General features: G+C 67.7%; 100 protein-coding genes and 2 tRNA genes (1 of these 102 running past the window's edge). 52 read left to right on the top strand and 50 right to left on the bottom strand.

Going from position 1 to position 110,890, the window contains the following annotated elements; translation table 11 throughout:
* Positions 1 to 62: 62 nt before the first annotated feature.
* Both htpG and I6H87_RS12590 read right to left on the bottom strand, forming a co-directional pair.
* Positions 63 to 1,964, bottom strand: coding sequence for a molecular chaperone HtpG (gene htpG / locus I6H87_RS12595; protein ID WP_010813553.1), 1,902 nt, complete (start codon positions 1,962 to 1,964; stop codon positions 63 to 65).
* Positions 1,965 to 2,087: 123 nt separating this feature from the next.
* Positions 2,088 to 3,638 carry an aminotransferase-like domain-containing protein gene (locus I6H87_RS12590; protein ID WP_010813554.1) on the bottom strand — a complete coding sequence of 517 codons (1,551 nt, stop codon included), beginning with the start codon at positions 3,636 to 3,638 and terminating at the stop codon, positions 2,088 to 2,090.
* A gap of 84 nt (positions 3,639 to 3,722) precedes the next feature.
* Here I6H87_RS12590 and I6H87_RS12585 point away from each other — a divergent pair, with 84 nt between their 5' ends.
* The 8 genes from I6H87_RS12585 to I6H87_RS12550 are packed head-to-tail and all read left to right on the top strand — an operon-like array spanning position 3,723 to position 9,546.
* Positions 3,723 to 4,400 carry a VOC family protein gene (locus tag I6H87_RS12585; RefSeq protein WP_011615758.1) on the top strand — a complete coding sequence of 226 codons (678 nt, stop codon included), beginning with the start codon at positions 3,723 to 3,725 and terminating at the stop codon, positions 4,398 to 4,400.
* A gap of 34 nt (positions 4,401 to 4,434) precedes the next feature.
* Positions 4,435 to 5,148: an alanyl-tRNA editing protein gene (locus I6H87_RS12580; RefSeq protein ID WP_010813556.1), complete on the top strand. Its 714-nt coding sequence runs from the start codon at positions 4,435 to 4,437 to the stop codon at positions 5,146 to 5,148.
* Positions 5,148 to 5,786 carry a LysE family translocator gene (locus tag I6H87_RS12575; RefSeq protein WP_011615759.1) on the top strand — a complete coding sequence of 213 codons (639 nt, stop codon included), beginning with the start codon at positions 5,148 to 5,150 and terminating at the stop codon, positions 5,784 to 5,786. Before I6H87_RS12580 ends, I6H87_RS12575 begins: the two co-directional genes overlap by 1 nt.
* Positions 5,787 to 5,832: 46 nt before the next feature.
* Complete coding sequence (locus I6H87_RS12570; protein WP_011615760.1) at positions 5,833 to 6,816, top strand: DMT family transporter; 984 nt, start codon at positions 5,833 to 5,835, stop codon at positions 6,814 to 6,816.
* Positions 6,817 to 6,827: 11 nt separating this feature from the next.
* Entirely contained in the window at positions 6,828 to 7,289 is a 462-nt protein-coding gene (locus tag I6H87_RS12565; RefSeq protein WP_010813559.1) for a RidA family protein, read from the top strand.
* A gap of 7 nt (positions 7,290 to 7,296) precedes the next feature.
* Entirely contained in the window at positions 7,297 to 7,626 is a 330-nt protein-coding gene (locus I6H87_RS12560) for a DHCW motif cupin fold protein (RefSeq protein ID WP_010813560.1), read from the top strand.
* A 53-nt stretch (positions 7,627 to 7,679) separates the two neighbouring features.
* Positions 7,680 to 8,870, top strand: a complete 1,191-nt coding sequence (locus tag I6H87_RS12555; protein WP_011615761.1) for an aminotransferase-like domain-containing protein — start codon at positions 7,680 to 7,682, stop codon at positions 8,868 to 8,870.
* Between the two features lie 31 nt (positions 8,871 to 8,901).
* A complete protein-coding gene (locus tag I6H87_RS12550; protein WP_010813562.1) occupies positions 8,902 to 9,546 on the top strand; it encodes a glutathione S-transferase family protein in 645 nt (214 codons plus the stop codon).
* A gap of 34 nt (positions 9,547 to 9,580) precedes the next feature.
* Here the strand turns inward: I6H87_RS12550 and I6H87_RS12545 are convergent, their stop codons facing one another.
* Entirely contained in the window at positions 9,581 to 10,234 is a 654-nt protein-coding gene (locus tag I6H87_RS12545) for a LysE family translocator (protein ID WP_011615762.1), read from the bottom strand.
* A 414-nt stretch (positions 10,235 to 10,648) separates the two neighbouring features.
* On the opposite strand from I6H87_RS12545, the gene I6H87_RS12540 reads away from it, so the two are divergent.
* Positions 10,649 to 12,331: an L-lactate permease gene (locus I6H87_RS12540; RefSeq protein WP_011615763.1), complete on the top strand. Its 1,683-nt coding sequence runs from the start codon at positions 10,649 to 10,651 to the stop codon at positions 12,329 to 12,331.
* Positions 12,332 to 12,492: 161 nt separating this feature from the next.
* Positions 12,493 to 14,322, top strand: a complete 1,830-nt coding sequence (locus I6H87_RS12535) for an ABC transporter ATP-binding protein (RefSeq protein ID WP_010813565.1) — start codon at positions 12,493 to 12,495, stop codon at positions 14,320 to 14,322.
* Positions 14,323 to 14,396: 74 nt separating this feature from the next.
* On the opposite strand, the gene parC is transcribed toward I6H87_RS12535, so the two are convergent.
* From parC to I6H87_RS12520, 3 genes are all read right to left on the bottom strand, one after another.
* Positions 14,397 to 16,739: a DNA topoisomerase IV subunit A gene (gene parC, locus I6H87_RS12530; protein WP_010813566.1), complete on the bottom strand. Its 2,343-nt coding sequence runs from the start codon at positions 16,737 to 16,739 to the stop codon at positions 14,397 to 14,399.
* 72 nt (positions 16,740 to 16,811) lie between these two features.
* Entirely contained in the window at positions 16,812 to 17,609 is a 798-nt protein-coding gene (locus I6H87_RS12525; RefSeq protein WP_010813567.1) for a lytic transglycosylase domain-containing protein, read from the bottom strand.
* Between the two features lie 107 nt (positions 17,610 to 17,716).
* Entirely contained in the window at positions 17,717 to 19,708 is a 1,992-nt protein-coding gene (locus tag I6H87_RS12520; protein WP_010813568.1) for a DNA topoisomerase IV subunit B, read from the bottom strand.
* A gap of 346 nt (positions 19,709 to 20,054) precedes the next feature.
* On the opposite strand from I6H87_RS12520, the gene I6H87_RS12515 reads away from it, so the two are divergent.
* Positions 20,055 to 21,266, top strand: a complete 1,212-nt coding sequence (locus I6H87_RS12515) for an MFS transporter (RefSeq protein WP_037023614.1) — start codon at positions 20,055 to 20,057, stop codon at positions 21,264 to 21,266.
* Entirely contained in the window at positions 21,263 to 21,406 is a 144-nt protein-coding gene (locus I6H87_RS12510) for a hypothetical protein (RefSeq protein ID WP_155737093.1), read from the top strand. Before I6H87_RS12515 ends, I6H87_RS12510 begins: the two co-directional genes overlap by 4 nt.
* Positions 21,407 to 21,425: 19 nt before the next feature.
* On the opposite strand, the gene I6H87_RS12505 is transcribed toward I6H87_RS12510, so the two are convergent.
* Positions 21,426 to 23,357 carry an ATP-binding cassette domain-containing protein gene (locus I6H87_RS12505; RefSeq protein ID WP_011615765.1) on the bottom strand — a complete coding sequence of 644 codons (1,932 nt, stop codon included), beginning with the start codon at positions 23,355 to 23,357 and terminating at the stop codon, positions 21,426 to 21,428.
* 334 nt (positions 23,358 to 23,691) lie between these two features.
* Here I6H87_RS12505 and I6H87_RS12500 point away from each other — a divergent pair, with 334 nt between their 5' ends.
* Positions 23,692 to 24,870, top strand: coding sequence for a benzoate/H(+) symporter BenE family transporter (locus I6H87_RS12500; RefSeq protein ID WP_041687464.1), 1,179 nt, complete (start codon positions 23,692 to 23,694; stop codon positions 24,868 to 24,870).
* A 9-nt stretch (positions 24,871 to 24,879) separates the two neighbouring features.
* Here I6H87_RS12500 and I6H87_RS12495 read toward each other — a convergent pair whose 3' ends face one another.
* Positions 24,880 to 25,389: a hypothetical protein gene (locus tag I6H87_RS12495; RefSeq protein WP_011615767.1), complete on the bottom strand. Its 510-nt coding sequence runs from the start codon at positions 25,387 to 25,389 to the stop codon at positions 24,880 to 24,882.
* A 260-nt stretch (positions 25,390 to 25,649) separates the two neighbouring features.
* Between I6H87_RS12495 and I6H87_RS12490 the strand changes: the two genes are divergently transcribed.
* The 3 genes from I6H87_RS12490 (at position 25,650) to I6H87_RS12480 (ending at position 26,738) form a co-directional block, all read left to right on the top strand.
* The gene (locus I6H87_RS12490) at positions 25,650 to 25,982 is read left to right on the top strand and encodes a DMT family transporter (protein ID WP_010813574.1); all 333 of its coding nucleotides are present in this window, start codon (positions 25,650 to 25,652) and stop codon (positions 25,980 to 25,982) included.
* 76 nt (positions 25,983 to 26,058) lie between these two features.
* A complete protein-coding gene (locus tag I6H87_RS12485; protein WP_041687468.1) occupies positions 26,059 to 26,361 on the top strand; it encodes a type II toxin-antitoxin system HigB family toxin in 303 nt (100 codons plus the stop codon).
* 5 nt (positions 26,362 to 26,366) lie between these two features.
* The gene (locus I6H87_RS12480) at positions 26,367 to 26,738 is read left to right on the top strand and encodes a helix-turn-helix domain-containing protein (RefSeq protein ID WP_011615769.1); all 372 of its coding nucleotides are present in this window, start codon (positions 26,367 to 26,369) and stop codon (positions 26,736 to 26,738) included.
* Positions 26,739 to 26,765: 27 nt separating this feature from the next.
* Here I6H87_RS12480 and I6H87_RS12475 read toward each other — a convergent pair whose 3' ends face one another.
* The 4 genes from I6H87_RS12475 to I6H87_RS12460 all read right to left on the bottom strand — a co-directional run bounded on the left by I6H87_RS12475 (position 26,766) and on the right by I6H87_RS12460 (position 28,295).
* Entirely contained in the window at positions 26,766 to 27,002 is a 237-nt protein-coding gene (locus I6H87_RS12475) for a hypothetical protein (protein WP_010813577.1), read from the bottom strand.
* A gap of 31 nt (positions 27,003 to 27,033) precedes the next feature.
* Positions 27,034 to 27,243: a hypothetical protein gene (locus I6H87_RS12470; protein ID WP_010813578.1), complete on the bottom strand. Its 210-nt coding sequence runs from the start codon at positions 27,241 to 27,243 to the stop codon at positions 27,034 to 27,036.
* Between the two features lie 164 nt (positions 27,244 to 27,407).
* A tRNA-Arg gene (locus I6H87_RS12465) sits at positions 27,408 to 27,482 on the bottom strand.
* A 327-nt stretch (positions 27,483 to 27,809) separates the two neighbouring features.
* On the bottom strand, positions 27,810 to 28,295 hold the full coding sequence (locus tag I6H87_RS12460) for a lecithin retinol acyltransferase family protein (protein ID WP_011615771.1): 486 nt from the start codon (positions 28,293 to 28,295) through the stop codon (positions 27,810 to 27,812).
* A gap of 464 nt (positions 28,296 to 28,759) precedes the next feature.
* Here I6H87_RS12460 and I6H87_RS12455 point away from each other — a divergent pair, with 464 nt between their 5' ends.
* Entirely contained in the window at positions 28,760 to 29,053 is a 294-nt protein-coding gene (locus I6H87_RS12455; RefSeq protein ID WP_011615772.1) for a hypothetical protein, read from the top strand.
* Positions 29,054 to 29,127: 74 nt separating this feature from the next.
* A complete protein-coding gene (locus I6H87_RS12450; RefSeq protein WP_011615773.1) occupies positions 29,128 to 29,904 on the top strand; it encodes a PP2C family protein-serine/threonine phosphatase in 777 nt (258 codons plus the stop codon).
* Between the two features lie 28 nt (positions 29,905 to 29,932).
* Here the strand turns inward: I6H87_RS12450 and I6H87_RS12445 are convergent, their stop codons facing one another.
* From I6H87_RS12445 to I6H87_RS12400, 10 genes are all read right to left on the bottom strand, one after another.
* A complete protein-coding gene (locus tag I6H87_RS12445; protein ID WP_011615774.1) occupies positions 29,933 to 31,249 on the bottom strand; it encodes a sigma-54 interaction domain-containing protein in 1,317 nt (438 codons plus the stop codon).
* Entirely contained in the window at positions 31,246 to 34,356 is a 3,111-nt protein-coding gene (locus I6H87_RS12440; RefSeq protein WP_011615775.1) for a peptidase domain-containing ABC transporter, read from the bottom strand. Before I6H87_RS12440 ends, I6H87_RS12445 begins: the two co-directional genes overlap by 4 nt.
* Entirely contained in the window at positions 34,337 to 35,089 is a 753-nt protein-coding gene (locus I6H87_RS12435; RefSeq protein ID WP_011615776.1) for a peptidylprolyl isomerase, read from the bottom strand. Before I6H87_RS12435 ends, I6H87_RS12440 begins: the two co-directional genes overlap by 20 nt.
* Before the next feature lie 77 nt (positions 35,090 to 35,166).
* Positions 35,167 to 36,549: a beta-barrel domain-containing protein gene (locus tag I6H87_RS12430; protein WP_011615777.1), complete on the bottom strand. Its 1,383-nt coding sequence runs from the start codon at positions 36,547 to 36,549 to the stop codon at positions 35,167 to 35,169.
* Positions 36,546 to 39,155: an FHA domain-containing protein gene (locus I6H87_RS12425; protein WP_011615778.1), complete on the bottom strand. Its 2,610-nt coding sequence runs from the start codon at positions 39,153 to 39,155 to the stop codon at positions 36,546 to 36,548. Before I6H87_RS12425 ends, I6H87_RS12430 begins: the two co-directional genes overlap by 4 nt.
* Before the next feature lie 226 nt (positions 39,156 to 39,381).
* Positions 39,382 to 40,845: an efflux transporter outer membrane subunit gene (locus tag I6H87_RS12420; protein WP_011615779.1), complete on the bottom strand. Its 1,464-nt coding sequence runs from the start codon at positions 40,843 to 40,845 to the stop codon at positions 39,382 to 39,384.
* 184 nt (positions 40,846 to 41,029) lie between these two features.
* A complete protein-coding gene (locus tag I6H87_RS12415) occupies positions 41,030 to 41,299 on the bottom strand; it encodes a hypothetical protein (RefSeq protein WP_011615780.1) in 270 nt (89 codons plus the stop codon).
* A 47-nt stretch (positions 41,300 to 41,346) separates the two neighbouring features.
* Positions 41,347 to 41,616, bottom strand: coding sequence for a hypothetical protein (locus tag I6H87_RS12410; RefSeq protein WP_011615781.1), 270 nt, complete (start codon positions 41,614 to 41,616; stop codon positions 41,347 to 41,349).
* 318 nt (positions 41,617 to 41,934) lie between these two features.
* On the bottom strand, positions 41,935 to 42,363 hold the full coding sequence (locus I6H87_RS12405; protein ID WP_011615782.1) for a DUF4399 domain-containing protein: 429 nt from the start codon (positions 42,361 to 42,363) through the stop codon (positions 41,935 to 41,937).
* Positions 42,364 to 42,422: 59 nt separating this feature from the next.
* A complete protein-coding gene (locus tag I6H87_RS12400; RefSeq protein ID WP_011615783.1) occupies positions 42,423 to 42,848 on the bottom strand; it encodes a DUF4399 domain-containing protein in 426 nt (141 codons plus the stop codon).
* 294 nt (positions 42,849 to 43,142) lie between these two features.
* Between I6H87_RS12400 and I6H87_RS12395 the strand changes: the two genes are divergently transcribed.
* Positions 43,143 to 44,360 (top strand): formylglycine-generating enzyme family protein, encoded by a 1,218-nt coding sequence (locus I6H87_RS12395; protein ID WP_136227786.1) that lies wholly within the window; start codon positions 43,143 to 43,145, stop codon positions 44,358 to 44,360.
* A 45-nt stretch (positions 44,361 to 44,405) separates the two neighbouring features.
* On the opposite strand, the gene I6H87_RS12390 is transcribed toward I6H87_RS12395, so the two are convergent.
* Entirely contained in the window at positions 44,406 to 46,457 is a 2,052-nt protein-coding gene (locus I6H87_RS12390; RefSeq protein ID WP_011615785.1) for a serine/threonine protein kinase, read from the bottom strand.
* 408 nt (positions 46,458 to 46,865) lie between these two features.
* On the opposite strand from I6H87_RS12390, the gene I6H87_RS12385 reads away from it, so the two are divergent.
* The 5 genes from I6H87_RS12385 (at position 46,866) to I6H87_RS12365 (ending at position 50,898) form a co-directional block, all read left to right on the top strand.
* The gene (locus I6H87_RS12385; RefSeq protein ID WP_011615786.1) at positions 46,866 to 47,135 is read left to right on the top strand and encodes a hypothetical protein; all 270 of its coding nucleotides are present in this window, start codon (positions 46,866 to 46,868) and stop codon (positions 47,133 to 47,135) included.
* A 54-nt stretch (positions 47,136 to 47,189) separates the two neighbouring features.
* Positions 47,190 to 47,459 (top strand): hypothetical protein, encoded by a 270-nt coding sequence (locus tag I6H87_RS12380; RefSeq protein ID WP_011615787.1) that lies wholly within the window; start codon positions 47,190 to 47,192, stop codon positions 47,457 to 47,459.
* Between the two features lie 82 nt (positions 47,460 to 47,541).
* Positions 47,542 to 47,814, top strand: a complete 273-nt coding sequence (locus tag I6H87_RS12375; RefSeq protein ID WP_011615788.1) for a hypothetical protein — start codon at positions 47,542 to 47,544, stop codon at positions 47,812 to 47,814.
* A gap of 104 nt (positions 47,815 to 47,918) precedes the next feature.
* Positions 47,919 to 48,161, top strand: a complete 243-nt coding sequence (locus I6H87_RS12370; RefSeq protein ID WP_011615789.1) for a hypothetical protein — start codon at positions 47,919 to 47,921, stop codon at positions 48,159 to 48,161.
* An 820-nt stretch (positions 48,162 to 48,981) separates the two neighbouring features.
* Positions 48,982 to 50,898 (top strand): DEAD/DEAH box helicase, encoded by a 1,917-nt coding sequence (locus I6H87_RS12365; protein WP_010813605.1) that lies wholly within the window; start codon positions 48,982 to 48,984, stop codon positions 50,896 to 50,898.
* An 81-nt stretch (positions 50,899 to 50,979) separates the two neighbouring features.
* Here I6H87_RS12365 and I6H87_RS12360 read toward each other — a convergent pair whose 3' ends face one another.
* Both I6H87_RS12360 and egtD read right to left on the bottom strand, forming a co-directional pair.
* Complete coding sequence (locus I6H87_RS12360; RefSeq protein WP_010813606.1) at positions 50,980 to 52,236, bottom strand: SUMF1/EgtB/PvdO family nonheme iron enzyme; 1,257 nt, start codon at positions 52,234 to 52,236, stop codon at positions 50,980 to 50,982.
* Positions 52,237 to 52,380: 144 nt separating this feature from the next.
* A complete protein-coding gene (gene egtD, locus I6H87_RS12355) occupies positions 52,381 to 53,478 on the bottom strand; it encodes an L-histidine N(alpha)-methyltransferase (protein WP_010813607.1) in 1,098 nt (365 codons plus the stop codon).
* Positions 53,479 to 53,999: 521 nt separating this feature from the next.
* Here egtD and I6H87_RS12350 point away from each other — a divergent pair.
* The 3 genes from I6H87_RS12350 (at position 54,000) to I6H87_RS12340 (ending at position 56,136) form a co-directional block, all read left to right on the top strand.
* Positions 54,000 to 54,701 carry a TerC family protein gene (locus I6H87_RS12350; RefSeq protein WP_010813608.1) on the top strand — a complete coding sequence of 234 codons (702 nt, stop codon included), beginning with the start codon at positions 54,000 to 54,002 and terminating at the stop codon, positions 54,699 to 54,701.
* A 143-nt stretch (positions 54,702 to 54,844) separates the two neighbouring features.
* Positions 54,845 to 55,639: a thymidylate synthase gene (locus I6H87_RS12345; protein WP_010813609.1), complete on the top strand. Its 795-nt coding sequence runs from the start codon at positions 54,845 to 54,847 to the stop codon at positions 55,637 to 55,639.
* Positions 55,636 to 56,136, top strand: a complete 501-nt coding sequence (locus I6H87_RS12340; RefSeq protein ID WP_010813610.1) for a dihydrofolate reductase — start codon at positions 55,636 to 55,638, stop codon at positions 56,134 to 56,136. Before I6H87_RS12345 ends, I6H87_RS12340 begins: the two co-directional genes overlap by 4 nt.
* 65 nt (positions 56,137 to 56,201) lie before the next feature.
* Here the strand turns inward: I6H87_RS12340 and pmbA are convergent, their stop codons facing one another.
* Positions 56,202 to 57,569: a metalloprotease PmbA gene (pmbA, locus tag I6H87_RS12335; protein ID WP_010813611.1), complete on the bottom strand. Its 1,368-nt coding sequence runs from the start codon at positions 57,567 to 57,569 to the stop codon at positions 56,202 to 56,204.
* A 49-nt stretch (positions 57,570 to 57,618) separates the two neighbouring features.
* Here pmbA and yjgA point away from each other — a divergent pair, with 49 nt between their 5' ends.
* Entirely contained in the window at positions 57,619 to 58,239 is a 621-nt protein-coding gene (yjgA, locus tag I6H87_RS12330; RefSeq protein ID WP_010813612.1) for a ribosome biogenesis factor YjgA, read from the top strand.
* Positions 58,236 to 58,874 carry a molybdopterin adenylyltransferase gene (gene mog, locus I6H87_RS12325; RefSeq protein WP_010813613.1) on the top strand — a complete coding sequence of 213 codons (639 nt, stop codon included), beginning with the start codon at positions 58,236 to 58,238 and terminating at the stop codon, positions 58,872 to 58,874. The genes yjgA and mog overlap by 4 nt, the downstream gene beginning before the upstream one ends.
* Positions 58,875 to 58,922: 48 nt before the next feature.
* On the opposite strand, the gene I6H87_RS12320 is transcribed toward mog, so the two are convergent.
* Together I6H87_RS12320 and orn are read right to left on the bottom strand one after the other, a co-directional pair.
* Positions 58,923 to 59,804: an AEC family transporter gene (locus tag I6H87_RS12320; protein WP_010813614.1), complete on the bottom strand. Its 882-nt coding sequence runs from the start codon at positions 59,802 to 59,804 to the stop codon at positions 58,923 to 58,925.
* A 95-nt stretch (positions 59,805 to 59,899) separates the two neighbouring features.
* Complete coding sequence (gene orn / locus I6H87_RS12315; RefSeq protein ID WP_010813615.1) at positions 59,900 to 60,526, bottom strand: oligoribonuclease; 627 nt, start codon at positions 60,524 to 60,526, stop codon at positions 59,900 to 59,902.
* Positions 60,527 to 60,753: 227 nt separating this feature from the next.
* Here orn and I6H87_RS12310 point away from each other — a divergent pair, with 227 nt between their 5' ends.
* The 3 genes from I6H87_RS12310 to I6H87_RS12300 are packed head-to-tail and all read left to right on the top strand — an operon-like array spanning position 60,754 to position 63,308.
* Positions 60,754 to 62,001, top strand: a complete 1,248-nt coding sequence (locus I6H87_RS12310; RefSeq protein ID WP_010813616.1) for a M48 family metallopeptidase — start codon at positions 60,754 to 60,756, stop codon at positions 61,999 to 62,001.
* The gene (rsgA, locus tag I6H87_RS12305; protein ID WP_010813617.1) at positions 61,998 to 62,969 is read left to right on the top strand and encodes a ribosome small subunit-dependent GTPase A; all 972 of its coding nucleotides are present in this window, start codon (positions 61,998 to 62,000) and stop codon (positions 62,967 to 62,969) included. The genes I6H87_RS12310 and rsgA overlap by 4 nt, the downstream gene beginning before the upstream one ends.
* A 33-nt stretch (positions 62,970 to 63,002) precedes the next feature.
* Positions 63,003 to 63,308: a putative signal transducing protein gene (locus I6H87_RS12300; protein ID WP_010813618.1), complete on the top strand. Its 306-nt coding sequence runs from the start codon at positions 63,003 to 63,005 to the stop codon at positions 63,306 to 63,308.
* A 25-nt stretch (positions 63,309 to 63,333) separates the two neighbouring features.
* On the opposite strand, the gene I6H87_RS12295 is transcribed toward I6H87_RS12300, so the two are convergent.
* Both I6H87_RS12295 and I6H87_RS12290 read right to left on the bottom strand, forming a co-directional pair.
* Complete coding sequence (locus I6H87_RS12295; RefSeq protein ID WP_010813619.1) at positions 63,334 to 64,329, bottom strand: CobD/CbiB family protein; 996 nt, start codon at positions 64,327 to 64,329, stop codon at positions 63,334 to 63,336.
* Between the two features lie 178 nt (positions 64,330 to 64,507).
* Positions 64,508 to 65,206: a pirin family protein gene (locus I6H87_RS12290; protein WP_011615792.1), complete on the bottom strand. Its 699-nt coding sequence runs from the start codon at positions 65,204 to 65,206 to the stop codon at positions 64,508 to 64,510.
* Positions 65,207 to 65,358: 152 nt separating this feature from the next.
* On the opposite strand from I6H87_RS12290, the gene I6H87_RS12285 reads away from it, so the two are divergent.
* Positions 65,359 to 66,279, top strand: coding sequence for a LysR family transcriptional regulator (locus I6H87_RS12285; protein WP_010813621.1), 921 nt, complete (start codon positions 65,359 to 65,361; stop codon positions 66,277 to 66,279).
* Between the two features lie 11 nt (positions 66,280 to 66,290).
* Positions 66,291 to 67,223, top strand: a complete 933-nt coding sequence (gene gluQRS, locus I6H87_RS12280; RefSeq protein WP_010813622.1) for a tRNA glutamyl-Q(34) synthetase GluQRS — start codon at positions 66,291 to 66,293, stop codon at positions 67,221 to 67,223.
* A 62-nt stretch (positions 67,224 to 67,285) separates the two neighbouring features.
* On the opposite strand, the gene I6H87_RS12275 is transcribed toward gluQRS, so the two are convergent.
* The gene (locus tag I6H87_RS12275; protein ID WP_174549475.1) at positions 67,286 to 68,788 is read right to left on the bottom strand and encodes a DEAD/DEAH box helicase; all 1,503 of its coding nucleotides are present in this window, start codon (positions 68,786 to 68,788) and stop codon (positions 67,286 to 67,288) included.
* Between the two features lie 318 nt (positions 68,789 to 69,106).
* Here I6H87_RS12275 and I6H87_RS12270 point away from each other — a divergent pair, with 318 nt between their 5' ends.
* Entirely contained in the window at positions 69,107 to 69,253 is a 147-nt protein-coding gene (locus tag I6H87_RS12270) for a hypothetical protein (protein WP_010813624.1), read from the top strand.
* Positions 69,254 to 69,405: 152 nt separating this feature from the next.
* Here I6H87_RS12270 and I6H87_RS12265 read toward each other — a convergent pair whose 3' ends face one another.
* A complete protein-coding gene (locus I6H87_RS12265; protein ID WP_010813625.1) occupies positions 69,406 to 71,034 on the bottom strand; it encodes an acyl CoA:acetate/3-ketoacid CoA transferase in 1,629 nt (542 codons plus the stop codon).
* Between the two features lie 180 nt (positions 71,035 to 71,214).
* On the opposite strand from I6H87_RS12265, the gene I6H87_RS12260 reads away from it, so the two are divergent.
* Positions 71,215 to 71,994, top strand: a complete 780-nt coding sequence (locus I6H87_RS12260; RefSeq protein WP_011615795.1) for an IclR family transcriptional regulator domain-containing protein — start codon at positions 71,215 to 71,217, stop codon at positions 71,992 to 71,994.
* 528 nt (positions 71,995 to 72,522) lie between these two features.
* Here I6H87_RS12260 and I6H87_RS12255 read toward each other — a convergent pair.
* Both I6H87_RS12255 and I6H87_RS12250 read right to left on the bottom strand, forming a co-directional pair.
* Positions 72,523 to 72,876, bottom strand: coding sequence for a DUF1428 domain-containing protein (locus tag I6H87_RS12255; RefSeq protein ID WP_010813628.1), 354 nt, complete (start codon positions 72,874 to 72,876; stop codon positions 72,523 to 72,525).
* A gap of 78 nt (positions 72,877 to 72,954) precedes the next feature.
* Positions 72,955 to 73,872, bottom strand: a complete 918-nt coding sequence (locus I6H87_RS12250; RefSeq protein WP_011615796.1) for a LysR family transcriptional regulator — start codon at positions 73,870 to 73,872, stop codon at positions 72,955 to 72,957.
* A 179-nt stretch (positions 73,873 to 74,051) separates the two neighbouring features.
* Here I6H87_RS12250 and I6H87_RS12245 point away from each other — a divergent pair, with 179 nt between their 5' ends.
* From I6H87_RS12245 to I6H87_RS12230, 4 genes are all read left to right on the top strand, one after another.
* Positions 74,052 to 74,195 carry a hypothetical protein gene (locus tag I6H87_RS12245; RefSeq protein ID WP_155737088.1) on the top strand — a complete coding sequence of 48 codons (144 nt, stop codon included), beginning with the start codon at positions 74,052 to 74,054 and terminating at the stop codon, positions 74,193 to 74,195.
* Entirely contained in the window at positions 74,164 to 74,673 is a 510-nt protein-coding gene (locus I6H87_RS12240; RefSeq protein WP_011615797.1) for a nucleoside deaminase, read from the top strand. Before I6H87_RS12245 ends, I6H87_RS12240 begins: the two co-directional genes overlap by 32 nt.
* 139 nt (positions 74,674 to 74,812) lie before the next feature.
* The gene (locus tag I6H87_RS12235; RefSeq protein WP_041687472.1) at positions 74,813 to 75,004 is read left to right on the top strand and encodes a hypothetical protein; all 192 of its coding nucleotides are present in this window, start codon (positions 74,813 to 74,815) and stop codon (positions 75,002 to 75,004) included.
* A gap of 32 nt (positions 75,005 to 75,036) precedes the next feature.
* The gene (locus tag I6H87_RS12230; RefSeq protein ID WP_011615799.1) at positions 75,037 to 77,283 is read left to right on the top strand and encodes a phosphocholine-specific phospholipase C; all 2,247 of its coding nucleotides are present in this window, start codon (positions 75,037 to 75,039) and stop codon (positions 77,281 to 77,283) included.
* A gap of 59 nt (positions 77,284 to 77,342) precedes the next feature.
* On the opposite strand, the gene I6H87_RS12225 is transcribed toward I6H87_RS12230, so the two are convergent.
* Together I6H87_RS12225 and rpoD are read right to left on the bottom strand one after the other, a co-directional pair.
* Positions 77,343 to 77,421 (bottom strand) — tRNA-Ile (locus tag I6H87_RS12225).
* 10 nt (positions 77,422 to 77,431) lie between these two features.
* Entirely contained in the window at positions 77,432 to 79,708 is a 2,277-nt protein-coding gene (rpoD, locus tag I6H87_RS12220) for an RNA polymerase sigma factor RpoD (RefSeq protein ID WP_037023603.1), read from the bottom strand.
* Here rpoD and I6H87_RS34300 point away from each other — a divergent pair.
* Positions 79,698 to 80,093: a hypothetical protein gene (locus I6H87_RS34300; RefSeq protein WP_231881360.1), complete on the top strand. Its 396-nt coding sequence runs from the start codon at positions 79,698 to 79,700 to the stop codon at positions 80,091 to 80,093. The two genes, rpoD and I6H87_RS34300, sit on opposite strands and share 11 nt — an antisense overlap.
* Before the next feature lie 95 nt (positions 80,094 to 80,188).
* On the opposite strand, the gene dnaG is transcribed toward I6H87_RS34300, so the two are convergent.
* The 4 genes from dnaG to I6H87_RS12200 form a co-directional block, all read right to left on the bottom strand.
* A complete protein-coding gene (dnaG, locus tag I6H87_RS12215) occupies positions 80,189 to 82,000 on the bottom strand; it encodes a DNA primase (protein WP_011615801.1) in 1,812 nt (603 codons plus the stop codon).
* 201 nt (positions 82,001 to 82,201) lie between these two features.
* A complete protein-coding gene (locus I6H87_RS12210) occupies positions 82,202 to 82,651 on the bottom strand; it encodes a GatB/YqeY domain-containing protein (RefSeq protein ID WP_010813636.1) in 450 nt (149 codons plus the stop codon).
* A gap of 128 nt (positions 82,652 to 82,779) precedes the next feature.
* Positions 82,780 to 82,992: a 30S ribosomal protein S21 gene (rpsU, locus tag I6H87_RS12205; RefSeq protein WP_010813637.1), complete on the bottom strand. Its 213-nt coding sequence runs from the start codon at positions 82,990 to 82,992 to the stop codon at positions 82,780 to 82,782.
* A 136-nt stretch (positions 82,993 to 83,128) separates the two neighbouring features.
* Positions 83,129 to 84,394 carry a BaiN/RdsA family NAD(P)/FAD-dependent oxidoreductase gene (locus I6H87_RS12200; protein WP_011615802.1) on the bottom strand — a complete coding sequence of 422 codons (1,266 nt, stop codon included), beginning with the start codon at positions 84,392 to 84,394 and terminating at the stop codon, positions 83,129 to 83,131.
* A 157-nt stretch (positions 84,395 to 84,551) separates the two neighbouring features.
* On the opposite strand from I6H87_RS12200, the gene tsaD reads away from it, so the two are divergent.
* Entirely contained in the window at positions 84,552 to 85,586 is a 1,035-nt protein-coding gene (gene tsaD / locus I6H87_RS12195; RefSeq protein ID WP_010813639.1) for a tRNA (adenosine(37)-N6)-threonylcarbamoyltransferase complex transferase subunit TsaD, read from the top strand.
* Between the two features lie 59 nt (positions 85,587 to 85,645).
* On the opposite strand, the gene folE2 is transcribed toward tsaD, so the two are convergent.
* From folE2 to I6H87_RS12175, 4 genes are all read right to left on the bottom strand, one after another.
* A complete protein-coding gene (gene folE2, locus I6H87_RS12190; RefSeq protein ID WP_010813640.1) occupies positions 85,646 to 86,449 on the bottom strand; it encodes a GTP cyclohydrolase FolE2 in 804 nt (267 codons plus the stop codon).
* Between the two features lie 217 nt (positions 86,450 to 86,666).
* Complete coding sequence (dxs, locus tag I6H87_RS12185) at positions 86,667 to 88,583, bottom strand: 1-deoxy-D-xylulose-5-phosphate synthase (RefSeq protein ID WP_010813641.1); 1,917 nt, start codon at positions 88,581 to 88,583, stop codon at positions 86,667 to 86,669.
* A gap of 25 nt (positions 88,584 to 88,608) precedes the next feature.
* On the bottom strand, positions 88,609 to 89,493 hold the full coding sequence (locus tag I6H87_RS12180) for a polyprenyl synthetase family protein (protein WP_010813642.1): 885 nt from the start codon (positions 89,491 to 89,493) through the stop codon (positions 88,609 to 88,611).
* Entirely contained in the window at positions 89,490 to 89,798 is a 309-nt protein-coding gene (locus tag I6H87_RS12175) for an exodeoxyribonuclease VII small subunit (RefSeq protein WP_010813643.1), read from the bottom strand. Before I6H87_RS12175 ends, I6H87_RS12180 begins: the two co-directional genes overlap by 4 nt.
* A 380-nt stretch (positions 89,799 to 90,178) precedes the next feature.
* Here I6H87_RS12175 and I6H87_RS12170 point away from each other — a divergent pair, with 380 nt between their 5' ends.
* The 3 genes from I6H87_RS12170 to I6H87_RS12160 all read left to right on the top strand — a co-directional run bounded on the left by I6H87_RS12170 (position 90,179) and on the right by I6H87_RS12160 (position 93,325).
* The gene (locus tag I6H87_RS12170; protein ID WP_035815796.1) at positions 90,179 to 91,282 is read left to right on the top strand and encodes an aromatic ring-hydroxylating oxygenase subunit alpha; all 1,104 of its coding nucleotides are present in this window, start codon (positions 90,179 to 90,181) and stop codon (positions 91,280 to 91,282) included.
* 212 nt (positions 91,283 to 91,494) lie between these two features.
* Positions 91,495 to 92,418, top strand: a complete 924-nt coding sequence (locus I6H87_RS12165) for a DMT family transporter (protein WP_010813645.1) — start codon at positions 91,495 to 91,497, stop codon at positions 92,416 to 92,418.
* A 49-nt stretch (positions 92,419 to 92,467) separates the two neighbouring features.
* Positions 92,468 to 93,325 carry a sulfurtransferase gene (locus tag I6H87_RS12160; protein ID WP_010813646.1) on the top strand — a complete coding sequence of 286 codons (858 nt, stop codon included), beginning with the start codon at positions 92,468 to 92,470 and terminating at the stop codon, positions 93,323 to 93,325.
* Between the two features lie 2 nt (positions 93,326 to 93,327).
* Here I6H87_RS12160 and I6H87_RS12155 read toward each other — a convergent pair whose 3' ends face one another.
* From I6H87_RS12155 to polA, 4 genes are all read right to left on the bottom strand, one after another.
* Positions 93,328 to 94,218, bottom strand: coding sequence for a ZIP family metal transporter (locus I6H87_RS12155; protein WP_011615804.1), 891 nt, complete (start codon positions 94,216 to 94,218; stop codon positions 93,328 to 93,330).
* Positions 94,219 to 94,339: 121 nt separating this feature from the next.
* Complete coding sequence (locus tag I6H87_RS12150; protein WP_011615805.1) at positions 94,340 to 95,218, bottom strand: dienelactone hydrolase family protein; 879 nt, start codon at positions 95,216 to 95,218, stop codon at positions 94,340 to 94,342.
* 158 nt (positions 95,219 to 95,376) lie between these two features.
* Positions 95,377 to 96,702, bottom strand: a complete 1,326-nt coding sequence (locus I6H87_RS12145; RefSeq protein WP_011615806.1) for an NAD(P)/FAD-dependent oxidoreductase — start codon at positions 96,700 to 96,702, stop codon at positions 95,377 to 95,379.
* A 157-nt stretch (positions 96,703 to 96,859) separates the two neighbouring features.
* Positions 96,860 to 99,676, bottom strand: coding sequence for a DNA polymerase I (gene polA, locus I6H87_RS12140; protein WP_011615807.1), 2,817 nt, complete (start codon positions 99,674 to 99,676; stop codon positions 96,860 to 96,862).
* Positions 99,677 to 99,680: 4 nt separating this feature from the next.
* Between polA and I6H87_RS12135 the strand changes: the two genes are divergently transcribed.
* From I6H87_RS12135 to I6H87_RS12120, 4 genes are all read left to right on the top strand, one after another.
* Positions 99,681 to 100,628, top strand: coding sequence for an LOG family protein (locus I6H87_RS12135; RefSeq protein WP_011615808.1), 948 nt, complete (start codon positions 99,681 to 99,683; stop codon positions 100,626 to 100,628).
* A 220-nt stretch (positions 100,629 to 100,848) separates the two neighbouring features.
* Positions 100,849 to 101,283, top strand: coding sequence for a membrane protein (locus I6H87_RS12130; protein ID WP_010813652.1), 435 nt, complete (start codon positions 100,849 to 100,851; stop codon positions 101,281 to 101,283).
* Between the two features lie 131 nt (positions 101,284 to 101,414).
* Positions 101,415 to 102,410, top strand: coding sequence for a homoserine kinase (locus tag I6H87_RS12125; protein WP_010813653.1), 996 nt, complete (start codon positions 101,415 to 101,417; stop codon positions 102,408 to 102,410).
* 5 nt (positions 102,411 to 102,415) lie between these two features.
* Complete coding sequence (locus tag I6H87_RS12120) at positions 102,416 to 103,222, top strand: BPSS1780 family membrane protein (RefSeq protein ID WP_010813654.1); 807 nt, start codon at positions 102,416 to 102,418, stop codon at positions 103,220 to 103,222.
* Between the two features lie 74 nt (positions 103,223 to 103,296).
* Here the strand turns inward: I6H87_RS12120 and I6H87_RS12115 are convergent, their stop codons facing one another.
* Positions 103,297 to 104,055, bottom strand: a complete 759-nt coding sequence (locus I6H87_RS12115) for an IclR family transcriptional regulator (RefSeq protein WP_010813655.1) — start codon at positions 104,053 to 104,055, stop codon at positions 103,297 to 103,299.
* A gap of 207 nt (positions 104,056 to 104,262) precedes the next feature.
* Here I6H87_RS12115 and sauS point away from each other — a divergent pair, with 207 nt between their 5' ends.
* From sauS to I6H87_RS12100, 3 genes are all read left to right on the top strand, one after another.
* On the top strand, positions 104,263 to 105,744 hold the full coding sequence (gene sauS, locus I6H87_RS12110; RefSeq protein WP_011615809.1) for an acylating sulfoacetaldehyde dehydrogenase: 1,482 nt from the start codon (positions 104,263 to 104,265) through the stop codon (positions 105,742 to 105,744).
* Positions 105,741 to 107,270, top strand: a complete 1,530-nt coding sequence (locus I6H87_RS12105; protein ID WP_011615810.1) for an acyl--CoA ligase — start codon at positions 105,741 to 105,743, stop codon at positions 107,268 to 107,270. The genes sauS and I6H87_RS12105 overlap by 4 nt, the downstream gene beginning before the upstream one ends.
* A 212-nt stretch (positions 107,271 to 107,482) precedes the next feature.
* Positions 107,483 to 108,775: an MFS transporter gene (locus I6H87_RS12100; RefSeq protein ID WP_011615811.1), complete on the top strand. Its 1,293-nt coding sequence runs from the start codon at positions 107,483 to 107,485 to the stop codon at positions 108,773 to 108,775.
* 43 nt (positions 108,776 to 108,818) lie between these two features.
* Here I6H87_RS12100 and I6H87_RS12095 read toward each other — a convergent pair whose 3' ends face one another.
* Positions 108,819 to 110,890, bottom strand: partial view of a UvrD-helicase domain-containing protein gene (locus tag I6H87_RS12095; protein WP_011615812.1) — the 3' portion only. The gene runs 277 nt beyond the window's last position; the window shows 2,072 of its 2,349 coding nt (coding positions 278-2,349); the start codon falls outside the window, past its right edge; it ends in the stop codon at positions 108,819 to 108,821.

Below are 110,890 nucleotides of genomic sequence, written 5' to 3'. Positions count from 1 at the left end.
TCCGCTACAACACATTGAGATGGGAATCCCCCGCCGCCTGCGCGGCGGGGGCAGCCGGGGCGTCAGGCCAGCAGCTTGTTGACACGCTGCACATACGCAGCCGGATCGTCCAGCATGCCGCCTTCGGCCAGCAGCGCCTGGTCGAACAGCACCTGCACGCGGTCGCTGAAGGCATCGCCCTCGGGGAGATCGCGCAGTTTCTGCACCAGCGCGTGTTCCGGGTTCAGTTCCAGGATCGGCTGGGCGTCCGGCGCCTTCTGGCCGGCCTGCTTGAGCAGGCGCTGCAGATAGCCGCTCATGTCGCCTTCGTCAGAGACCAGGCACGAGGCCGACGCGGTCAGGCGCAGCGTCACGCGCACGTCCTTGGCCTTGCCGTCGAGCACGGTCTTGGCGCGATCGACCACGTCCTTCCAGTCGGCCTCGGCCTTTTCCTGCTCGGCCTTCTCGGCTTCGTCGGCGAGCTTGCCCAGGTCCAGGTCGCCGCGCGCGACCGACACCAGTTCCTTGCCGTCGAACTCGCGCAGGAATGAAAGCATCCATTCATCGACGCGGTCGGTCAGCAGCAGCACTTCGATGCCCTTCTTGCGGAACACTTCCAGGTGCGGGCTGTTCTTCGCGGCGGACCAGGTATCGGCGGTGACGTAGTAGATCTTGTCCTGGCCTTCCTTCATGCGGCCGACGTAGGCGGCCAGCGCCACGTTCTGCTCGGCGGTGTCGTTGTGGGTGGAGGCAAAGCGCAGCAGCTTCGCCACGCGCTCCAGATTGGCCTGGTCTTCACCGATGCCTTCCTTGAGCGCCTGGCCGAACTGCTGCCAGAAGGTGGTGTACTTGGCGCGCTCGGCTTCTTCTTCACTGTCGGCCAGCGTTTCCAGCATCGACAGCACGCGCTTGGTGCAGCCCTCGCGGATGGCCTTGACGTCGCGGCTTTCCTGCAGCAGTTCGCGCGATACGTTCAGCGGCAGGTCGGCGGAATCGACCACGCCCTTGACCCAGCGCAGGTAGCCCGGCAGCAGCTGGTCGGCATCGTCCATGATGAAGACGCGCTTGACGTACAGCTTCAGGCCGGCCTTGTGGTTGCGGTCCCACAGGTCGAACGGGGCGCGCGCCGGGATATACAGCAGCTGGGTGTATTCGCTGCGGCCTTCCACGCGGTTGTGGGTCCAGGCCAGCGGCGCCTCGTTGTCGTGCGCGATGTGCTGGTAGAAGGCGGTGTACTGCTCGTCGGTGATGTCGGACTTGGCGCGGGTCCACAGCGCGCTGGCCTGGTTCACGCTTTCCCACTCGGCGGTGCGCTGGTAGGTGCTGGATTCAGCGTCCCACACCTCCTTGGGCATGCGGATCGGCAGCGAGATATGGTCCGAGTACTTCTGGATGATGCCCTTCAGGCGCCAGGCCGAGAGGAAGTCGTCCTCGCCCTCGCGCAGGTGCAGCGTGATGGTGGTGCCGCGCTCGTTGCGGGCGATGGCATCGATGGTGAACTCGCCGTCGCCGGTGCTTTCCCAGCGCACCGCGTCTTCGGCGCCCAGGCCGGCGCGGCGCGTTTCCACCGTGACCTTGTCGGCGACGATAAAGGCCGAGTAGAAGCCCACCCCGAACTGGCCGATCAGCGCGGCGTCCTTCTGCTGGTCGCCGGAAAGCTGCTGGAAGAATTCCTTGGTGCCCGAGCGGGCGATGGTGCCGAGGTTGTGGATCGCCTCGTCGCGGCTCATGCCGATGCCGTTGTCGGTGATCGTCAGCGTGCGCGCCTTGGCGTCGGCCTCGATGCGGATCGCCAGGTCGGCGTCGTTCTCCAGCAGGGACGGGTTCGCGATCGCCTCGAAGCGCAGCTTGTCGGTGGCGTCCGAAGCATTCGAGACCAGCTCGCGCAGGAAGATTTCCTTGTTGCTGTACAGCGAGTGGATCATCAGGTGCAGCAGTTGCTTCACTTCCGCCTGGAAGCTCATCGTCTCGTGCGGTGCGGTCATGGTTCTCCTCTTGGAAACAGGCGAATCTGGAAAGTCGGTGTGGCCACGGTCCTGTGGCCGGTGCCGCCAGACATAGGGCCGCCCGGGCCATTTTTCAAGGCCCGGGTGCTGCCGGGATGTGACTTACAGGCGTTCTAGCTGGCGCGCCAGGAAGGCCAGCATTTCCGGGTGGCCGCTGCTGGCAACGTTGAAGCGCATCCAGCCCGACGGCATCTGCGACGGCGAGAACAGGCTGCCCGGGGCGAACAGGTAGCCCTCTTCATGCCCCGCGGTGGCGATCGCGTTGGTGTCGCGGCCGGTATCGGCCCACAGGTACATGCCGGCGTGCTGGCCGGGAAAGAGCCGCAGGCCCAGGCGCTCCAGCTCGCGCCGGGTCTCGTCGCGGGCGCGGTCCAGCCGGGTGCGCACGCGCTCCACATGTTTGCGGTAGTGGCCCTCGGTCAGCACCTTGTACAGCACGCGTTCGTTGATCTCCGGCGTGGCCAGCCCCGCCAGCAGCTTGCTGTCGGTCAGCGCCGACGCCGTCTCCGGGTGCGCGGCGATAAAGCCCACGCGCAGGTTGGCCGCCAGCGTCTTGGAAAAGCTGCCCAGGTAGATCACCCGGCGCAGCTGGTCCAGGCTGGCCAGCCGGGTGGCGGCGTGGCCGGGCGGGCACAGGTCGCAGTAGATATCGTCCTCGACGATCAGGAAGTCGTACTGCTCGGCCAGGCGCAGCAGCTGGAAGGCCTTGGCCGCCGACAGCGAGGTGCCGGTGGGGTTGTGCAGCACCGAGTTGATCACGAACAGCTTGGGCCGCCGCGCCTGCACGATGCGCTCCAGCGCCTCCAGGTCCGGCCCTTCGGCGGTGTACGGCACCCCGATCACCTGGGCGCCCTGCGCGGCAAAGCGGCCGAACATCACGAACCAGGCCGGGTCGCCCACCAGCACCGTGTCGCCGGGCTGCAGGTAGAGCCGCGCGATCAGGTCCAGGGCCTGGGTGATGCCCGAGGTCAGCACGATCTGCTCGGCGCTGGCACCGATCTCCAGTTCTTCCAGCCGGGTGCGCAACTGCTGGCGCAGCGGCAGGAAGCCCTGCGGCGTGCCGCTGGCCAGAAAATGGTTGCCGGGCTGGCGGCCCAGCCCGCGCAGCGCGCTGGCGATCAGTTCGCCGTCGAGCCAGTCATTGGGCAGGAAGCCCAGTCCGGGCGCCTTGTGCGCCTCGGCGGTATGGAACATGCTGCGCAGCAGCCAGGTCACGTCGATATTACGCGCCACCGCCACGGCGCCGGACACCGGCGCCGCGGGCGCGGCCGGGGCACGCTCGCGCACGTAGAAGCCGGAGCCGCGGCGCGATTCCAGGTAGCCCAGCGCCACCAGCCGCTCATAGGCCTCGACCACGGTAAAGCGCGAGATGCCCTTCTCCTGGGCCAGCTGCCGGATCGACGGCATGCGCATGCCGGAGCGGAACACGCGCTCGTCGATGCGCATGCGGGCCCATTCGGTCAGTTGCTCGACCAGCGTCATCTGCGCCGAGGGGATCGGATCCGGGAAGCGCTCGGTGGGCGGCACCACCAGCCGCAGCGCGCGGCCGGAGGTATGCCCCGATGTGCTGTGGGCGTCGCCTCCGCTATCCTTCTGACGGGTGACGGTGGCGGTCTCGCCGCCGGCGTCGCCATCCCTGCTGTTGGCATCCATGTGCTGCTCCTGCAACTGTACTGAATACGATCCGCTCAACTGTACCGGTACTGTACCGACTACCTTGTCTACCATCAAGCCAAGATGAAGCTCGCCCTCGATCACCTTGTCATCGCCGCGCCCGATCTGGACGCCGGCACGGACCATGTTGCCGGCCTGCTGGGCATTGCGCCCCAGGGCGGCGGTGCGCACACGGCCATGGGCACGCACAACCGTGTGCTGGGCATGTTCGGCGGCGTCTACCTGGAAGTGATCGCGGTCGATCCGACGGCAACAGCGCCGGCCCGGGCGCGCTGGTTCGGCCTGGACACCGAGGCCGTGCAGCAGCGCCTGCGCGACGGCCCCTTCCTGCTGCACTGGGCTGCGCGCGTGGAACGCCCCGCCGACCTGGGCCGGTGGCAGGCGCAGTACCCGGAGCGCATCGCCCCGGTCATCCCGATGACCCGCGGCGGCCTGCACTGGCGCATCACCGTGCCCGAGGATGGCAGCCTGCCGGCCTGGCCGGGCGAAGCCGACAGCGCCGGCGACGGCCTGCTGCCCAGCCTGATCCAGTGGGACGTGGCCAGCTACCCCGGCGCCAGCCTGCCGCGGCAGGGCCTGGCGCTGCGCAGGCTGTCCGGGCGCCACCCGCGCGCCGAACTGCTGCGCCAGGGGCTGGCCTGGCTGGGCGCCGACCACCTCATCGCCATCGAGCAGGCCGACGGCCCGCCTGAACTGAGCGCCGAAATCGAAACCGCGCAGGGCATCCGCACCCTGCGCTAGCCACACCCGGAACAAGCCCACCAGGAGACCCCCGATGTCCGCCACCCGCAAGCGCTTCGACGAAGACCCCTACCTCGACCACTGCACCGCCACCGTGGTGGCGGCCGGCGCCGAAGGGATCGAACTCGACGAAACCGTGTGCTACGCGCGCAGCGGCGGCCAGGCCGGCGACACCGCCACGCTGGCGCTGGCCGACGGGCGCACGGTGGCCATCGCCGACACCATCTACGCCGAAGACCGCAGCCGCATCCTGCATGTGCCCGCACCGGATGCGCCGCTGCCGCGCGTGGGCGAGCGCGTCACCGTGACCATCGACTGGGCGCGACGCCACAAGCTGATGCGGCTGCATACCTGCCTGCACCTGCTGGGCTCGCTGATCCCGGTGCCGGTGACCGGCTGCGGCATCTCGCCGGAGTCGGCGCGCGTCGACTTCGACCTGCCGGAATCGACCCTGGACAAGGCCGACCTGACCGAACGCCTGAACGCGCTGATCCACGCCGACACCGCCGTGCGCACCACGCTGATCACGCCGCAGGAACTGGCCGCCCAGCCCGAGCTGGTGCGCACCATCGGCGCCGCGCCGCCGGCGGGCACGGCCAGCATCCGCATCATCGAAATCCCCGGGGTGGACCGCCAGCCCTGCGGCGGCACGCACGTGGCCAACACCAGCGAGATCGGCGCAGTGGTGGTGACCAGGATCGAGAAGAAGAGCCGCACCAACCGGCGCGTGGTGGTCGCGTTCGCGTGATGGCGTCCGGCTTGCTCACCGGCCTGACGGCCGCGCAGTTCCTGGCCCTGCTGACCCTGCTGACGGTGGGCCTGTTCACGCCCGGGCCCAACACCACCATCGCCGCGGTCACCGGCGCCAACTTCGGGCTGCGCGCCACGCTGCCGCACTGCGTGGGCGTGGCCTTCGGCTTTGCCAGCATCCTGGCGCTGTGCGCACTGGGCGTGGGCGCGCTGATCCTGGGCCAGCCCGCGCTGGCCGCCAGCGTGCACCTGGCCGGCGTGGCCTACCTGCTGTGGCTGGCGTGGAAGATCGCGCGCAGCACGGTGCTGGCGCAGAAGCAGGTGCTGCGCCCGCTCAGCGTGTGGCAGTCGGCGGTGCTGCAGTACGCCAACATCAAGGCGTGGATGCTGGCGCTGGCAGTCGCGGCCTCTTACATGACGGGCGCGCCCTCGCCGCTGCAGCGCGTGCTGCTGGTGAGCGGCTTGTTCGCCGTGCTGGGCTTTGTCAGCAACGGCGTGTACGGCGTGCTGGGCGCGTCGTTGCGGCAATGGCTGCAGCAAGGCCAGCGCGTGAGCTGGTTCAACCGCGCCATGGGCGCGGCGCTGGCGCTGACCGCGCTGTGGATTGCGGTCAGCGCCAGCCCGGGCGTGCCGTGACCCGCGGCGATCCGATTCCGAGCCGATGACAACCAAGACCCCGACCATGCCCGCCAGCCGCCCCGCTTCTCCGCCACTGACGTCTGCCCCACCGGCCTCCGGCGGCATGCTGCTCGGCTTTGTCGGCGTGGCGATCTTCAGCCAGACGCTGCCGTTCACGCGCATGGCGGTGGCCGAGCTGGACCCGGTCTTTGTGGCACTGGCGCGCGCCGTGCTGGCCGCGCTGCTGGCGCTGGCGCTGCTTGCCTGGCGCGGCGCGCTGTCCGCCAGCCGCCGCCCGCGCGGCGGCCAGTGGCCGCGGCTGGCCGTGACCGCGCTGGGCGTGGTGGCGGGTTTCCCGCTGTTTTCTTCGCTGGCGATGCGCGAGGTGCCGGCCAGCCACGGCGCCATCGTGATCGGCCTGCTGCCGCTGGCGACCGCGGTATTCGCCGCCTGGCTCGGGCGTGAGCGGCCGTCGCCGGCGTTCTGGCTGTCGGCCGTGGCCGGCAGCGCGCTGGTGGTGGGCTTTGCCGTCTGGCAGGGTGCCGGCGGCCTGCAGCATGCGGACTGGTACCTGTTCGCCGCCGTGGTGCTGGGCGCGCTGGGCTATGCCGAGGGCGGCAAGCTGTCGCGCGAGCAGGGCGGGCTGGAAACCATCAGCTGGGCGCTGGTGGTGTCGCTGCCGGTGCTGGTGCCGGTGGTGGCCTGGCTGACCCTGCGCGACCTGCCGGCAATAGCCGCGGCGTCGCCGCGCGCCTGGGGCGGCATGGCCTATGTGTCGGTGTTCTCGATGTTTGTCGGCTTCCTTTTCTGGTACGCCGGCCTCGCAAAAGGCGGCGTGGCGCGCGTCGGCCAGATACAATTGCTGCAGCCGTTCCTGACGCTGGCGGGCGGTGCGCTGATCCTGGCCGAGCCGCTTGACGCCCCCACCATCGCCTTCGCGGTGGCGGTGATCGCCGTCGTGGCCCTCGGCCGCCGCGCCGCCGTGCAGCAAAGCGCACCCGCCCCCGCCCCGGAAACGCCACCGATCCTCCCTGGACGCATTCACTGACTGGAGCCTACATGTCCGTCTACGACACCCTTGCCCGCCTCGGCATCGAACTGCCGGCCGTCAACGCCCCCGCCGCCGCCTATGTAATGGCCGCGCAAACCGGCAACACCGTGTTCCTGTCGGGCCATATCGCCCGCAAGGACGGCAAGGTATGGACCGGCAAGCTGGGCAAGGACATCGATACCGAGTCCGGCAAGGCCGCAGCGCGCGCGATCGCCATCGACCTGCTGGCCACGCTGCACGCGCATGTGGGCGACCTGAACCGCGTCACCCGCATCGTCAAGGTGATGAGCCTGGTCAACTCGACTCCCGAATTCACCGAGCAGCACCTGGTCACCAACGGCGCGTCGGAGCTGCTGGCCGAAGTGTTCGGCGACAAGGGCAAGCATGCGCGCAGCGCCTTCGGCGTGGCGCAGGTCCCGCTGGGCGCCTGTGTCGAGATCGAGATGATCGCCGAAGTGAAGGCGGCCTGAGGCCCGCATGCGCATCGACAACCTGCCCTTCGGCACCACCGACTGGTCGGCCATCGCGCCGACCCGCCACCCCGGCGAGCAGGGCGAGGCCACCTGGCGCACGCGCCAGTTCGGCGACATCCGCGTGCGCATGGTCGAATATTCGCCGGGCTACCTGGCCGACCACTGGTGCAGCAAGGGCCATATCCTGTTCGTGCTGGACGGCGAGCTCCATACCGAGCTGGAAGACGGCCGGCAGTTCGTGCTCGGCGCGGGCACCAGCTACCAGGTAGCCGACCAGGCGGAAGCGCACCGTTCGTCCTCGCCGAAGGGCGCACGACTATTTATCGTTGACTGAGCGGCAGGCTTGCCGCTCAGCCCAGAACTCCCCCAGACCACAAGAGACACATCATGAAATGGGCCATCTCCCGCCGGGCACAGCAACTGACCAGCTCGGCCATCCGCGAAATCCTGAAGGTCACCGAGCGTCCGGAAGTCATTTCGTTCGCCGGCGGCCTGCCGTCGCCGGCCTCGTTCCCGGTAGCGGCCATGGAGGCAGCGACGGCCCGCGTATTCGCCGACAACCCGCAGGCGGCGCTGCAATACGCCGCGACCGAAGGCTACCTGCCGCTGCGCGAGTTCGTCGCCAGGCGCCATGACGCGCCGGTCGAGCGCGTGCTGATCACCACCGGCTCGCAGCAGGCACTGGACCTGATCGCCAAGGTGATGATCGACCCGGGCAGCAAGGTGCTGGTGGAAACCCCCAGCTACCTCGGCGCGCTGCAGGCGTTCTCGCTGTTCGAACCTGAGTTCGTCTCGATCCCCAGCGATGACAAGGGCCTGCTGCCCGAGGCGCTGACGCCCGAGCTGACCGCCGGCGCGCGCTTCCTGTACGCCCTGCCCAACTTCCAGAACCCGACCGGGCGCCGCCTGCCGCTGGAACGCCGCGAGGCGCTGGTGGCCCGCGCCAAGGAACAGGGCGTGCTGCTGGTCGAGGACGATCCCTACGGCGCGCTCAGCTACACCGGCGACCAGCTGCCCAGCCTGCTGTCGATGAATCCGGACGGCGTGATCTACATGGGCTCGTTCTCGAAGATCCTGGCCCCCGGCATGCGCCTGGGCTACGTGATCGCCCCGCCCGAGCTGCACTTCAAGCTGTGCCAGGCCAAGCAGGCGTCTGACCTGCACACGCCGACCTTCACCCAGCGCGTGGCCTACGAGACCATCCGCGACGGCCTGCTCGACACGCATATCCCGACCATCCGCGAGCTCTACGGCAAGCAGTGCCAGTACATGCTGGATGCGCTCAAGCGCCATATGCCCGAGGGCGTGACCTGGAACGAGCCCGAAGGCGGCATGTTCATCTGGATGGAGCTGCCCGAGGGCCTGGACAGCATGGTGATCCTGGAAGAAGCCGTGAAGCGCAACGTGGCCTATGTGCCGGGCGCGCCGTTCTACGCCAGCAACCCGAAGCGCAACGCGCTGCGCCTGGCCTTCGTCACGGTGTCGGCAGAGCGCATCGAGCAGGGCGTGGCCATCCTTGGCGAGCTGTTCCGCGAAGCCATCGCCGCGGCCGCCGCCAGGCAACCGCGCGCGGCCTGAAGCCCGGACGCGCATCACCACTGGAGCCGAAATGTTGCGTATCTGGGGCCGACTCTCCTCCATCAACGTGCAGAAGGTGGTCTGGTGCGCGCGCGAGCTGCACCTGGACCATGAGCGCGTGGATATCGGCGTGACCAAGGGCGACCTCGACACCGAGGCCTATGTGCGCCTGAACCCGAACCGCCAGATCCCCGTGATCGAGGATTTCCGCGGCACCGATGTCGGCGGCGAGCCCTTCGTGCTGTGGGAATCCAATGCGATCGTGCGGTACCTGTGCGCGCGCTACGGCGAAGGCACGCTGTGGCCCGAGGACGTCAAGGCACGCGCCTCGGCCGACCGCTGGATGGACTGGCAGACCACCGCCTTCAGCCCGGCCATGGTGACGGCGTTCCTGAACCTGGTGCGCAAGCCGAAGGCGGAGCGCGACGAGGCTGCCATCAAGGCATCGTGCGAGCGCACCGAGCCGCTGGCCGAACTGCTGGACAAGGCGCTGGCCGGGCGCGAGTTCATCGGCGGCGACCGCTTCACCATGGCCGACATCTCGCTGGCCTGCGCCGCGCACCGCTGGATGGGGCTGCCGCTCAAGCACCAGTCGCGCCCCAACCTGGAGCGCTGGTTGAGCGCAATGCGCGCCCGCCCCGCCGCGGACGGCATCCTGGAACTGCCGCTGCGCTGAGCCGCGGCAGTTTTTTCTTTCCTGCCGTCCTGCCTTACTTCGCCGCGCGCGAGCCCGACGCCGCGGTAAATACCCCCAGCCCGATAAACGCCGCGCCGGTCAGGTAGCGGCCGAGCGCGCGCGCCCTGCCGGCGCGGCGCAGTGCCGGCATCACCGCGGCGGCGGCCATCACGTAGCAGGCGTCCGTGGTCGCGGCGATCAGCACGAAGGCCACGCCCAGTGCCAGGCTCTGCGTCAGCGCCGAGCCTGCCGGGTTCATGAACTGCGGCAGGAAGGCGGCAAAGAAGATCGCGGTCTTGGGATTGAGCAGCGCCACCACGAAGCCGTCGCGCACCACCTGGCGCAGGCTGCGTGGCGCTGCTTCAACCGTGCCGCCGTCAGCCGCCGCGGCGCCGCCACGCAAGGCGCGGATGCCCAGCCAGATCAGGTAGGCCGCCCCTGCGTACTTGACCACCGAAAACGCCAGCGCCGATACCGAGAACAGCACCGCCAGCCCCAGCGAGGCGCCGATCGCGTTGCCCAGGTTGCCCAGCGCCACCGCGCCGATCGAGGCCAGCCCGGCCTGCCGGCCCTGCGCCAGCGTGCGCGTGACGATATAGACCACGGCCGGGCCGGGCGTGATGGCCAGCGCCAGGCTGGCCAGCACGAATGCGGTCAGCAAAGGCCAGGGGGGAAGGAATTCGGTCATGGGCAGCCTCATTCAATGGTTGGATGCGGGCGGCAGCGCGCCTGCGGCATGACGCCCGCCAGTATGCGCCGAGCGCCGGCGCTTATGCCAGTCCCGGCATGGCTGCCGGGCCGGTCATGCAAGCCGGTGGCAGGCACGCAGACTTTTGCAACAGGCGCCGTTTAGAGTACTCTCGCCGGAGTGCCTGGAAGGCACCACGTGCGCCGCAATGCCCCCCAGGGAAACCCTGATCCCTGAATGTGGCTCATGCCAGGCATGACGCAATATACGACAGCGAACACGGAACCCGTTCCTACAATCGCTGGTTCTTTCCCGCGCGCGGCGGATGCCGCTCGCCGGGGCAAAGCGCATGCACGGCGCCGAGGGCACGCAGATCGTCCCGGCGCCTGAGCCAACCTGAGGAGGACATCGATCGTGTGGAGTCAAGTCTATGACCCGCTAGGCAATATGGCGCTGTCGACCATTGCCGCGGGCGTTCCCGTCGCCGTGCTGCTGGCAGCGCTGGCGTTCTTTCATATGCAGGCCCACCTGGCGGCGGGGCTGGCGTTGCTGATCGGCATCGTGGTCGCCTCCACGGTGTTCGGCATGCCGGCGGCAATGGCCGGCAAGGCAGCGGGGCTGGGCATCGTGTCCGGGCTGTTCCCGATCGGCTGGATCGTGCTGAACATCATCTTCCTGCACCGGCTGACAACCCTTAACGGGTCATTCAAGGTCTTGCAGAACTCGATCTCCGGCATCACCGAGGACCGCCGCTTGCAGCTGCTGCTGGTGGCGTTCAGCTTCGGCGCCTTCTTCGAGGGCGCGGCCGGCTTCGGCACACCGGTGGCCGTGACCGGCGCCATCCTGATCGGCCTGGGCTTCTCGCCGCTGGCCGCCTCGGGCCTGGCGCTGATCGCCAACACGGCGCCGGTGGCCTACGGCGCGCTGGGCGCCCCGATCATCGGCCTGGCGTCGGTGACCGGGCTGGACCTGCTCGACCTGTCGGCCATGATCGGCCGCCAGCTGCCGTTCTTCTCCGTAATCGTGCCGTTCTGGCTGATCTGGGCCTTTGCCGGCTTCCGCGGCATGCTGGCGATCTGGCCGGCGATCCTGGTGGCGGGCGTGAGCTTTGCGATCCCGCAGTTCCTGGTGTCCAACTACCACGGACCGTGGCTGGTGGACGTGATCGCCGCGCTGGTGTCGATGGGCTCGCTGACGCTGTTCCTGAAGGTCTGGCATCCGAAGGAGATCTGGACCTCGACCAGGATCCTGGGCCGCCACGACGACTCCAAGGTCGACCATCCCGAAGCGCTCGAAGCCGATGCCCGCGCCAGCGCCGCCTCGGCCGGCATCTCGGTGGCCAAGGCCTGGATGCCGTGGGTGATCCTGACGGTGTTCGTCTTTGTCTGGGGCGTGCCCGAGTTCAAGAAGCTGATGGATAGCCTGTGGGCGTGGAAATTCCCGATCCCGGGGCTGGACAAGGCCATCGTCAAGGTGCCGCCGGTCGTGCCCAAGGACGTCATCGAAGGCGCGGTCTTCAACTTCAACGTGCTGTCGATGGCCGGCACCGGCATCTTTGTCTCGGCCATCGCCGGCGGCCTGCTGATGGGCTACTCGGTGCCGCGCCTGTTCAAGGAATACTGGGAAACCATCAAGCTGGTGCGCTACTCGCTGCTGACCATCTGCGCGATGTTCGGCGTCGGCTACCTGACCCGCTACTCGGGCCTGGATGCCACGCTGGGCCTGGCCTTCGCCCACACCGGCGTGTTCTATCCGCTGTTCGGCACCATGCTGGGCTGGCTGGGCGTGGCGCTGACCGGTTCGGACACGGCCTCGAACGTGCTGTTCGGCGGCCTGCAGAAGACCACGGCGGAGCAGCTGGGCCTGTCGCCGGTGCTGATGGCCTCGGCCAACAGCTCAGGCGGCGTGATGGGCAAGATGATCGATGCGCAGTCCATCGTGGTGGCCTCGACCGCGACCAAGTGGTACGGCCACGAAGGCGACATCCTGCGCTACGTGTTCTTCCACTCGATCGTGCTGGCGATCCTGGTGGGCCTGTTCGTGACGCTGCAGGCCTATGTGCCGCCGTTCACGCATATGGTGATCCACCATCCCTGACCATTCAGAAGTTTCCGCACTGCGGTTCTGACAAGGCCCCGCCCCTGGCGGGGCTTTTCCATTGTGCAAGGCGCGTATCATGTTGTGTCTGATCCGCCGCACGCGCGCCCCCACCTCCCACGAAGACGCCAGGGCGCGCCGGGCACAACGGGAAACCTGCCATGTTGCGTCGCCTGGAAAGACTGATCGACCCCTTCCGGGGCATGCCCGACCACGAGCCGCCCGGCCAGGTCTGGCGCTTTTATGCCTGGTACCTGCGCGAAGTGTGGGGTGTGTTCGCGCTGCTGTTGCTGGTGGGTCTGGTCGGCGCACTGATCGAGGTGGCGCTGTTCAGCTTCCTCGGCCGGCTGGTCGACATGGCACAGACCACGCCAGGCGCGGAGTTCTTCAGCCGGCATCGCAACGAGCTGCTGTGGATGGCCGTGGTGGCGCTGCTGCTGCGCCCGATCTTCTTCGGCCTGCACGACGTCCTTGTGCACCAGGTCATCAACCCCGGCCTGGCCAACCTGATCCGCTGGCAGAACCACCGCTACGTGCTCAAGCAGAGCCTGTCGTTCTTCCAGAATGATTTTGCCGGGCGCATCGCGCAGCGCATCATGCAGACCGGCTTCTCGCTGCGCGATTCCGCGGTGCAGGCGGTGGACGCAATCTGGCACGTGGTGATCTACGCGATCAGCTCGCTGGTGCTGTTCGCGCAGGCCGACTGGCGGCTAATGATCCCGCTGCTGCTGTGGATCGCGTGCTACGTGGCCGCCCTGCTCCACTTCGTGCCGCGCGTGAAGCAGCGTTCGGTGGTCGCCACGGAATCGCGTTCCCGGCTGATGGGGCGTATCGTCGACGGCTACACCAATATCACCACACTCAAGCTGTTCGCCCACACCCGTCACGAGGAAGACTATGCGCGCGACGCCATGTCCGAGCAGACCGAGAAGTCGCGGCTGGCCGGGCGCATGATCAGCGGCATGGACATCACCATCACCGCCATGAACGGCGCGCTGATTGCCGGCACCACGGGGCTGGCCCTGTGGCTGTGGAGCGAGGGGCACGTCACCACCGGCGCGATTGCGCTCACCACCGGGCTGGTGATCCGCATCAACAATATGTCCGGCTGGATCATGTGGGTGGTCAACGGCATCTTCGAAAACGTCGGCCAGGTGCAGGACGGCATGAAGACGATAGCCGTGCCGCGCGTGGTGACCGACCGCGCCGACGCGAAGCCGTTGCGCGTCACCCATGGCGAGGTCCGCTTCGAGCGGGTGGGATTCCACTATGGCAAGGGCTCAGGCGTCATCGAAGGCGTGGACCTGACGGTGCGCCCGGGCGAGAAGATCGGGCTGGTCGGCCCCTCCGGCGCCGGCAAGTCGACGCTGGTCAACCTGCTGCTGCGACTCTACGACGTCGAGCGCGGCCGCATCCTGATCGACGGCCAGGACATCGCCGCGGTCACGCAAGAAAGCCTGCGCGCACAGATCGGCATGGTCACGCAGGACACCTCGCTGCTGCACCGGTCGATCCGCGAGAACCTGCTCTACGGCAAACCCTCCAGTACCGAGGCTGAACTGCAGCAAGCCCTGCACCGCGCCCGCGCCGACGAATTCACCCCGCACCTGGTCGACGCCCACGGCAATACCGGGCTGGAGGCACAGGTCGGCGAGCGCGGCGTGAAGCTGTCAGGCGGACAGCGCCAGCGCATTGCCATCGCGCGCGTGCTGCTCAAGAATGCGCCGATCCTGATCCTGGACGAAGCCACCTCGGCCCTGGATTCGGAAGTGGAAGCGGCAATCCAGGAAAGCCTGGAAACGCTGATGCAGGGCAAGACCGTGATCGCCATCGCCCACCGGCTGTCGACGATTGCGCGCATGGACCGGCTGGTGGTGCTGGACAACGGCCATATCGTGGAAAGCGGCACGCACGCGCAATTGCTGGCGCACGGCGGGCTGTATGCGCGGCTGTGGGCGCATCAGACCGGGGGATTTGTGGGAGTGGATTGAGTCGCTGGTTTGCTCCCCTCTCCCGCTTGCGGGAGAGGGGAGCAAACATTCGCCTGGGCTGACGATTCAGCTAATCAATTGCCGCCAGCCGGCGGCTCCACGCGCACCGGATCGATGCGCGGCTCCTTGAGCTTGGCCTCGATCGCCTTGCCCTTGCGCGCGCGCTTGCCGACGTAGGCCTGCAAGGCCACGCCTGCCAGCTTCTGCGAGGTCGGCTTGCCGCCGCGCCCCGCGCCCGAGAGCATCAGCCCCGGCGCGCCGACGCCCACCGCCTGCAGCAGCTTCTCCTTGGGTTCCAGCTCGATCAGGATCACGCCACGCCCGCCGGCGGACAGCACCTTCACTTCATCGAGCGCCACCAGCAGCAGGCGGCCGTTGCCGGACAGGCAGGCCACATGCGTGGCCTCGTCGCCGATCGGCGCCGGCGCCAGCGGCGTGTCGCCGTCATCCAGCGTCAGGAACGACTTGCCGCCCTTCTGCCGGCTGATCATATCGCCGACCTTGGTCTGGAAGCCATTGCCGCCCGCGGTGGCGATCAGCATGCGCTGCTCCGCGCTGCCGGCAAAGGTGTGCGCGACCTGGCTGCCGGACTGCAGCTCGATCAGCGTGGTGATGGGCACCCCGTCGCCGCGCCCGCCAGGCAGGCTGGCGACCGGCACGGAATAGACCCGGCCGTTGGTGCCGAAGACCAGCAGCACGTCGACGGTACGGCATTCGAAGGTGCCGTAGAGCGCGTCGCCGGCCTTGAAGGTGAACTGCTGCGCGTCGTGGCCATGGCCCTGGCGCGTGCGCACCCAGCCCTTCTGCGACATCACCACCGTCACCGGCTCGTCGATCACGCGCACTTCGGCCGCGGCGCGGCGCTCTTCCTGGATCAGCGTGCGGCGCGGGTCCTTGTCTTCCGGGCTGTACTGCTTGGCGTCGGTCTCGATCTCCTTGATGATGCGGCGGCGCATCATGGTCTCGGACTTGAGCAGCACGTCCAGGTCGGCCTGCTCCTCGCGCAGTTCCTTGAGTTCCTTTTCGATCCGGATCGCTTCCAGGCGCGCCAGCTGGCGCAGCCGGATTTCGAGGATGTCCTCGGCCTGGCGGTCGCTCAGGCCGAAGGCCTCGATCAGCGCCGGCTTGGGCTCGTCGCTCTCGCGGATGATGCGGATCACCTCGTCGATATTGAGCAGCACCAGCATCCGGCCTTCGAGGATATGGATGCGGTCCTCGACCTTGCCCAGGCGGTGGCGCGTGCGGCGCGTGACGGTGTCGAAGCGGAACGCGATCCACTCCGACAGGATCTCGCGCAGGCCCTTCTGGCGCGGGCGCCCGTCGGTGCCGATCATCACCAGGTTGATCGGCGCGCCCGACTCCAGGCTGGTATGCGCCAGCAGCGTATGGATGAACTCCTGCTGGCCGACGTTCTTGCTCTTGGGCTCGAACACCAGCCGCACCGGCGCATCCTTGCCCGATTCGTCGCGCACCGCATCCAGCACTGCCAGCACGGTGGCCTTGAGCTGCTGCTGGTCCTGCGTCAGCGCCTTCTTGCCGGTCTTGATCTTGGGGTTGGTGATTTCCTCGATCTCTTCCAGCACCTTCTGCGCCGAGGTGTTCGGCGGCAGCTCGGTCACCACCAGCTGCCACTGGCCGCGCGCCATCTCCTCGATGGTCCAGCGCGCGCGCACCTTCAGGCTGCCGCGGCCGCCCTCGTAGATCTGGGCGATATCGGACGCCGGCGAAATGATCTGGCCGCCGCCCGGGTAGTCCGGCCCCGGCATCAGCGCCAGCAGCTCGGCCAGCGTGATATTGGGATTGCGGATCATCGCCACGGTGGCCGCTGCGACTTCGCGCAGGTTGTGCGGCGGGATCTCGGTCGCCATGCCCACCGCGATGCCCGAGGCGCCGTTGAGCAGCACGAACGGCAGCCGCGCCGGCAGCAGCCTGGGCTCCTGCATCGAGCCGTCGTAGTTGGGGGCGAAATCGACCGTGCCTTCATCGATCTCATCGAGCAGCAGCCGCGAGATCGGCGTCAGGCGCGCTTCGGTGTAGCGCATCGCCGCCGCGCCGTCGCCATCGCGCGAGCCGAAGTTGCCCTGGCCGTCGATCAGCGGGTAGCGCAGCGAGAAGTCCTGCGCCAGGCGCACCAGCGCGTCGTAGGCGGACTGGTCGCCATGCGGGTGGAACTTGCCCAGCACATCGCCGACCACGCGCGCGGACTTGACCGGCTTGGCGTCGGCGCGCAGGCCCATCTCGTGCATCGCGAACAGGATGCGGCGCTGCACCGGCTTCTGGCCGTCGGCCACCTCGGGCAGCGCGCGGCCCTTGACCACGCTGACGGCGTAGTCCAGGTAGGCGCGCTCGGCGTAGCGCGCCAGCGTCAGCGAATCGGCCGGCTCTTCAGGTTGAAACGTGATGTCTTGTTGTTCCATGGGTAGGCAAGAATTCGGCGCGCCACGTTGAACTGCCGGCGCGCCGGGTTGCTTGTTGTTCGGGTATGCCGGTCAGGGCATGGCGCGGCGCCCGCCGATGACCATCTTCACGCGCGGGCCGTCCGCGCTGGCGCTGGCGCGCCTGAGCACCGCGCCCTGCTGCGGCTGGTACAGCCGGTAAAACTGCAGCACGGTGCTGACATACTGCCGGGTCTCCGGGTAAGGCGGAATGCGGTTGTTGTAGCGCTGCACCGCGCCCTCGCCGGCGTTATAGGCAGCCAGCACCAGCTCCAGGTTGTTCGGGAACAGCTGCATCAGCCAGCTCAGGTAGCGCACGCCCGCGGTGATATTGGTGCGTGGATCGGCCAGCTTCTGCTCGATGCTTCGGCGCGCATCGGCGTTCACGCCAAAGCGCGCGCCGGTGTCGGGGATCACCTGCATCAGGCCGATCGCGCCCTTGGGCGACACCGCGCCCGGGTTGAAGCCCGACTCGACCGCCATCACCGCCTTGACCAGCGCGGGATCGACATCCTGCTTGCCGGCGATCTGGTGGATCAGCGGCTCGACGGTCTTGATATTGGGATGGTTGACGACGTAGCGGTACAGCTTGTGCTGCTCCAGGTCGATGTCAGCGCCAGCGGCCGCCTGCGACTGCCGCGCCGCCAGGCGCGCGGTATCCAGCTTGCCGCCATCCTTCATGAACAGCTTGTAGCGCGCGTCGAGCTTCTGGTCGGCAAAGTGCGCCACGCCATCGGCATCGATAAAGCCCCACAGCTCGGCATGCGCCGCCGGCACGAAGGCGAGCCCGGCCAGCGCCACGACGGCTGCCGCCGCCTTGCGCCATGGTTTGCCGGGAGTTCTCGTCGTCATCGTGCGTTCCAGATTACTGTCCGTTGGCGGCCGTCGGGAATGACGGCCAGGCAGACTGGGGGATTATCTACCCAATCACCGGCCGCCGCTTTCCGCTCAGGTTTCGCTCAGATATCGGCCTCGACCTCGTTGCCCTTCTCTTCCAGCCAGCTGCGGCGCTGTGCGGCCTCGCCCTTGCCCATCAGCATATTCATCATCTCGACGGTCTGCGGCAGGTCGTATTCGCCCAGCGACACGGGCAGCAAGCGCCGCGTGTCGGGGTTCATGGTGGTTTCCCAGAGCTGCTCGGCGCTCATTTCGCCCAGGCCCTTGAAGCGGGAAATCTGCCACGAGTTTTCCTTGACGCCGTCCTTGAGCAGCTTGTCCTGGATGGCCAGCAGCTCGCCTTCGTCCAGCGCGTACAGCTTCTGCGCCGGTTTCTTGCCGCGCGCGGGTGCATCGACGCGGAACAGCGGCGGACGCGCCACAAAGACGTTGCCGGTCTCGATCAGCTTGGGGAAGTGCCGGAAGAACAACGTCAGCAGCAGCACCTGGATATGCGCGCCGTCCACGTCCGCGTCGGACAGGATGCAGATCTTGCCGTAGCGCAGGTTGGACAGGTCGGGCTCGTCGTTGGCGCCGTGCGGGTCCACGCCGATCGCCACCGCGATGTCGTGCACCTCGTTGTTGGCAAAGAGACGGTCGCGCTCGGTCTCCCAGGTATTGAGCACCTTGCCGCGCAGCGGCAGGATGGCCTGGAACTCCTTGTCGCGGCCCATCTTGGCCGAGCCGCCGGCCGAGTCGCCCTCGACCAGGAACAGTTCGTTGCGGGTCACGTCGGTGGACTCGCAATCGGTCAGCTTGCCGGGCAGCACCGCCACGCCGGAGCCTTTTTTCTTTTCGACCTTCTGCGCCGCGCGCGTGCGCGCCTGGGCCTGGCGGATCACCAGCTCGGCCAGCTTCTTGCCGTACTCGACATGGTGGTTCAGCCACAGCTCCAGCGCCGGACGGCTGAAGGTGGAGACCAGCCGCACCGCGTCGCGGCTGTTCAGGCGTTCCTTGATCTGGCCCTGGAACTGCGGGTCCAGCACCTTGGCCGAGAGCACGAACGAGGCGCGCGCAAACACGTCTTCGCTCATCAGCTTGACGCCCTTGGGCTGCAGCGCGTGCATCTCGATAAAGCTCTTGACCGCCTGGAACAGCCCTTCGCGCAGGCCGGATTCATGCGTGCCGCCGGCCGGCGTCGGGATCAGGTTGACGTAGGACTCGCGCACCGGCGCGCCGTCTTCGGTCCAGGCCACCACCCAGGAGGCGCCTTCGCCGTCGGCAAAGCCTTCATCGCCGGGATTGGCGTCGGGGTCGGCAAAATGCTCGCCCTCGAACATCGGGATCACCAATTCCGCGCCGCTGCCCTGCGCCAGCGCCTCGACCAGGTAGCCCTTCAGGCCCTGGTCGTACTGCCAGGTCTGGCGCTCGCCGGTCTTCTCGGTCACCAGCGTGACCTTGACGCCGGGCAGCAGCACCGCCTTGCTGCGCAGCAGGCGCTGCAGCTCGGCCAGCGGGATCGCGGCCGAGTCGAAATACCTGGCATCCGGCCACACCTGCACGCGGGTGCCGCTCTTCTTCTCGCCCCGCTCGATCTTGCGCGAGGCCAGCGGCACGGTCACGTCGCCGCCGGAGAAGGTCAGCGTCGAGCACATGCTGTCGCGCCACACGGTCACGTCCAGCTGCGTCGACAAGGCATTGGTCACCGACACGCCCACGCCGTGCAGGCCGCCCGAGAAGGCATAGGCACCGCCCTTGCCCTTGTCGAACTTGCCGCCGGCGTGCAGCCGGGTGAAGACGATCTCGACCACCGGCACGCCTTCTTCCGGGTGGATGCCCACCGGGATGCCGCGGCCGTCGTCTTCCACGCTGAGGCTGCCGTCGCGATGCAGGGTCACCAGGATCTCGGAGCCGTGGCCGCCGAGGGCCTCGTCCGAGGCGTTGTCGATCACCTCCTGCACGATATGCAGGGGGTTGTCGGTCCGGGTGTACATGCCGGGACGCTGCTTGACCGGCTCCAGGCCCTTCAGGACCCGGATGGAAGATTCGCTGTACTGACTGGTTTTGCTCGCCATGGAGTCGCTACGAAAGTGATGGTCCCGGCTGCCATGAGGCGCACAACTGTGCACGCGCCGGGGCACCGGGCACTGCATTGTAATGGAAGCGGGCGACGGCAATCCCGCCAAAAAGGCGCTTGGCCTGCCGACCCGCGCTGGCGCCGGTTTTGCCGGGCCGCCGCCACTTTTTGCCAGGGCGCCGGCAGCGCGGGCAGCGCCGTACGCGTTTTCCCGAGCCGGAGTAAACTCGCCAGCACCCGGCCCCGGCAAGCCCGATTGCCGTCCCGGCATGGACAACAACAAGCACACAATCCCTGTCGGCACCGCGCTTACCCGGCGGGACTGCCGCACATCGAGCCAAGACATGCAGAACCGACAACTCTCCCTGACCACCGTACTTGTGTGCGGTGGGCTGCTCGTGACCCTTTCAATGGGCATCCGGCACGGCTTCGGCCTGTTCAACCTGCCGATCACCCAGGCCCATGGCTGGAACCGAGAGACCTTCGCCTTCGCGCTGGCGCTGCAGAACCTGATGTGGGGCGCCAGCCAGCCCTTTGCCGGGGCGCTCGCCGACAAGTTCGGCGCGCTGCGCATCATGCTGGTCGGCGTGGCGCTGTATGTGGCCGGGCTGGTGGTGATGGCGCTGGCCACCAGCGGCACCGCCTTTGCCACTGGTGCCGGCGTGATGATCGGCATCGCCCAGTCCGGCACCACCTACAGCATCGTCTACGGCGTGATCGGCCGTGTGGCCAGCCCCGAGAAGCGGGTCTGGGCCATGGGCATCGCCGCCGCGGCCGGCTCCTTCGGCCAGTTCCTGATGATCCCGGTGGAACAGGGCCTGATCTCCGGGCTGGGCTGGCAGAACGCCCTCTATGTAATGGCGTTGATGGCCTGCGTGATGCTGCCGCTGGCGCTGACGCTGCGCGAGCCGCGCGAAGCGGCCCACACCGGCGGCCACCACCAGACCATCGGCCAGGCCGTGCACGAAGCCTTCGGCAACCGCAACTTCCAGCTGCTGACGCTGGGCTACTTCGTGTGCGGCTTCCAGGTGGTGTTTATCGGCGTGCACCTGGCGCCCTACCTGAAGGACCAGGGCCTGACCGACCCAAAAGTCGCCGTCGTGGCGCTGGCGCTGATCGGGCTGTTCAATGTATTCGGCACCTATACCGCGGGTGCGCTGGGGCAGCGCCTGCCCAAGCGCTACCTGCTGTCCGCCATCTACGTGACGCGCTCGGTGGTGATCGCCAGCTACCTGCTGCTGCCGCTGACGGTGGCCAGCACCTGGGTGTTCGCGGCGGTCATGGGCTTCCTGTGGCTGTCCACGGTGCCGCTGACCAACGGCATCATCGCCCAGGTGTTCGGCGTGAAATACCTGTCGATGCTATCGGGCGTGGTGTTCTTCTCGCACCAGATCGGCAGTTTCCTGGGTGCCTGGCTGGGCGGCTTCCTCTACGACCGCACCGGCGGCTACAACACCGTGTGGCTGATCGCGATCGCGCTGGGCGTGGTGGCCGCGCTGGTGAACCTGCCGATCCGCGAGCAGGCGCTGGTGCGCGCGCAGCCGGCGGCGGCATGATGAGCACGACCCAGGCGCGCGTGATGAAGGCAGCCGGGCTGGCGGTGCTGGCCGGGGTGCTGGCGCTTGGGTTCGTGGGTTACCTGCGGCCGGGGTTCATGGTCGACCTGACCAACATGGTGTTGGCCTGGTGCGGGTGAGGGTCGGCTTGCCTGACCCTCAGGCCCCCTCGCCCTTCGACTTCGCCTCCAGCACTTCCCAGCGCTCCAGCGCTTCCAGCAGTTCCATCTCGATCTCGTCGTGCCGCGTGCCCAGCTGCGCGGCCTTGGGCGCATCGCTGACATAGAGCGAGCCGTCCGCGAGCTGTGCCGAGATCACCTTCTGCTCGGTTTCCAGCGCGGCAATGCGCTCCGGCAGGCCGTCCAGTTCGCGCTGCTCCTTGTACGACAGCTTGACCGTACGATTGGCGCCGCGCGCTTCGCGCGAATCCTTGCCCTTCACCGGCTCTGCCGCCTTCTGCTCCGGCTTGCGCGCCGCTTGCAGCGCCGCGCTGCGGGCCGACTGCTCGACCCAGTCGGAATACCCGCCCACCGACTCGCGCCACACGCCATCGCCCTCGGCGGCCAGGGTCGAGGTCACCACGTTGTCCAGGAAGGCGCGGTCGTGCGAGACCAGGAACACGGTGCCGCCATAGTCCTGCAGCAGTTCTTCCAACAGTTCCAGCGTGTCGATGTCGAGATCGTTGGTCGGCTCGTCCAGCACCAGCACATTGGCCGGGCGCGCAAACAGGCGCGCCAGCAGCAGCCGGTTGCGCTCGCCACCAGACAGCGACTTGACCGGCGAACGCGCGCGCTCCGGCGCGAACAGGAAGTCGCCCAGGTAGCTCATCACATGCTTGCGCTGGCCGTTGACCTCGACCCAGTCGCTGCCCGGGCTGATGGTGTCGGCCAGCGAGCGCTCCAGGTCCAGCGCGGTGCGCATCTGGTCGAAGTACGCCACCTGCAGGTTGCTGCCGTTGCGCACGGTGCCGCTGTCCGGCGCCAGTTCGCCCAGGATCAGCCGCAGCAGCGTGGTCTTGCCGGCGCCGTTGGGGCCGATCAGGCCGACCTTGTCGCCGCGCATGATGGTGGCGGTGAAGTCGCGCACCACCACCTTGTCGCCGTAGGCCTTGCTGACGTCGGTCAGCTCGGCCACGATCTTGCCGGAGCGGTCGGCCTGCGACACCTCCAGCCTGACATTGCCCTGCACCTCGCGCCGCGCGGCGCGCTCGTTGCGCATCGCCACCAGGCGCTGGATGCGCGACACGCTGCGCGTGCGGCGCGCCTCCACCCCCTTGCGGATCCACACCTCTTCCTGCGCCAGCAGCTTGTCGAACTTGGCCTGCTCGACCTGCTCGGCGGCAAGCATCTCTTCCTTGCGCGCCTGGTAGGCGGCGAAGTTGCCGGGGAAGGACACCAGCCGGCCGCGGTCCAGTTCGATGATGCGGGTGGCGACGCGGTCGAGGAAGGCGCGGTCGTGGGTGATCAGCAGCACGCTGCCGCGGAAGCCCAGCAGCAGGTCTTCCAGCCAGCGGATCGCTTCCACATCGAGGTGGTTGGTGGGCTCGTCCAGCAGCAGGATGTCGGGCTCGGCCACCAGCGCCTGCGCCAGCGCCACGCGTTTCTGCAGGCCACCGGACAGTGCCTCGACGCGCGTGTGCGAATCCAGCCCCAGGCGCGCCAGCGTGGTTTCCACGCGGGTGCGCAGCTGCCAGGCGCCGGCGGCGTCGAGCTCGGACTGCAGCCGGTGCAATTCGGCCAGCGCGGCTTCGTCGTCGTGGTTCTCGGCGACGCGGTCGGCGGCGGCCTCGTAGCGCACCAGCAAGTCGTGCGCATCGCCCATGCCCTGCGAGACCGCGTCGAACACGGTGATGCCCGCCTCGAACTGCGGCTCCTGCGGCACGTAGGCGCTGGTCACGCCGCTCTGGCGCGCGATCAGCCCGTCGTCGGGCGCCGACAGCCCCGCCACGATCTTCAGCAGCGAGGACTTGCCCGAACCGTTGCGCCCGATCAAACCCACGCGCTCGCCGGCCTCCAGCGAAAAGTCGGTGTGATCGAGCAGGGCCACGTGCCCGAAGGCAAGCTGGGCGTCGGTAATGGAAAACAGGGCCATGGGAAAAAGACGAGACGACGAGGGAAAGGAGGGACGGCCTGGCAGCCAGGGCTGGCGTGGCACGGCAGCCCGCATTGTAGACGACCGGGGCCGGGCCAAGGCTGGCCCCAAAAAAGAAGGGCCCGCGCACTGCGGGCCCAAGAGTCTCTCCTCGGTGCCCTGCTCGCAAGGCACGAAGCCAGCATAACAACGCCCCCCCTGCCCGCTCCAGTCGGAAAAGTCCGTAAGGGAAAGCCCCGTCAACCGCGATTTCTGGACGCCGCCGCGGCAAATTGGTACGACCAAGGCACTCATGCGAAGATGTCGGCCGTGCCAATGGCCTGCTGCCACCTTCATGACCACCGCTTCGCTGAAATTGTCCGACCTGTCCGTGTCCGCGCTGGTCGCCGGGCTGGTCGCCACGCTCACCGGCTATACCAGTTCGCTGGTGCTGATGATCCAGGCCGGCCACGCCGCCCACCTGACCGATGCCCAGATTTCGTCCTGGATCTGGGCGCTGTCGATGGGAATGGGGATCACCACCATCAGCCTGTCGCTGGCGCTGCGCGTGCCGATCGTGGTGGCTTGGTCCACGCCCGGCGCGGCGCTGCTGATCGCCAGCCTGCCCGGCGTGCCCTACGCGGAAGCCATCGGCGCCTTCCTGCTGGCCGGGCTGATGATGGCCGCGGCCGGCATGACCGGGTGGTTCGACAAGCTGATGCGCGCCCTGCCCGCCAGCATCGCGTCAGCCCTGCTCGCCGGCATCCTGTTCCGCATCAGCGTGGATGTGTTCGTGCAGGCGCAGCACCAGACCGTGCTGCTGCTGGCGATGTTCGCCGCCTACCTGCTCGGGCGGCGCCTGTGGCCGGCCTATGCGGTGCCAGGGGTGCTGCTGACCGGGGCGGTGGTCGCCGGCGTGCTCGGCCAGCTCGATTTCTCGGGCGTGCGGCTGGCGTTGGCGGTGCCGGTGTGGACCACGCCGGCATTCTCGCTGTCAGCCTTGGTCAGCATGGCGGTTCCGCTGTTCATCGTGGCGCTGGCCTCGCAGAACATCCCCGGGCTGGCCGTGCTGCAAGCCGACGGCTACCACGTGCCGGCCTCGCGCCTGATCTCGATCACCGGCCTGACCTCGGCCCTGCTGGCGCCGTTCGGCTCGCACGGCGTCAACCTGGCGGCGATCACCGCCGCCATCTGCACCGGCCCGCAGGCCGACCCCGACCGCAACCGCCGCTATACCGCGGCCGTGGTCTGCGGCGTGGGCTACCTGGTCGCGGGCACGCTGGCGGCCAGCATCGCGGCGCTGTTTGCGGCCTTTCCGCAAGCGCTGGTGGTGGGCGTGACCGCGTTCGCGCTGATGGGCTCGATCGCCAACGGCCTGACCGTGGCCATGCAAATCCCGGCCGAGCGCGAAGCCGCGCTGCTGACCTTCATGATCACGGCGTCCGGCATGACCCTGGCGGGTGTCGGCTCCGCGTTCTGGGGCGTGGTGGGCGGCATGCTGGCGTTCCACGTGCTGCGCCGGCGCGCCGCCTGAGCATCGCCGCTAGAGCATCAGGAAAGCCACGTCCGCGTAGCCGATATCGTCGGACGACACGCCCCTGCGGCGCTGGAACAAGACATGCTGCAGCACGCGGTCGCGATGGGCCGCGAAGGTTTCCGGATCCAGGTTCAACGCCGCGCGCGCGTAGTGCTCGGCCATCAGCTTGTAGACGCGATGACGCACCTGCAGCATCTCGTTCGCCGCCTGGAGCCGGCTCATTTCCCCCACATGGTCTTCGTCCAGCTGACGCATGCTGACCACCACCCGGGCATGCATGCCCCGGTAGCGATCGACCTCCGCATGGGCCTTGCGCAACTCTTCGCGCAGCGACCGCACCTCCTGCAACAGCTTCAGGTTGTGCTGCACGCCGCGTTGGATGCGCGAAGCCTCTTCCAGTGCTTGGTCCGCCGCGGCGATGGTGTCCTGCCACGGATTCGCGTCCGGCGCGGGCCCCCCGTCCCCCGGCTGCGAAGACGTCCCGGCGGACGTGCCGTCGATGCCATTGTGATGCATACCGCTCCCCTTACCCATGCCCGCCGCCGGCATCGTGGGGTTCGTGCCGGCTTGGTCGGGCCAACTACCGCGACTGCCCTGTAGGACTTGTGCCGCGGGCCGGCCATGCGCCCGCTTGTTCTCTTCGTTATAGCCACATTCAATCCTCCATCACCGCTTTGCACAACCACCGCAACGGAGGGACGCGGCTTTGGCGCAACATGCGGGAGCGCTAAGATGCCGGCTTCGGCCCGTTTCGGCCCACCCACTTGTACGCTCCCATGAACGGATACCTGCTCCTCGCCCTCGCCATCGTCGCCGAAGTCATCGCCACCAGCAGCCTGAAGGCGTCGCAGGGCTTTACGCGGCTGGTCCCCAGCGTGCTGGTCGTGACCGGCTATGTGGCGGCGTTCTATTTGCTGATGCTGGTGATGCGGACAGTGCCGGTGGGAATTGCCTATGCGATCTGGAGCGGGGCCGGGATCGTACTGGTATCGCTGATCGCGGTGGTGCTGTACCGGCAGGTGCCGGACCTGGCGGCTTGCGCTGGGATTGGTCTGATTATTGCCGGCGTCGCCGTCATTCAGCTGTTTTCGAAGACTAGCGCGCATTGATCGTAGGTATGCTCGGCAGTGGATGACCCCTCATCCACTCTTGCCGCAGTCCCATTTTGGGACTGGCATTGCCCACATGCGAATCATAGCGAAGAGGTCTTTGCTGCAATTCAGCAAGTTCCACCCCGAAGCCAGGCAACCGCTGCTTGCCTGGCATGAAGAAGCCCGCTGCGCGGCCTGGACCGCGCCCAGGGACATCAAGGCACGCTACGCCAGTGCCAGCTTCGTCGGCAGCAACCGCGTGGTCTTCAATCTCGGCGGGAACAAGTACCGGCTTATCGTCGCTGTCGCATACCGGTTGGGGGTCGTCTGCGTGAAGTTCATCGGCACCCATCTCGACTATGACCGCATAGACGCCGCCACCGCGGAAATGGAGTGATCACCATGGATATCCGCCCCCTGCACACTGAAGCCGACTACCAGGAAGCGCTGGCCGCGGTCTCCGCCCTGGTCGACGCAGACCCTGTGCCCGACACGCCTGAGGGCGACAAGCTGGAAATCCTCTCCATGCTGGTGGAACGGTATGAAGCCGGGCACTTTCCGATGGATCTGCCGGATCCGATCGCCGCGATCCGCTTTCGCATGGAACAAGCTGGCCTCACGCCACGCGACATGCAACCGTACCTGGGTAACCTCAACCGCGTATATGAAGTGCTCAATGGCAAGCGCGCGCTGAGTCTGGCCATGATCCGGCGGCTGCACCGTGACCTGAAGATTCCCGCGAACGTGCTGATCGCCGAACGCAGTGCGGCATGAGCACTTGCGCAGCGACTGGCGCGCGTGCTAGCCAAAGCGCGCATCGATCTGCTTCCTGGCCCAGTCCGAGGCATGCTGCCATGCCTCGCCTTCGCTGAAGAACTGGCCCGGAACAAGATGGTGATCGAAGACCTTGAGTGGCGCGCCATCCGCCGCTTTCGCGCAGATGGTCACCTCACCTTGCCAGGGGCCGCCAACGCCAAGGGACGTTGCCGATGCTTCATACCAGTGGTCGCGGTAATACGTGAACCCTTGGAGATCCATGTCTTTCTCCACTAGTGGCATTCAGGAAGTGTCAGTCGTTGGCGTCGCCTGAAGTGGCTTGGTCAATCTCCCGTTTCGCGCACGCATAGGCGTTATCGATCGCGACCGATTCCGTGGGAGCAAGCGCCCCGGTGTTGTGCCGGTGTCCGTGACCGCGGATGCCATATGACCAGTCCCACTGGCCGCCCGAGTCCTTTTTGGCCTGGATTGAGATCTCTCGGCCTTTGTATTTCAGTTCCATGGCGAGCGCTCCGGAGTTTGGAGGATCGTAGCATGAAGCACCTGTCAATCCAGGCCCTCGACGGCGAGGCTGGCGCCATCTTCTTGGGCTGAAATTCCGGGGGAATACCTAGATTGAGTTGGGGAGAGGGCACAGCTGGGAACCACAGGGTACGGACTGTGGACTGGTCCCGCCGACAGGAATCGAACCTGTATCTAGCGCTTAGGAGGCGCTCGTTCTATCCATTGAACTACGGCGAGGGACAGGACTGTCAGGATCGGGAACCGCGGGCGCGGTGATCCTGGAGACGGCCCGGAGTATATCAAAATCCGCACCGGCCCGGCTCGCCGGCAGTGGCGGACCCGTCCCGGCGGCCTCGCCCGGCAAGGCGGCCGGACGATGGCAGGCGCGTCGGCCGGCCGGCATGGCGCAGGGCGCGGCGCCCCGGCCGGTGGTGGCCGCGGGCGCAGTTGGCGGCGGCAGTGGCGCAGCTGCGGTGGCAGGCTTGTCCGCGCAGGTTGCAGCGCAATTCCCAGTCGATCAGTCCGGACATGGCAGGCTCCTTGATTCGGTGATGGCCGCGCGGTTCAGGCGAGGTCCAGGTTCAGGCCGCCCAGTTGGGCTTGCAGCAGCGCGCCCAGCAGCAGCCAGCCGATGTGCAGCGCGGCGCGCGGGCGGCGCATGCATGTTTCCACCTGCTCGCTGCGGCTTTCGCCGGACAGGCACCAGGAGCAGAAATGCTCACAGTTGTTGGTCAGCAAGTGGTAGGCGTTTTCGCCCACGCGGGAACGGGCGCGTTCGACGGCCTGGCGGCCGGCGAAGCGGGCGCAGGGCTCCGGCCTGACGGCGATGCCGAATCCGGCGGCGAAGGCTTCGAGGGTAGTTTCTTCAACCGGCGCGGCCTGCAGGGAGCGCGCGAAACCGGCGTAGTGGATGACGCGGCCGGCGCCGGCGTAGATCCCATGATGGGCGTAGCCGTGGCGTTCGGTGACCAGGTGGGCGCCGAGCGGCAGCGGGTCCGCGAAACGATCGTCGCTGCCGGTAGCGCGTTCTTGTTGTTCCTGGATGTTCATGGCTGGCCTCGGTGTGTCTGGTTGCTGCAAGCATTGCTGCTTCGTGCCAGACCAACCGCATCAACCATGCCAATACCAGGGAGGCACGGCCCGACAACGGTTTGGCGGAAATCCGGGGGTTTTGGATGGGATCGAGTGTCGGATGGCAACCAACCGCGTGGCGGCAACTCTGTTGGCTGGCAGCCACCATTCGCCCCGCGCCGCGCGGCCTGGGCGGGCTGGCGGCAGGGATCGCGCGATGCTTGCGCTGTGGTGGGTCCATCCCGACACTGGCTGGCCGGGTGTCGGGTCGAGGCCAACGTGGCTGGACTGCCGGGGTGGGCCCCATTGTCCCCGCCCCGCCCTGCAGCCCGCGCCGGACTTGGGTTTCCAGTCGACCTGCTGCCACACCCATGCTGTGGCACGCGCCTTGCTCAATACCGGTACCGCCCCCGGCGCCACGCCACATCCACCGGAGACCGAACATGGCCACCCTTGCAATCAACGACCTCGCCAGCTGCCGCGAACTTGCTCCCGCCGCCATGGCCCGCGTGCGCGGCGCCGGCGGGCAGTGGGTGTTCGGGTGGATCCGCCCGTTCGTGCCCTCGTCTCCGCTGCCGCTCGGGACGGTGATCAACTTTTACGAGATCAACTACAGCTTCTATGCTGATCAGATGAACAACCAGTTCCAGAACATCGATATCCGCAACAACGCGCCAAACGCCAACATCAATGTCCAGGGCGACCAGGGCGCGAGGAACGACGGCAGGCTGATCTGATGCTGATCTGAGCGCCAGCGCCGCCGTGGCAGTGCCCCGGCTGGTCCGGGGCTTGACGCGGACCGGAGACAAGATTGGGTTTCGACTCGCACTTCCAGTGGACCTCGGCCGCATGCACGGACGTCGGGCGCGTGCGCGAGCGCAACGAGGACGCTTGCCTGGATCTGCCCAGCCAGGACCTGTGGGCAGTGGCCGACGGCATGGGCGGCCATGCCGTGGGAGACTTCGCCAGCCAGGCGGTGGTCCAGGCGCTGGCCACGCTGCCGCCGCAGCCCCGGCTGGAAGACCGGGTCGACGCCACGCGCGCGGCGCTGCAGGGCGTGAACCTGGCGCTGGTCGATGAAGCGGCGCGCCTGGGCGTGCGCTGCATCGGCAGCACGGTGGTGGTAATGCTGGCGGGCGATCGCCGTTGCGCCTGCGTGTGGGCCGGCGACAGCCGCCTGTACCGGCTGCGCGGCGGCCAGTTCGCGCGCCTCACGCGCGACCACAACCAGGTCGAGCGCCTGCTGGCGCGCGGGCTGATCACCCCGGAAGAAGCGCGCCACCATCCCGCGCAGAACACCATCACACGCGCCGTCGGCGCGGCCCCGACGCTGGCGCCGGAGCAGCTGCTGACCGAGGTCGCCGATGGCGACGTGTACCTGCTGTGCAGCGATGGCCTGAGCAACGAGGTCGACGATGACGACATCGCGGCGGTGCTGGCGCAGCAGGACGTTGCGCAGGCCGCGCCGACGCTGGTGCAGATGGCGCTCGATGCCGGCGGCCGCGACAACGTGTCGGTGGTGGTGCTGCGTGCGGCGGACCCGTACGGCTCTGACAAGACCCTGGTCAATCCCGAGCTGGACGCCTGAAGGCACGACCGCCGGCGGCCTCGCCGCCCTACCCCTTGCCGCCTTCGGCCTGCCGGTTGGCGCGGAAATCCTTCGAGTGGATGCCGTGCTTCTTCAGCAGCATCTGCAGGTGCGAGCGGTTCATGTCGAAGCGCCGCGCCAGTTCGGCGACGGTGCCGCCGACCTCCTGCAAGCCCCGTTCGAGGAAGGCCCGCTCGGCCTCGTCGCTGGCGGCGCGCTTGGCTTCGCTGAGGGACGTCGCCATGGCAATGTCGGCAGCGGCGGGGCCATTGCCCACCACCGCCAGTGCGGCGGGCCTGGGGCGGATGTCCTGCGGCAGTTGGGCCAGGTCGGCGGTGTCGCCGGCCAGGCAGCTCAGCCGGTACATCAGGTTGCGCAGTTCGCGGATATTGCCCGGGTAGTCGTAGTGCAGCAGGAAGTCGCGCAGCCGCGGCGTCAGCTTGAGTGGCCGGCGCTTGAGCATGCCGGCGGCCTCGTCACTGAAGTACGACACCAGCAGCGGGATCTCGTCGCGCCGCTCGCGCAGCGACGGCAGGCTGACGTGGATCACGCTCAGGCGATAGAACAGGTCTTCGCGGAAGGTGCCGGCCTGGCTCATGCGGCGCAGGTCCTTGTTGGTCGCCGCGACGATGCGCGTATCGACCGAGATCGCCTCGTCCGAGCCCACGCGCTGGATCTCGTGCGCCTCCAGCACGCGCAGCAGCTTGACCTGCCCGGTCAGCGGCAGCTCGCCGATCTCGTCCAGGAAGATGGTGCCGGTATGCGCGCTCTCGAACTTGCCGCGGCGGTCATTGCTGGCGCCGGTGAAGGCGCCCTTCTTGTGGCCGAACAGCTCGGATTCAAGCAGGCTGTCGGGGATGGCGCCGCAGTTGACCGAGATAAACGGCTTGTCGGTGCGTGAGCCATTGGCATGGATCACCTTGGCCATCAGCTCCTTGCCGGTGCCGCTCTCTCCATCGATCAGCACCGGCAGGTCGGTCGGCGCCGCCTTCTCGGCAATCTCCAGTGCCTCCAGCAACTTGGGGTTGTCGCCGAAGGTCCCTTCGAAAATAAAGCTGCGCTCAACCAGTGCCTGCCGGCGCGCGCGCGGCATGCGCTCGACTTCTTCCTGCGGCGGGGCCGCCTCGGCCGACGCGGCCTGCACGAAGCGCTCCTTGTGCGACAGCCCCATCACCTCGTCGCGCAGCGTGGTGACCTGCTTGAGCAGCTTCTCGATCTCCGGCCGGTCAAGCCGCGACGACCAGCGCAGCGTGGAACGCAGGATCTCGATCTTCTCGATCAGCCCGGCGAACGACACCGGGGACGTGACCGAGGCGGGGGTGGCTCCCTGGTTGTATAGCTTCATGCTGCGCTCAGTTGCTTCTGCACCAGTTGGAAATACATGCCCTTGCGCTCGATCAGCTCCTCATGCCGGCCCTGCTCGACGATGGCGCCTTCATACAGCACCAGGATCTTATCGGCCTGCATGATGGTGCTGAGCCGGTGCGCGATGATGACCGCGGTGCGCCCGCGCAGGATCTCCTGCATATTCGCCAGGATGTTGCTCTCTGACTGCGTGTCGAGCGCCGAGGTGGCCTCGTCGAACACCAGCAGGCGCGGGTCGTGGTACAGCGCGCGGGCAATGCACAGGCGCTGGATCTGCCCGCCGGAAAGCCCGATACCACGCTCGCCCACCACCTGCTCGTAGCCCAGCGGCAGCTTGCTGATAAAGGCGTGGGCATCGGCCATGCGCGCCACCTCCTCGATGCGGCGCCGGTCCGGGCTGTCGTCGCCGCAGGCGATGTTCTCGGCAATGGTCCCCGAGAACAGCAGGTTGGACTGCATCACGTAGCCCACCTGCGCGCGGTAGAACGCCGCGTCGATCACGTTCAGGTCATAGCCGTCCACTGTCATCGAGCCCTCGGTAGGCTTGTAGAAGCCCACCAGCAGCTTGGCCAGCGTAGTCTTGCCTGAGCCGCTGCGCCCGACGATGGCCACCATCTCGCCAGGGCGGATGGCGAAGCTGATGTTCTCCAGCACATAGGGCGTGTCTTCGCCGCCGTAGCGGAAGTACAGGTCCTTCATCACGATCTCGCCCTGCAGGTCGGGCAGCATCACGCGCGACAGCACGTCCTGCGGCTTCTGCTCGGGCTCCAGGTCGAGCACGTCGCCCAGGCGCTCCATCGCCACGCCGGCATCGTTGAGCTGGCCCCACAACGCCACCAGCCCCATCAGCGGCGCCAGCACGCTGCCCATGAAGGCATTGAAGGCGATCAGCTGGCCGATGGTGAGCTCGCGCTCCAGCACCAGCGTCGCGCCCACCCACAGCACCGCGATGGTGGTGGCGGCGTTGAGCAGCTGGCTCACCAGCCCCACCAGGATGTGGAAGGCCTGTGCCCGGTATTGCGCGTCCAGCGCCTTGGCGTACTTGCGCTCCCAGCGCAGCCGCACCGGGCGCTCGATGCCCATGCCCTTGACGGTCTCGGCGCCGCCCAGCGTTTCCATCAGGTAGGCCTTGGCATCGGTCGATGCCGCGAACACCTCGCGCGCATAGGTCTTGACCTTGGGCGTCACCACCACCGTCAGCGCCGCGATCGGGATCACGAAGGCGATCAGCAGCAGCGTCAGCTTGACGTTGTAGAGAAACATGATGGTGAAGTAGATAAACACCATCAGCAGGTTCAGCGCCGTGGTCACGGTCGACTCGGTCAGGAAGGCGCGGATGGTCTGGTTCTCCTGGAAGCGCGCGAAGATGTCCCCGGTCTTGCGCTTGGCAAAGAACGACAGCGGCAGCGACAGCGTGTGCTTGAAGAAGTGCGACATCATGGCGAAATCCATGTTGCGCACCATGAAGTTGGCCAGATACGCGCGAATCGTAGACATCAGCTGCGAGAACACGTTGGAGATGATCAGCCCCGCGATCAGCAGGTTCAGCAGCCCCACGTTCTGGTGCACCACCACGCCGTCCAGGATGTTCTGGATAATCAGCGGCGGGACCACCCCCAGCATCTGGATCACGAAGGTGGCCAGAAACAGGTGCGCCAGGATCCTCTTGTACGGCGCCAGGTAGCCGATAAAGCGCAGCCACGGCGAGCGCGACACCGACAGCTGGGTCATGCTCTCGCCCGGCGTGAACAGCAGGCAGGTGCCGCTCCAGCCGCGCTCGAACTCCTCGGCGCTCATCTTGCGGAAGCCGATGGCCGGGTCGGCCACCCACACCCAGCGCGACGAGATCCCGTACACCACCACGTAGTGGTACCCCTCCCAGTGCACGATGAAGGGAAGCTCGAACCCCATCAGCGAATCCCGCGTGCACTGCACCCCGCGCGTGGTGAAGCCGAGCGCTTCGCCGGCGCGCGCCAGGCTGTCGAGCGTGGCGCCCTGGGTGGTCACATTGGCCAGTTCGCGCAGCTTGCCCAGCGTCATCGGGATGCCGTAGTGCCGGCAGATCATCGCCAGGCAGGCCGCGCCGCAATCCATCTCCTCGGCCTGCTCCACCAGCGCGAAGCGGCGGATCAGCTTTTCGCCGAGCTCGGGCTTTGAATGCAGGTCCAGCAGCACCGGGCGCTTGCGCCGTTCGGCCAGCTTCTTCTGCCGATGCAACTCGCGGTCCAGCACGCGGATGCGCTCTTCCAGCACCTCGCGCAGGCGCGGGTTGCGCTCCAAAATCAGCTGCACCGTCTTCTCGGGAATCACCAGCAGGCGCACGTCGGTATCGGCAATGGCCGAGGCCAGCTGCTCCTGCCGCATCACGCAGGCGCGCTCGCCGAAGATGTCGCCCTGCCCCAGCGTCGCCAGCGGGTACTCGCTGCCCTCTTCGCTGCGCACGATGCGCACCGTGCCCTGGCGCACCACGTACAGGCGCCGGTCTTCGCGGCCGTCCTGCTTCAGGATCTCCTTGCCGGCCGCCACGCGCTTGACGCCGACGCTGCGCACGGCGTCTTCCAGCTCCTGCTTGTCGAGCTTGCCGCGCAGGTCGAACAGCCGCGCGACAAAGCCGCCGGCCGAGCTGATCGCGACATAGCTGGTGATAAACGCAAGCGCCGCCGGGTTGCCGGCCACCACCGGCTCGCCCACGCTGCGCGGGATCAGCAGCAGTTCGGTCTTGCCCGAGGCGCGCACCGACGACTCATGCCGGTAGTCGCGCAGCAGCGCGATATCGGCAAAGACCTCGCCGGCCTTGCGCACGCCCATGCTGATTTCCTTGCCGTGCTCCTCGTTGAACACGCGCACCGAGCCGGACTTGACGATAAACAGGCCCGGCGCCGCTTCGCCGGCATTGCAGACGGTGTCGCCAAAGCCGAAGGTCAGCACCTGCGCGGCTTCCGCCAGGCGTGCCAGCTCCTCCGGCACCAGCACCGACAGGATCTCGACGGTGGCGAGGAAGGCGGCCAGCGCCGATCCTGCCTCCGGCTGGTCCGGGGCAGGCGGGGCGGCGGGCTCGCCGCTCGCGCTAGCGGGCTTCGATGACATGTTCCTGCGCCCTGGCCATCAGCCAGTCTTCGCGCAGCAGGCGGCGCACTTCCACCGCCACCTCGCTATCGAGGGTGGCCGGGTGTTTTTCGCGCACCAGGAAGACTTCGAAGAAGGAACGGTCAGCCGACGGGAACGGTCCCAGCAGGTCGCCAGGCTCGGCATTGAACACCTTGGCCTCGATATCGGTCTTGAGCGAGCCGCGCAGCACCTTGCCGATCTCGCCTCCGCGCTCGCGCGTGTCGGCGATGGAATGCTCGCGCGCCATCTCGGCAAAGGCATCGGGATCATCCTGCAGGTACGAGATCAGCTCCTTGGCCTTGCCCTCGCTGTCGACCACGATATGGCTGACCTCGATGCTGTCGAAGCGCGGCGAGTTGAGCGCAAAGTACGCCTGCACCGCGGCCTCGCTGCACACCTGCTCCATCATCCGCTCCTGGTACAGGCTGTCGGTGACAAAGGCCTCGAATTCGTCCAGGCTGATGTTCAGCGCATCCAGGTAGTGATTCATGTCTGCGGCGCGATGCAGGCCCTGCACGCGGCGGAACTGGTCCGCGCGTTCCTGGATCTCCTCCGGCGTGACCACCACGCCCTGCCGCTTTGCCGCGTGCACGGTCAGCTTGTCGCGCACCATCTGCTCGACCAGCCCTTCGAACTGTCCGGTCAGCTTGAGCAAGCGCACGAACTCCTCGAAGCCAAGCACCTCGTCGTCGATACGCACAATACCAGTCATTTTCTCGGCTCCTTTGACGCCCGCGCGGTTACGCGCCGGGCTGTCCCGATGTTCTGCGCCAGTCTCTCCCCGCTGCGCTAGCCGGCCACCTCGCGGAAGGGGTCAAGCCCCAGGTCGATCAGGCGGCGTTCGCGCACCACGATCTCTGCCGTGGCGGTCATGCCGTAACGCAGCGGATACTTGTTGTCGGCCACCGCGTAGTAGTCGCGCGCCAGCCGCACGCGGCCCTCGTAGACCGGCTGCTTGTCGGGTCCGCCCGGCTTGGTCGCGGGCGAGATGAATTCCAGCGTGCCCTCGATGATCCCGTAGCGCTGGTACGGGAAGGCACTGAACTTGAGCTTGACCGGCAGGCCCTCGCGCAGGAAAGCGCGGTCACGCTCGGCGATGACGATCTTCACCACCGGGCGCGCATCCTTGGGGGCAATGCCGCCCAGCGGCGTGTTGGCCTGCACCTTGTCGCCGCGCTGGGTGGAGGTGACATCGGTGATCACGCCCGACACCGGCGCCAGGATCAGCAGGAAGTTGTCCTTGTCGATGTTCTCGAAGCGGATGCGCGCTGCCGCGTCCGCCACCAGGCGCGCGGTCTGCACCTGCAGGCGCAGCTTGTCCTCGGTGTTGGCGATCTCGCGCAGCGCCGCGTCGTACTGCACGCGCAGCCCGGCCAGGTCCTGGCCGCTGCTTTCTAGCTGGGAACTGGCCTGGGTAAGCTCGCGGCCCAGGCGTGCGTCCAGCTCCGTCAGCCGCGACTGCGCCACGCGCAGGTTGTTCTCCGCGTCCTGCGCCGCGGCGCGCTTGGCATCCACCTGCGACTGCGAAACGCCACCGCCACCCGGCAACGCCAGCAGGCGCGCGTATCGGTCCTGCTCCTGGCGCGCGAATTCGCGCGCGCGCCGGGCGTTCTCGAGGTTGCTGCGCGCTTCCTGCAACTGCGCGCGCTGCTGTTCGGCAAGCCGCGTGGTGCCTTCGGCGATGCGGGTCTCGTGCTGGCGCGTGGCCACGTCGATCTGCTGCTTGAGCGCCGCCGCGCGGCGTTCCATCAGCGCCTTCTTGTCGGGGAACTGCTTCCATTCGCGCTCGGAGTCTTCCAGCTTGAGCTGCGCTTCCAGCGCGTTGGCCGCGGCCTCGATCGCGCCGCGCGCATTCAGGCGCGCCAGCACGTCGTCCTTGGACACCGGTTGCCCCTCGGCCACGTAGAGGTCGGCCAGCTCGCCGTCCACCGGGGCATAGAAGCGGCGCACCTCGGATTCCGGCGCCAGCGTGCCCTGCGCCGTGACAATGACATCGGCATGCCCGACGAAGGACCACACCAGCCCGCACAACACCAGCGTGAAAGTCGTGACGATGGTCAGCAGCCCCAGGCGCGACGGCTCGGCACTCAGCAGGCCGATGCCCTCGGCGCTGTGGTCTTCCAGCGCCTCGGAGAGTGGCTTGAGGCCGCCCTGGCGGGCATCGTCCTTCATGGCTGCCCCGCTTGCTGTGGCGCCGCGGCAGCCGCGGCCGGCTCCGGCGCCTTGCCGGTGTCTTCACCGCCGATCAGCTCCAGCTTGGTCTTGAGCACGGCGGGATCGAGCACGGTGCGCAACTCGCGCAGCGCGTGCCGCTGCTGGTCGGCCTCGGCGCGGATCTCTTCCTCGATCTTGGCGAGTTGCGCCAGGTCGGCGCTTTCGCCCGCGCGCAGTTGCGTGAAGATGCGCATGCCCTGGCGCGCGTCATCCTGTGCCTGCGACAGCAACCGGGCCTGCGCGCGGAACCTGGGCGAGATGCCGGGCTCGAGCCGCTGCTCGCTGCCGATCACGCCATTGCTGCGGTATTGCTTCCATGCGGCGACGGCGCTGCCCATCAGTTCCCGCGCGCGCCGCAGGGCACTGTCGCGCACGCCGTTGACGTCGGCCTCGACCGCCTTGGCGAAGTGGCCGTCATCGGCGGCATCGAGCATGGCGTAGAAGCCCAGCAGCCGGTCCTCATAGCCCTTGCTGCCGCGCGCGGACTGCAGCTCGGCGTACTGCGCCGCCACCTTCTGCTTGTGCGACAGGTCGCGCGCCAGGTCCTCGGCCCAGGGGCCGCCGCTGATCTGCTTGATCCCCGCGAGCGCTGCGGCGCTGTCGCCCTGCTGCCACGCCCTGGCCGCACCGGCATACTGGCGCACCATCTCCGGCGGCGGCAGGCGCGCGGCCAGTTGGTTGAACTGCGCCTGGAACGGCGGCGTGGCGAAGCGGCTGTCGGCAAGGCGCGCCACCAGCGGCCCGGGCCGGCGCGCGCGCAGTGCCTGCATCAGCGCGGTGTAGCGGTCCAGGTCTGACTGCACGCGGTCCAGCCCGGCCAGGCGCGGATACTTCTCGCGGTACTCGGCGATGACGGGCTGCAATGCCTCCGGGCGGTCGCGGCCGAGTTCGGCGGCAATGGTGGTGTTCAGCCGGTCGATCGCCGCCAGGTAGACCGAGGCGTCGTTCTGCAGGCGACGCACGTCGCTGAGCGCATCGGCGTAGAGATCGCGGAACGCCGGCACATCGGCCGCGATGCGCCCGAGCGCGCGCTGGTGCGCGGTGGTGTCCTGGTTCCAGTACGCCAGCAGTTGCCGGATCGGCGCCTCGTCGGTGTAGAGGCGGATCGGCGTGTCGGCGCCGCGCTGCGCGGTGAAGCGTTCGAGCCGGCCGATCCAGTCGAGTTCCGCCACCAGCGGCCGCGCATCGGCATTGTGCGCGCTGAGCTTGCGCATCCGGGCCAGCACGGCATCGGCGCCGCTGAAATCACCGGCCTTCAGCCTGGCGGCGAAAGCGGGCACGTCGGCACGCATCAGTGCCTCGGTGCCGATGGCCTGCACCTGGGCATCGCCGGGATGACGCGCCAGGTAGTTGTCGGCGGCCTGCGCCGCGCGCGCGTGATCGCCTGCGGCAAACAGCGCCTGCACTTCGCGCTCCGGCGCACCGCGCCAGTACACGGCCGCCCCCGCCAGCAGCGCGAGCAACAGCAACGCGCCGCCCCATCGCGCCGCGCGCCGCGTGCGTACGGAATCGTTCAGGCCGAACTGCCTGGCACCTTCGGCCAGCAGCAGCGCGGCACGCCCGCGCTTGCGGCGTGCCTGCGCGCCGTCGTGCGCGGCCGTGGCCGCCGCGGCCTGTGCCTCGGCCTCGGCGTTGACCTCGTCGTCCTGCTGCGCGGCATAGTCGACGCAGAAGATGTCGAGGAAGGAATCGGCGGCACCGACAAAGGTAGTGCGGTCATCCTCGTCGCGCACGGGCGAAGCCTGGGATGCGGGCGGCGTGTCGGGCGCAGCGACTGGCTGCAGCATCGAATGCGTCGCGGTGGCATCGCCGTCGCCGGTGTGCTGGACCTGCACCTTGTAGACAAAGTGGTTGCCGCCAAAGGCGATCAGGTCGCCGTCGTCCAGCGGCACGCCGTGGTCGGCCAGGCGCTTGCCGTTGACGAAGGTGCCGTTGGTGCTGCCCAGGTCCTCAACGAATGGCACGCCACCCTTGAGGTACACGTGCGCGTGGCGCCGCGACAGGTAGTTGACCTGCTGCGGATAGCTGTCGCGGTAGCGCGCGAAGGCGTCGTCGGCCTTGCTGATCAGGTAGGGGAAGCCGTCCACGTGCAGCGGCTGCAGCCCGACATCGCCGCGCTCGGGCACCAACGTCACCGCTACCCGCGGCGGCTCGGGCTGCGCCGCGCGCGGCGACAGCCGGACCCGGAACGACAGCGCCGGCCCGAAGGCCACCTCATCGCCATCGCTGAGCTGCGCCGGCTGGCGCGCCACCGCCGCGCCGTTCACGCGCGTGCCGTTCTTGCTGCCGAGATCCGCCACATAGACCGCGCCATGCTCGGCGAAGATGCGCGCATGCCGGCGCGACAGCGGTGCGGCCAGGTCTTCGGGGTAGGCGGCGAACGGCAGTTCGCTGCGTCCGACGGCGAACAGGTCTTCGTCGATGCGGATCTCGCCCAGCTCCGGGCGCGACACGGGCGTCAGGAACACATCGAATTCCTGCGCCAGATCCTGAGAGAATTCCCGCGTGAATCCCTGGGCCATTTTCACCGGCATTTCCATGATCAGTGCTTCGTCAGGAGCCATGTTTCCAGCAAGCCAACAGCGCGGCTGCCGCGGCGGCAGGCCAGGGGATGAAGCGACTAAGAACATAGTAGGCGACGGCAAAGGCTAGTCAATCGGGACGCGGAACGCGCGGTTGGCGCGGCAGCGGCACATGCAGCGGGGCAGTGGCCAGGGCTATGGGCGCGTTGCGCAACGCGTTGCAGGCGCCGGCATCACCTGAACCGCCCTACAGCACCGTTGGCAGCACTTACTGCGGCGGATTCGACGCCGCGTTGCGCACGTCGGTATCGGGCCAGCCACCGCCAAGCGCCTTGTACAGGGTGACGGTGTCGGCCAGGATCTGTTGGTGGACCGCCAACAACTGCAGTTGCGCGGCCAGCAGCGAGCGCTCGGTCTCGAACACTTCCAGCTGCGAGACCACGCCCTCCTTCAGTTGCGCCTCGATCTGCGCGGACACGACGCGCAGCTGCTCAACCTGCTGCTGCAGCTCGATGCGCTGCTTCTTGTGCGCGTCGACATTGACCAGTGCGCTCTCCACCTCTTCGAACGCGGTCATCACGGTGCGGCCATATTCGTTTTCCGCCACGCCCACCTGCGCCTCGGTGGTCTTCACGCGCGCGCGCACGCTCGGGTCGAGCATCGGCAGGTTGATGCTGGGCATGAAGCCGAAGGTGAATGACTTGAGCAGGTCGCTCAGCGCAAAGCTGGCGGTGCCGCCGCGCGCGGTCAGGCTGATGGTGGGCAACTGCGCCAAACGGGCCTGGCCAACGATGTTGTACGCGGCCAGCACGCGGTATTCCGCCGCCACCACGTCCGGGCGGCGCGCCAGCAGTTGCGACGGCAGCCCGGCCGGCACCGCGGGCGGCTGCACGCGGTCCTGCAGGCGCCCCGCCGGCACCTTGAGATTGCCCGCGGGCACACCGACCAGCGTGGCCAGCGCGTTTTCAGCCACATCGCGCGAACGGCGCAGCTCCAGCAGGTCCTTGTTCAGGCGGTTGATTTCCGCCTGCTGCTGCATCACCCGGATCTTTGGCACCAGGCCGTTCTGGTACATGGCCTGGTAGGTCGACAGGATCTGCCCGTTCTTGGCCACGGTGCGCGCCTGCTGCTCGATCTGCTCGTCGAACTGCAGGATCTGGAAGTAAGTGGTCGATACATTGGACACCAGCGTCAGGTAGCCGGCGCGCCAGTCGGCCTCGGTGGCGCGGAACTCGGCGGTCTGCGCCTGCACGCCCTTCTCGACCTTGCCCCAGATGTCGATGTCCCAGTTCAGCTGGGCGCCGGCGTTATAGGTCCAGGTGGACTTCTGCCCGGTGCTCTTCTCGAAGCTCGCACCGGCGCCGATATCGATCACCGGCAGCCCGCCGGCACGGGCCTCGCCGATCTGCGCGTTGGCCACGCGGATGCGCGCCGCCAGCACCTTGATGTCGTAGTTGCCGTAAAGCGCCTGGTCGATCAGCCTGTTCAGGTAAGGATCCTTGAAGCCCAGCCACCAGTTGGGCTGCACCGTTTCGGCCGGCGATACCGTGATCGATTCCTGGCGCGTCCATTCGGCCTTGGCCGGGGTTTCCGGGCGCTGGTACACCGGCGGCCGGAAATCGGCGCAGCCTGCCAGCAATGCCGCGCAGGCGGCCAGCGCGGCCAGCCAGGCGGTACGGTGCGGCGCGGCGGTTGACGCAACCGCGGGCGAGGCAGTGATGGATTCAGGCACGATGGGTTCCTGCGTGCGACGGCGGCGGGCGGGATGCGCTGGAGATACCCCAAGGCATGCCGGGGCCGCGAAGTCTGTCTGTATTGTGGTGCGCGCTGGCGCGCGCTCCAACCCCGATATGCAAGGGCTCAACAAAAGCGCCGCGGGGACGCCCCCGCGGCGCTGCGCCATCTCAACAAGCTTCTCAACGATAGATATTGTTGCTGGCGTTCTGGTTGGTATCCACATGCGAACGGACATGGTCGAGGAAGGCCGAGCCATTGCCGTTCAGGTTGGTCACGGACTGCAACTGCGCGATTTCCTGCTTGGCGGTGATGCTGCTGTCGAACGCGAGCTTGATCGGCGCATACACGGCGGCAAAGGGCAGGTACGACAGGCCGCCGCGCACGGCATGCATGCGCTTGCTGTCGAGGGTTTCGGTGGCGGACAGGTCTTTGATGGTCAGCGTGGTCATGATGGTCTCCGGTATCGGTAAGAAGCAGCTAGCTGGCGCGCAGGGGCTCAGCCGTAGATGTTGTTGGTGGCGTTCTGGTTGGTGTGCACGTCGGACTTCACGTGGTCCAGGAAGGCCGAGCCGTTGCCATTCATATTGGTGACGGTCTGCATCTGCGCGATTTCCTGCACGGCGGTGATGCTGTGGTCGAACGACAGGTTGAGCGGGTGGTACACCGGCATGAACGGGAGCAGGGTGCGGCCGCCGCGAACGGCGAGCATGCCCTTGCGGTCCAGGGTGTCGACGGTGGTCAGGTCGGTGATGGTCAGCGTGGTCATGATGGTCTCCGGGTAGAGGAAGGTGTTACCTTGGTGGTTGGTCGAGCATCGGGTTGGTGTCGCGCTCAGGAGGGACAATCGCAGGGAGCGTGCCAGCCCCGGCGCCATGGCCGCGCGGATCACGGAAGTGCCTGTAAACACGGGGAATTTTTCTTGCCGCCAGCGCCGGCGGCGGAGGCGCGGCGAGCCTGCGTCAGCGCGCACTGGCGGCGCGCAGCCAACAGCTTGCCCGTCGATGTTGGATGGCGACCGACACTTGCGGCGCCAGCGCACAAAAAAAACGGCGCATTGCGCGCCGCCGTCACCGCAAGGTCCGGATCACTTCACGTAGATCGTGATCCTCTTCGAATAAACCGGCGGGTTGGTGGGAATGTGCTTGTCATCCCCCATCAGCAGCTGCAGCGTATGCTTGCCGGGCGGCAGCTCGATCATGGTCTCGGTCTCCCCCGCCCCGAAATGCAGGTGATTGCGGTCATTGGGGATCTCCTTGTCCATCGGCGGCAGGTCCACATCGACAAGCAGGTGATGGTGCCCAGTATTGGGATACTTCACGTCCTTTGGCGCCACCCCCATATTGCGCAACCCGAACCAGACCTTGAATGGCTTGCCCGCGGGCATCGTCTGCCCGTCGTTGGGCCAGCCGATATACAGGTAGGCGTTGGGCGGCGCCGGCGTCGAACCACCCTGCACCACCGCTGACAGCAGCAGGCTGGCGGCAAAGACAGCCGCGGCAAGTAGTCTGGACATGGTGCTCTCCCTGTTTGCTGATCGGCCTAGGTTCGGCTTCCGCGGCGCGCGCTGCACCGCTATTTCACCGTGATCGTGATCTTCTTCGAATAGATCGGCGGCTCGAACGGCACGTGCTTGGCATCGCCCATCAGCAATTGCAGCGTGTGCTTGCCGGGCGGCAACTCAATGCGCGCGTCGGTCTCGCCCGCGCCGAAGTGCAGGTGGTTCTTGTCCGAAGGGATTTCCTTGTCCAGCGGCGGCAGCTCGGTGTCGACCAGCAGGTGGTGGTGCCCGCAGCGCGGCGACTCGACGCCCTTGGGGCACACGCCCATATTGCGCAGGCCCATGCGCACCCAGAACTTGCCGCCGCTGATGACCGTGCCATCGTGCGGCCAGATGATGTAGGCCTCGGCATTGGGCGGGGCTGCCGTCGACAGCGACAGCGACGGGGCCGCGGCGAGGGCGGCAACCGCCAGCAGGCGGAACAGGAATCGTCTGGACATACGCGGCGCCTCCCGGATAACAGTCCGAAACCCGATCACGTTGTCCCGAAAGCCCATTCTTGTTGCTTGTTGGTCAGCGCTCGGCGATTCGTCATTCAGGTTAGGTCGCAAGCACGGAAAAAGCGAACCCGGCGCGTCGCGGTTGCGTGCCAATGCCCCGCCGGAGACACACGCGCTGTGCTATCTTGAAGCAAGCCGGTCGACGTCTCGGCAACACCACAATGCGCCCCCGACGCATGTGCCGGCAGCTACCGGCATGCAGCGGGATCGCCGCGGCTCCAGCGAGGTGTGAAGATGTGGCGCAATCTACCAGTCGTACGCACGGCCGCCATGGCCGCCATGCTCGCCGCCGCGCCGCTGCCCGCGCAGGCGGCCGCCGCTGCCGCCGGCCCCGCGGCCACGGAACCGCTGCTGCTCGCCGGCATCATGCCCAAGAACACCGAGGAGCAGTACGAGCTGAGCTTCTGGGAATCGATCAAGAACAGCAATTATGCCGGCGACTACGAGGCCTACCTGAAGCAGTACCCCAACGGACGCTTCGCGGTGCTGGCCAGGGCGCGCCTGGAGCGGCTGGCGGCGTCCGCCTCCGCACCCAAGGCCCAGGCGCCCGCACCGCCGCCCCGCTCCGGCACCTCTGCCGGGGGCCAGGTCACGCGGCCGCCGGCACCGGCCGCGGCAGCGCGTCCGGCATCGCCGCCCGCTGCGTCACCTGCTGCGCCACCTGCTGCGCCACCGGCAACGGCATCGCTGCGCCCGGGCGCGGCGGCGGGCGGCGCGGTCAGCGCCACATTGCGCACCGGCGAGATCCGCGATTGCCCGGCCTGCCCGGTGCTGGTCCCCCTGCCGGCGGGCAGCTTCACCATGGGCAGCAGTGCCAGCGATCCCGCCGAGAAGCCCCCGCACCACGTCACCATCGGCCAGCCGTTTGCCATCGGCCGCTATGAGGTCACGGTCGAGCAATGGAATGCCTGCGCCGACGCCGGCGGCTGCCAGCGCGTCCCCACCGTCGCCGACAGCGCGAAGAACGCGCCGGTGCGCGACGTCAGCTGGGACGACGCGCAGCAGTACGTGGCCTGGCTCAGCAAGACCACCGGCAAGTCCTACCGGCTGCCCACCGAGGCCGAATGGGAATACGCAGCGCGCGGCGGCACCGCCAGTGCCTACTGGTGGGGCGACCAGATGCGCAAGGGCAATGCCAACTGCAAGGACTGCGGCGACCCATGGAGCCAGGATGCGCCGGCCGCGGTCGGGACATTCGCGGCCAACCCGTACGGCCTGCACGACGTCAACGGCAGCGTGTGGGAATGGGTGGCCGATTGCTGGCACAGCTCATACAAGGGCGCGCCCGCCGACGGGCGCGTATGGAACGAGAACGCCTGCGGCGCACGCGTGATCCGCGGCGGCTCCTGGCGCGAGGGGGCGAACTACATGGTGTCGTCCACGCGCTTCAAGTACAGCCCCAGCGTGCGGCAGTCGCAGAACGGCTTTCGCGTGGCGCGCGACATGAAGTAGCGGCTGGCGCAATTGCCAAGCGGCAAGCCGGCCGGCTGGCGGCAATCAGCGCGCGCGCGTGGAGATCTGCACCAGGTCCGCGCTGATGCGGTCCCGGCCATAGGTGCGCGCCATCTGCGCCAGCGGCTTTTCCAGTGCCTTCAGGTAGTCCTTGTGCAGCTCGACCTCGGCGCGCCGGCCATCGAACAGCGGCGCGGGCGTGGTCAGCAACACCACCAGCTCGGTGCCGAACGGCCCGGAGATGATCCAGTCGCCACCGTCGCCAACCGTGGCGCCATGGCTGGGCGGCGCCTGGTGGGCGGGCACGCGCGCGCTCGGCACCATGTGCGCCACCTTGCCGTCGGCCGCGAAGTAATCGACATAGACATAGGAGTCGCGCGCCGGCGTGCGCAGATCCAGCACCAGCGGTGACCCTTCGGTCAGCTGCGTGCCCTGGCCGCGCAGCCGCAGCGACGAAGCCGTGCCCCCTTCGCGGTGGCCCGACCAGTACGGCGCGATCAGGGTGGCCACGTCGCACTTGTCGGCGGCCAGCGGCTGGGTGTCGATCGACACGCCCTTGAGCTCCTTGACGCCCGGCAACGCGCTGAGCTGCTCGCGCAGCCGCACGGCGCCGACGCTCTCGGCCAGGAAGCCACGCACACGCAACGTCTGCGCCTGCTGGGTGGCGGTGAGCAGCGAGCACGGCACCGCGGCCAGCATCTTCGTGACGTCGGCCATCGACAGCACCGCCGGGCGGGCAGCCGGTGCGGGCGGGATGACCGGCGCTGCGGGCACCGGTGTAGCCGGGGCCTCGACGCGCGCATCGCCAGCCGGTGCTTCGGCCTGGCGCTGCGAATGCCAGGCGTAGTAGCCGATCGCCGACACGCCCGCCAGCACGGCCAGCGCGCCGCCTGCCATCAGCGGCGAGGGGCGCCGCGTGGACACCACCGGCACCGCGCTCATGCCATGCAGGAAGCGCGCGACGGTGGGCGTGCGTGTCTCGCGGTCGAGCGACAGCGCCTCGCGCAGGGTCTTCCACTGCGTGCGGCTCAACTGCGGCGGCTGCGCCGGCTTGAGCCCGGCATCGCGCGCCTGGTTGGCCGAGAGCCGCTGGTAGGGATGCTTGCCGGTCAGCAGTTCATAGGTCACGCAGGCCAGCGCAAAGATGTCGTCGCGCGGGTCGGGCTCGCAATGGTCGAACATCTCCGGGCTGGCGTAGGCTGGCGTCATGCCACCCAGCGAGCCGGGATCGAACACGGTCCGGTCGGACTCGTCGGCCGGCGGCAGGAAGCCGCGCGCGATGCCGAAGTCGATCACCTTGACCTCGCCGTTGGCGGTCAGGAAGACGTTGGCGGGCTTGAAGTCGCAGTGCACGAAGCCGCGCTCGTGCGCGTATGCCAGCGCATTGCCCATGCCGTTGATGATCGACATGGCGCGCGCCATCGGCATGCCGGTGAAGCCCGGGGCCTTGAGCACATGGTTGAGCGAAGAGCCTGACAGGTATTCCATGGTCAGGAAGACCACCGGCCCGTCGCGGTCGAAGTCATAGACGGTGACGATATTCCGGTGCGCCAGCGTCTGCGCCTTGCGCGCCTCGCGCTGCAGCGCCATCAGCGACTTGGGGTGCCCGCTGAACTGCAGGTTCAGCACCTTGATGGCGATATAGGGCTTGCGGTCCGAGGCTTCCAGCTTGCGCAGGTCGAGCGCCTTGTAGACCGTGCCCATGCCGCCCACGCCCAGGCATTCTTCCAGCACGAAGCGGCCGTTCAGCGTATCGCCCACGCCCTTGGTATGCGCCGCCTGCGGCAGCGTGCCCGGCTCGGGCGAGGTCGCATACAGCGAGCCCGTCTGCGTGCCGGCCAGGCGCGTGGCCTCGGTGGCGCCGTCGTACTGCGTGGCGCCGCGGCGCTCGATGCGCCGCATGACTTCGGCATAGACCGCGGGCGGGAACGGGAAGCGCGTGTTTTCCTCGATGACCACGCGCGCGGCCTGGCTGGGCGTGGTGGGATCCTGCGCCAGCGCCGTTTCGAACGACGCAACAAACTCGTCGTCGGAGAGACCGCCGTTCTGGAACTTGCGGATCAGTTCTTTGAGACTGGCCACCGGATGCCCCGACATGGTTGCTGGCACGGCGCATCCCACGATGCGGATATGCCTGCCTTCGAGATGGATACTAGTGCGCACCCAAGGCATGCGCAAACCATGCGAAGCCGGCGTGCAACGCCGCGCGCGGGCGCCCCCTGCCAATCGCATCGCCTTTGGCGCGCCACTGTCGCGGCCGCGCCAACACCGGCACGCCGCCTGTTGGCCGCGGCCCGTCACCCGTAGCATGCGGCAGCGCCCGCAGCCAGTGCCCGCAAGCCGACATCGAAAATAAATCGCCCGTGTTTTCAGGCAGTTGCGCGTGACTGGTCGGGACCGGCAACGGCATTGGCACAGTCCCTGCGTTAGTACCTCCCGAGCGCGACACCAACCCGATGCTCGAAACCAGACCCAAGGCAGTACCTTCCTCTACCGGAGACCATCATGACCACGCTGACCATCAAGGACCTGTCCTCCACCGAAACCCTGGACCGCAAGGGCATGCACGCCGTACGCGGCGGCCTGGCCTACATGCCGTTCGCCGCGGTCTACAGCCCGGTGAAGCTGTCGTTCGACAGCAGCATCAAGGCCGTGCAGGAAATCGCCCAGATGCAGACCGTCACCAACATGAACGGCAACGGCTCGGCCTTCCTGGACCATGTCCGTTCGCATGTGGATACCAACCAGAACGCCAGCAACAACATCTACGGCTGAGCCCACGCGCCCCAGCCACCCACACCCACGCACTGACCGATACCGGAGACCATCATGACCACGCTGACCATCAAGGACCTGCCCGCCGCCGAAACCCTCGACAGCAAGCGCATGCACGCCGTGCGCGGCGGCCTGGCCTACCTGCCCTTCGCCGCCGTCTACACGCCGATCAGGCTGTCGCTGGACAACAGCATCAACGCCACGCAAAGCATCGCGCAGATGCAGACCGTGACCAACCTGAACGGCAACGGCTCGGCCTTCCTGGACCACGTCAAGTCCGACGTGCACACCAACCAGAACGCCACCAACAACATCTTCGGCTGATACGCCCTGGCCACTGCTGGCGCGCAGATGCTGCAATCTCCGCGCCAGCCGCCCCCGGCACCCGACTCAAAGGAGCACCACCATGTCATCGATCCTCGTCCGCGATCTCGCCCTGAGCAAAGAACTCGACCGTGCCTCGCTGTGCGCCGTACGCGGCGGCAACTCGTGGCTCAGCCGCGGTGTCGGCAGCGTCGGCCCGCTGGCCAACGTCACCGTCAACGTCAACCAGAACATCGCGCAGCTGCAGAGCATCAACGTCAACACGCTCAACAACAGCATCGTCGGCCCCGACTTCGGCCCGGTGCGCGTCAACGTCAACCCGTCGCAATGGGCCGGCAATTTCGCCGCAGTCTGAGCGCACCGCGCGGCGGCCCCGCGGGCAATACCGCGGACCGCCTCGCCTATACTGAAGCGGTCCCGCGGCCGCATGGCCGTGGCGCCGCTTGACCGGAGACAGCCATGGCAGTGATCGTCATCAAGGATTTGCCCGACAGCATGGATCTCGACCGGCAGGCCATGACCGCCATCCTGGGCGGCGGGCGTACCGCCGGCGGCCAGGCATGGCATGGCCTGCGGCGCCAGGACACCGCGCGCATCGTCGACTACCCGGGCGGATTGCCGGGCAACCGCCATGTGATGCCGCAGGAGCAGCCGCTAGGGCGGCTGCCGCGCAAGGCCGCTGGCAAGGATGCAGAAGACTGAACCGCAACCACAACCGCCAAATGAAAAGCCCGCCATCGCTGGCGGGCTTTGGATGCGGACGGGCCCGGACCACCTGGGTCACGCGGTCAGCAGTTCGGTCATTCTGTTCCAGGCAGGCTTCCCATGATTCCGCCCATGATGCATGAAGCGGACGCCCATCCGGACCACCCGGAGAGTCGCAGGAAGTCTGGCGCGTGGAGTCAATGACCGCAGTGCTCGCCGCGAACAGCGGCCCAATGCCGCTGCAGGAGGTCAAGCGGGAGCGTTTTCGTCCGCCCCGTGCGGGCATCCTGTGTGCTCGCGCCTCCAGTATAGGCGGGGGTTTTCGCCTTTCAACCAGCGTGGCGCGGGGCGCGTCCGGAAGGTGACGAGCGCCTGACATATCCGGTTACGTTTTCGCAGTGCAACAAAAATTCCGTACTCTGCTATAATCCGCGCCGTGAGTTTCGCAACTGTGAGATCCGCCAAACGCCCGGCTTCCTGCCGCGGCGAATCCGCTGCCCTCCCAAGCTCTGTTTCCTCGCTGCCGGACGCCTAGTCATCACTTCATGGCCCCAGCCGCCCAGCAGAACGCACCGCTCACCTGACGTCGCCTCGTCTCCGATCCTGTTGAACAGCCTGAAACCTGAGCTGTTTGCCTGCCAGGGATACGGCCGGACCGCCTAGCGGGACCAGCCACCGCCCTGCCTGCCGCCGTACTGCCAGCTGTGTCTGTCGTAACGGCCTCACCGATTGGCGCCGAAGCCTTTTTAAGACTTTGCACTGCGCCCACCCCATTTTGCTTTGCCGGGGTGCCATGCATTTATTTGACCATTCCGACATGACCCAGCACGACATTCGTGCGGAGCAAGCTATTGCCTCCGCGACCGACGCTTCGATCACTTCCGACGCTGCCCAGAGCCCGCTCGACAAGCTCGACGCCCTGCTCAACCCCAGCCCGGCAGTTGAAGAAGCCCCGGCCGTGGAAAGCGGTTTCGCCACGCTTGGCCTCGATGCGGCCATCCTGCGCGCCCTCTCCGAACTGAACTACAACACGCCCACGCCGGTGCAGGCCCAGGCCATCCCGGCCTTCCTGGCCGGCCGCGACCTGCTGGTCTCGAGCCAGACCGGCTCGGGCAAGACCGCCGCGTTCATGCTGCCCGCGATCCAGCGCATCAGCGAAATGCCGGCGCCGCAGCGCGCGACCGAGCCCGCCAAGCGCATGAAGGGCAAGCGCCCCCGCCCGTCGCCGGCGCAGCCCGCACTGCTGGTGCTGACCCCGACGCGCGAACTGGCCCTGCAGGTGACCGAGGCCGCCGCCAAGTACGGCCGCAACCTGCGCCGCATCGTCTGCGCCAGCATCCTGGGCGGCATGCCCTACCCCAAGCAGCTGGCCGCGCTGGCCAAGATGCCTGACATCCTGGTGGCCACGCCGGGCCGCCTGCTCGACCATATCGACGCCGGCCGCATCGACCTGTCGGCCCTGCAGATGCTGGTGTTCGACGAAGCCGACCGCATGCTCGACATGGGCTTTGCCGACGACATCGACGCCATCGTCAATGCCACCCCGGCCACGCGCCAGACGCTGATGTTCTCGGCCACGCTGGATGCGCGCATTGCCCAGCTGGCCTCGCGCCAGCTGCGCGACCCGCAGCGCATCGAGATCGCCGCGGCCCGCGCCGACCAGAGCCATATCGAGCAGCGCCTGCACTTCACCGACGACATGTCGCACAAGGAACGCCTGCTGGACCACCTGCTGCGCGACGCGACGCTCAAGCAAGCCATCGTCTTCACCGCGACCAAGCGCGATGCCGATTCGCTGGCCGAGCGCCTGTCCGACACCGGCTTTTCGGCCGGCGCGCTGCACGGCGACATGACCCAGGGCGCGCGCAACCGCACCCTGACCGCGCTGCGCCGCGGCAACCTGCGCGTGCTGGTGGCCACCGACGTGGCCGCGCGCGGCATCGACGTGCCCGATATCACCCACGTGGTGAACTTCGACCTGCCCAAGCAGGCCGAGGACTACGTGCACCGCATCGGCCGTACCGGCCGCGCGGGCCGCTCGGGCACCGCCATCAACCTGGTGAACCACAACGACATGTTCCAGTGGAAGCGCATCGAGCGCTTCACCAACCAGCGCATCGACGCTTCGGTGATCGAAGGCCTGGAGCCGCGCCGTTCGCCCAAGCCGCGTTCCAACTTCGGCGGCAAGCCGGGTGGCGGCCGTGGTGACTTCCGCGGCAATGGCGGCGGCTACCGTGGCGGCGAACGCAGCTTCGGCGACCGCAAGTTCGGCGGCGGCGAAAGCCGCACCGGCTTCGGCGAGCGCAAGTTCAGCGGCGAGAGCCGCGGCTTCGGCAACCGCCCGGAAGGCGCACGCCCGTTCGGTGACGACAACCGCGGCGGCTTCGGCAATCGTGAAGGCGGCTACCGTGGCCAGGGCCAGGGCGGCCAGGGCGCCGGCTACCGCGGCGCCAACGACGGTGCGCGTGGCTTCGGCAACCGCGAAGGTGGCCGCAGCTTCGGCGACGACAACCGCGGTGGTTTCGGCAACCGCGACGGCGCCGCCCCCCGCAGCTTTGGCGACAACAACCGTGGTGGCTTCGGCGACCGCACTGGCGGCGGCTATCGTGGCAACACCGGTGGCAACGGCGACGGCCGCAGCTTCGGCAACCGCGACGGCAACCGTGACGGCAATCGCAGTTTCGGCGGCAATGGCAGCGGCAACCGCAACAGCCGTTCGCGCTACGAGCGTTGATGCGGTGGTGCGCTAAGCGCACCTGCCAGGCAGAAGAAAGGGCACCCTCGGGTGCTCTTTTTTGTTGTCGCGTACAGCCCGCTACGGCGCGCAGGTGCGAAAGCCGATGAAGGACAGGTCGTCCTCCGGCAACCGCGCCCACCTTGCCCGCACATGGCGCAGCCGCGCGGGGCTGGCGAACGACACACCGCGCACCGCCTGGTGCGTGCCGAAGCGCCCCACCACCTCGCTGTCTGACGGCGCGGCGGCAAACCCGGCGTACGGCTCATAGGGCGTGGCAGTCCACTCACGCAGCGTCCCCCACTGCAGGCCGCGGTTCTGCGTCGCGGCAAGCTCCCATTCCGATTCCGCCGGCAGGCGCCGCCCCGCCCACACGCACCATGCTTGCGCCTCGTACAGCGTGACATGGCGCACCGCCTCATCCGGATTGAGCGTGCGCCGCGTTCCGAAGCGCTCCACCATCCAGGCGCGCGATTCCGGATGGCGCGACCAGTAGCGCGGCGCCGAGCGTTCCTGCGTCATCAGCCACTGGCGCCCCGCTGCCGACCACCACGCCGGGTGCTCGTAGCCGCCGTCCTCGACGAACTCGAGAAACTGCGCGTTGCTGACCGGCGCCATGTCCATTTCAAACGCGGGCACGTAGGTGGGCTGCGGCGGCAGCTCATCGGGCCAGGCAAAGCCGTCGGGATCGCTCCAGCCGAGCGTGAAGCGACCGCCCGGGAAATGCAGGGTGCCGCCATGCCCCGCAGGCTGCACCGGACCGGCGCCGATGGCCTCCGCGGGAGCCATGCCCAGCGCCTGCAACAGCGCGGCCACGCCTTCGCCCTGGGCATCTTCATGCAGCAGCGCGCGGCGGTACGGGTACAGGGTCAGGTCGCTGTCGTCGGCCAGCAGCGCAATCCGGCGCAGCACGCCGTCGAGCACGTGGCCGGCGTAGCGCTTGACCACCGCGACGTCGGGCAGCGTGACCTCCCAGCGCTCGTCGGGGCCGATGCGGTCCGGGTCGAACCACTCGTCGGCGCCGTCCAGCAGCGACGGCTCAGATGCCACCGGCACCGGCACGCCGCCGCGGTCCACCTGGCGCACGCCGCGCAGGCACCACCACTCCGCATGCCAGGCCACGTGCCCGAGCGTCCACAACGGCGGATCGGCATCGTACTGATGCGGCACGTCCCAGGCGCGGCGCGTCTGCCCGAACGGTGCCAGCCACGCCAGCGTGCGGTTGCGCGCATCGACCAGCGCCTGCGCCAGCCCTTCGCGCGGCAGCCGGCGCGGGTCGGACCAGGTCGCCTTGCCGCCGGTGAAGTAGAGATCGGGAAGCATGGGAAAGCCGCTCATCGGGAAAGTCCGTGCAGGGGAGTGAACAGTGGACAGGCAGTGACCGAAGCAGGCAACTGCTGGCCCGGCGCTCGCACGCCAGGCCGGCCGCGGTCATTATGACACTACCTGCCATCCCCGCCGGATGGCGCCCGCGCGGGCGGATCAGCCGCGCGCGTGGAACACGGCGAACCAGCCGCTCGGGTCGGTCCAGTACACCGGGTCGTCAAACCCGGCGGCTTCCAGCAAGAGCGTGAAGTCCTCCGGGCGGTACTTGTAGGAGTCCTCGGTATGAATCCGTTCGCCGGCGGCAAACTCGCGCGCGCCGCCCTGCCACTGCACGCGCACGTCGCGGCACGCCTGCAGGTGCATCTGGATGCGCGAGGCCGCGCGGTCGAAGCTCGCCACATGGCGCCAGTCGTCCAGCGAGAAATCCGTGCCGACGATGCGGTTCACGTTGCGCAGCACGTTGCGGTTGAACGCGGCGGTGACGCCCAGCGCATCGTCATAGGCAGACACCAGCGTGGCTTCGTCCTTGTGCAGGTCGACCCCGATCAGCACGCCGTCGCCGCGCCCGGCCGCGCCGCGCATGCGCTGCAGCAACGCCAGGGCCTCGACCGGGGCGAAATTGCCGATGCTCGAGCCCGGATAGAAGAACAGCCGCCTGCCGCGCCTGACGTTGGCGGGCAGATCGAACGGCGCACACAGGTCGGCGCCCAGGCCCAGCATCGGGATGTCGGGATGCTGCTGCTGCAGCGACGACAGCGTCGCGCGCAGGAACTCTATGGAGATATCCAGCGCCACGTACTGCGCCGGGCGCAGGGTGCCAAAGAGCCTGGCAGCCTTTTCGCAATTGCCCGCACCCAGGTCCACCAGCACGCAGCCGCTGCCGGCACGCGCGGCGATGGCGGGCGCCGCGCTGGCAAAGATCGCGGCCTCGGTGCGGGTCGGGTAGTACTCTGGCAGGTCGGTGATGGCTTCGAACAGGCGCGAGCCCAGCACGTCGTAGAAGAACTTGGGGCTGATGGCGGCCTGCCCGGCACGCAGCCCGGCCAGCACCTGCTCGCGCAGCGCGCCGCTGTCCTCGCGGTACTGCTGCACGAACTCCGGCTGGGGCGGCTGCCGGTGCGCGCGGCCATTGGCCAGCGCGACCAGGGCGGGCGGTGCGGCCGCATGGCCGTTGTGGTGGTTCAGGGGTGGGAGAGGTGTCTGCGGGGCTTTTTTCTGGAAGGGGGTATTCGGCGGATTCGGGACAGCCGGCATGTCGTTTCCTTGTGTGGTCGCGAATGGTCACTGCTTCACTGCGTATTCCCCAAGGCCGCGCTGTGCATGTCGTGCGCGCCGGTCTCCGCAACGCCTCCCTGTGCCGTCCGGGACGCATCGGGCGAAGCCGAACCTAAAGGATAGGCCCATCCGGCGGATCGCGCACCGCCGATCGCCGGATGCGCCGCACGCAGCACATCAAGAACTTTGAGTCAGTATCTTTCCTAATGGGGCATATCCCTTGCAGTTCGTTTATAATCCCGCCCAGCGCGGCCCCGAAACGGGTCGTGTCCCTCAAAGGGGAGTAGCTCCGGGGCCCATGCCCTTAGCACAATCGTCATTCCGGGACCCTTGTCCCCGGTTGTGCTGACTACCGGCGTGCATACCGCGCCAGTGGTCGAGCAAGACCTTTGCAACCTGGACTTCATGGTTTGCAAAGGCGCCCCCACGCTCCCGTGCTACGTGAAACCAGGCGAACCCGATACGCGCACTTGCGCTGATTTGTACCCTGAGGAGAGTTCATGGAGTGGTTTACCGATCTGTTCACGATGCAGTTCCTGACGGCACTGCTGTCCATCGTCGTCATTGACCTGGTGCTGGCTGGAGACAATGCCATCGTGATCGCCCTGGCGGCGCGCAACCTGCCCGCCCACCTGCAGAAGAAGGCCATCATCTGGGGTACCGTCGGCGCCGTGGTGGTGCGCTCGGCCATGACGATCGGGGTGGTCTGGCTGCTGAAGATTCCGGGGCTGATGCTGATCGGCGGCCTGGCGCTGGTGTGGATTGCCTACAAGCTGCTGTCCGACGAAGGCGACGGCGAGGGGCACGGCTCGGGCGCCTCGACCCTGTGGGGCGCAATGAAGACCATCATCATCGCCGACGCGGTGATGGGCGTGGACAACGTGCTGGCCGTGGCCGGCGCCGCGCACGGCAGCTTCCTGCTGGTGGTGCTGGGCCTGCTGATCAGCATCCCGATCGTGGTGTGGGGCTCGAGCCTGGTGCTCAAGCTGATGAGCCGCTTCCCGATCATCATCTACCTGGGCGCAGGCGTGCTGGCGTTCACGGCAGTCAAGATGATCGTGCACGAGCCGATGATCAAGGCGTTCTTCGAAGCCAACCCGGTGGTCAACTGGGGCCTGTACGTGCTGATCGTCGGCGGCGTGCTGGGCGCCGGCTACCTGGTGCAGAAGCGCCGCGTGCAGCAACCGGCCGGCAGCCACTAAGGCGGCAAGCCGTGCCAGGCATGGCCGGGGCACCCGCCCCGGCCATGCCGCTGAAGGGCCATCCTGAGGGATGGCCCTTTTGCTTTAAAATGCCAGCTTTGCGGGACCAGTACCCGCGTCACTCCCGATCCCGCCCCGCGCCGATGAAACAGTACCTCGACTTCATGCGCCATGTGTACGAGCATGGCACCGACAAGGCCGACCGCACCGGCACCGGCACGCGCTCGGTGTTCGGCTACCAGATGCGCTTCGACCTGCGCGCAGGCTTCCCGGTGGTGACCACCAAGAAGCTGCACCTGAAGTCGATCATCTATGAACTGCTGTGGTTCCTGCAGGGCTCGACCAACGTGCGCTGGCTGCAGGAGCACGGCGTCACCATCTGGGACGAGTGGGCCGACGAGAACGGCGAACTGGGCCCGGTCTACGGCTCGCAATGGCGCTCGTGGCCGACGCCGGACGGCCGACATATCGACCAGATCACCGACCTGGTGGCGCAGATCCGCGCCAATCCGGATTCGCGCCGCCTGATCGTGTCGGCCTGGAACGTGGCCGACATCCCGCGCATGAAGCTGCCGCCCTGCCACGCGTTCTTCCAGTTCTACGTGGCCGATGGCCGGCTGTCGTGCCAGCTCTACCAGCGCAGCGCCGATATTTTCCTGGGCGTGCCGTTCAATATCGCCAGCTATGCGCTGCTGACCCACATGATGGCGCAGCAGACCGGGCTGGAAGTGGGCGACTTCGTCTGGACCGGCGGCGACTGCCACCTGTACAACAACCATTTCGAGCAGGTGCAGACCCAGCTGGCGCGCGAGCCGCTGGCGCTGCCGCAGCTGAAGATCCTGCGCAAGCCCGACAGCATCTTCGACTACCGCTACGAAGACTTTGAACTGGCCGGCTACCAGTCGCACGCCGCCATCAAGGCACCGGTGGCCGTATGACGCTGCTGACACTGGTCGTCGCCCGCGCCCGCAACAACACCATCGGCCGCGACAACACGCTGCCGTGGCGCCTGCCGGAAGACCTGGCGCACTTCAAGCGTACCACCATGGGCGCGCCCGTGATCATGGGCCGCAAGACCTGGGACTCGATCGGCCGCCCGCTGCCGGGGCGCCGCAATATCGTGGTCAGCCGCAACCCGGACCTGCGCATCGAGGGCGCCGAGGTGGCGGCCTCGCTGGAAGATGCCCAGCGCCTGTGCGTGGGCGCGGAGCAGATCTTCCTGATCGGCGGCGCGCAGCTCTACGCCGAGGCCATGCCATGCGCGGACCGGCTGGTGGTGACCGAGATCGATGCGGATGTGGAAGGCGATGCCTTCTTCCCGGCAATCGACCGCACCCAATGGGTGGAGACCGCGCGCGAGACGCATCATTCGGAGGCCAATGGCTTCGACTATGCGTTCGTCACGTACGAGCGGCCGCCGTCGGACGAGTCGTAAGCCGTTGCGCGGGCAATAAAAAAGCAGGCCGTCAGGCCTGCTTTTTTTTGGGTGGCGCGCGCCGCTCAGGTGCCGGCAATCGTCATCTGCTCGAGCAGGATCGAGCCGGTTTCCTTGGTGCCGCGCACCAGCGAGTCCGCGCCGATGGCGACGATCTGCTGGAACATCTCGGCCATATTGCCGGCGATGGTGATTTCCTCCACCGGGTACTGGATCACGCCGTTCTCGACCCAGTAGCCCGAGGCGCCGCGCGAATAGTCGCCGGTCACGTAGTTGACGCCCTGCCCCATCAGCTCGGTCACCAGCAGGCCGGTGCCGAGCTTGCGCAGCATCGCCGGGAAGTCGTCGCCGGGCTCGGTCAGCGAGCTGGTCAGTGTCAGGTTGTGCGAGCCGCCGGCGTTGCCGGTGGTCTGCATGCCGAGCTTGCGCGCGGAATAGGTCGACAGGAAATAGCCCTGCACCACGCCGTCGCGGACCACGTCGCGGGCACGGGTGCGCACGCCTTCCTCGTCGAACGGGGCGCTGCCCATGGCGCCGGGGGTGTGCGGCTGCTCATGGATCTGGATATGCGGCGCAAACACGGCCTGGCCCAGCGAATCGCACAGGAACGTGGATTTGCGGTACAGCGCGCCGCCCGACACCGCCTGCACGAAGGCGCCCAGCAGCCCCGCGGCAAGCGGCGCCTCGAACAGCACCGGGCAGCGGCGCGTGGACAGCTGGCGCGCCTGCAGCCGCGCCAGCGCGCGCTCGGCGGCGTAGCGGCCGATGTCCTCGGGCGCGGCCAGCGCCAGCGGCGAGCGCTTGGACGAGTACCAGTCATCGCGCTGCATGCCGCTGCCGCTGCCGGCGATCGGCGCGCACGAGATGAAATGGCGCGAATACGGGTAGCCGCCCGAGAAGCCGCGCGTGGTCGCCAGCACGAACTGCGAATGCTGCGCCGACACGCTGGCGCCGTCGCTGTTGCGGATGCGCGGCGACACCGCGAAGGCGGCGGCCTCGGCGCGGGTGGCAATGTCGATGGCGCGCTCGGCGTCCAGCGCCCACGGGTGGAACAGTTCCAGGTCCTGCGGCGCGCGTTCCAGCAGTTCTTCCTCGGCCAGGCCGGCGCAATCGTCCTCGGCCGTGAAGCGGGCGATGTTGTAGGCGGCCTCGGCAGTGGCGCGCAGCGCGGCCGGCGAGAAGTCCGAGGTGCTGGCATTGCCGCGGCGCTTGCCGATCATGACCGTGACCCCGACCACCTTGTCGCGGTTCTGCTCGATGGTTTCCACCTGCCCCTTGCGTACCGATACCGACAGGCCGCTGCCTTCGGAGATCTCGGTGGCGGCGTCGGTCGCCCCAAGTTCGCGTGCAACGCGCAGCACATCGGCGGCCATCTCGCTGAGCTGGGCCTGGGTGTAGGTGAAGTGCGCGGTCTGTTCTGCGATCTGGTCCATGCTGGGCGGGTGTCATCAAAAGTCCAAGCGGCAATCATAGCAAGATAAAATGCCGGGCATGACGCGAAATTCCCGTAATCCGAATGGCTCGCGCTTTCCCGGAGGCTTTGCGCCCGAACCGGAAGACGACGAACCGAAAAGCAAGTCGCAGCGCAAGCGCGAAATGACCGCCCTGCAGGACCTTGGCGCCGAGCTCGAAGCCCTGGCCAAGGACCGCCTGGCGCGCGTGCCCATGCCCGAAGCGCTCGCCGACGCCATCCACCAGGCCCGCCGCATCAACAGCCACGAGGGCAAGCGCCGCCAGATGCAGTTCGTGGGCAAGATCATGCGCGGCCTCGACGACGAAGAGGTCGAGGTGATCCGGCAAGCGCTGGAGGGCTTCAAGGGCACCAGCAAGGCCGAAACCGCCCGCATGCACCTGATCGAGCGCTGGCGCGAGCTGCTGCTGGCCGACGACGCGGCGCTGACGCGCTTCCTCGCCGAGCACCCCGGCATCGACGTGCAGGCGCTGCGCAACACCATCCGCAACGCGCGCAAGGAAAAGGAGCAAGGCAAGCCGCCGCGCTATTTCCGCGAGCTGTTCCAGGCGATCAAGACGGCGCTGGATGCGAAGGACGGCAAGGCCGGCGCCGCCGCGGACCAACCCCCTACCCCGGAGCCCGAGGCATGACCCAGACCACGCAGCCGGTAGTCCGCAACCATCCCGATGAACTCGTTGTCGGCTTCGTTTCGATCTCGGACCGCGCCTCGGCCGGCACCTACCAGGACGAAGGCATCCCGGCGCTGCGCGAGTGGTTCGGGCGCACGCTGACCACGCCCTGGCAGGCGGTGGAGCGGCTGATCCCGGACGAGCAGGCGCAGATCTCGCGCACCCTGATCGACCTGGTCGACGTGGCCGGCTGCGACCTGGTGCTGACCACCGGCGGCACCGGCCCGGCGCGCCGCGACGTGACGCCAGAGGCCACGCTGGCCGTGGGCACCAAGGAAATGCCCGGCTTCGGCGAGCAGATGCGCCAGGTCAGCCTGCATTTCGTGCCGACCGCGATCCTGTCGCGCCAGGTGGCGGTGATCCGCGAGACCGCCAGCCGCGCCGCGCTGATCGTCAACCTGCCCGGCCAGCCGCGCGCCATCCGCGAGACCCTGGAGGGCCTGCGCGATGCCGATGGCAAGGCCGTGGCGCAAGGGATCTTTGCTGCGGTGCCGTATTGCATCGACCTGATCGGCGGCCCCTACATGGAAACCGATGAGGCCGTGGTCAAGGCCTGGCGCCCGAAGAACGCCGTGCGGGCCAAGCCCGCGGCGTAATCGCCAATCCCCGCAGGCGCGCGCCTGCGGGCTCCCCTTCCCCGCGCCTCAGCGCAAGCCCAGGTACAACCCCACCGGCACGAACACCACCGCGGCGATGTTGCCCAGCAGCACGATCGACGCCACCTGGTCCGGCTCCTGCCGGAAATGGTCCGCCACCAGGAAGTTCAGCACCGCCGGCGGCAGCGCGGCAAACACAAAGAGCAGGCCGCGCTGCAATTCGGTCAGCGGCACCCACTGCGCCAGCAGCAGCGCCACCGCGATTCCCGTCAGCGGGCAGGCCGCGGCGCCGACCAGGCCCATGCCCCAGTTGCGCAGGCTCACGTCCTTCATGCGCACGCCCAGCGCAAACAGCATCAGCGGCACGGTGGCGTCGCCCAGCAGCTTGACCGACTGGTATACCGGGTCCGGCAGCGTGAACCATGGCCGCGCCAGCGCCAGCGCCACGCCCGCCACGGTGGCCAGCACCATGGGGTTGCGCGCGATCTGCGCCATCGACGCATGGCGGTTGACGATCTTCATGCCGATGGTGAAGTGCATCAGGTTCGATGCCGCGAACAGCGCCACCGCCGGCGCCAGCCCCGCCGGACCGAAGGCAAATACCGACAGCGGCAGCCCCATGTTGCCGCAGTTGTTGAACATCATCGGCGGCACGAAGGTGCGCGGATCGGCCTTCAGCAGCCGCGCCAGCGCCCACGCCAGCACGCCGGAGCCCAGCACCACCGCCACAGCGCAGCCCAGCAGCACCAGCTGGTCGGCCAGCACGAAATCCTTGCTGACGAAGGCCGACACCACCAGCAGCGGTGCGATCACGTCCAGCGTGGCGCGGTTGATGCCGGCCATGTCCGGATGGGCCTTGCGCCCGTACAGCCACCCGACCAGGATGATCAGGATGACCGGCGTGATGATGGAGACGATGCGCTCAAGCATGGGCAGGCGGGCGGGACGCGCCCCGGCGACGGCCGCCCCGTGCGGGCGGCCCGTCGCTTGCAGTGGGTTGTTGTTCCGGGAGCAGCCGGCCCCGCTTATTGCGCGGGCGTGCCGGCGGCCGGCGCGTCCGCTGCCGGTGCGGCGCCCGGCGCGGTGTGCCGGATAAAGTGCGTGCGGTAGTAGCGCAGTTCTTCGACCGATTCCAGGATGTCGGCCAGCGCCGTATGCAGCTGGCGCTTGATAAAGCCCTTGTGGATGGCCGGCTCCCAGCGCTTGCACAGCTCCTTCAGCGTGGACACGTCCAGGTTGCGGTAGTGGAAGAAGGCCTCCAGCTTGGGCATGTAGCGCGCCATGAAGCGGCGGTCCTGGCAGATCGAGTTGCCGCACATCGGCGACTTGCTGGCCGGCACCCAGCGCTTGAGGAAGGCCAGCAGCTCGGCCTCGGCCTGCTCTTCGGTCAGGGTCGATGCCTTGACCTTGTCGATCAGGCCCGAGCGGCCGTGGGTGCCCTTGTTCCAGTTGTCCATGCCATCGAGCACGGCGTCGCTCTGGTGGATCACCAGCACCGGGCCTTCCGCCAGGATATTGAGTTCGGAGTCGGTAACGACGATCGCGATTTCGATGATGCGATCGGTATCCGGCTGCAGGCCGGTCATTTCCATGTCCAGCCAGATCAGGTTGTTTTCGCTTTTGACGGATTTGGCGGTGGCTTGGCTTGTCATCGGGACTGCGGAAGATAGGGATTTCAGGGAAGCGGCCGCGGCGGGGGCGGGCGCGAACAATTTATAATTCTCGCATATCCGTCCGGAATGGCCGTTTGCGCACCAGCGCCGGGGTGTTTTCCGGATATCCCGGACCACCGCCTGCCCCACCCCGGGGCTCGGCGGTTCCAACGGACGCCCGCCGCGCACAATGCGGGGCGCCCGCACCCACAACAAGGCTCTTGCCGATGTTCACGATTGTCTTTCTCGCCGCCCTGGTGCTGATGGTGCTGACCAGGCTCTGGCTGGCCGCCCGCCAGGTCCGGCATGTGGCGCAGCACCGCAATGCGGTGCCGCCGCGCTTTGCCGACACCATCAGCCTGGCCTCGCACCAGAAGGCCGCGGACTACACCATCGCCCGCACCCGGCTGTCGATGCTCGAGGTGCTGGCCGGGGCCGCGGTGCTGATCGGCTTCACCATGCTGGGCGGGCTGCAGTGGCTCAACCAGTCCTGGCTGGACACTTTCGGCCCAGGCTATGCCTATGGCGTGGCGCTGGTGGCCAGCGTGGCGCTGATCGGCGGGCTGGTGGACCTGCCGTTCTCGCTGTACGGCCAGTTCGGCATCGAGCAGCGCTTCGGCTTCAACAAGATGACGTTCGGCCTGTGGCTGGCCGACATGGCCAAGATGCTGGTGGTGGCCTGCGCGCTGGGCCTGCCGCTGCTGCTGGCGGTGCTGTGGCTGATGGAGCGCGCCGGCTCGCTGTGGTGGGTCTGGACCTGGCTGGTGTGGATGGCCTTCAACCTGTTCCTGCTGGTGGTGTTCCCGACCTTTATCGCACCGCTGTTCAACAAGTTCGAGCCGCTCACCGACGAATCGCTGCGCCAGCGCATCGAGGCCCTGATGAAGCGCTGCGGCTTTGCCAGCAAGGGCCTGTTCGTGATGGACGGCAGCAAGCGCAGCGCCCACGGCAATGCGTATTTCACCGGCTTCGGCGCGGCCAAGCGCATTGTCTTCTTCGACACGCTGCTGGAGCGCCTGTCGGGCGACGAGATCGAGGCGGTGCTGGCACATGAGCTGGGCCACTTCAAGCGCCGCCACGTGACCAAGCGCATCGTCGTCACCTTTGCGCTGAGCCTGGTGTTCCTGGCGCTGCTGGGCTGGCTGGCCACGCGCAGCTGGTTCTACACCGGGCTGGGCGTGGTGCCCAACCTGGGCGTGTCCAACAACGCGCTGGCGCTGGTGCTGTTCTTCCTGGCGCTGCCGGTGTTCACCTTCCTGCTGGGGCCGCTGTCGAGCCTGTCGTCGCGCCGCCATGAGTTCGAGGCCGACGCCTTTGCCGCCGACCAGACCGATGCCGGCAACCTGGTGTCGGCGCTGGTGAAGCTGTACAAGGACAACGCCTCGACGCTGACGCCGGATCCGCTCTACAGCGCCTTCTACTACTCGCATCCGCCCGCCGCGCAGCGGATCGACCGCCTGCTGGCGCACGCATGAGCCGCGCCACGCGTCACCGCAACGCCGGCGGCGGCAGCCATGCCGGCACGGCCACCGAATCCGCGCTGATCATCGCCGCCCATGGCCGCCACTACGTGGTCGAGCTGGGCGACGGCACGCGCATGCATGCCTTCCCGCGCGGCAAGAAGAGCGACTGCGCGGTGGGCGACCATGTCAGCGTGGAACGCGCCGCCGCCGACCAGTGCGTGATCACCGCGGCCTCGCCGCGCAAGAACCTGCTGCACCGCTCCGACCAGTTCAAGTCCAAGCTGCTGGCCGCCAATATCGACCAGGTCGTGATCGTGCTGGCAACCGAGCCGGGCTTCTCCGAAGACCTGCTCGGCCGCGCGCTGGTGTCGGCCGAGGCCATGGAGATCCGGCCGCTGATCGTGCTCAACAAGACCGACCTGCCCGACCGGCTCGAAGAAGCGCGAGGGCGCCTGGCGCTGTACCGCGGGCTGGGCTACGACACGCTGGAGCTGTCGGTGCGCGCCGACCCGGCGCAGGCGCTGGCCGCGCTCAAGCCGCGCCTGGCGGGGCTGGCCAGCATCCTGATCGGGCAATCGGGCATGGGCAAGTCGTCGCTGCTGAACCTGCTGATCCCGGGGGTGGATGCACAGACCCGCGAGATCTCGGCCAAGCTCGACTCCGGCAAGCACACCACCACCTTCACGCGGCTCTATCACCTGCCGGCCGAATGGGGCACCGTGGACGGCCATCAGGGTGCGCTGATCGATTCGCCGGGCTTCCAGGAATTCGGCCTGTACCACCTGAGCGAGGGCATGCTGGAGCGCGCCTTCCCGGAGTTCCGCCCGCTGCTGACCGGGTGCCGCTTCTACAACTGCCACCACGTCAACGAGCCCGGCTGCGGCGTGCTGGCCGCGGTCGCCTCGGGAGCGATCTCCGAGCGCCGCCACCAGCTCTACATGCAGTTGCTGCACGAATCCAACCAGCAGAAGCCGTGGTAAGGTAAGCGCACCTGGGTTACCCGGTGCGCTGCCATGAAACTGCTGCTGTCCGCCACTTCCCTCGTCCATGCAGCCCATTGCCGGAACGTCCTGCGGGCGGCCGGCATCCGGGCGGAATTGCGCAATACCTGGCTGGCCGGCGCGACCGGCGAGATCCCGTTCCGGGAGAGTGCGCCACAGGTGTGGCTGGTCGATGACGAGATGGAAGCGCAGGCGTGGGCGGTGCTCAATGCCGCCGCCAACCCGGCGCCGGGGCCGAGCTGGCAATGCCGCCACTGCCTGGAATGGCACGAGGCCCAGTTCGGGGCCTGCTGGCGCTGCGGCGCGGCCCGCGACTAGCGCGCCGCCCCCTTTTTGACGCTGGTCAGCCGACCCAGAGCGCCAGCGACAGCATCGCCAGCAGCAGCATCCACAGCACCACCGCGCGCCATACCAGGCCCACGGCCGACTGCAGCGTGCGCACGCCGGGCTCGGTGCCGAATTCGGGCGGCACCGGTTCCGGGCCGCCGTTTTCCTCTTCCATGCCGGGCGCATAGTCCACGGCCGGGCCAGCCACGCTGGCGCGCAGCACCACGGTGGAATCATCCTCGGCCAGCGGCGTGCCCAGGCGCACGCCCAGCGCCCCGCCCCCACTGGCAAGCAGGATGCCGTTGACGGCATCGTTCCACTTGCGCGCATGGTTGCGCCAGGCGTAGACCGCGTCCTCGAAGTTGCCGACGATGGCAAAGCCGATCGCCGTCAGCCGCGACGGAATCCAGTCCAGCAAATAGAAGGCGCGCGCCGCAAAGCGGCCCAGCGCGGGGCTGCGCTCGGTCGAGGGCTGGTTCCAGTGGCGGCTCAGGTATTCGGCGGTGCGGTACAGCACCACCCCGCCGGGGCCGACCGGCACCAGGAACCAGAAGAACACGCCGAACACATGCCGGTGCACGGCGATGATGGCCGCCTCCAGCGTGTGCCGCACGATCTCGGAGACCGGCATCTCGACGGTGTCCAGGCCGGTCCACTCGTGCAGCAGCGTGCGCGCGGTATGGACGTCATCGCGGTTGAGGGCCTCGTGGATGTCGGTGAAGTAGTGGCTGAACTGGCGAAAGCCCAGCGTCATGTACAGCACCAGCACATTCCAGGCGAGCGTCAGCGCCACGCTGATCGAGGCCAGCAGGTAGTGCACCACGATCACCGCCAGGGTCAGCGGCAGGACCACGGTCAGCCAGGCCAGCGCGGCATCGCGCGGGCGGCCGGTGTCGAAGGCGTGTTCCGCGCGGTCGCCGAGTGCGCGCACGATCTCGTGGATCGGGTTGTTGCGGCCCAGGGCGCGGAATTGTTCAGCGATCAGCGCCAGGAGAATGGAAACAAAGGTCATCTTGGTACGGGGTGTTCCAAGGGCACGCCTGGCCCTTCCGGGCTTGCCGGCGATGTGCCGGCGCAGGCGCAATGCATAGCGAGAAGATAGCACAGCGGTACCTGCCGGAGCCCGGCGCGCAATGCAAAAAGCAAAAGCCCGCCGAAGGCGGGCTCTCGCATGCGGCAATGAACGATGCTCAGGACAGGTCGAACACCAGCACTTCGGCGCCATCGCCGCCGGACAGCGCGACCTCGCCCTCGGCTTCCAGCTTCGCCGCGTCGCCGGCTTCAAGCGCCTTGCCGTTGACCGTCACCCGACCGCGCGCCACGTGGATATAGGCGCGGCGGCCCGGCGCAAGCGCCAGCGTGGCAGCCTCGTCGCCATCGAACAGGCCGGCGTACAGGCGCACGTCCTGGTGGACCACCACCGAGCCCTCGGCACCATCGGCGCTGGCCACCAGGCGCAGCTTGCCACGCTTGTCGGCTGCGTCGAAATGCTTTTCCTCGTAGCCGGGCTCGATGCCGTTCTCGGCCGGCATGATCCAGATCTGCAGGAAGTGGGTGGTGTCGTGCGCGGCGTGGTTGTACTCCGAATGGCGCACGCCGGTGCCGGCGCTCATGCGCTGCACATCGCCAGGGCGGATCACGCTGCCGTTGCCGATGCTGTCCTTGTGGGCCAGTTCGCCCTCAAGCACGTAGCTGATGATCTCCATGTCGCGGTGGCCGTGCGTGCCAAAGCCCATGCCCGGCGCGACGCGGTCCTCGTTGATCACTCGCAGTGGCCCAAACTGCACATGCCGCGGGTCATAGTAGTCGGCGAACGAGAACGAATGAAAGGACTTCAGCCAGCCATGATCGGCGTAACCACGCTCTGCAGACTTTCTGATTTCAATCATTTTGATGGCCCTCCTTGAGCCTGTTTGCCCGCAAGCACTGGCTTGGTAACCGTGTCGCGGCATACGTTTTCGCTTTGATGCTAGGAAGTTTAGGGCTTGAGGCGTATATTTACGGGGATCGACTTAGAAGCAGTCATTCAGAATTTCTGAACATGGCCCTCTCGCTAGAATCCCTCGAAGTCCTCGACGCCATCGAACGCAAGGGCAGCTTTGCCGCCGCCGCCCACGAGATGGGCAAGGTCCCTTCCGCGCTGACCTACGTGGTGCGCAAGCTGGAAGAAGACCTGGACGTGCTGCTGTTCGACCGGCGCCGCCACCGCGCCGAGCTGACGCCGGCCGGACGCGCCCTGCTCGATGAGGGCCGCCACCTGCTGCATGCCGCCGATGACCTGGCACGGCGCGTCAAGCGCCTGGCCACCGGCTGGGAGGCTACCCTCACCATCGTGGTCGACGACCTGATCAACTTCCGCGCGCTGCTGCCGGTGATCCACGACTTCTACGCCGAGAACACCGCCACCCGGCTGCGCTTTTCCAAGGAAGTGCTGGGCGGCGCCTGGGATGCGCTGGTCAACAACCGCGCCGACCTGGTGATCGGCGGCGCCTACGATGCGCCCAGCACGCAGGGCTTCCAGATCCGGCCACTGGGCTCGATGCCGTTCGTGTTCGCGGTTGCCGCGCACCATCCGCTGGCCACCGAGGAAGGCCCGCTCACCACCATCCAGATCGCCAGGCACCGCATCGTCGCGGTGGGCGACACCTCGCGCAACCTGCCGGCGCGTACCCATGGCGTGCTGGCCGGGCAAGACGTGCTGGTGGTGCCCACCATGCGCGACAAGCTCGAGGCACAGATCCGTGGGCTGGGCTGCGGCTGGCTGCCGGCGCCGATGGCGCAACCCCATATCGAAAGCGGCGTGCTGCAGGCGCGCGAGACCGTCGAGGTGCGCGCGCCCGGCAACTTCAAGGTAGCCTGGCGCACCAGCAACCGCGGCAAGGCGCTGCAGTGGTGGGCCAGCAAGCTGGAAGACCCGCGCCTGGCGCAGGCACTGCTGCAGCAACCCGACTTCGCCGGCTGAGGGCAGGTCTCATGGCAGTGACAGCAACGACGGCAGCAACGACGGTTGCCGCGACCGGCTATCGCGGCCGCTTCGCCCCCTCGCCCACCGGGCCGCTGCATATGGGCTCGCTGGTCACCGCGCTGGCGAGCTGGCTGGACGCGCGCGCGCACGGCGGCCAGTGGCTGGTGCGCATCGAGGACATCGACATGCCGCGCTGCGTGCGCGGCGCGGACGACGACATCCTGCTCACGCTGGAACGCCTGGGCATGGCGCCGGACGAGCCGCCGGTATGGCAGAGCCGGCGTGAGCCGTTCTATGCCGATGCGCTGCGCCGCCTCGACGCCGCCGGGCAGCTCTACCCGTGCGGCTGTTCGCGCAAGGAGATCGCCGACTCACTGGTGCACGTGCGCGAGCGGCACCAGACCCTGGGCTATCCCGGCACCTGCCGCCACGGCCTGAACGGCAAGCTGCCGCGCGCCTGGCGCGTGCGCGTGCCGGACGGCCCGGCCGCCACCCTGTGCTTCGACGACCGCTGGCAGGGCCGCCAGTGCCAGGACCTGGAAACCGAGCTGGGCGACTTCGTGCTGCGCCGCGCGGACGGGCTGTGGGCGTATCAACTGGCGGTAGTGGTGGATGACGGCTTGCAGGGCATCACGCATATCGTGCGCGGCGCCGACCTGCTCGACTCCACGCCGCGCCAGATCCACCTGCAGCACCTGCTGGGCCTGCCCACGCCGGCGTACCTGCACGTGCCAGTGGTGGTCAACGAAACCGGCGAGAAGCTGAGCAAGCAAAGCGGTGCGCAGGCAATCGACACCACCGCACCGCTGGACGCGCTGCGCGAAGCCGGCACTCACCTGGGGCTGTCGAACCGCGCGGAAAATGTGAAGGACTGGCTTGCGCGCGCCACCGACGGGTGGCGCCAGTTGCTGGCCGATCTGCCGCGACCCCCGCACGGATAGCGCCCCCCCCAAAAGCAAATGGCCCGCGCAGGCGGGCCATTTTCAGCTACGGCAGGATCAGATCAGGACTTGCGCGGCACGCCGCCCAGCAGGGCAGCCACCGGCCGCTTGGGCGCCTGGCGGCCGCGGCTCAGCGCGGCAGCCACTTCATCGGCCGCCGTGGCCTGGGCGACGCTGGCGGCGCTGGGCTCGTACGGGCGCGAGAAGAACGGATCATCCGAGGCACGGAACACCTGGCGGTTGGCGCTGTGCTCGTGGCGGCGCGGACGCTCTTCGCCCTCGCCGTTGCCGCGCGCGCGACGCACGTCGCTACGCTCGCGGCGGCGCTCGGTATCGCCCTGGCGGGCGCGCTCGCCGGTCGGGTCGAAGCCTTCCAGCTTGCCGCGCGGGATGCTGCGCTTGATCAGCTTCTCGATATCGGACAGCAGGCGCTCGTCATTGCCCGGCACGTAGATCGACAGCGCATCGCCGCTGGCGCCGGCCCGGCCGGTACGGCCGATGCGGTGCACATAGTCTTCGGCACTGTACGGCACGTCGAAGTTGACCACGCACGGCATGTCGGGAATATCCAGCCCGCGCGCGGCCACGTCGGTGGCGACCAGCGCGTCGATGGTGCCGCTCTTGAACCCTTCCAGCGTCTGCATGCGCTCGGTCTGGGTCTTGTCGCCGTGGATGGCGGCGGCGTTGATGCCCTCGCGCTCCAAATGGCGCGCCAGGCGCGAGCAGCCGATCTTGCTGTTGACGAAGACGATGCACTGGCGCGACAGCCCCTGCTCGGCGCGCTGCTTGAGCAGGTGCACAACCGCCGCCTGCTTGTGGCCGTCTTCGACCAGGTACACCATCTGGCGCACGTTCTCGTTGGTCGAGTTGCTGCGTGCCACTTCGATCGTGACCGGGTGCTTCAGGTAGCTGGAGGCAAGCCGCTTGATTTCCGGCGAGAACGTAGCCGAGAACAGCAGCGTCTGGCGATGCGCCGGCAGCAGGTTGATGATGCGCTGCAGGTCCGGCAGGAAGCCCATGTCGAGCATGCGGTCGGCTTCGTCCAGCACCAGCATCTGCACCTGCGACAGGTTGACCGACTTCTGCTGCACGTGGTCCAGCAGGCGGCCGGGCGTTGCCACCAGGATCTCCACGCCGCGGCGCAGGGCGTCGGTCTGCGGGTTCATGTCGACGCCGCCGAACACCACGGTGCTGCGCAGGTCGGTGTGCTTGGCGTAGCGCGCGACGTTGTCATAGACCTGGTCGGCCAGTTCGCGCGTGGGGGTCAGCATCAGCGCGCGCACCGGGTGGCGCGCCGGCGAGGCGCTGGCATTGGCCAGCGGCAGCAGGCGCTGGATGATCGGCAGCGCGAAGCCCGCGGTCTTGCCGGTGCCGGTCTGCGCGGCGCCCATCATGTCCTTGCCTATCAGCACGACCGGGATGGCCTGTGCCTGGATCGGGGTGGGCGTGGTGTAGCCCTGCTCGGACAAGGCGCGCAGGATGCGCGCGTCCAGGCCAAAGCTGTCGAATGTCTGCACGGCGGTCTGCCCCGCGGTAGTGGCTTCTGGTGCGTTCGTAGTGGTCATGGGTATCGGTGTCTGGCGGGAGGCGAACCCGGCACAAACGGATACGCGTCTGGAACTCATCTCGCCCTGACTCTCGCCTGGCGCCGGGAGGGTTCCGGCACGGCCATGCTGGCTGCAGCATTTGGCCAAGAGAATCAAAGACTTACATTTTAGCACCTCTGCCAGCACAGTGGGCATTCTGGCAGCGCCGTGCGACTGGCGCGACAGATGGCGGCACAGGCTGGCGGGATTTCAAGAAACTGTCATATCCACCACGCAAGATGCCGGCGGCGCGGCGGCCACGGCCGGACCGCGCCACCCCAACTCACCGAGACCTACATGGACTTCGAGCTTTTCCGCCAGACCTGCCAGCAGTTCCTGCGCACCTCCAGCCAGTTCCTTGGCCTGGCCGCGGCCGCCTGCCAGCCGGCGCTGCCCTTGCCGGCGCTGCCGGCCAGCCAGGCGCAAGGGCAGCAGCCCGCCTGAGCGCGGCTCAGTGCCGCGCCGGGATGAAGCGACAGCGGTTCAGTAATGTCATGACAGATCGTGGCGAGCCTCCTCGCGAACCGGTCATGGCCGGCCCGTCTGACTGATGCATATGGCGGCGGTGCTTGCCCGGCCGGCCGCGAATGACAGGATTACAGGTGCAGGGGCCCGGCCTGGAACAGCCGCGCATCCATTTCGCGCAGGTCCTGCGCAACGGCGATGGGCGTCGAGCACTGGTCGAGCACGTCGCGCTGCAGGTCCACGCCGGGGGCGATCTCGACCAGCGTGAGGCGGGCTTCGCCGTCTGCGCCAGCGCGCATCTCGAACACCGCGCGCTCGGTGATGTACAGCACCGGGATGCCGAGCGACGCCACATAGGGCCCGTTGAAGCTCAGGTGCGACACCTCAGGCACGATCTTCTTCACGCGGCCTTCGCGCACGATCTGCAGGCCGCCGTCGCCGGCGCGGACTTCCAGCCCGCCCGCCGTCAGCGTGCCCATGAACACCACCGCGCGCGCGCTCTGCGTGATGTTGATAAAGCCGCCGACGCCGGCAATCGATGCGCCCTCGCCTTCGCCGAACTTGCTGACATTGACGTTGCCGTGGCCATCCAGCTCGGCCAGGCCGAGGATGGCCAGGTCGATGCCGCCGCCCTCGTAGAAATCGAACTGCGCGGGCTGATCCACCACCGCCTCCGGGTAGGCCGAGGCACCGAAGCTGAGGCCATCCGCGGGCGTGCCGCCGATGGGGCCGGCCTCGACGGTCAGCGTGAAGCCGTCCAGCCCGGCCTGGTGCGCCAGCATGCCGACCGCTGCCGGCATGCCCACGCCCAGGTTGACCACGCGCGGCGCACGGCGCGCCAGTTCCATCACCGCACGGCGCTGCACGATGGTGCGCGCGTCGAGCGGGCCGGCAGCCACCGGCGCCGCTTCCGCTTCGGCCACCGCTGCCTCGCCTTGCCATGGCGTCACGTAGGCCGGGTTGTAGGACTCGGCAAACGTCATCTGGTGGTTGGCGGGGTTGTCGCAGACCACCACGTAGTCGACCAGGATGCCGGGCACGTGGATGGCCTGCAGGATCTCGTGGTGGTCGACCAGGCTTTCCACCTGCGCGATCACGATGCCGCCCGAGTTGTGGGCCGCCTGCGCCATCGCCAGCAGCTCATGGTGGAAGGCTTCGCGATGGGTGCTGAGGTTGCCGCGGGCGTCGGCCGCGGTGCAGCGGATCAGCGCGCAGTGGATCGGGAAGCTCGGGTAGAACAGGTATTCGTCGCCGCGGAAGTCGACCGCATCGACCCAGCATGCCTTGCCCTCGGCAATGGCCTGGCGCGCGCGCTCGTTGACGGCGCCGCCGTGGTAGCGCGCATCCTGCGCGGTGCGCGGGTCGACGAAGGTGTGCAGGCCGATCTTGGTCATCACGCCGGGCTTGCCGCCGGCGATGGCGCGGTATAGGTGCGTCAGCACGCCCTGCGGCAGGTTGTAGCCCTCGCACTGCTCGGCCATGGCCAGCGTGGCCAGCCGCGTGGCCGAGCGCCAGTGGCCGCCGACGATGCTGGCGGTCATGCCGGCATTGCCGAAGTGGTTCACGCCGCGCGCGCCGCGGTCGCCCTGCCCGGCCGAGTACACCAGCGTCAGGTCGCGCGGCAGCCCGCTCTGCAGGAAGCGCTGCTCCAGCGCCTCGGTCACGGCCTCGGCATGGCCGGCGCCGACAAAGCCCGCGCTGGCCACGGTCCAGCCGTCCTGCACCAGTGCCGCCGCTTCGCGTGCGGTGATCACCTTCATTGCTGTCTCCGGTTTCGTTGTGCCGTCCCGCATCGGTGGCGGCACGTTTTTCCGTGAATTTTGTTTTGCGAACATTTGTTCGGAAAACGCTATCATACGGACATGCCGGCCGCTGGCGCAAGTCCGGCGCGGCATGGAGAACCATATGATCTCCCCTTCATTTCCCCGTATTAAGCCGAAATGCCGCAAGCCGAAGCCGCCAAGAAAGACGAACTGCTGGAATCGCTGAGCAAGGGCCTGGCGCTGCTGCGCCTGTTCGCCGGCGGCGCGGAACGCCTGACCATGCAGGACGTCGCCGAGCAGCTCGACGTGACCCGCGCCGCCGCGCGCCGGCTGCTGCTGACCCTGGAGCACAACGGCTACGTGGCGCAGGACGGCCGCCACTTTGCGCTGACGCCGCGGGTGATAGAGCTCGGCTATGCCTACTTTGCCTCGATGAGCCTGCCGCAGGTGGCGCGGCCCTACCTGCAGGGGCTGTGCGAGTCCCTGGGCGAAAGCTGCTCGGTGGGCGTGCTCGATGCGGAATCCGTGGTGCTGGTGGCGCGCGAGGAGCCGCGCCAGCTGCTGCGCGTGGACATGGCGCTGGGACGGCGCATGCCGGCCTATGCGCATTCGCTTGGCCGCGTGCTGCTGGCCGGCCTGGACGATGACGCGCTCGAGGCCTACCTGGCAGGCGCCACGCTGCGCAAGCTGACGCCGTTCACGGTCAGCTCGCGCACGGCGCTGGCGCGCACGCTGCGGCAGGTGCGCACCGACGGCTACTGTGTGCTGGTGAGCGAGCTGGTGGACGGCTACGCCGGGATCTCGGTGCCGTTGCGCGACCAGGCCGGCAAGCCGGTGGCCGGGCTGGGCTTCAGCATGGTGCTGGGCAGCCGCGACCAGGCCCAGCTGGAGACGCGCTTCCTGGGGCCGCTGCGCGAGGCCGCCGCCCGCATCGAAACCATCCTGCAGGCGCGCTGAGGCGCCCGCGGCCCATGTAGAAAAGCCCCGCATGCCGGGGAGGCAGCGGGGCTCAAATGGTAGCGGGGCAATCTGCTCGACCACCCACGCCTTGATCCTGGCGCATCGCGCCACGGCGGACATCCCCCAAATGTGGGCCATTGCCATGCCGCGTTGCCGGCAGGCCGCAAACGCGCCCTGCGAAGCCTGTCAATCATGGCCCTGTCACATTCCTGAAGGAATCCGGGTTTTCGCCGAGCGGGTTTTCGCCAGCTTCCGGCCAACGTCCGGATGCGGTCTACTGGACTCACATCGACGGCCTGGCACCGCAAACGCCGGATCGCCGCAGCCGATGGTGCCTCAGAACAAGTCCAATGACCGGGAGACAGACCATGGTGACGAAGAAAGAAGACGCTTTCGTACTGAAGAACCTTCTCGCCCTCGCAGCAGTGGAAACCCTGGGTGGCGCGATTGCCCTGGGCATGGTCTTCCACCTGATCTGAACTCGCTTGCTGCGCGCCGGCGCTGCCACGCCGGCGCCCGGCGCGCTCACTCGTCGACAATCACCTCGAAGCCGCCAAAGATCATCCGCTGGCCGTCGAACGGCATCGGATCCATGCCTTCCTTCAGGCGCGGGTCGGCCATCGCCGCCTTCATGCCAGTGTCGCGCTTCTCGCGTGACGGCCACAGGATCCACGAGAACACCACCGCCTCATCCTCCTTGCGCTGCACCGCCATCGTAAAGGACGTGACCTTGCCTTCCGGCACATCGTCACCCCAGCATTCCACCACCTTCAGCGCGCCGTGCTCCTTGAACACCGCGGCTGCCTTCTGCGCCACCTGGCGATAGGTCTCGCGAGTGGCCTGGGGAACGGCCAGTACAAATCCGTCGATATAGGACATGGGCTTCACTCCTGGTCAGATTGAATCGTGCGAATCGGATCAAACGCGCGATGACTACCATAGTCCATCGCCGCGCCCTCAGCGGGTGGTCCGCTGCCCGCGCCGGTCGACCTCGAACACCATGTTTTCCCGGAAGCGCTGCCGTAGCCACTGCTCGGCCCGGCCCTGCGGCCGGCCCGACTTCGCCCAGATCAGGTCGACGCTGACCAGCCAGTCCGTGTACGGATAGGCCGCCAGGTCCAGTTCCACCAGTTCGCCGCGCTCCAGCGCCGCGCGCACCAGTTGCCGCGGCAGTGTGGCCCAGCCCAGCCCGCTTTTCACCATTTCGACCAGCGCCAGGTAGCTTTCGGCGCGCCACACCCGCGCCGCGCGCAGGTATTCGCTGGTGGGCAGCTTGTCGGCATGCGCGCTGAAGGCCAGGCGCCGATAGGCGTGCAGGTCGGCAAACGAGACCTGTTCGCGCCCGGCCAGCGGGTGTCCCGGGTGCACCACATGCACCATGATCAGCTTGCCCAACTGCACGAAGGCCAGTTCCGGCGCGTAGTGCGGCTGCGCGAAGGCGATGCCGAGCTCGGCCTCGCCCTGCAGCACCAGTTCGCTGACATCGCCGTAGACCGGATTGCGAATGGTCAGGTCGACATACGGAAACTCCCGCTCGAATTCGGCCAGCACCGGCATCACCGCGTGGTACGGGATTTCGATCGCCAGCGTCAGCCCGGGCGGGTTGGCATCGGCCAGGCTGGCGGCATGGGCCTGCAGCGACCGGCAACGCTCCAGCACGGCTTCGGCCTCGGTCAGCAGCTTGCGGCCGGCCCCGGTCAGCGCCGGATTGCGGCTGCTGCGGTCGAACAGCGGCACGCCGAGGTCGATCTCCAGGTTGGCCACCGCCGCACTGACCGTGGACTGGGTCTTGCCCAGGCGCCGCGCGGCAGCGGAAAAGGAGCCTGTCTCAACCACCAGTGCGAATACCTGCAACTGGTCCAGCGAAAAACGCATGGCCACCCTCCCGCGACCCATCGACTGGATCGATAGGTATTGATTTGTTGTACCGATGAAGTTGCGGAGATGATGCCGCAACGGCCGAGGGATCACAAATCCCGGCAATCCCGGCCGGCGCTGCCCAATCCGCCCTGCCAGAGGCGGAAGCGGCTTCCATCGAAAAAGGAGACAAGCCCATGAAGACCCCGACACCGGTACACCCGGTCGATGAAATCCTGCCGCTGCGCCAGCTGGCGAGCTTCGGCCTGCAGCACGCCCTGATCCCTTTCCCAACCGGAGACCCCAAGCATGACCCGAATCACAGACCCGTCCGGCGCTGAACTGTCGCCGCTCGACCTGGAACTGCTGCGCCAGTCGATCGCGCTGTCCGATGCATCCAGGGCTCGCGGCCGCCATCCGTTCGCCGCGCTGGTGGCCGACCAGGCCGGCAATATCATCGCCAGCGCCGGCAACAACTCGATGCCGCCGGAGGGCGACCCGACCCAGCACGCCGAACTGGTCGCCGCCGCGCAGGCCGCGCGTGCGCTGCCGCCGGAGCAACTGGCCGACTGCACCCTCTACACTAGCGCGGAGCCGTGCTGCATGTGCGCCGGCGCGATCTACTGGACCGGCATCGGGCGCGTGGTCTATGCGCTGTCAGAACACAAGCTGCTGGGCCTGACCGGCGACCACCCGGAGAACCCCACCCTCTCGCTGCCTTGCCGCGAAGTGTTCGCGCGCGGGCAGCGCCAGGTGGATGTGGTCGGGCCGGTGCTCGAGGACGAAGCCGCGGCACCGCACGCGGGCTTCTGGAAGTAGCCATCCTGCCTGCCGTCCGCCCGACGGACGGCACCGATCGGCGTTGGACATTCTGTCATCGACACGTCACCCCGCCTTCCTACACTCGCCTGGCTCCGGCTCCCAGCAGCCGCCACACCCACCCAGCCAGGCGAACCCGATGCTCCCCTGCAAACTTCCAAGAACCCTGGCCGCGACCCTGATCGCGGCGGCATTGCTGACCGCATGCGGTGGCGATGACGGCGGCGGCAACCTGTCGCCGAGTGCGACTGTCACGCCGAACGCACAACCGGAACAGCCCGGCAAGAAGCCGGACCGGCGGCCCGACCCCGTGATCCGCTGCGCCCCCTGACAACGCAAGTCCCGACGCCATCCGACAAGACCATGGTCTCTCGCCGCAACTTCCTGCAAGCCGCAGCCGGCACCGGCTTCGCCGCCGCCGCACTGGCCGCGTTCCCGCCCAGCATCCGCAAGGCCCTGGCCATCCCGGCCAACAATGCCACCGGCACCATCAAGGATGTCGAGCATGTGGTGATCCTGATGCAGGAGAACCGTTCCTTCGACCACTACTTCGGCACGCTCAAGGGTGTGCGCGGGTTCGGCGACCGCTTCACCATCCCGCTGCCCAATGCGCGCAAGGTATGGCAGCAACAGCGCTCCAACGGCGCCGTGCTGACCCCGTATCACCTGGATGGCACCAACAACAACGCGCAGCGCGCGGCCGGCACGCCGCATGCGTGGGTGGACAGCCAGCAGGCCTGGGACCACGGCCGCATGGCCAGTTGGCCGACGTACAAGACCAATACCTCGATGGGCTACTTCAAGGAGAAGGAGATCCCGTTCCAGTTCGCACTGGCCAATGCGTTTACGCTGTGCGACGCGTACCACTGCTCGATGCATACGGGCACTGACGCGAACCGTTCATTCCACCTGACCGGCACCAACGGCCCGACCGCAGCCAACGTCGCCTTCGTCAACAATGAGTGGGACGCGATCGACGGCCTGCCCGCCTCGGCCAACACCGGCTACACCTGGAAGACCTATGCCGAGCGGCTGGAAGCAGCCGGCATCAGTTGGATCTGCTACCAGAACATGCCGGACGAATGGGGCGACAACATGCTGGGCGCGTTCCAGCAGTTCCGCAAGGCCAACCTGGCCTCGGGCTTTCCGGTATCCAGCGGCGGCGCGCCGGGCGCGCCCTATGCCAACACCGGCCAGCCACTGCCGTACCACGCCTACGATGCGGCCACCGACAATGCCGCCAATCCGCTGTACAAGGGCGTGGCCAACACCCTGCCCGGCACCAGACCCGAGGAATACCTCGACGCCTTCCGCCGCGACATCAAGGAAGGCAGGCTGCCGCAGGTATCGTGGATCAATGCGCCGTCGATCTACTGCGAGCATCCCGGCCCGTCCAGCCCGGTTCAGGGCGCGTGGTTCCTGCAGGAAGTGCTGGACGCGCTGACCGCCGTGCCCGAGGTCTGGAGCAAGACCGTGCTGCTGGTCAACTTCGACGAGAACGACGGCTACTTCGACCACGTCCCCTCCCCCTCGGCGCCGTCGGTGAACCCCGACAAGACGCTGGCCGGCAAGGCGACGCTGAGCGATGCCGAGATGCAGGCCGAATACTTCAACCATCCGCCGCCACCGGGCAGCCGGACCCAGCCCGCTGCTGACGGCCGCGTCTACGGTCCCGGGCCGCGCGTGCCGCTTTACGCGATCTCGCCGTGGAGCCGCGGCGGCTGGATCAATTCCCAGGTGTTCGACCACACCTCCGTGCTGCGCTTCCTGGAAGCGCGGTTCGGCGTGGCCGAACCCAACATCAGCCCGTTCCGCCGTGCCGTCTGCGGCGACCTGACCAGCGCGTTCAACTTCAAGACGCCCAACTCGGAAGCCCTGCCCACGCTGAGTGGCCGCACCACGCGCAGCGGCGCCGACCAGCTGCGCCAGGCCCAGCAGGCACTGCCCGCGGTGCCGCTGCCGGTCGACATGCAATTGCCGCTGCAAGCCACCGGCACCCGCCCGTCACGCGCGCTGCCGTACGAGCTGCACACCAGCGCGCGCTGCAGCGCCGTGGGGCAGGTCGAACTGGTATTCGCCAACACCGGCACGCAAGCCGCGGTGTTCCACGTCTACGACCGCTACCAGCTGGGCCGCATTCCGCGCCGCTATGTCGTGGAAGCCCGCAAGTCCCTGAGCGACACCTGGAACGTGTTCCAGGACAACGCCGGGCAATACGACCTGTGGGTACTGGGCCCCAACGGCTTCCACCGCCATTTCCGCGGCGATACCAACCGCATCGGCGACACCGGCATCGCACCGGAGATCCGCGTCTGCTACGACATTGCCAATGGCGACGTCTATGTCGACCTGATCAACGCCGGCCGCAAGGCCTGCCACTTCAGCATCCAGGCGCTCGCGTACCGAACCGATGGCCCGTGGCCGGTCACTGTCGGCGCCAATGACAGCAAGTCCGTGCATTGGTCGCTGGAGGAAAGCGGGCAGTGGTATGACTTCGCGGTGACGTGCGACAGCGACCCGGCGTTCTATCGCCGCTTTGCGGGGCGGGTGGAGAACGGCAGGCATACGGTTAGCGATCCGGCGATGGGGATGGTGACGGCGCAGGATTGAGCGGTAGTTCGAGGCAAAAAAAAGGACTGCAGGTATCAACCTGCAGTCCTTTTTCACATTGGTGGGCCTCCCGTGAGTCGAACACGGCACCAACGGATTATGAGTCCGCTGCTCTAACCAGGCATGAGCTAGAGGCCCTTGGAAGCGTTTAGTTGCCTTCCAGGAAGCTCTTCAGCTTGTCCGAGCGGCTCGGGTGGCGCAGCTTGCGCAGTGCCTTGGCCTCGATCTGGCGGATCCGTTCACGCGTGACGTCGAACTGCTTGCCGACCTCTTCCAGCGTGTGGTCGGTGCTCATTTCGATGCCGAAGCGCATGCGCAGCACCTTGGCTTCGCGCGGCGTGAGCGAGTCCAGCACGTCCTTGACGACGTCGCGCATGGAGCCGTGCAGCGCGGCTTCGGCCGGGGCCAGCGTGTTGGTGTCCTCGATGAAGTCGCCCAGATGGGAGTCGTCGTCGTCACCGATCGGCGTTTCCATGGAGATCGGCTCTTTGGCGATCTTCATGATCTTGCGGATCTTGTCTTCCGGCATCTCCATCTTCTCGGCCAGCGTTGCCGGATCCGGCTCGTTGCCGGTTTCCTGCAGGATCTGGCGCGAGATGCGGTTCATCTTGTTGATGGTCTCGATCATGTGCACCGGGATACGGATGGTGCGCGCCTGGTCGGCGATCGAGCGCGTGATGGCCTGGCGGATCCACCACGTGGCGTAGGTCGAGAACTTGTAGCCGCGGCGGTATTCGAACTTGTCCACCGCCTTCATCAGGCCGATGTTGCCTTCCTGGATCAGGTCGAGGAACTGCAGGCCGCGATTCGTGTACTTCTTGGCGATCGAAATCACCAGACGCAGGTTGGCCTCGGTCATCTCGCGCTTGGCTTCGCGGGCACGACGCTCGCCCTCGGCCATCTTGCGGTTGACGCCCTTCAGTTCCTTCAGCGGCAGCACCACGCGCGACTGCAGGTCGATCAGCTTCTGCTGCAGCTCATGCACGGCCGGCACGTTGCGCTCGACGATGGTGCTGTAGCCCTTGCCGTCGGCGACGATGGTGTGGACCCACTCGAGGTTGGTCTCGTTGCCCGGGAAGCGGGCGACGAATTCCGAGCGCGGCATGCCGCACTTGTCGACCACGATGTTCAGGATCGAGCGTTCGAGCTTGCGCACTTCGTCGACCTGGCCGCGCAGCGTGTCGCACAGGCGCTCGACATTGCGGGCGGTGAAGCGGATGCCCATCAGCTCGGCCTGGATGGCTTCCTGCGCCTTGACGTAGGGCTTGGAGTTGTAGCCTTCCTTTTCGAACGCGCGGCGCATCTTGTCGAACTGCTCGGCGATCACGCGGAATTTCTCCAGCGCGTTCTGCTTCAGTTCTTCCAGCTGGCGCGCGGAGGCACCGGCGCCGGCGCCGCCTTCGTCGTCATCGTCCTCGTCGCCTTCCTCTTCGTCGTCGGACTCGATATCCTCGTCGTCGGCCGCTGCAGCCGGGGCTGCGGGCGCTTCCGGGGCTTCGTCGGCGTTCGGGTCGATCAGGCCGTCGACGAATTCGTCGATCTTGATCTCGTCGTTGGCCACGCGCTCGGCATGGGCCAGGATCTCGGAGATGGTGACCGGGCAAGCCGAAATCGCCATCACCATGTCCTTCAGGCCGGCCTCGATGCGCTTGGCGATCTCGATTTCGCCTTCGCGCGTGAGCAGCTCGACCGTGCCCATTTCGCGCATGTACATGCGCACCGGGTCGGTGGTGCGGCCGAACTCGGAGTCCACCGTGGACAGGGCCGCTTCGGCCTCTTCCTCGGCTTCTTCCTCGCTGGTGGCGGACGGGGCGTTGTCGTTGAGCAGCAGCGTCTCGGCATCCGGCGCCTGTTCGTAGACAGCGATGCCGATGTCGTTCAGCGTGGCGACCAGCGTGTCGATCGTTTCCGAATCGACCATGTCGTCCGGCAGGTGATCGTTGATTTCCGCGTAGGTCAGGTAGCCGCGCGACTTGCCCAGCTTGATCAGCGCCTTGAGTTTCTGGCGACGCAGCTCAAGCTCTTCCTCGGTACCCTGCTGGGTCGAGGCGAACTCCTTGAGCAGGGCCTTTTCCTTGGCCTTGCGGTCCTTGGCTTTCTGCTTTTCGGTCTTCGGCGCCGCGGCCGGGGTTGCCGCCGGGCGCGCATCGTTCTCGTAAAACTCTTCAGTCACGTCGTCTGTTGTGCTGTCGTCGTGCTGCATCTCGGCCTTGGGCTTGCGGCCACGCTTTTTCGGCTCCGGCTTGATTGCCGGCGCAGCGGGACGCTCGGATGCAACGGATGCAGGTGTCGCGGCACGCGCCTTGGTTGCCGTAGTGGTGGTGCCAGCCTTGGCTTCCCCACTCTTGGCGCCGGCGGCTGCCGCTCGCTTGCTCTCGACTTCGGTATTCTGCTGTTTCGCCACGGTGATACTCTTGCCTTTCACTGGTGCAGATGCGGCGACCTTGCCGCTCGTACTGGCGCTCTTGCCGCTCTCGCGTGCCGAAGTCGAGGCCTTTGTCTTTTCGGATGTGCGAGTCCTGGCGGGAGTCGTCACGGCGGGCGCTTGCGCGCTACGCACGGACTTTGATGGCGCAGACCGGGCTGGTGTCTTGACTGACGCGGTCGATGTCTTCGCCGCCGTTGTTTTCACAGACGCCTTGCCGCTCCCTGATTGGGGAGCTTTAGAGGTAACCCTTTCGGTTGCTTTGGCCTTTGCCATTGGCACGCTCACTTTCACCAGAACTGGAGAGAAAGATTTCGCAATCCAAACCGGCTATTGTAGCACGCCACGCATAGCCGGCTCCCTATCAGGTGAGGTTTTCACCTGAAAAATCAAGGCTTAAGCTCGGCGGGGCCGGGCCCAGTCCCTTATCCAACGCTTACTGCCACCTCCTGGTTGATGACCAGGGCGCACACAGGCACCTCAGCCAAGTTGGCGCCGCCGGTGGATTTCGCCCACCAGCCAGCGCATGCGCTGCTTGGCCGCTTCATCGGCCGTGCCGGCCACTACCTCCGCCTGCAGGCCGTCGAGCTCGCGCCGCAGCGGCTCGGCCAGCAGCTTGGTAATGGCCGCATCGAAATCCTGTATTGCGGGTGCCTCTTCGATCTCTTCTCGCAGCACCGCGGCACGCGCCACGGCATACACCTCGGCATAGGGCGACTGGGCCAGGTGTTCGCTGAAGGCCGCAAAATTGACCTCGCCCTGCACGCTGTCGCACGCCTCCACCAGGTGCGCCAGCACTTCACTGTCGCTGCTCTCGCCGCCCAGCAGCAGCGCGCGCGCATCCTCGTCCAGCCTCGCCGACAGTGCCGGATAGCACATCAGCAGCTGGATCACCCGCTGCTCCAGCCCGGTCGGGGCCTGGCGGCGCGTGCGCGGGCGCGGCTGGGCGAAGCGGCCGACGCGGGCCGGGTCGCTGCGCAGGCCGCAGATGGCTTCGATCTCCGCGGGTGTCGTTCCCGTGGCATCGGCAAGTTCGCGCACAATCTGTAGCCTCAGGCCGCCGGCGGGCATGGCCTGCAGCAGCGGCTTGGCCTCGTACTGGGCCCGGGCGCGGCCCTCGGGCTGGCGCAGGTCCAGGTCTTCGGTGACCGACTGCAGCAGGAAGCGCGACAGCGGCATGGCGTTGCGCACCTGGGTGGCAAAGGCCTCGGTGCCCTCTTCGCGCACATAGCTGTCCGGATCATGCTCGGCCGGCAGGAACAGGAAGCGGATGGTCTTGTTGTCCGCCACATGCGGCAGGCAGGCTTCCAGCGCGCGCCGGGCCGCGCGGCGCCCGGCAGAGTCGCCGTCGAACGAGAACACCACGGCGTCGGTCTGGCGCAGCAGCTTCTGCACGTGCACAGGGGTGCACGCCGTGCCCAGGGTGGCAACGGCATTGGCAAAACCGAGCTGGGCCAGCGCCACGACGTCCATATACCCTTCGACCACCAGCACGTAGCCGGTTTCCCGGATTGCGTGACGGGCCTCGAACAGCCCGTACAGCTCCGTGCCCTTGCTGAACAGCGGAGTCTCGGGCGAGTTCAGGTACTTGGGCTCGCCCTGCCCCATCACGCGCCCGCCGAAGCCGATCACGGCCCCCTTGGTGTTGCGGATAGGGAACATGATGCGGTCGCGGAAGCGGTCGTAGCGGCGCGGCTTGCCGTCCGCATCGCGCTTGTCGCTTTCGATCAGCAGGCCGCACTCGACCAGCGGCGCCGACACGTTGTCATCACGATAGCTGCCGAATACGGCCTCCAGGCCCTGCCAGTCATCCGGCGCGTAGCCCAGGCCAAAGTTCGCGGCGATCTCGCCGGTCAGGCCACGGCCCTTCAGGTACTGGATCGCCTGCGGCGCGCTTCGCAGCTGGCGGCGGTAGAAATCGGTGGCGCGGGTCATGGCGTCGGACAGCGCCACCGAACGGGCCTGCTGCTCCGCGCGCTGCCCGGGCGGCAGACGGTCGCGCTCTTCCGGCACGCTCATGCCGACCGACTGGGCCAGCTCGCGCACCGCTTCCGGGTAGGACTGGCCGGAAAACTCCATCAGGAAGCCGATGGCCGAGCCGTGGGCGCCACATCCGAAGCAGTGGTAGAACTGCTTGGTCGGCGACACCGTGAATGACGGCGATTTCTCGTTATGGAAGGGGCACAGCCCCATGAAATTGGCGCCGCCCTTCTTCAGCTGCACATACTTGCCCACCACATCGACAATGTCGACACGGTTGAGCAGGTCCTGAATAAAGGATTGCGGAATCACCCGACTGACCGTCCTGAGGCATGGCCGTCCCGCGGCGGGCGGCTTCTTTTAGGAATGCGTGACCGGTGCGGCGCCCGGCTGCTATCGGAATATTGTAGTGCAGCGTGATAGGGCCGCCCGGACTACGTGACATCTCCGTGCAACTGCACCGAACCACGCGGATCCGGTGCTTATCTTGCCAGCAACCGATTAAATCAGTATTTACTTTGCTGCAAGTGCCGCCTTGACCAGGGCCGATACGGCGGTCATGTCGGCACGGCCGGCCAGCTTGCCCTTGAGCACGCCCATGACCTTGCCCATGTCCTGCGGACCGGCGGCACCAGTGGCGGCAACGGCCTGCTGGACCTCGGCGGCGACTTCCTCGTCCGACAGCGCGGCGGGCATGTAGGCCTGCAGCACTTCGACTTCCGCCGACTCCTTGTCTGCCAGGTCATTGCGGCCCGCCTGCCGGAACTGCGAGATCGAATCCTTGCGCTGCTTGATCAGCTTCTCGACCACGGCCAGCACGGCGGTATCGTCCAGTTCCACGCGCTCATCGACCTCGCGCTGCTTGATGGCGGCCAGCAGCAGGCGGATGGTGCCGAGGCGCTCCGTTTCGCGCGCGCGCATGGCGGTCTTCATGTCTTCGCTGATACGGGCTTTGAGGGACATCGTGATCTTCCAGAAAGTGGGTGGACACTCACAGGTGGCGGCGATGACCGCCCGCTGCAAGGCCCAGAATGCAAAAACCCGCCGAAGCGTAGGCCACAGCGGGTCGGATACAAGCGGGAGCGCCGGGGTCAGTACAGTTTTTTCGGCAGCATCTGGCTGCGGATGCGCTTGTAATGGCGCTTTTCGGCGGCTGCCTTCCTGCGCTTGCGCGCGGCGGTGGGCTTTTCGTAAAACTCGCGTGCCCGCAATTCCGGGAGCAGCCCGTTCTTCTCGATGGTGCGCTTGAAACGGCGCATGGCAACTTCAAAAGGCTCGTTTTCCTTGAGACGGATCGTGGTCATTTGGCCAGAAAATGAGAATTTTCGGGATAAGCGGCTCTACGAAGTTCTGGATTGTAGCACCAACAATCGAGCGCGGAAGTGGCGTGCAACGGACACTTGCCGAGTGCCGCCCACCGCCCTTCCAGCTCTCGCCAGTCTACCCTTGGGCTACCGATTGCCCTGCCGAAGCGGTGCGCGATGCCTCAGCCGCGGCCTGCCCCGCCGCCACCGCGGACGCCCACGCCCACTGGAAGTTGTAGCCGCCCAGCCAGCCGGTCACGTCCACCACCTCGCCGATGAAATACAGGCCCGGCACCTCGCGCGCCATCATGGTGGTTGACGACAGCGCCCGCGTGTCGACCCCGCCAAGCGTGACCTCGGCCTTGCGGTAGCCCTCGGTGCCCGACGGCACGATGCGCCAGCCGTTGAGCGTGGCGCCAAGCTTGCGCAGGGCCTTGTCGGTCACATCATGCAGCGGCATGGCGGCATCCACGCCCGAGGCCGCGCACCAGGCATCGGCCAGCCGCGCCGGCAACCGTTGCGCCAGCAGGTTGCCCAGGTGCTTGCGGCTGCCGGTCTTCTGCTCGAGCAGCCAGGCGGCGGCATCCTCGCCATCAAACAGGTCGATGGCGATCGGTGTGCCGGGACGCCAGTAGCTGGAAATCTGCAGCACGGCGGGTCCGGACAGGCCGCGATGGGTCCACAGCAGGTCTTCGCGGAAGGCTCCGGCCGCCTTGCCGTTGCCGGTGGCGATATCCACTTCCAGCGACACGCCGGCCAGCGGCGCGAACGGCACCCAGTCCTTGCCATCGAAGGTCAGCGGCACCAGCGCCGGCCGGGTTTCGACGATGCCCAGCCCGAACTGCCGGGCGATGCGATAGCCAAAGTCGGTGGCACCGATCTTGGGGATCGACAGGCCGCCGGTGGCCACCACCAGCGCCCCGGCCCGCACCATGCCGGTAGCGGTGAGCAGCAGGAAGTCGTCGCCCTCGCGCCGGACCTCGGCCACGCTGCAGCCGGTGTGCCAGCGCACATGGCCGGTGTCGCATTCGGCGCGCAGCATGGCGATCACGTCTTCGGCGCTGTCGTTGCAGAACAGCTGGCCACGATGTTTCTCGTGCCAGTCGATGCCGTAGCGGCGCATCAGGCCAAGGAAATCCTGCGGCGTGTAGCGCGCCAGCGCCGAGCGGCAGAAGTGCGGATTGGACGACAGGTAGTTGGAGGGCCCGGCCTGCAGGTTGGTGAAATTGCAGCGCCCGCCGCCCGAGATGCGGATCTTCTCGGCAAGCTTGGTGGCATGGTCGATCAGCACCACGCGCGCGCCGTTCTGGCCGGCCACGGCGGCACACATCATGCCGGCCGCGCCCGCACCCAGCACGGCCACGTCATACCGGCCCGTCCGGGCCGATGTTGCCCCGCTCATTGCACGCCTCGCGCATCCATGTGTATTGCCACCGCCAGAGAAAGGGCAGATTGTAGCGAAAAGCACGCCGCGCGCTGCTGTGCTACCCTGCGCGCTTCCTGCAACCTGTTGTTTCGACAGCCGTTTCCCTGACCGGAGGCGGCCCTATGCGCTCCCCATGCTTGTCCTCGGCATCGAATCCTCCTGCGACGAAACCGGCCTCGCCCTCTATGACACCGGCGCCGGCCTGCTCGCGCACGCGCTGCACTCGCAGATCGCCATGCACCGCGACTACGGCGGCGTGGTGCCGGAACTGGCGTCGCGCGACCATATCCGCCGCGTGCTGCCGCTGCTGGAGCAGGTGCTGGCCGATGCCGGCCGTACCCGCCAGGACATCGACGCCATCGCCTTCACCCAGGGCCCCGGGCTGGCCGGCGCACTGCTGGTGGGCGCCTCGGTGGCCAATGCACTGGGCTTTGCGCTGAACGTGCCGATGGTGGGCGTGCACCACCTGGAAGGCCACCTGCTGTCGCCGCTGCTGACGCGCGAGCCGCCGCCCTTCCCGTTCGTGGCGCTGCTGGTGTCGGGCGGGCATACGCAGTTGATGGAAGTGCGCGGCATCGGCGACTACACGCTGCTGGGCGAAACCCTGGACGACGCCGCCGGCGAAGCCTTCGACAAGACCGCCAAGCTGCTGGGCCTGGGCTATCCGGGCGGCCCCGAAGTGTCGCGGCTGGCCGAATTCGGTATCCCCGGCGCCTTTGCGCTGCCGCGGCCGATGCTGCATTCGGGCAACCTGGATTTCTCCTTCGCCGGACTGAAGACCGCGGTACTGACGCAAACACGCAAGCTCGCCAACACCTGCGAGCAGGATCGCGCCAACCTGGCGCGCGCCTTTGTCGATGCCATTGTCGACGTGCTGGCCGCCAAGTCGATGGCAGCGCTCAAGCAGACCGGCCACAAGCGGCTGGTGGTGGCGGGAGGCGTGGGTGCCAACCGCCAGTTGCGCGAGCGGCTGGACCAGATGGGCAAGCAGCGCAAGATCGACGTGTATTACCCGGATTTGGCGTTCTGCACCGACAACGGCGCGATGATCGCGTTTGCCGGCGCCATGCGCCTGCAGGCCGCGCCCGAACTGGCGCGGCACGAGTATGGCTACGGCGTGACGCCGCGCTGGGACCTGGCGGATATCCGCCTGCCTTCGGCGGCCTGAACCGGACCAAAAAATAGCCACCGCATGCGGTGGCTATTTCTATTGCAGCGACAACGCGGTCAGTCGACCCGCTTGTCCCGCTCGATCACCGCATACGCGCTGTGGTTGTGGATCGACTCAAAGTTCTCCGCCTCCAGCACATAGGCCACGATGCGATCATCCGCATTCAGGCGCATGGCGATATCGCGCACCAGGTCCTCGACGAACTTGGGGTTCTCATAGGCGCGCTCGGTGACGAACTTCTCGTCGGGGCGCTTGAGCAGGCCCCACAGCTCGCACGAGGCCTCTTCCTCGGCCATGCGCACCAGCGCTTCCACCGGCAGCTCGCCGGCCAGTTCCACGTTCATGGTGATATGCGAACGCTGGTTGTGCGCGCCGTACTGCGAGATCTTCTTCGAGCACGGGCACAGGCTGGTCACCGGCACCAGCGCCTTCAGGAACACGCGCGCGGCGCCGTCGCGCACTTCGCCGGTCAGCGTGACCTCGTAGTCCAGCAGCGACTCCACGCCCGACACAGGCGCGGTCTTGCTGATGAAGTACGGGAAGGTGACCTCGATGCGGCCGGCCTCGGCTTCCAGCTTTTCCAGCATCTTGTCCAGCATCAGCCGGAAGCTGGACAGCTCCAGCGGTGCGCGCTCTTCTTCCAGCAGCGCGACGAAGCGCGACATATGCGTGCCCTTCTGGTCCGCCGGCAGGTGCACGTCGAGATTGAAGGTGCCCACGCTCGGCATGATGCCGGCCGGGGTCTTCAGGGTCACGGGGTAACGCACGCCTTTGACACCGACACGCTGGATGGGGATCTGGCGGGTGTCGGGGCTCGACTGGACGTCGGGCATGACGAAGGCGGGATTGATGTCATTCATCTACGGTTTCCTCCAGGGTCGCGCCCAAGGGGGACGGCACGAGCCCTTACGGTCGCGGCAATTTCGCAGTCCATCCATGCCGCGCAACGAGTGTGAAACCACGGGATCCGGCAAGTGGCACGCCGGCCCGCAGCTGCGAACACAAAAAAGGGGAGTTTAAGGGAATTCGGACGCACTCGTGGTGCGAGGGCCGAATCCCCTTCGGGACAGCAGGTGATCAGGCCACGCGCGAGGCGACCGTGACCTTGGGCTGGTCCAGCCCGAAGCGCTCGCGCACCGAGCGCTCGATGCCGGCCGCATCCAGGCCGCATTGCTGCAGCAGATAGGCCGGGTCGCCGTGGTCGACGAAGCGGTCGGGCAGGCCCAGCGTCAGCACCGGCTTGTCGATGCCGGCCTCGGCCAGTGCCTCCAGCACGGCGCTGCCGGCGCCGCCCATCACGCTGCCCTCTTCCACGGTCACCAGGTAGTCGTTCTCCGCGGCCAGGCGCTTGACCAGCTCCACGTCGAGCGGCTTGACGAAACGCATGTCGGCGACCGCGGCATCCAGCGCCTCGGCGGCACCCAGGGCCGGGTGCACCATCGAGCCGAACGCCAGGAAGCCCACGCGATGCCCCGCGCGCGCACCTCCCTCGCGGCGCATCACGCCCTTGCCGACCGGCACAGTGGTGAGCTCGGCGGCAATGGCCGCGCCCGGGCCGGAGCCGCGCGGATAGCGCACGGCGCTCGGGCACGCCTGGTGGAACGCCGTGGTCAGCAGCTGACGGCACTCGTTCTCGTCGGACGGCGTCATCACCATCATGTTGGGGATGCAGCGCAGGTAGGCGATATCGTAGGCACCCGCGTGCGTGGCGCCGTCGGCGCCGACCAGGCCGGCACGGTCCAGCGCGAACACCACCGGCAGGTTCTGCAGCGCCACGTCGTGGATCAGCTGGTCGTAGCCGCGCTGCAGGAAGGTCGAGTAGATCGCCACCACCGGCTTGAGACCCTCGCAGGCCAGGCCGCCGGCAAAGGTCACGGCGTGCTGCTCGGCGATGCCCACGTCGTAGTAGCGGTCCGGGAAGCGCCGCTCGAACTCGACCATGCCCGAGCCCTCGCGCATCGCCGGCGTAATGCCGACCAGGCGCTTGTCGGCTGCGGCCATGTCGCACAGCCAGTCGCCGAACACCTGCGTGTAGGTCTTGCGCGCTGGCTTGGCCGCCGGGCGGATGCCCTCGGCCGGGTTGAATTTGCCCGGGCCGTGGTAGAGGATCGGGTCGGCCTCGGCCAGCTTGTAGCCCTGGCCCTTCTTGGTCACCACGTGCAGGAACTGCGGGCCGGCGCCCTCGAGCGCGCGCTCGCGGATATTCTGCAGCGTCGGCACCAGCGAGTTCAGGTCGTGGCCGTCGATCGGGCCGATGTAGTTGAAGCCGAATTCCTCGAACAGCGTGGCCGGCACCATCATGCCCTTGGCATGTTCCTCGAAGCGCTTGGCGAACTCCAGCACCGGCGGCGCCACCGACAGGACCTTCTCGATGCCCTTCTTGGTGGCCGCGTAGAACTGGCCGCTCAAGAGCCGCGCCAGGTGGCGGTTGAGCGCGCCCACCGGCGGCGAGATCGACATGTCGTTGTCGTTGAGCACCACCACCAGCGGCAGGTCCTTGTAGACGCCGGCGTTGTTCAGGGCCTCGAAGGCCATGCCCGCGGTCATGGCGCCGTCGCCGATCACCGCCACCGAGACGCGCTTCTCGCCCAGCGTGCGCGCACCGAGCGCCATGCCCAGCGCGGCCGAGATCGAGGTCGACGAATGCGCCGTGCCGAAGGTGTCGTATTCGCTCTCGCTGCGGCGCGGGAAGCCAGAGATGCCGCCCCACTGGCGCAGCGTGCCCATGCGCTCGCGGCGTCCGGTCAGGATCTTGTGCGGGTAGCTCTGGTGGCCCACGTCCCACACCAGCCGGTCGTCCGGGGTGTTGAAGACGTAGTGCAGCGCGATGGTCAGCTCGACCGTGCCCAAGTTGGACGACAGGTGGCCGCCGGTCTGCGAGACCGACTCCAGCACATAGGCGCGCAGTTCGTCCGCCAGGGTCCGGAGCTCACGCCGGTCGAGCTTGCGCAGGTCTGCGGGGGCGTCAATCTTGTTGAGGAGTGCGTAGGTCATGATGTCCGTTCGGCCGGCTCTCTGTTTAGTGTGTGCGCAGCACGATCAGGTCCGCCAGGTCCCGCAGGCGGTCCGCGCGCTCGCCAAAGCCGGCCAGCGCCTCGTGTGCGTCGGCGCGCAGCGTCCCGGCCAGTGCGCGTGCCGGGTCAAGCCCCATCAGCGACACATAGGTCGGCTTGTCATGGGCGGCGTCCTTGCCGGCGGTCTTGCCCAGCGTGGCGGTATCGGCAGTGACGTCCAGAATATCGTCAACCACCTGGAACGCCAATCCCACTGCCGCCGCATAGCGATCCAGCGCGGCCAGGCCCTCGGCGTCGATTTCACCACATAGCGCACCCATGCGCACACTGGCGCGCAACAGCGCGCCGGTCTTCATGCGATGCATGGCCTCGAGCGCCTCGCGCGTCATGGCGCGGCCCACGTTCTGCAGGTCGATCGCCTGGCCGCCGGCCATTCCGGTCGAGCCCGACGCCAGCGCCAGCTCGGCCACCAGCTGCAGCCGCGCCGCGGGCGCGATCGCCCCGGCACCGGCCAGCACGATAAAGGCCTGGGTCTGCAGCGCGTCGCCAACCAGCAATGCGGTGGCCTCGTCATAGGCCTTGTGCACGGTGGGCCGGCCGCGGCGCAGGTCGTCGTCGTCCATGCAGGGCATGTCGTCGTGCACCAGCGAATAGGCGTGGATCATCTCCACCGCACAGGCCGCCGCGTCGCAGGCGGCCGGAGCCGCCCCGCTGACCTCGCCGGCGGCATGCACCAGCAGCGGCCGCACGCGCTTGCCGCCGCTCAGTGCAGCATAGCGCATGGCTTCGTGCAGCGTATGCGGCACGGTCTCGGCAGCGGGCAGCGCCGCCTGCAGGGCGGCCTCGGTACGGGCGCCCTGGGCCTGCATCCATTGGGCAAAGTCACTCATGCCTCGTCCGCCCCCAGTGCACCGTTGGCGCCATTGCCCTCGCCGGCCAGCGGCTTGAGCACGTCACCTTCCAGCACGCGGACCTGCTGCTCGACCCGCTCCAGCTTCTGCTGGCAGTAGCGCACCAGCTCGGCGCCGCGGCGGTAGGCCGCCAGCGATGCCTCCAGCGGCAGTTCGCCGCTTTCCATGCTGGCCACCAGCGTTTCCAGCTCGGCCATCGCCGCTTCGTAGGAAGCGGGCGGCGCCGATGCGCTGGTGTCGGCGGTGTTGTCGGTCTGGACCGGAGCGGTCGTCGTTTTTGGCATATCAGGACCTGGAATCAAGGACCCCGGGGGAAACCCGGATGGGGAAGCCCGGATTTTACGCCAAAGCGGGAGCTTGCCCCATCCTTGCGCACGGTCGGCGTGGACCTATCGGGGTGCACAAACCACAGAAGTGACTTGTGCGCTCGGGTCGTCTTTCCGAATGCGCCCGGTACGGCACCCCGATGACGACCCGGGTCGACTTTTTCGCTAAAAAGGCAAAAAAATCAGTCCCTTAACTTTTTGGGTCGGGTACAATCTCCCCCTCGCCGCCAGGGGGCTACCGGACCTTGCCGACCTGGCGGAAGTCTTTCCCAAATCGATTCAATTTTCGATGGTTGGGTTGTTCACTGCTTTCACCTGTTCATCTGGGAGTGGGGATAATGTCCAATCTCAGCACCGCGCTCAACCTGGCGCCGGCTGATTCGCAACTGCCCGTCGGCGTCTATTTCGACGAAGCGCTGCATCAACAAGAACTCGAACTGCTGTTCAGGAATGGCCCGGGCTATATCGGCCACGAGCTGATGGTTCCGGAAGTCGGCGACTACCACACGCTCAGGGCAGAGGACGAAGGCCGCATGCTGGTACGCAACGCCGCCGGCATCGAACTGATGTCCAACGTCTGCCGCCACCGCCAGGCCATCATGCTCAACGGCCGCGGCAATGCGCAGAACATCGTCTGCCCCCTGCACCGCTGGACCTACGACCTGAAGGGCGAGCTGCTCGGCGCGCCGCATTTCGACAAGCAACCCTGCCTGCACCTGAAGCGCTCGCCGCTGCAGAACTGGAACGGGCTGCTGTTCGACGGCAAGCGCGACGTGCGCGCCGACCTGGCCAGGCTGGGCGTGGCCCAGGACCTGAACTTCGACGGCTACATGCTGGACCACGTCGAGGTGCACGAGTGCGACTACAACTGGAAGACCTTTATCGAGGTCTACCTGGAGGACTACCACGTGGTGCCGTTCCACCCGGGGCTGGGCAGCTTCGTCTCGTGCGACGACCTCAAGTGGGAGTTCGGCGAGTGGCACAGCGTGCAGACCGTGGGCCTGCATGCCGGCCTGAAGCGCCCCGGCAGCCCGACCTACCAGAAATGGCACGACGCGGTGCTGCGCTTCAACGACGGCGTGCTGCCCAAGCACGGCGCGATCTGGCTGACCTACTACCCCAACATCATGGTGGAGTGGTACCCCAACGTGCTGGTGATCTCGACGCTGCACCCGGTCGGCCCGCGCAAGACGCGCAATGTGGTGGAGTTCTACTACCCCGAGGAAATCGCGCTGTTCGAGCGCGAGTTCGTCGAGGCCGAGCGCGCCGCCTACATGGAAACCTGCATCGAGGACGACGAGATCGCCGAACGCATGGATGCCGGCCGGCTGGCGCTGCTCAAGCGCGGCACCAGCGAAGTCGGGCCGTACCAGTCGCCGATGGAAGACGGCATGCAGCATTTCCATGAGTGGTATCGCCGCGCCATGGCTTACGCCGGCTAGTCCGGCGGACTAGTGCGATAACCGCACAACGCACGCAAGAACGGACCGCCCCTGGCGGTCCGTTTTCCTTTGGGACGCGAAGTGCGCTGCTAGAATCATTGTCCGGTGCCGGCAGCCACACCGCTTGCGCGACGCGAGGCCGGACACGAAGCCCGCCCGCGCGCCGGACGCCTCTCCTTCCCGCTTCGTTTCGCTTCACCGCGCCCCTCGCCATGCAATCGCTCTGGATGCTGTTCGCCGCCTTCGCCTTCTCGTTGATGGGGGTTGGCGTCAAGCTGGCATCCGATCTCTACACCACCGGCGAGATCGTCTTCTACCGCGGCCTGATCAGCGTGGTCATCATGTGGGTGCTGCTGTCCTCGCGCGGGATCCCGGTGCGCACGCCCTACATGCTGTCGCACATCAAGCGCAGCGTGTTCGGCGTGACCGCGCTGATGCTGTGGTTCACCTCGATCTCGCTGCTGCCGCTGGCCACCGCGATGACGCTGAACTACATGTCGCCGGTGTGGATCGCGCTGATCCTGGGCGCCGGCGCGGCGCTGGCCGGCACCGGCGGCAATGCCGACCGGCGCCTGGTGCTGGCGATCCTGCTGTCCTTTGCCGGCGTGATCTGCCTGCTGCAGCCTTCGGTCGGCAAGGACCAGCTGACCGGCGGCCTGGTCGGACTGATCTCGGGCATGTTCACGGCGCTGGCCTATGTCGAGGTGCGCCAGCTCGGCCAGCTGGGCGAGCCCGAGGGCCGCATCGTGTTCTATTTCTCGCTGGTCGGCATGATCGCCGGGCTGGTGTGGATGCTGCTGGGCGGCGTCAGCGCGCATACCTGGTACGGCGCCGGCCTGCTGCTGGCCATCGGCATCCTGGCCACGCTGGGCCAGACCGCGATGACGCGCGCCTACAAGCGCGGCAACACGCTGCTGACCGCCAACCTGCAATACGCCGGCATCGTCTTTTCCAGCGTGTGGGGCATGCTGATCTGGTCCGACCGGCTGAACTGGCTGTCGTGGCTGGGCATGGGGCTGATCATCGCCAGCGGCATCGCCACCACGCTGATGCGCGCGCGCCAGGGCACCGATGCCAAGCCCACGCCGGCCACGCCGGTCAAGTCGCCGGAGGCGGAAGTCCATCCCGAGGTGTAGCATCCCCTGGTGAACTAGACCCCTTTCCATCGATCGCAACAGGATTCCCATGCAGAAACCGCTGATTTCCGTCACCGCGCTGCAATCGCTGCTGGCCACCCCCGGCGGCTGCGTCGTGATCGACTGCAGCTTCGACCTGGCCGACCCGGCCGCCGGCCGCGAGGCCTACCGCACCGGCCACCTGCCCGGCGCCTTCTACCTGCACCTGGACAACGAGCTGTCCGGCCCCAAGACCGGCAGCAACGGCCGCCACCCCCTGCCCGACGCCGACGACCTGGTGGCGCGCCTGCAGGCGCTGGGCGTGGACGACGACACCCCGGTAGTGGCCTACGATGCGCAGGGCGGCATGTTCGCCGCGCGGCTGTGGTGGCTGTTGCGCTGGCTCGGCCACGATGCCGTGGCCGTGCTCGACGGCGGCAAGGACGCCTGGGTCAAGGCCGGCCTGCCGCTCGAACACGATGCCACGGAAGAGCCGGAATTGCCCGGCAAGTTCCAACGCCGCAAGTCGCTGGCGCCGACCGTCGACGCCGCCGCGCTGGTGGACAACCTCGAGCGCGCCTCGCTGCTGGTGGTGGATGCGCGCGCGCCCGACCGCTTCCGCGGCGAGAACGAGACGCTGGACCCGGTTGGCGGCCATATCCCCGGCGCGGTCAACCGCTTCTTCAAGGACAACCTGGGCGCGGACGGCCGCTTCAAGCCGGCCGAGACCCTGCGCGCGGAATTCGGCGCAGTGCTGGGTGCGCGCGCCCCGGCGCAGGCAGTGATGCAGTGCGGCTCCGGTGTCACGGCCTGCCACAACCTGCTGGCGCTGGAAGCGGCCGGCCTGGGCGGCGCGGCGCTGTACCCGGGATCATGGAGCGAATGGTGCGCCGATCCGGCGCGCCCGGTCGCTACCGGGGCCGCCTGAAGTCAGCGTGACGAGGCAATGGGCGCGGCGGGCGCAATATGGCCGTGCCCGCCGTGGCTGTGGCTCTCGTGCACGCCGTTGGTGATGAAGACGATCGCCGAGATGCCCGCGGCCACCAGCACCACCTGGATCGCCGACTCGCGCCAGCGCGGCTTGCGCTGCATCTGGGGCATCAGGTCGCTGACCGCGATATAGAGGAAGCTGCTGGCGGCAATCACCAGCACGTACGGAATCCAGCCGCTCAGCTGGTCGAGCAGGAAATACCCGACCACGCCGCCGGCGATGGCCGCCAGGCTCGACAGCAGGTTGAAGGCAAAGGCACGGGCCTTGGAGAAGCCGGCATTGAGCAGCACGATGAAGTCGCCGACTTCCTGCGGGATCTCGTGCGCCGCGATCGCCAGCGCGGTGACCACGCCGATATGCGGATCGGCCAGGAAGGCCGCCGCGATCACGATGCCGTCGGCAAAATTGTGGAAGGTGTCGCCGACCAGGATGGTCAGGCCGCTGCGCCCCGCTTCCTCGCGGTCATGGCCGTGGTGGTGGTGGTGCCCGTCGCCCTCGTGGTGGTGCGAGTGACGCAGCAGCGAGATCTTTTCCAGCAGGAAGAAGCCGAGCAGCCCCGCCAGCAGCGTGCCGAACAGCGCGCGCGGGTCGGCGCCGGACTCGAACGCCTCGGGCAGCGAATGCAGCAGCGCGGTGGCCAGCAGCACGCCCACTGAAAAGCTCACCATGCGCTCGACCACGCGGGACGCCACCGTCAGCGACAGCAGCGCCGCCCCGAAGATGCTGCCCACCCCCGAGATCGTGGCGGCGAGCAGGATATACAAAAGCGTCGAATGGATGATGGGCTCCCGGGGTGGCGGTACCGGGCGGCCCCGCCGTTCCGCCCGCATCGCGCCGGGCGGCTAACGCAACAATGTTGCAATAACTCAAAGGCCGCATTGTACGTATCCGCCGGGACTTTGCAATCCTGCTGTCGGGCGAGAGGCGCCTCGCGGCGCCGGGACGGCCGGATCAGGACACGCCGTGCTGCCTGAACCAGTCCAGGCACTTCTGCCAGCCATCCCTGGCATCGGCTTCACGGTAGCTGGGCCGGTAATCGGCATGGAAGGCATGGCCGGACTCGGGGTAGACGATAAAGCGCGAGGCCTTGGCGTCCGGGTCGGACGACGCCGCCAGCGCGGACTTCATCCTCTCCACCTGCTCCTGCGGGATGCCGGTGTCCTTGCCGCCATACAGGCCGAGTACCGGGGCATGGAGCTGGCCGACCAGGTCGATGGGATTCTTCGGCTTGAGCGGGGTCGGCTCGGGCGCCAGCTGGCCATACCAGGCCACGCCGGCCTTCAGGCGCTTGCTGTGCGCTGCATAGAGCCAGGTCATGCGCCCGCCCCAGCAGAAGCCGGTGATGGCCAGGCGCGACACGTCGCCGCCGTTGGCACCGGCCCAGGCCACCGCGGCGTCCAGGTCGCCCATCACCTGCGCGTCAGGCACCTTGGCAATCACCTCGCGCTGCAGCTCCTGGATGGTGCCGAAGCTCTGCGGATCGCCCTGGCGCGCGAACAGTTCCGGCCCGATCGCCAGGTAGCCCAGCTTGGCAAAGCGCCGGCACACGTCGGCGATATGCTCGTGCACGCCGAAGATCTCGCTGACCACCAGCACCACCGGCAGGTTCTTCTTGCCTTCGGGCTGGGCGCGGTAGGCCGGCATGCTGAAGCCGCCCGAGGGGATGGTGACCTCGCCGGCGCTCAGGCCGGCAAAGTCGGTCTTGATGGCCTGCTGGGCCATCACCGGCAGCGCGGCCGCCGCAAAGGCGGAACCCAGCGCCGTCTTGACAAAGCCGCGGCGGTCGAACGTCTGGCCGGGGACGAGGCTATCCACTTCCGGTTTGAGCATGCGTGTCTCCAGGATCGTTGGTGGCTGGGCCGGGATGCGGCGCCAGCGGCAGATTTTAAGCAGACATGGAGAAAACATGGGGCGGCCTTGCAGCCACCCCCGCACGCCACCGGCCCGCGCGGCATGGTGCAGCGCGGGAAGCCCCGGCCCGGCGCGCGTCAGTGCAGCTTGACGCGCGGGCTGGTCTTGCGGCGCAGCCAGTGCGAAACCGTGTCCAGCGCCATGCCCACGGCGCCGTGCAACGCCATCACATGCATCCGGTACAGCGACGTGTACATGACGCGCGCCATCAGCCCTTCGATGAACATCGAGCCGCCGATCAGCCCGCCCATCAGGCTGCCCACTGCGCTGAAATGCCCCAGCGACACCAGCGAGCCGAGATCCTTGAAGGCGAACGACGGCAGCGGGCGCCCGTCCAGCCGCGCGCGCAGCGCGCTGTAGAGGAAGGTGGCCTGCTGGTGCGCGGCCTGTGCGCGCGGCGGCACCGTGGTCTGCTTCTCGGCCCACGGGCAGCTGGCGCAGTCGCCGAAGGCGAAGATGTCCGGGTCGCCCTCGCTCTGCAGCGTCGGGCCGACCACGATCTGGCCCTGGCGGCTGACCGGCAGCCCCAGTGTGGCCAGCACCGGCGGCGCGGTGATGCCCGCCGCCCATACTGTCAGGTCGGCATCGATATGCTTGCCGCTGGCGGTCAGCACCGCCTGCGGCGTGACCTCGGTCACGCGCTCGCTGGTCAGGACATCGACGTCGAGCTTCTTCAGCAGCTTGGCGGTCTCGACCGAGACCCGCTCGGACAGCGCCGGCAGGATGCGCGGGCCGGCCTCGATCACGTGGATATGCACATCGCGGCGCGGATCAAGCTGGTGCAGGCCGTAGGCGCTGAGCACGTGCGCGGTGTTGCGCAGTTCGGCCGACAGCTCCACGCCGGTGGCGCCCGCGCCAATGATGGCCACGTCAACGCGCGGCCGGCCGTCCGCGCCCACGCGCCCGCGCCAGTTCTGGGCCCGCACGCAGGCCGCGATCAGGCGCTTGCGGAAGCGCTCGGCCTGCGCCACGACGTCCAGTGCGATGGCATTCTCGGCCGCGCCGGGCACGCCGAAGAAATGCGTGACGCAGCCGATCGCCAGCACCAGCGTGTCATAGGGCAGCTCGCGCGCCGGCAGCAGTTCGGCGCCGTCCTCGTCGAAGCTGGCCGACACCGAGATGGTCTTGCGGATGCGGTCGATGCCGGTCAGCTCGCCCAGCTGGAACTCGAAGTGATGCCAGCGCGCCTGCGCCGCGTATTCCAGCTGGTGCGTGTTGGGGTCCATGCTGCCGGCTGCCACTTCATGCAGCAGCGGCTTCCAGATGTGGGTGGGCAGGCGGTCCACCAGCACCACCTGCGCCTGCCCCTTGCGGCCGAGCTTGTCGCCCAGCTTCGTTACCAGTTCCAGCCCCCCTGCTCCCCCACCGACGACAACGATGCGAGGCGTCCTTGTTTCTGTCATGGTCTACCTGATGCGTTTTTGTAAATTCTTGCCTGAGGCGTTTGCCACAGTCTGCTGCATTGCAGCATAACTGGCAAGCCGGTAAGCCTGACTCGGCAGTCGCTTCATTCGATACCACAACGCATGGGCGGCGCAGGCTGGCTGACAGGCGGCCTCGTCAGTGCGCTTCTTCCCAGTTGGCGCCGCTGCCCACTTCGGCCACCAGCGGCACGCGCAGCTGCGCCACCGAGCACATCAGCTCCGGCAGCCGCACCTTGACCAGCTCCAGCTCATGCTCCGGCACCTCCAGCACCAGTTCATCGTGCACCTGCATGATCTGGCGCGTCTGCAGCCCGTCGCGCTCCAGCCAGCCCTGCACCGCGATCATCGACAGCTTGATCAGGTCGGCGGCGGTGCCCTGCATCGGCGCGTTGATGGCGGCGCGCTCGGCGGCCTGCCGGCGCGGGCCGCTGCCGCCGTTGATGTCGGGCAGCCACAGCCGGCGGCCGAACACGGTCTCGACATAGCCTTGCTCGCGCGCGGTCTGCCGGGTCTCTTCCATGTAGTGGGCCACGCCCGGGTAGCGCATGAAATAACGGTCGATGTAGTGCTTTGCGGCCTCGCGCTCGATACCCAGGTTGCCGGCCAGGCCGAACGCGCTCATGCCGTAGATCAGGCCGAAGTTGATCACCTTGGCGTAGCGGCGCTGCTCGCTGCTGACGGCCTCGCGCTCCACGCCGAAGATCTCGCCGGCCGTGGCGCGGTGGATGTCCTCGCCGTTGGCAAAGGCGCGCAGCAGGTTCTCGTCGCCCGAGATATGGGCCATGATGCGCAGCTCGATCTGCGAGTAGTCGGCCGACACGATCACGCTGCCGGGCTCGGCGATAAAGGCTTCGCGGATGCGGCGGCCCTCCTCGGTGCGCACCGGGATGTTCTGCAGGTTGGGCTCGGTCGACGCCAGCCGGCCGGTCACCGCGGTGGCCTGGCCGTAGCTGGTGTGCACGCGGCCGGTCTGCGGGTTGACCATCTTGGGCAGCTTGTCGGTATAGGTGGACTTGAGCTTGGCCAGGCCGCGGTAGTCCAGCAGAAGCTTGGGCAGCGGGTAGTCCTCGGCCAGCTTCTGCAGCACCTCTTCGTCGGTCGAGGGCGCGCCGCTGGCGGTCTTCTTCACCACCGGCAGCTTCATCTGGCTGAACAGGATCTCGCCGATCTGCTTGGGCGAGCCCAGGTTGAAGGGCTGGCCGGCGGCCTCGTAGGCGGCCTGCTCCAGCGCCAGCATGCGCTGGCCCAGCTCGGCGCTCTGCGCGGCCAGGCGTTCGGCATCGATCAGCACGCCGTTGCGCTCGACCTTCTGCAGCACCACCGAGACCGGCATCTCGATCTCTTCATACACGCGGCGCAGGCCCGCCGCGGCTTCCACCTGCGGGAACATCTTGCGGTGCAGGCGCAGGGTCACGTCAGCGTCTTCGGCAGCGTATTCGGTGGCGCGCGCCAGGTCGATCTGGTCGAAGCCGATCTGGCTGGCGCCCTTGCCGCACACCTCTTCATAGGTGATGGTCTTCAGGCTCAGCAGGCGCTCGGCCAGGCTGTCCATGCCATGGTTGCGATGCGAGGCCAGCACGTAGCTCTGCAGCATGGTGTCGTGCGCCACGCCGCGCAGCTTCACGCCATGGTTGGCAAAGACATGGACGTCGTACTTGAGGTTCTGGCCCAGCTTCGGGCGGCTGGCATCTTCCAGCCATGCGCGCATGCGCCCCAGCACGAACTCGCGCGACAGCTGGCCGTGGTCGGGCAGCCCGGCCACGTCCGGGCCACGGTGCGCCACCGGGATATAGCAGGCTACGCCCGGCTCGACCGACAGCGAGATGCCGACCAGCTGCGCCTGCATCGGGTCCAGCGAGGTGGTCTCGGTGTCGATGGCCACCAGCGGCGCGGCCTCGATGCGCCGCATCCAGTCTTCCAGCTGGGCTTCGGTGCTGACCGTGTCGTAGCGGATCTCGGTCGGCGCGGCCTGGTCCGCTGCCGGTGCCTCGGCTGCGCCGGCCGTGGCCGGCACATCGAACAGGCCGCCTTGCGCCGGCGCGGCGGCCGCGCGGGCGCGGGCCTGGGCGCGGGCATCGGGCAGGCTTTCGCCGGTCGCTTCGCGCAGCCAGGTCTTGAAGCCGTAGCGCGAGAAAAACGCCACCAGCTTGTCCTTGTCCTCGCCCGTTTCGCGCAGCGCGTGGAAGTCCGCCACCGCGGCGGAGAGGTCGCAGTCGGTCTTGACCGTGACCAGCTGGCGCGCCATCGGCAGCCAGTCCAGCGTATTGCGCAGGTTCTCGCCGACCACGCCCTTGATGCCGGGGGCGGCGGCGATCACGCCGTCGAGCGAGCCATGCTCGGCCAGCCATTTGACCGCGGTCTTGGGGCCCACCTTGGGCACGCCCGGCACGTTGTCGACCGCATCACCGATCAGCGACAGGTAGTCGATGATGCGCTCGGGCGGCACGCCGAACTTGGCAACCACGCCAGGGGGATCGAGCACCTCGCCGCTCATGGTGTTGACCAGCGTGACCTGGTCGTTGACCAGCTGCGCCAGGTCCTTGTCGCCGGTGGACACCACCGTGCGCACGCCCTGCTCCGTGGCCTGGCGCGACAGCGTGCCGATCACGTCGTCGGCCTCCACGCCATCAACCACCACGATCGGCCAGCCCATGGCGCGCACGGCCTCATGGATCGGCTCGATCTGGCGCGCCAGGTCTTCCGGCATCGACGGGCGATGTTCCTTGTAGGCCGGATACATGTCGTCGCGGAAGGTCTTGCCCTTGGCGTCGAACACGCAGGCGCTATACTCTGCCGGGTAGTCGTTGCGCAACTTGCGCAGCATGTTGATCATGCCGTAGATTGCCCCTGTGGGCAGACCCTCCCCATTCCTCAGGTCCGGCAGAGCGTGATAAGCGCGATACAGATAGCTCGATCCATCGACGAGCAAGAGTGTTTTTGGACTATCCGACATTCCCATGGACTCAAAATTGACTGGTGCCGCTGCAGGCGGTGCCTCGACCGCCCCCCTTGCTGACCCGGATGTTTCCGACATTTCCGGCGATACCGTACAACCCCCGCCGGAGGCTGCTTCCGAGCACGCCGCGGCCATCGCCGCGGCGGCCGATGCTGCTGCCGCGGGCAATCCGCCCGAAGTTGCTGCTGAAAAGGCCGCTGCTGCGGCCGCGCGCGCCAATCCGCGCAAGATGATCCCCAGCCTGCGTGCGCTGGCCGACGAAGACCGCGCTACCGCAAAGAAGGCGCGCGCCTCGTGGCAAATGTTCACGATTATGGCAGAGTTCATCGAGGCCACCGAGTACCTCTCCGAGATCCGCCCGGCCGTGTCGATCTACGGCAGCGCGCGCCTGCGCGAGGATTCGCCGTACTACCAGCGCACCATCGAGATCGCCCGGCTGTTTTCGGACGCCGGCTTTGCCGTGATCTCCGGCGGCGGCCCCGGCATCATGGAAGCGGCCAACAAGGGCGCGCATGCCGGCAAGTCCGCCAGCGTCGGCCTGAACATCGAACTGCCGCACGAGCAGCAGGGCAATCCGTACCAGGACATTGCCATGCGCTTTCGCCACTTCTTCACGCGCAAGGTCACCTTCGTCAAGAATTCGGACGCCTTTATCGTGATGCCGGGCGGCTTCGGCACGCTCGACGAGCTGGCCGAGGTGCTGACGCTGGTGCAGACCGGCAAGTCGCGCTCGGTGCCGGTGATCATGTTCGGCAGCCGCTTCTGGAAGGGCCTGCTGGACTGGTTCCGCTTCACGCTGCTGCCGATGGGCCTGATCGCCGAGCACGACCTGGACCTGATGAAGATCGTCGACGAACCGCACGAAGTGCTGGAAGCGGTCTACGACTACTACGAGCAGCGCGGCGGCGACAAGCCGATTCCGCCCAAGGAAGAGATGTTTTACCTGTAAGGCATGGACGCCGGGGCGCGCGGCGCCAAGCCACGTACCCGGCACCCGGCGCCCGTTGCGCAGGTGCCCCCCGGGGCACGGCAGCGGCCTGCGCACGGCAGGAATTGCTAGAATGGAACCTGTCCGTCTGCCAAGCCCGGCGCCGCCGGGTTGCAGTCCAACCGCCGCATGCCGCGGGGTTGCGCGCAAGCTGCGCCGCAGCCCCGCACAGGAGCACCTGATGACCTCCCCCTCCACCGCCCGCTCGGTCCGGCCCACGCGGTCTTCCGCCGTGGCCGGCGAGCCTGAATCGCCTGCCAGGCGGTCCGTGTCCAGCCTCGCCGCCGTGGCCGCCGCCGCGCTGGCGCTGGCTTCCGGCTGGGCCGTCGCGCAGGAAAGCAATGCGCTGACGCAGCAGGAGCTGAACCAGATCAACAACCAGCCGATCGCCCCGACGGCCAAGTCGCAACTGAACCAGCCGCGCCAGCCGAGCTTCCAGCTCAATGAACGCGATGGCACCCAGGTGCGCGAGTACCGCGACAAGGGACGGGCCACCGATATCCAGGTCAGGTCGGGTTTCGGCACTAAATACGAGATGAGCAAGCCGGAAGACAGCTCGCCCAAGATCCGCGAGCACGATGTCAACCGCGTGCCTTCGGTCAACCTGAAGTTCTGAGTTCGCTTGCCCACGGCCTGGCGTAAGCCCCAGGCCGCGCCGGCCCTCCGGCAGTGTCATGCCGCGGCGGCGGCCCGGACTTTGTCCGGAACCGGTGCCCGCCGCTTTCCGATTCGCTTCACACAACGAGTATGGCCGTATTCACCACGGTCTCGCAGGACGAGATCGCCCGCTGGCTGCTGGATTTCAACCTTGGCGAAGTGCGCGAGCTGCGCGGCATCGCCTCGGGCATCGAGAACAGCAATTTCTTCCTCACCACGGAGCACGATGGCCAGACGCGCCAGTATGTGCTGACCATTTTCGAGCGGCTCACGTTCGCGCAGCTGCCGTACTACCTGCACCTGATGGCGCACCTGGCCGAGCGCGGCATCCGCGTGCCCGCGCCGATCCCGGCACGCGACGGCGAGATCCTGCGCCCGCTCAAGGGCAAGCCCGCCACCATCGTCACGCGCCTGCCGGGCGCATCGCAACTGGCGCCCGACGCGCAGCACTGCGCTGAAGTGGGCGACATGCTGGCACGCATGCACCTGGCCGGCCAGGACTATCCGCGCCAGCAGCCCAACCTGCGCAGCCTGCCCTGGTGGCGGCAGACCGAGCCTGAGATCCTGCCCTTCCTGGATGCCGGCCAGCGCGCGCTGCTGCAGCAGGAGATCGCCCACCAGGCCGCCTTCTTCGCCAGCACGGACTACGCCGGCCTGGGCTCGGGCCCGTGCCACTGCGACCTGTTCCGCGACAACGCGCTGTTCGAGGAAGACGGCAGCGGACGCCACCGCCTGGGCGGCTTTTTCGACTTCTACTTCGCCGGCAACGACAAGTGGCTGTTCGATGTGGCAGTCACCGTCAACGACTGGTGCATCGACCTGGCCAGCGGCGAACTCGACCCCGCGCGCACGCAGGCCCTGCTGCGGGCTTATCATGCCGTGAGGCCGCTGACCGCCACCGAGGCCGCGCACTGGCAGGACATGCTGCGCGCGGGTGCGCTGCGCTTCTGGGTATCGCGACTGTGGGACTTCTACCTGCCGCGCGAGGCCGACATGCTGCAACCGCACGACCCGACCCATTTCGAACGCATCCTGCGCCGGCGCATCGGCGCGGACCCTGCAAGCGCCCCGCTCCCCTGGATCTGATCCGTATGCAACTACTGGAAGTCCCTGCCAAGGAAGGCTACACCTGGTTCCGCCAGGGCATCTGGCTGTTCCGCAAGAACCCGCTGACCTTCCTGATGCTGCTGTTCGTCTACCTGATCGCCGCGCAGCTGGCCATCGTGGTGCCGCTGATCGGCATCATCGCGCTGCTGGTGGTCACCCCCGGCCTGTCGGTTGGCGTGATGACCGCATGCCGCGACGTGATCCAGAACAAGCGGGTGATGCCCACCGTGCTGCTGGCGGGTTTCCGCGCCAACGGCAAGGAAGCCACGCGCAACCTGCTGGTGCTGGGCGGCATCTACGCCGGGCTGGTGTTCATGCTGGGGCTGATCGCCGGCTCGGTGGTCGACATGAGCGCGCTGGTGCCGATCGTGCTGAAGGAAGAAGCGCCGACCGCCGAAGCGGTGCGCCAGCTGTACTACGCCATGCTGATCGGCGCGCTGCTGTACACGCCGATCGCGATGATGTTCTGGTTCGCGCCGCTGCTGGCAGCCTGGCACGGCGTGCCGCCGGTCAAGGCACTGTTCTTCAGCTGGACCGCGTGCTGGCGCAACCGCGGCGCCTTCCTCACCTACGCGGTGCTGTTCGCGATGCTGCTGGTGGCGATCCCGTTCTTCCTGGAGGCGGTGTTCAGCGCCTTCGGCGCGGAGACGGTGCTGTCGTTCCTGGTCACGCCATATTCGCTGCTGATGCTGGCGATCCTGTACTGCTCGTTCTATGCGACGTACCGGGGCTGCTTCAACGTGACGCCGCCGGGGGTAGATCCGACCGCGCCGGCAACTCCCGGGGCCTGAACAACGGGCGCTCGCTGCGCGATCGTGTGCTCCCTCTCCCGCTTGCGGGAGAGGGAGCACACCGCCCTCACGGCCTATTCGCAGAACGTCTTCACCATCTCGTCCGCTGCCAGGCGCAGGTCCGGCACGAATCCCATCAGCTGGTCCATCGTCATGCGCGCCATCGGCACCTGCACGGCAATCGCCGCGCAGGCGCGGCTCCGGTTGCGCATCACCGGCACCGCGACCGCGATCATGCCTTCCAGGTTTTCCTGATTGTTGACCCCCAGGCGCCGCTGCCGTGTCTCGGCCAGTTCCGCGTGCAAGGCCTCGGCATTGGTAATGGTGTGCGCCGAATGCGCGCGCAGCGGCAGGCTGGCAACCAGGCGCTGGCGCTGCGCGCTCGGCAGGAACGCCAGCAGCAGCTTGCCGCTGGCGGTGCAGTGCAGCGGCACCCGCGAGCCCGGCTGCAGGTGCATGCGCAGCGGCCATTGCGTTTCCACGCGGTCCAGGTAGACCACGTCGTCGCCGGACAGCATGGTCAGGTTGCAGGTCTCACCGATCTTGTCGACCAGCTGCTGCAGGATCGCATGGCGCGCCGCCGCCGGACCTGCCTGCATCAGCACATTGACGGCCAGCTGCCGCACGCGCGACGAGCACTCGTAGTGGCGGTTGCCGGCAGTGCGCGACACCAGCCAAGTGCTTTCAAGCTGCTTGAGGATGCGGTGGACGGTCTGCTTCGGCAGCTCGATCGCCTGCACGATGGCCGCCAGCGACAGCGGTCCGTCGGCCGCGGACAGGATCTCGAGAATGCGGAAGGCGCGCACGGCGGCGGCATTCGAATGATTGCTCATGGATCAAATTTAAAGGATTCCGGGACGCATGGCCGTCCCGAAAACTGAATTCTCGATCGCACCCCGGCTGCGCGCTCGCGAAAGCGCACAAATTGGGACGGCCTGTCTGCCCGGCTTCACTAGATTCGATCCAGGGCCGCCGACGGTGCCGCGAAGTGCACGACAAAGCGCGGCGGCCCTAACCGTCCAAACCGCGGAGTCGAATCCATGAGTGTGCAAATACTGCATCGCCGGCAGTCCAACAATTCCGATTTGCCCCTACCGACGGCATCCCTGCCCGTGCAGCCAGCGCAAGCCGCGGCTGAAGCCGTCGCTGCGGTCGTGGCCCGGGCCAGGCAGGCGCAGCGCGAGTTCGCGCGTGCCGACCAGGCCACCGTCGACACGGCAGTCGCCGCTGCCGCGTGGGCCATCATGGAGCCCGCGCGCAACCGCCAGTTGGCCGAGCGTGCCGTCGCCGACACCGGGCTGGGCAATGTCGACGACAAGATCCGCAAGAACCACCGCAAGACGCTGGGCCTGCTGCGCGACCTGCATGGCCGCAGGACGGTGGGCGTGATCGCGCAGGATGCGGCAGCCGGCATCACCGAGATCGCGCGGCCCGTGGGCGTGGTGGCGGCCATTACGCCTTCGACCAATCCTGCGGCCACGCCGGCCAACAAGATCATCAACGCGCTCAAGTGCGGCAACAGCGTGATCTTGGCGCCGTCGCCGAAGGGGCAGGACACCTGCGCGCTGCTGCTGTCGTTCATCCACGCCGAGTTTGCGCGCGCCGGCCTGCCCGCCGACCTGGTCCAGATGCTGCCCGCGCCGGTCTCGAAGACCGCGACGGCGGAGCTCATGCGGCAGGCCGACCTGGTGGTCGCGACCGGCTCGCAGGCCAACGTGCGCATGGCCTACACCTGCGGCACGCCGGCCTTCGGCGTGGGCGCCGGCAATGTGGCATCGATCATCGACGCCAGCGCCACGCTGGATGACGCGGCAGCCAAGGTGGCGCGCTCCAAGACCTTCGACAATGCCACCAGTTGCTCTTCGGAGAACAGCCTGGTCGTAGTCGACGCGGTCTACACGCCCATGCTCGACGCCTTGGCGGCGGTCGGCGGCGTGCTGCTCACGGCTTCGGAGAAAGCGCGGCTGCAGGCGCTGATGTGGCGCGACGCCAAGCTCGCCGGCAGCTTCACGGGACAGAGCGCGACCCGCATTGCCGAGCTCGCCGGGCTGGAACGCGTGCGCGCGCTGCAGCCCGCGATGCTGCTGGTGGAGGAAACCGGTGTCGGCAGCGACTACCCCTTCTCCGGCGAGAAGCTCTCGCCCGTGCTGACGCTCTACCGCGCGACCGACTTCGCGGCGGCGGTCGAGCGCGTGGCGAGCCTGTACGCCTATATGGGCGCCGGGCATTCGGTCAGCCTGCATTCGTCCAACCCGCGCCATGCGCTGCAGCTTGGACAAGAGCTGCCGGTGGCGCGCGTGATCGTGAACCAGGCGCACTGCTTCGCCACCGGCGGGAATTTCGACAACGGCCTGCCGTTCTCGTTGTCGATGGGCTGCGGCACCTGGGGCGGCAACAACTTCTCGGACAACCTCGGCTGGCGCCAATACCTGAATATCACCCGCATCGCCGTGCCCATCGCCGAGCACGTGCCCGATGAAGCGGACCTGCTGGGCGACTACTTCGCGAGGGTCGGCAAATGAACGCGCGCACGGAACCCGAAGTGTTCGACACGCTTGCCGCGCTGATTGCCGTGCGCGCCGCGCAGTGGCCCGACAAGCCCTACCTGTTGTCCCCGGACAGCGGCCATGCGCTCACTTTCGGCGCGCTGGCGACGGACGCCGGCACGCTCGGCCGCAGCTATGCGGCAGCCGGCCTGGGCAGCGGCCAGACGGTGTCGGTGTACCTGCCCAACGGCGAGCAGACCGCGCGGCTCCTGCTCGGCACCATGGCCTGCGGGCTGGTGGTCAATCCGATCAACCTGCTGTGCCAGCCGGCGCAGCTGCGCTACATCCTGGCGCACTCGGATACGCGGCTGGTCTTCACCTGGCCCGACGGAGAAGCCGCCATCCGCGAGGCCCTGCGCGAGGCCGGACTGGACGTGCCGGTGCTCGTCACCGCGCCCGATGCCAACAGCCTGCCGGCACTGCCTGCCACGCATGATGCTGCGTCGCCACTGCCCCCACCGCAGCCTGACGCGCCCGCGCTGCTCATGTACACGTCCGGCACCACCGGCACGCCCAAAGGCGTGCTGCTGACGCAGCGCAACCTGGTGGCCAACGGCACCAACGTCAGCCGCGAGCACTGCCTCGGGCCGGCCGACCGGGTGCTGGCGACGCTGCCGCTGTATCACATCAACGGCCTGGTCGTGACCGCGATCGCGCCGCTGGTGCACGGCGGCTCGGTGGTGATGCCGATGCGCTTTTCCGCCAGCGCGTTCTGGCAGGACAGCGCGCGCCACGGATGCACCTGGCTGAACGTGGTGCCGACCATCATCGCCTACCTGCTGAACGATCCGCACGGCCAGGCCCCGGCCGGCGTGCGCTTCTGCCGCTCGGCCTCGGCCGCGCTGCCGCCCGAGCATCACCGCGCCTTCGAGGCGCGCTTCGGCATCGGCGTGATCGAGACCATGGGCATGACCGAGACTGCCGCACCGGCGTTCAGCAATCCGCTCGACCCGGGCCAGCGGCGCATCGGCAGCATCGGCAGGCCATCTGGCACGCGCGCACGCGTGCTCGGGCGCGACGGCAAGCCGGCTCCTGACGGACAGGTCGGCGAGATCGTGCTGCAGGGCGAGAGCGTGATGGCGGGCTACTACAAGGCGCCGGACATCACGCGCGAGGCCTTTACGCACGATGGCTGGCTGCGCACGGGCGATCTCGGCTACCGCGACGCCGATGGCTATTTCTACATCAGCGGGCGCGCCAAGGAACTGATCATCAAGGGCGGCGAGAACATCGCCCCGCGCGAGATCGACGAGGCGCTGCTGCGCCATCCGGGCGTGCTCGAAGCCGCGGCGGTAGGCGTGCCGGACCCGGCCTACGGGCAGGAGATCGTTGCCTACGTGGTCATGCGCGAGGCCGCGCGCTGCGATGACGCGGCGCTGCGCGCGCATTGCCTGCGCGAGCTGGGCCGCTACAAGACGCCGAAGGAGTTCCGCTTTATCGCCGAGCTGCCGCGCGGCCCGTCCGGCAAGGTGCAGCGGCTGAAGCTGCTCAACCACGCCTGAACCTTCCCCCTTCCACAACCCTCGCCAAGGAGCCTGCCCGACCGGAATCCACCAGACCAGGAGACACGACTCAAGACTGCAGACAGATTGCTCAAGGACGGGGCAGCGCGGCCGGCGCCGCGCCCCCGGCGCGCCGCAAGCGCATGGCTACGGACCGTGTGCCGGCCGCCGCCCCGTCAACACCACGCGCGCGCCGCGCATAGGAGGTGGCTATGAAGCAACGTATCAAGACCCGGCACATGATCCTGGGCGTCATGTGCCTGATGTATTTCATCGCCTATATCGACCGCGTCAACATTTCGGTCGCCGCCCCCCTGATCCGCGAGGAAATGGGACTGACCACATCGCAGCTGGGGCTGGTGTTCTCGGCCTTTGCCTACCCCTATGCCGCCATGCAGATTCTCGGCGGCTGGATGGCTGACAAGTTCGGGCCCAAGAAGGTGCTGATTGTCCTCTCGCTGATCTGGGGCGTGGCCACCGTGCTGACCGGCTTCGCGGGCAGCGTGCTGATTCTGGTGGTGCTGCGCTTCGTGCTGGGCATCGGCGAAGGCGGTGCGTTCCCGACCGCGACGCGCGCCTTCACCTACTGGATGCCGGTGGCGGAGCGCGGCTTCGCGCAGGGCATCACCCACAGCTTCGCGCGGCTGGGCGGTGCGATCACGCCGCCGGTCGTGCTGGTCATCGTGGCCGCCGCCGGCTGGCGCGAAGCCTTTATCGTGCTGGGCGCGGTCAGCCTCGGCTGGACCTTGCTGTACGCCTTCTTTTTCAAGGATTCGCCCGACAAGCACAGCCGCGTGACCGCGCAGGAGCTGCAGGAGATCGGCTACCGGCACGGCGACAGCCGGCAGGCCGCCAAGGCGGCCACGCCGTGGCGGCGCCTGTTCCGGCGCATGTGGCTGGTGACCTTCGTCGACTTCTGCTACGGCTGGTCGCTGTGGGTCTACCTGACGTGGCTGCCCTCGTACCTGAAGGAGGCGCGCGGCTTCGACCTGAAGCAGCTGGCGCTGTTCACCGCGCTGCCGCTGATGGCCGGCGTGGTCGGCGATACGCTCGGCGGCGTGCTGTCGGACCGCATCTACAAGCGCACCGGCAACCTGCGCCTGGCGCGCGGCGCGGTCCTGTTCGTGGGGCTGGCCGGCTCGCTGATGTTCATCGCGCCGATGACCTTCACGGCCGATGCCGTCAACGCGGTGATCCTGCTGTCGCTGTCGTTCTTCTTCCTGGAGCTGACCAACGCGGTGCTGTGGAGCCTGCCGCTGGACATCGCCGGCAAGTACGCCGGCACCGCGGGCGGCATGATGAACACCGGCTTCGGCGTGGCCGGCATGGTGTCGCCGGTGGTGTTCGGCTACCTGATCGAGCGCACCGGCAGCTATGACCTGCCGTTCATGATCTCGGGGGCGCTGCTCGGGGTTGGCGCGCTGGCCTCGCTGTTCATCAATCCGCTGCTGACGGTGGACAGCCCCGACGAAAAGGCTGGCGAGGTCCGCCACGCCCTGCCCTGAGCCGCCCGGGTCGCGGCATGGCGCGCAGCGAAGCCGGACTCGTTCAGTCGATCGCGTCCAGCTTCGCCACCGACAGCGCCAGCCACTTGGCGCCGTTGCGCTTGAAGTTGATATTGGCGCGTGCGTCGGTGCCCTCGCCTTCCAGCGCGGTGATCACGCCTTCGCCAAACTTGTTGTGGAACACCGACTGCCCCACCCGGAAGCCGGTGCCGGCCTCGCGCTTGGCATCGGCATAGCCGTTGCCGTTGTCCATGCCGCCGGTGGGGCGCGTGCCGGTATAGGGCACGTCCTCGGGCTTGCGGAACCAGTCGCGGCCCCAGGCGCTGTCGCGCTCCTGGCGGCGCACGCCGCCGTAGCCCTGCGCCGGCGGCGTCAGCCACTTGAGCGAGGCCTCGGGCAGTTCCTCGAAGAAGCGCGAGCGCACGTGGTAGCGGGTCTGGCCGTGCAGCATGCGGCTTTGCGCGAACGACATGTAGAGCCGCTTGCGCGCACGCGTGATCGCCACGTACATCAGGCGGCGCTCTTCCTCCACGCCGTCCGGGTCCATCATGCTGTTCTCGTGCGGGAACAGGCCCTCTTCCATCCCGGTGATGAAGACCACGTCGAATTCCAGCCCCTTGGCCGCATGCACGGTCATCATCTGCACCGCGTCCTGGCCGGCCTGGGCCTGGTTGTCGCCGGCTTCCAGCGAGGCATGGGTCAGGAACGCGACCAGCGGCGTCATCACCACCGGCAGCGCTTCCGGATCCAGCACCTGCTGGGCCTGGTCGCCGTCGGCCAGTGCCGGGGCGGCGGGGCTGCGGTCAACCGGGATCACCGCGGCCAGCGCTTCCAGGCCGTAGCCTTCCTCGACCACGAAGGCCTGCGCGGCGGTCACCAGTTCCTGCAAGTTCTCGATGCGGTCCTGGCCTTCCTTCTCGCCCTGGTAGTGGGTGATCAGGCCGCTGTGGTTGATCACGTACTCGACGGTCTCGGCCAGCGTCATGCGGCGCGTGTCCTCGCGCGTCTTCTCGATCAGGCGTGTAAACGCCGCCAGCTTGCTGCCGGCCGCGCCGGGCACGTAGGCCACCGCCTCGGCCAGCGCGCAGTCATACTGGCGCGCCATGTCCTGCAGCACTTCCAGCGAGCGCGCGCCGATGCCGCGCGCCGGGAAGTTGACCACGCGGCCAAAGGCTGCATCGTTGCGCGGGTTCTCCAGCAGCTGCATATAGGCCAGCGCGTGCTTGATTTCGGCGCGCTCGAAGAAGCGCAGGCCGCCATAGACGCGGTACGCGATGCCGGCCGAGAACAGCGCATGCTCGATCACGCGCGACTGCGCGTTGCTGCGGTACAGGATGGCAATCTCGGCGCGGCTGGCGCCCTGCGCGATCTGGTCGCGGATCTCCTCGATGATCCAGGCGGCTTCCTGGCCGTCGGAGCCGCCCTGGAACACTCGCACCGGCTCGCCGTGGCCGGCGTCGGTGCGCAGGTTCTTGCCCAGGCGGCGCGCGTTGTGCGAGATCAGGTGGTTGGCCGAATCCAGGATATGCCCGTGCGAGCGGTAGTTCTGCTCCAGCTTGATCAGCCGGCGCACGCGGAACTCGTGCTCGAAGTCGCGCATATTGCCGACGTTGGCGCCGCGGAACGCATAGATGCTCTGGTCGTCGTCGCCCACGGCAAAGACCGCGGCCGGGTTCTGCGTGCCGTAGCCGGCCAGCAGCTTGAGCCACTGGTACTGCAGCACGTTGGTGTCCTGGAACTCGTCGACCAGCACGTGGCGGAAGCGGTGCTGGTAGTGCTGGCGGATGGCGTCGTTGTAGCGCAGCAGCTCGTAGCAGCGCAGCAGCAGCTCGGCGAAGTCGACCACGCCTTCGCGCTGGCACTGCAGGTCGTAGGCGGCGTAGAGGTCGACAAAGCGCTTGTTGAAGTCGTCGTTGGCCTCGACGTCGGCCGGGCGCAGGCCCTGCTCCTTGGCGTTGTTGATGAAGTACTGCAGGTTCTTGGCCGGGTACTTCTCATCGTCGACGTTGAGCGACTTGAGCAGCCGCTTGAGCGCCGAGAGCTGGTCCTGGCTGTCCAGGATGGCAAAGGTCTGGGGCAGCCCGGCGTCGCGGAAATGCGCGCGCAGCATGCGGT

The organism is Cupriavidus necator, from assembly GCF_016127575.1.
Taxonomy (GTDB): domain Bacteria; phylum Pseudomonadota; class Gammaproteobacteria; order Burkholderiales; family Burkholderiaceae; genus Cupriavidus; species Cupriavidus necator_D.
Note: the sequence above shows the minus strand (reverse complement) of the source record. Positions and strands in the feature narration are given on the sequence as shown.

Excerpts from the sequence above, each read along its gene's own strand:
- I6H87_RS12300 (WP_010813618.1), top strand. The coding sequence starts at position 63,003 with ATGAAACTGCTGCTGTCCGCCACTTCCCTCGTCCATGCAGCCCATTGC.
- I6H87_RS12125 (WP_010813653.1), top strand. The coding sequence starts at position 101,415 with ATGGCCGTATTCACCACGGTCTCGCAGGACGAGATCGCCCGCTGGCTG.
- I6H87_RS12390 (WP_011615785.1), bottom strand. The coding sequence starts at position 46,457 with ATGTCGGGGCATCCGGTGGCCAGTCTCAAAGAACTGATCCGCAAGTTC.
- I6H87_RS12385 (WP_011615786.1), top strand. The coding sequence starts at position 46,866 with ATGACCACGCTGACCATCAAGGACCTGTCCTCCACCGAAACCCTGGAC.
- I6H87_RS12200 (WP_011615802.1), bottom strand. The coding sequence starts at position 84,394 with ATGAGCGGGGCAACATCGGCCCGGACGGGCCGGTATGACGTGGCCGTG.
- I6H87_RS12475 (WP_010813577.1), bottom strand. The coding sequence starts at position 27,002 with ATGGATCTCCAAGGGTTCACGTATTACCGCGACCACTGGTATGAAGCA.
- I6H87_RS12130 (WP_010813652.1), top strand. The coding sequence starts at position 100,849 with ATGACCTCCCCCTCCACCGCCCGCTCGGTCCGGCCCACGCGGTCTTCC.
- I6H87_RS12585 (WP_011615758.1), top strand. The coding sequence starts at position 3,723 with ATGAAGCTCGCCCTCGATCACCTTGTCATCGCCGCGCCCGATCTGGAC.
- I6H87_RS12520 (WP_010813568.1), bottom strand. The coding sequence starts at position 19,708 with ATGGCGAGCAAAACCAGTCAGTACAGCGAATCTTCCATCCGGGTCCTG.
- I6H87_RS12135 (WP_011615808.1), top strand. The coding sequence starts at position 99,681 with ATGGACTCAAAATTGACTGGTGCCGCTGCAGGCGGTGCCTCGACCGCC.
- I6H87_RS12170 (WP_035815796.1), top strand. The coding sequence starts at position 90,179 with ATGTCCAATCTCAGCACCGCGCTCAACCTGGCGCCGGCTGATTCGCAA.
- I6H87_RS12525 (WP_010813567.1), bottom strand. The coding sequence starts at position 17,609 with ATGACGACGAGAACTCCCGGCAAACCATGGCGCAAGGCGGCGGCAGCC.
- mog (WP_010813613.1), top strand. The coding sequence starts at position 58,236 with ATGACCCAGACCACGCAGCCGGTAGTCCGCAACCATCCCGATGAACTC.
- I6H87_RS12430 (WP_011615777.1), bottom strand. The coding sequence starts at position 36,549 with ATGAAGGACGATGCCCGCCAGGGCGGCCTCAAGCCACTCTCCGAGGCG.
- I6H87_RS12160 (WP_010813646.1), top strand. The coding sequence starts at position 92,468 with ATGCAGAAACCGCTGATTTCCGTCACCGCGCTGCAATCGCTGCTGGCC.
- I6H87_RS12235 (WP_041687472.1), top strand. The coding sequence starts at position 74,813 with ATGCTCCCCTGCAAACTTCCAAGAACCCTGGCCGCGACCCTGATCGCG.
- I6H87_RS12570 (WP_011615760.1), top strand. The coding sequence starts at position 5,833 with ATGCCCGCCAGCCGCCCCGCTTCTCCGCCACTGACGTCTGCCCCACCG.
- I6H87_RS12105 (WP_011615810.1), top strand. The coding sequence starts at position 105,741 with ATGAACGCGCGCACGGAACCCGAAGTGTTCGACACGCTTGCCGCGCTG.
- I6H87_RS12505 (WP_011615765.1), bottom strand. The coding sequence starts at position 23,357 with ATGGCCCTGTTTTCCATTACCGACGCCCAGCTTGCCTTCGGGCACGTG.
- I6H87_RS12435 (WP_011615776.1), bottom strand. The coding sequence starts at position 35,089 with ATGACTGGTATTGTGCGTATCGACGACGAGGTGCTTGGCTTCGAGGAG.
- I6H87_RS12400 (WP_011615783.1), bottom strand. The coding sequence starts at position 42,848 with ATGTCCAGACGATTCCTGTTCCGCCTGCTGGCGGTTGCCGCCCTCGCC.
- rsgA (WP_010813617.1), top strand. The coding sequence starts at position 61,998 with ATGAGCCGCGCCACGCGTCACCGCAACGCCGGCGGCGGCAGCCATGCC.
- I6H87_RS12575 (WP_011615759.1), top strand. The coding sequence starts at position 5,148 with ATGGCGTCCGGCTTGCTCACCGGCCTGACGGCCGCGCAGTTCCTGGCC.
- I6H87_RS12500 (WP_041687464.1), top strand. The coding sequence starts at position 23,692 with ATGACCACCGCTTCGCTGAAATTGTCCGACCTGTCCGTGTCCGCGCTG.
- I6H87_RS12375 (WP_011615788.1), top strand. The coding sequence starts at position 47,542 with ATGTCATCGATCCTCGTCCGCGATCTCGCCCTGAGCAAAGAACTCGAC.
- I6H87_RS12165 (WP_010813645.1), top strand. The coding sequence starts at position 91,495 with ATGCAATCGCTCTGGATGCTGTTCGCCGCCTTCGCCTTCTCGTTGATG.
- I6H87_RS12360 (WP_010813606.1), bottom strand. The coding sequence starts at position 52,236 with ATGAGCGGCTTTCCCATGCTTCCCGATCTCTACTTCACCGGCGGCAAG.
- I6H87_RS12180 (WP_010813642.1), bottom strand. The coding sequence starts at position 89,493 with ATGAGTGACTTTGCCCAATGGATGCAGGCCCAGGGCGCCCGTACCGAG.
- parC (WP_010813566.1), bottom strand. The coding sequence starts at position 16,739 with ATGGAACAACAAGACATCACGTTTCAACCTGAAGAGCCGGCCGATTCG.
- I6H87_RS12395 (WP_136227786.1), top strand. The coding sequence starts at position 43,143 with ATGTGGCGCAATCTACCAGTCGTACGCACGGCCGCCATGGCCGCCATG.
- I6H87_RS12240 (WP_011615797.1), top strand. The coding sequence starts at position 74,164 with ATGACCCGAATCACAGACCCGTCCGGCGCTGAACTGTCGCCGCTCGAC.
- I6H87_RS12365 (WP_010813605.1), top strand. The coding sequence starts at position 48,982 with ATGACCCAGCACGACATTCGTGCGGAGCAAGCTATTGCCTCCGCGACC.
- I6H87_RS12515 (WP_037023614.1), top strand. The coding sequence starts at position 20,055 with ATGCAGAACCGACAACTCTCCCTGACCACCGTACTTGTGTGCGGTGGG.
- rpsU (WP_010813637.1), bottom strand. The coding sequence starts at position 82,992 with ATGACCACGATCCGTCTCAAGGAAAACGAGCCTTTTGAAGTTGCCATG.
- I6H87_RS12490 (WP_010813574.1), top strand. The coding sequence starts at position 25,650 with ATGAACGGATACCTGCTCCTCGCCCTCGCCATCGTCGCCGAAGTCATC.
- I6H87_RS12340 (WP_010813610.1), top strand. The coding sequence starts at position 55,636 with ATGACGCTGCTGACACTGGTCGTCGCCCGCGCCCGCAACAACACCATC.
- I6H87_RS12405 (WP_011615782.1), bottom strand. The coding sequence starts at position 42,363 with ATGTCCAGACTACTTGCCGCGGCTGTCTTTGCCGCCAGCCTGCTGCTG.
- I6H87_RS12560 (WP_010813560.1), top strand. The coding sequence starts at position 7,297 with ATGCGCATCGACAACCTGCCCTTCGGCACCACCGACTGGTCGGCCATC.
- I6H87_RS12310 (WP_010813616.1), top strand. The coding sequence starts at position 60,754 with ATGTTCACGATTGTCTTTCTCGCCGCCCTGGTGCTGATGGTGCTGACC.
- I6H87_RS12555 (WP_011615761.1), top strand. The coding sequence starts at position 7,680 with ATGAAATGGGCCATCTCCCGCCGGGCACAGCAACTGACCAGCTCGGCC.
- I6H87_RS12260 (WP_011615795.1), top strand. The coding sequence starts at position 71,215 with ATGCCGCAAGCCGAAGCCGCCAAGAAAGACGAACTGCTGGAATCGCTG.
- I6H87_RS12445 (WP_011615774.1), bottom strand. The coding sequence starts at position 31,249 with ATGAAGCTATACAACCAGGGAGCCACCCCCGCCTCGGTCACGTCCCCG.
- I6H87_RS12245 (WP_155737088.1), top strand. The coding sequence starts at position 74,052 with ATGAAGACCCCGACACCGGTACACCCGGTCGATGAAATCCTGCCGCTG.
- I6H87_RS12380 (WP_011615787.1), top strand. The coding sequence starts at position 47,190 with ATGACCACGCTGACCATCAAGGACCTGCCCGCCGCCGAAACCCTCGAC.
- pmbA (WP_010813611.1), bottom strand. The coding sequence starts at position 57,569 with ATGGACCAGATCGCAGAACAGACCGCGCACTTCACCTACACCCAGGCC.
- I6H87_RS12455 (WP_011615772.1), top strand. The coding sequence starts at position 28,760 with ATGGCCACCCTTGCAATCAACGACCTCGCCAGCTGCCGCGAACTTGCT.
- I6H87_RS12550 (WP_010813562.1), top strand. The coding sequence starts at position 8,902 with ATGTTGCGTATCTGGGGCCGACTCTCCTCCATCAACGTGCAGAAGGTG.
- I6H87_RS12295 (WP_010813619.1), bottom strand. The coding sequence starts at position 64,329 with ATGACCTTTGTTTCCATTCTCCTGGCGCTGATCGCTGAACAATTCCGC.
- yjgA (WP_010813612.1), top strand. The coding sequence starts at position 57,619 with ATGCCGGGCATGACGCGAAATTCCCGTAATCCGAATGGCTCGCGCTTT.
- I6H87_RS12150 (WP_011615805.1), bottom strand. The coding sequence starts at position 95,218 with ATGCTCAAACCGGAAGTGGATAGCCTCGTCCCCGGCCAGACGTTCGAC.
- I6H87_RS12495 (WP_011615767.1), bottom strand. The coding sequence starts at position 25,389 with ATGCATCACAATGGCATCGACGGCACGTCCGCCGGGACGTCTTCGCAG.
- I6H87_RS12480 (WP_011615769.1), top strand. The coding sequence starts at position 26,367 with ATGGATATCCGCCCCCTGCACACTGAAGCCGACTACCAGGAAGCGCTG.
- I6H87_RS12415 (WP_011615780.1), bottom strand. The coding sequence starts at position 41,299 with ATGACCACGCTGACCATCAAAGACCTGTCCGCCACCGAAACCCTCGAC.
- I6H87_RS12425 (WP_011615778.1), bottom strand. The coding sequence starts at position 39,155 with ATGGCTCCTGACGAAGCACTGATCATGGAAATGCCGGTGAAAATGGCC.
- I6H87_RS12115 (WP_010813655.1), bottom strand. The coding sequence starts at position 104,055 with ATGAGCAATCATTCGAATGCCGCCGCCGTGCGCGCCTTCCGCATTCTC.
- I6H87_RS12120 (WP_010813654.1), top strand. The coding sequence starts at position 102,416 with ATGCAACTACTGGAAGTCCCTGCCAAGGAAGGCTACACCTGGTTCCGC.
- I6H87_RS12470 (WP_010813578.1), bottom strand. The coding sequence starts at position 27,243 with ATGGAACTGAAATACAAAGGCCGAGAGATCTCAATCCAGGCCAAAAAG.
- htpG (WP_010813553.1), bottom strand. The coding sequence starts at position 1,964 with ATGACCGCACCGCACGAGACGATGAGCTTCCAGGCGGAAGTGAAGCAA.
- I6H87_RS12230 (WP_011615799.1), top strand. The coding sequence starts at position 75,037 with ATGGTCTCTCGCCGCAACTTCCTGCAAGCCGCAGCCGGCACCGGCTTC.
- I6H87_RS12155 (WP_011615804.1), bottom strand. The coding sequence starts at position 94,218 with ATGCGGGCGGAACGGCGGGGCCGCCCGGTACCGCCACCCCGGGAGCCC.
- I6H87_RS12460 (WP_011615771.1), bottom strand. The coding sequence starts at position 28,295 with ATGAACATCCAGGAACAACAAGAACGCGCTACCGGCAGCGACGATCGT.
- dxs (WP_010813641.1), bottom strand. The coding sequence starts at position 88,583 with ATGACCTACGCACTCCTCAACAAGATTGACGCCCCCGCAGACCTGCGC.
- I6H87_RS12370 (WP_011615789.1), top strand. The coding sequence starts at position 47,919 with ATGGCAGTGATCGTCATCAAGGATTTGCCCGACAGCATGGATCTCGAC.
- I6H87_RS12350 (WP_010813608.1), top strand. The coding sequence starts at position 54,000 with ATGGAGTGGTTTACCGATCTGTTCACGATGCAGTTCCTGACGGCACTG.
- folE2 (WP_010813640.1), bottom strand. The coding sequence starts at position 86,449 with ATGAATGACATCAATCCCGCCTTCGTCATGCCCGACGTCCAGTCGAGC.
- I6H87_RS12510 (WP_155737093.1), top strand. The coding sequence starts at position 21,263 with ATGATGAGCACGACCCAGGCGCGCGTGATGAAGGCAGCCGGGCTGGCG.
- egtD (WP_010813607.1), bottom strand. The coding sequence starts at position 53,478 with ATGCCGGCTGTCCCGAATCCGCCGAATACCCCCTTCCAGAAAAAAGCC.
- orn (WP_010813615.1), bottom strand. The coding sequence starts at position 60,526 with ATGACAAGCCAAGCCACCGCCAAATCCGTCAAAAGCGAAAACAACCTG.
- I6H87_RS12565 (WP_010813559.1), top strand. The coding sequence starts at position 6,828 with ATGTCCGTCTACGACACCCTTGCCCGCCTCGGCATCGAACTGCCGGCC.
- I6H87_RS12320 (WP_010813614.1), bottom strand. The coding sequence starts at position 59,804 with ATGCTTGAGCGCATCGTCTCCATCATCACGCCGGTCATCCTGATCATC.
- I6H87_RS12580 (WP_010813556.1), top strand. The coding sequence starts at position 4,435 with ATGTCCGCCACCCGCAAGCGCTTCGACGAAGACCCCTACCTCGACCAC.
- tsaD (WP_010813639.1), top strand. The coding sequence starts at position 84,552 with ATGCTTGTCCTCGGCATCGAATCCTCCTGCGACGAAACCGGCCTCGCC.
- I6H87_RS12590 (WP_010813554.1), bottom strand. The coding sequence starts at position 3,638 with ATGGATGCCAACAGCAGGGATGGCGACGCCGGCGGCGAGACCGCCACC.
- I6H87_RS12210 (WP_010813636.1), bottom strand. The coding sequence starts at position 82,651 with ATGTCCCTCAAAGCCCGTATCAGCGAAGACATGAAGACCGCCATGCGC.
- I6H87_RS12250 (WP_011615796.1), bottom strand. The coding sequence starts at position 73,872 with ATGCGTTTTTCGCTGGACCAGTTGCAGGTATTCGCACTGGTGGTTGAG.
- I6H87_RS12100 (WP_011615811.1), top strand. The coding sequence starts at position 107,483 with ATGAAGCAACGTATCAAGACCCGGCACATGATCCTGGGCGTCATGTGC.
- I6H87_RS12275 (WP_174549475.1), bottom strand. The coding sequence starts at position 68,788 with ATGACCACTACGAACGCACCAGAAGCCACTACCGCGGGGCAGACCGCC.
- I6H87_RS12410 (WP_011615781.1), bottom strand. The coding sequence starts at position 41,616 with ATGACCACGCTGACCATCACCGACCTGACCACCGTCGACACCCTGGAC.
- I6H87_RS12545 (WP_011615762.1), bottom strand. The coding sequence starts at position 10,234 with ATGACCGAATTCCTTCCCCCCTGGCCTTTGCTGACCGCATTCGTGCTG.
- I6H87_RS12290 (WP_011615792.1), bottom strand. The coding sequence starts at position 65,206 with ATGATTGAAATCAGAAAGTCTGCAGAGCGTGGTTACGCCGATCATGGC.
- I6H87_RS12145 (WP_011615806.1), bottom strand. The coding sequence starts at position 96,702 with ATGACAGAAACAAGGACGCCTCGCATCGTTGTCGTCGGTGGGGGAGCA.
- I6H87_RS12255 (WP_010813628.1), bottom strand. The coding sequence starts at position 72,876 with ATGTCCTATATCGACGGATTTGTACTGGCCGTTCCCCAGGCCACTCGC.
- I6H87_RS12440 (WP_011615775.1), bottom strand. The coding sequence starts at position 34,356 with ATGTCATCGAAGCCCGCTAGCGCGAGCGGCGAGCCCGCCGCCCCGCCT.
- I6H87_RS12485 (WP_041687468.1), top strand. The coding sequence starts at position 26,059 with ATGCGAATCATAGCGAAGAGGTCTTTGCTGCAATTCAGCAAGTTCCAC.
- polA (WP_011615807.1), bottom strand. The coding sequence starts at position 99,676 with ATGTCGGATAGTCCAAAAACACTCTTGCTCGTCGATGGATCGAGCTAT.
- I6H87_RS12285 (WP_010813621.1), top strand. The coding sequence starts at position 65,359 with ATGGCCCTCTCGCTAGAATCCCTCGAAGTCCTCGACGCCATCGAACGC.
- I6H87_RS12265 (WP_010813625.1), bottom strand. The coding sequence starts at position 71,034 with ATGAAGGTGATCACCGCACGCGAAGCGGCGGCACTGGTGCAGGACGGC.
- I6H87_RS12345 (WP_010813609.1), top strand. The coding sequence starts at position 54,845 with ATGAAACAGTACCTCGACTTCATGCGCCATGTGTACGAGCATGGCACC.
- gluQRS (WP_010813622.1), top strand. The coding sequence starts at position 66,291 with ATGGCAGTGACAGCAACGACGGCAGCAACGACGGTTGCCGCGACCGGC.
- I6H87_RS12270 (WP_010813624.1), top strand. The coding sequence starts at position 69,107 with ATGGACTTCGAGCTTTTCCGCCAGACCTGCCAGCAGTTCCTGCGCACC.
- sauS (WP_011615809.1), top strand. The coding sequence starts at position 104,263 with ATGAGTGTGCAAATACTGCATCGCCGGCAGTCCAACAATTCCGATTTG.
- I6H87_RS12535 (WP_010813565.1), top strand. The coding sequence starts at position 12,493 with ATGTTGCGTCGCCTGGAAAGACTGATCGACCCCTTCCGGGGCATGCCC.
- I6H87_RS12175 (WP_010813643.1), bottom strand. The coding sequence starts at position 89,798 with ATGCCAAAAACGACGACCGCTCCGGTCCAGACCGACAACACCGCCGAC.